The sequence below is a fragment of the Streptomyces sp. BBFR51 genome, assembly GCF_044591655.1.
GTDB lineage: Bacteria > Actinomycetota > Actinomycetes > Streptomycetales > Streptomycetaceae > Streptomyces.
Map to the genome: position 1 here is coordinate 3,519,608 of NZ_CP172448.1, position 113,401 is coordinate 3,633,008.

Sequence of the window (113,401 nt, forward strand, 5' to 3'; positions counted from 1 at the left end):
GGAAGCTGCTCTGGTTCGAGGTGCGGGGGTAGCGCGGAGCAACGGTCCCTACCGGGGCCCGGGACGGATCCCCGGGGACGGCGGCCTCTTGGCCGACCGAGACGGGTGCGCGGGTGGGCAAAGACCTGCACAAGCGCCGCAGGCCTACGCCGGGGCGCCCAGCTCCGCCCACACCCGCTTGCCCGCGACCCCCGGCGTCCGTACGACGCCCCAGTCCAGGCACAGCCGCTGCACGATGAACATGCCGTGTCCGCCGGGCCGCCCGGCCCGGTGCGGGGTGCGCGGTGCCGGCTGGCCCGTGCCGCGGTCGGAGACCTCCAGCCGGATCACCTTCTTCTCGCAGGTGATCCACAGCTCGTCCGGACCCTCGGCATGCAGACAGGCGTTGGTGACCAGCTCGGACACCACGAGCAGTACGTCCTCCGCGGCGGCCCGCTGGTCAGCGGTGGCGGAGGGCAGCCAGCCCCAGGCGTACAGCGCCTCGCGGGTGAAGTCACGGGCCAGCGGGACGACCCCGCTCGCGTCCTCGAAGCTCAGCCTGCGGGCCTGCCGCCCGAAAGACTGCGCCGCGGGCACGGACGCCCCGGACGCGGGCCCGGACGCCCCCATCACGGCAGCCTGCCCGGCGGGCACGTCCCCTTCGGACTCCCCGGTCTCGGGCACGCCCCCCTCGGACGCCCCGGAAGCGCCGCTGGGCTCCGGACCGCGGTCGCCCGGCGAGTAGGGCCGGGTGGTGCTCATCAGCGCTTCACCTCACCGATTCACCAGTTCACGTTTCAAAGTCTGTAGACAGCAAAGTCGTACACAGCCAACTCAGGGTCTCTCCTGCCCGACCGGACCGTACGAACACCCCTGTATTCGGCACGAAACACGGGACGGGGCGAAAACGCCCGCCCCGGGAAGCGCACGAAACCCGCCGCCGGCCGGACAAGGACCAGCTCAGTCGGACTCGTCGGCCAGGGCGGCCTCAAGCGTGTCATGAAGGGTGAAGACCGCTTCGGCCCCCGTGATCTCGAACACGCGCGCCACCACCGGCTGCATGGCCACCAGATGCACACCGCCCCCCGCGGCCTCCGCCTTCAGCCGCGCGCCGAGCAGGACGTTGAGTCCCGTGGAGTCGCAGAACTCCAGGCGCGAGCAGTCCACGACAAGCCGATTGAATCCCTTGGCGAGACAGTCCTCCAGCGGCTCCCGCAACAGATCGGCGGTGTGGTGGTCCAACTCACCCGCCGGGGTCACGACGGCGCTGGGGCCCTCTTCCCGTACCTCGACCAGAAGCCGGCCCGACTGGGCACTGCCGACCGTCCCGCGGTCCATGCCGTTTCTCTCTCCCGAGGTCGTGACTGCTTGCTGACGCCCTCGAACACTACGCCTTCCCACCGCACTCCGACACCCGAACAACCGCACACAAACGGACATACCCGCACAGAACACACTTGCGGTCCACTCGGTAAACCCGGTAGGGCTAGTAGGACACGTAAACCGACACGGCCGGCTTTGGAGGCGCCGCACACCGCAGTGCACGCAACTGGCTTCGGCAGCCGTATGCCGAGAACGATGGAGGACATCATGTCACCCCGGCTCGACGGATCGCGTACCCACGAAGCGACGTCGACACTCCCTCCGGAACATCTGGATCCCATCGAGCACCATGACGCGGTCGTCGACCACGACGGCGCACTCGCCGGGCTTCCGGACATCCCCGCGTACGCCGAGGTCGCTCCCGCGGACGCCCGGGCCCTGTCCAAGACCCTCTTCGAGCGGCTGGAGTCGCTGGAGGAAGGCACCCACGAGTACGCGTACGTACGCAACACGCTCGTCGAGCTGAACCTCGCGCTGGTCAAGTTCGCCGCCTCCCGCTTCCGCTCGCGCAGCGAGCCGATGGAGGACATCATCCAGGTCGGCACCATCGGCCTGATCAAGGCGATCGACCGCTTCGAGCTGTCGCGCGGTGTGGAGTTCCCCACGTTCGCGATGCCGACCATCATCGGCGAGATCAAGCGCTTCTTCCGTGACACCTCGTGGTCCGTGCGCGTCCCGCGCCGCCTCCAGGAGCTGCGGCTGGACCTGGCCAAGGCCGGCGACGAGCTGGCCCAGCGCCTCGACCGCGCCCCCACGGTCTCCGAGCTGGCCGAGCACCTCGGCCTGTCCAAGGACGAGGTCGTCGAGGGCATGGCGGCGTCCAACGCCTACACCGCCTCCTCGCTGGACGCCCAGCCCGAGGAGGACGACGCCGAGGGCGCCCTCGCGGACCGCATCGGCTACGAGGACCACGGGCTTGAGGGCATCGAGTACGTCGAGTCGCTGAAGCCGCTGATCGCCGAGCTGCCCTCCCGGGACCGGAAGATCCTCTCCCTCCGTTTCGTCGCGGGCATGACCCAGTCGGAGATCGGCGAGGAACTCGGCATCTCCCAGATGCACGTCTCACGTCTGCTGTCGCGGACACTCGTACGGCTGCGCAAGGGGCTCACGGTCGAGGAGTGATCCTCACCGCGTGACGCTTGCCCTGAAGGGGGGCGGTCCGAGGCCGGGCCGCCCCCCTTCGGGCTGCCGCCGCTCTTCACGGGGAGTTGGCGATCAGCGCCGCCGTCGGCAGCAGCGGGGCCAGCCCGCACAGGAGCCAGAAAGTGCGCGGCGCGAGGGACGTCCGGCGCCGCAACGGCGCGTTGACCAGCCACCAGATCATCGTGAAGACCGCCACCACGGGGACGACGATCACGAGCCAGAGCGCCATGCCGTCGTTCTCCGTCGGCTCCCGCACGGTCCAGCCCAGTTCCGCCAGCGGCCAGTTGGCCATCAGGTACCACACGAGCCAGAACGGCACGACGCCCGGAATCCCGAGCAGCACGTTCACCAGGAACGGCGTCCACCAGTACTTGGCCATGCCGCCTCCGCCGCCGGTCCACACGTTGCTCACACCTTACGCACCCCCCGTCGCCACACGCCCGCGACCAGCGGCACACCGGGCCGGTAGGCCAGGTGGACGTGGCTGGGGGCGTCGAGGAGGGCCAGGTCGGCGTACGCGCCCGGGGTGAGGCGGCCTACGTCGTCGCGGCGCAGGGCCGCGGCGCCGCCCGCGGTGGCCGACCAGACCGCCTCGTCCGGCGTCATCCCCATGTCCCGTACCGCGAGCGCGATGCAGAAGGGCACGGAGGACGTGAAGGACGAACCGGGGTTGCAGTCGGTGGAGAGGGCGACCGTGGCGCCGGCGTCGAGCAGGCGGCGGGCGTCCGGCCACTGGGCGCGGGTGGAGAACTCGGCGCCCGGGAGCAGCGTGGCGACCGTGCGGCTGCCCGCGAGGGCGTCCACGTCGGCGTCGGTGAGGTGGGTGCAGTGGTCGGCGCTGGCGGCGTCGAGTTCGACGGCGAGCTGGACGCCGGGGCCGTAGGAGAGCTGGTTGGCGTGGATGCGGGGGTGCAGGCCCTTGGCCTTGCCCGCGGTGAGGATCGCGCGGGCCTGGTCGCCGTCGAAGGCGCCCTTCTCGCAGAACACGTCGATCCAACGGGCGTGCGGGGCGCAGGCGTCGAGCATCTCGCCGGTGACGAGGTCGACGTAGGCGGCGGGGTCGTCGGCGAGTTCGGGGGCGACGATGTGGGCGCCGAGGAACGTGACCTCGTCGGTGTGGCGGGCGGCGACGCGCAGGGCGCGGGACTCGTCGGCGGTGGTCAGGCCGTAGCCGGACTTGGTCTCGAAGGTCGTCGTGCCCTGGCGCAGGGCCTCGGCGAGGTAACGGGTGAGGCCGGCCTCCAGTTCCGCGTCGCTCGCGGCGCGGGTGGCGGCGACGGTGGTGCGGATGCCGCCGGCGCTGTAGGGGCGCCCGGACATACGGGCGTTGAACTCGTCGGTGCGGTCGCCCGCGAAGAGGAGGTGGGAGTGGGAGTCCACGAAGCCGGGCAGGACCGCCCGGCCGTCGGCGTCGAGGCGATTGTCAGTGGCGGGTGCTTTGCTTGATTCACCGGTCCACGCGACGCGGTCGCCTTCGATGACGACGGCCGCGTCCCGGACCAGACCGAGCGGGGAGTGGTCGCCGAGGGAGGGGTCGTTGGTGACGAGTGCGGCGATGTTGGTGATGACGGTGCTGCTGCTCATGGGGTCCCTGGTGTCCTCGTGGGGGCGGGTGCGGGGGCTGGTCGTCAGGCGCGCAGGGCTTCGACGGCCCGCGCCAGGGCCTGCGGCACATCCGGTACGAGGGCGTGCGCCCCGTCGCGTACGACGTGCCGCCCGCCCACGATCGTGTGCCGGACGTCCGCTGCCGTCGCGGCGAATACGGCCGTCTCGGCGCCGAGCCTGGGCAGCGGTCCCGCGGTTCTGACCGAGTCCAGCGCGATCGTCGCGAGGTCGGCGCGGGCTCCGGCCTCGATGCGTCCCGTGTCGTCCCAGCCGAGGGCGGCGTGGCCGTCGGCGGTGGCGGCGCGCAGCAGGGCGGCGGCGGTCCAGTGGCCGCGGGTGCGGGTGCGCAGGCGCTCGTTGAGCTCCATCGCGCGCGCCTCCTCCAGCAGGTCGACGACGGCGTGGCTGTCGGAGCCGAGGGAGAGCGGCGAGCCCGCCCGCTGCAGCGCGGCCGCGGGGCCGATGCCGTCGGCGAGGTCCCGTTCCGTGGTCGGGCACATGCAGGTGCCGGTGCGGCTGCGGCCGAGCAGCGCGACGTCCTCGTCGGTGAGGTGGGTGTTGTGGACGCCGGTGGTGCGGGGTCCGAGCACGCCGTGGTCGGCGAGGAGCCCGGCCGGGGTGCGCCCGTGGGCCTGGTGGCAGGCGTCGTTCTCGGCGGTCTGTTCCGACAGGTGCACATGCAGCGGGGCCCGCCGCTCCTCGGCCCAGCGCGCCACCGTCGCCAACTGGTCGGCGGGCACGGCCCGTACGGAGTGGATCGCGGCCCCGATCCGTGCGTGATCCCGTTCCTTGAGAAGTGAAGAGCGTTGCGCCCAGGCCTCCGCCGTCCCGTCGGAGAAGCGGAGCTGGTGGGTGTTCGGGGGTTCGCCGAAGCCGGAGGACAGATAGCAGGTGTCGAGGAGGGTGATGCGGATGCCGGCTTCGGCGGCGGCCTCGATCAGGGCCTCGCCCATCGCGTTGGGGTCGGCGTAGGACGTGCCGCCGGGGGCGTGGTGGACGTAGTGGAACTCACCGACGGCGGTGATGCCGGCCAGTGCCATCTCGGCGTACACCGCGCGGGCGAGGTCGCGGTACGTCTCGGGGGTCAGCCGGTCGGCGACGGAGTACATGACCTCGCGCCAGGTCCAGAAGGTGCCGGAGCCGACCTGGACGGTGCCCCGCAGGGCGCGGTGGAAGGCGTGGCTGTGGGTGTTGGCCAGTCCCGGGAGGGTCAGTCCGCGCAGGATCTCGGCACCGGGCGGTGGGGCGGGTACGTCCTGACGGACGGCGCAGATGCGGCCGTCCGCCACCGTCACGGCGACGCCCGGCTCGACGTGGGTGCCGAGCCAGGCGTGCTCCAGCCAGTACGTCCGGGTCCGCTCGGTGGAGGTCACGTGCAGGCCAGCCCTTCCAGTACGTCGGCGAGTGCGCTCACCCCGGCCACGCAGTCGTCCTCGGCGGCGTGCTCGGCCGGGGAGTGCGAGACGCCGGTGGGGTTGCGCACGAACAGCATGGCGGTCGGGACGCGGTCGGAGAGGATCCCGGCGTCGTGTCCGGCGCCGGTGCCGAGGACGGGGACCTTCAGGTCCGTCCGCGTGTCCAGGATGCGGGCGAGTTCGTCGCGCAGAACGTGGTCGAACTCGACGACGGGCGTGAAGGACTCCCGTACGACGTCGAGGTCGACGCCGTGGGCGGTGGCGTACTCGCGGGCGGCCTTCTCGATGCCGGTCACCACGGTGTCCAGGCTCGGCTGGTCGGCGGCGCGGGAGTCGAGCCAGCCGCGCACCAGGGAGGGGATGGCGTTGACGCCGTTCGGTTCGACGGTGATCTTGCCGAAGGTGGCGACGGCGCCGGCGAGTTCGGCCTCGCGGCGGGCGGCGAGGACGGTCTCGGCGTACGACAGCATCGGGTCGTGCCGGTCGGCGAGGCGGGTGGTGCCGGCGTGGTTGGCCTCGCCCCGGAAGTCGAACCGCCAGCGTCCGTGCGGCCAGATGGCGGACGCGATGCCGATGCGGTCGCCGGACAGGTCGAGGGCGCGGCCCTGCTCGACGTGGAGTTCGACGAAGGCGCCGATGCGGGCGAGCCGTTCGGGGTCGGGGCCGAGGGTGCCCGGGTCGTACCCGGCGGACTCCATGGCCTGCGGGAGGGTGATGCCGTCGCCGTCGGTGAGGCGGTGGGCCTGTTCGACGGTGAGCGCGCCGGCGGTGAGCCGGGAGCCGACGCAGGCGAGGCCGAAGCGGGCGCCCTCCTCGTCGCCGAAGTTGACGATGCCCAGCGGCCTGGTGAACCGCGCTCCCCTCCCGCGCAGTTCGTCCAGGGCGGCGAAGGCGGAGACCACGCCGAGGGGTCCGTCGAAGGCGCCGCCGTCCGGCACGGAGTCCAGGTGGGATCCGGTGACGACGGCGTTCCCGGCGGCGGGGTCGCCGAGCCAGGCCCACTGGTTGCCGTTGCGGTCGTTCTCGTAGGCGAGGCCGCGTGCCTCGGCCTGCTCCTGGAACCAGGTCCGGCAGTCGGTGTCGGCGCCGGTCCAGGCGTAGCGGCGGTAGCCGCCGGAGGCGGAGCTGCGCCCGACCGGCAGCAGCTCCGCCCACATGCTGTGGAAGCTCACGCGTCGCCACCCGCGCGCGTGGCGCCACCCTCGCGCGCGTCGTCGCCCTCACGGCCCTCGCGCATCGGCACCCGCACGTCGCGCTCGGCCGCCACCGACTCGGCGATGTCGTACCCGGCGTCGACGTGCCGGATGACGCCCATGCCGGGGTCGTTGGTGAGGACTCGGCGGATCTTCTCCCCGGCGAGCGGGGTGCCGTCGGCGACGGTGACCTGTCCGGCGTGGATGGAGCGGCCCATGCCGACGCCGCCGCCGTGGTGGAGGGAGACCCAGGAGGCGCCGGAGGCCACGTTGACCATGGCGTTGAGCAGCGGCCAGTCGGCGATGGCGTCGGAGCCGTCGAGCATGGCCTCGGTCTCGCGGTACGGGGAGGCGACGGAGCCGCAGTCGAGGTGGTCGCGGCCGATGACGATCGGGGCGGCCAGCTCACCGCTCGCGACCATGTCGTTGAACCGCTCGCCGGCCTTGTCGCGCTCGCCGTAGCCGAGCCAGCAGATCCGGGCGGGCAGGCCCTGGAAGTGGACCCGCTCCCCCGCCAGCTTGATCCAGCGGGCCAGCGACTCGTTCTCGGGGAAGAGGTCGAGGATCGCCTTGTCGGTCCTGGCGATGTCGGCGGGGTCGCCGGACAGGGCGGCCCAGCGGAAGGGGCCCTTGCCCTCGCAGAACAGGGGGCGGATGTACGCCGGTACGAAGCCCGGGAAGGCGAACGCCCGGTCGTAGCCGGCGAGCTGGGCCTCGCCGCGGATGGAGTTGCCGTAGTCGAAGACCTCGGCGCCGGCGTCCTGGAAGCCGACCATGGCCTCGACGTGCCGGGCCATGGACTCGCGGGCGCGGGTGGTGAAGCCGGCCGGGTCCTTGGCGGCGGCGTCGGCCATGTCCTCGAAGACGATGCCGGTGGGCAGGTAGGCCAGCGGGTCGTGGGCCGAGGTCTGGTCGGTGACGATGTCGATCGGGGCGCCCATGGCGAGCAGCTGCGGGACCAGCTCGGCGGCGTTGCCGAGGACGCCGATGGACAGCGGCTTGCGCCGGTCGCGGGCCTCGGTGGCGAGCTGGAGGGCGTGGTCGAGGGAGTCGGCCTTCACGTCGAGGTAGCGGTGCTCGATGCGGCGGTCGATGGCGCGCGGGTCGCAGTCGACGCAGATCACGACGCCGTCGTTCATGGTGACCGCGAGGGGCTGGGCGCCGCCCATGCCGCCGAGACCCGCGGTGAGGGTGATGGTCCCGGCGAGGGTGCCGCCGAACTTCTTCGCGGCGACGGCGGCGAAGGTCTCGTAGGTGCCCTGGAGGATGCCCTGGGTGCCGATGTAGATCCAGGAGCCGGCCGTCATCTGCCCGTACATGGTCAGGCCGAGGGCCTCCAGGCGGCGGAACTCCTCCCAGTTGGCCCAGTCGCCGACGAGGTTGGAGTTGGCGATGAGGACGCGCGGGGCCCACTCGTGGGTCTGCATGACACCGACGGGGCGGCCGGACTGGACGAGCATCGTCTCGTCCTGCTTGAGGGTGCGCAGGGTGCGGACCATGGCGTCGAAGGAGCGCCAGTCGCGGGCGGCCTTGCCGGTGCCGCCGTAGACGACGAGTTTGTCGGGGTGCTCGGCGACCTCGGGGTCGAGGTTGTTCTGCAGCATCCGCAGGGCGGCCTCCTGCTGCCAGCCCAGGGCGCTCGGCTCGGTACCGCGTGGCGCTCGGACAGGACGAGGTCCGGACATGGTCTGCCTCCTGGTGGCTTGCTCCCGGCGGATCCCGGCGGATTGTTGCTACGGATATTCATATCCTCGCTTCGTGAATAGAACTAGTCAATACGTTCGTGTCCTGCCCCGGGCGCGTGCGAGTGTTTGGCTGGATGTACGGGGCGGACAGCGACGGTATGGAGGATGGCGTGAGCGACGGCACGGACATGAGCGGTGACCTCGGCGGCCCCGAGGCGCAGCGGGCGGCGCGGCGGGACGAGGCGGTGCGGGCGGCCGTCGAGCAGGGGCTGCTCGGCCCCGAGGCCCCGATCGTCGGGCTGCTGGACGTCGCCGGGATACGGGAGTCGGCGGCGGCCCTGCGGTCGGCGTTCGAGGCGGTGACGGCACCGGGGACACCCGTGCTGCACGCCTTCGCGGTGAAGGCGTCTCCGCTGGTTCCGGTGCTGCGGCTGCTGCACGAGGCGGGCATCGGCGCCGAGGTCGCGAGCCCGGGCGAGCTGGCGCTGGCGCGGGCGGCCGGGGTGCCGGCGGAGCGGACGGTGCTGGACTCGCCCGCCAAGACGCCGGGCGAGCTGGCGGAGGCCCTGTCCCTGGGCATCGCCGTCAACGCGGACAACCCGCAGGAGCTGGAGCGCCTGGACGCCTTGGTGAAGGCCTCCCCCGACACCGCCTCGCCCCTGGGAATCCGGGTGAACCCGCAGGTCGGCGGCGGCTCCATCGAGGCGTTGTCGACGGCGACGGCGACCTCGAAGTTCGGCGTGGCCCTGCGCGACGAGGGGGCGCGCGAGTGGGTGGTGAGCGCGTATCTGGACCGGCCGTGGCTGACCCGGCTGCACGCGCACACCGGGTCCCAGGGCATCCCGCTGGCCCTGATGGCCGAGGGCGTGCGGGAGACGTACGCGCTCGCCGAGGAGATCAACGAGCGGGCGGGCCGCCGTCAGGTCGACACGCTCGACATCGGCGGCGGGCTCCCGGTGAACTTCGCGTCGGACGAGACGACACCGACGTACGCCGAGTACGCGCGCGTGCTGCGCGAGGCGGTGCCGGGACTGTTCGACGGAAGGTACGGGCTGGTCACCGAGTTCGGGCGGTCACTGCTGGCCAAGCACGGCACGATCGTGGCGCGCGTGGAGTACGCCAAGAGCGCCGGGGGACGGCCGGTCGCGGTGACGCACGCGGGCGTGCAGGTCGCGACGCGGACGGTGTACGCGCCGGGGGCGTGGCCGCTGCGGATCGCCGCGTACGGCGGCAAGGGCCGGCCGAAGGAGGGGCCCGACGTGGTGCAGGACGTGGCCGGTCCGGCGTGCTTCGCGGGCGACCTGCTGGCCGCGGGGCGGGCGCTGCCGCTGCTGGAGCAGGGGGACTACGCGGCGGCGCTGGACACGGGGGCGTACTACTTCGCGCACCACTACGCGTACAACTCGCTCGCCCGTCCCGCGGTCCACGGCTTCGTGGCGCGGGCGGACGCGGGCGTCGCCTTCGCGACCGTGCGGGAGGCTCAGACCGTCGAGGAGATCGTGGCCGAGTCGGGCGCGGCACACGTCGATGCGCTGACGTCGATGCGCTGACGTCGATGCGCTGACGTCGATGCGCTGACGTCGATGCGCTGACGTCGGATGCACTGACGTCGGCCCGGCAAAGGGGCGGGGGCGGACGCCGGTCAGACCAGCGCCGCCGTCTTCCGCCTCGCCCCGCCCGGTGCCGCGTCGCCCGCCGCGATGCCGGTGCTGCGGTAGGCCCTGACCGCCTTGCCCGCAGGGCGGCCGGTGTTGCCGGCGAGCCAGTCCACGCGGACCCACAGCAGGGCGTCTCCGGACTGCTCGCGGCGGCCGATCCAGGAGGACTTCAGCCACAGCCCGGCGCCGCAGCCCGCCATCAGCAGTCCGGCGGCGGCGGGCACGGCGAAGGCGCTGCCCAGGGCGGCGAGGAAGGCGAGCAGCAGCCACCAGCGGTGGCCCCGGCGCCAGTTGCGTACGGTCACCGCGCGATCCTGGAGCACGTCGTGCTTGCCCGCGCGGGCGGCCGAAGCGGCGAGGGCGGTGTAGCGCCTGCGGCGCACGGACGCCACGACGGCCGTGGCGACGATGAAGAGGGCGGCACCTGCCAGCACCCCGATGCGGCGTCCGGTGAGCCCCGGCACCAGCACCCCGATGCCCGCCGCGAAAACGCCCAGCCACCACAGCGGTGCCGCCCCCGCCCGTACGACGACGGCGACCCGAGCCAGCCCCACCTGTCCTCCGCGCGCCACGTCCTGCCTCCCGTCCCGTTCCTGCCTGTGTCATGCGTCTGAAGGGTGTGTCAGGCGCCGCACTGTAGTGGGGGAAGCTGAGACGAGTCTGAGAACGCGTCCGCCGTCCGGGTCACTGAGCGAGTGTCACTCGACGAACAGCCCCCGCGCCGCCGCCTTCGCGTCGAACTCCTCCAGCCGGGCCTGCGCGTCCGGCAGGTCGTCGCACATCGCCTCCAGCAGCACCCTGCCGAGCAGCATCGGCGCGCACGCGGTGTCGAAGGCGAGACCGGTACCGACGGCGGCGGGCAGCAGCAGGTCGGACACCTTGGCGACCGGCGCGAAGGCGGAGTCGGCGACGGTCACCACCGTCAGCCCCGCCTCCTTGGCGTGCGCGAGCGCCTCGACGACCTCACGGGGGTGCCGGGGCAGGGCGAAGCAGAGCAGGGTGCTCGCCCCGGCCCGGACGGCGGCGTCGATGCGGTCGTGCAGCATCGTGCCGCCCTCGCCCAGCAGCCGGACGTCCGGGTGCACCTTGGCGGCGAAGTAGGCGAAGCCGTGCGCCTGCGCCGCGGCGGCCCGCAGCCCCAGCACCGGCAGCGGCCGGCTCCCGGCGAGCAGCAGGCCGGCCTCCCGCACCGGCCCCGGGTCGGCCAGCACCTCCGCCAGGTGCCGCAGGTTCTCGATCTCGGCCGCCACGGCCTGCTGGTACTCGTTGCGGGAGCCGGCGTCGGCGACCGGTTCCGCCGGTGCGACCTCGCGCAGATGGCGGCGCAGCGCCGGGTAGCCGTCGAAGCCGAGGGCGACCGCGAAGCGGGTCACCGACGGCTGGCTCACCCCCGCCAGCTCGGCCAGCTCCACGCTCGACAGAAACGGCACGTCGGACGCGCGGCGCACCATGCTGTGCGCGATGCGCCGCTGGGTCGGCGTCAGCCGGTGCCCCTCGAAGAGCGCCTGCAGCCGCACGGCCGCACTGTCGGCTCCGCCGGCTCCACCGGCCCCGTCGACCCCACCGGTCCCGCTCGACCCGCTCACGACATGGCCCCCTCGACCTATTCACACGCCCCGGCTTCTGCATACCGTTATACAGCGAGGCGGCGGCACCGGCCGACCCCTACGGGTCCTCCCCCGTCGAAAACGGGGGCTTTCCCCAGTGCCGAAGGGGTCGTGGCTGCCTAGCGTGGGGGACATGACGGGAATGGACGCGCGCGACGCCGAACTCAAGAAGGAACTCGACGCCACCCTGCAGACCCGCAGGGAGCTGGGTGAGGAGTACGAGTCCGCGCTGGTCGACTCGTTCCTGGAGAAGGTCGACCAGCGCATCGACGGGGCGGTCGAGCGCCGGGTGCGCCGGCAGCTCGCGGAGCAGCAGATGACGGTGGCCCGGGACAGCCGGTCGCCGCGGCCCACGGACTCCTTCGGCGAGCGCTTCGGCTTCGGCATCGTCTCGCTGGTGCTCGCGGTCCCGCTGTCCGCGATCGGCGGCGGGGTGGCGAACCTCCCGGGGATGCTGGTCGCCTGGGCAGGCATCGTCGGGGTCAACGTCGTCCAGGTCGCCCGGACCAATCCGGACCTGTTCGGACGCCGCCGCCGCGCCGACCGGGGCGACTGGGAGGACTGAGGGAAGGCCGAGGGGAGACTGCGCGGGGACCGCCGCACCCCCAGCGCTGGGGGGCGGGACGACGGCGGTCCCCGCGGGGACGCGCGCGCTGCCGGGCCTCACGGCCCGGGCGGCGCGTCCGTGGCGTCGTTGGAGGTCCGGGAGCCGCTCCGGAAGGTCCGTGACGCCGACACCGACTACTCTGCCGGTCCCGTGTTAAGCGACTGCTGCGTGCACATGACGCGCGCGTACCACTTCCGCGAAGTCCACGAAGATCACGAGGACCACAAGGACCCCGAGGTGCTACTTGCCCTTGGCGAGGAAGGACAGCAGGTCCTGCCGGCTCACCACGCCGGTCGGCTTGCCCTCGACGAGGACGATCGCCGCGTCGGCGGCGCCGAGCACCGACATCAGGTCCGCGACCGGCTCGCCGGAGCCGACCTGGGGCAGCGGGTCGGACATGTGCTTCTCCAGCGGGTCCTCCAGCGAGGCGCGCCCCGCGAACAGGGCGTTCAGCAGCTCGCGTTCGACGACCGAGCCCACGACCTCGGCGGCCATCACGTCCGGGTGGCCGGCGCCGGGCTTGACGATCGGCATCTGCGAGACGCCGTACTCGCGCAGCACGTCGATGGCCTCGCCGACGGTCTCGTCCGGGTGCATGTGGACGAGGGAGGGGATGTGGCCGCCCTCCTTGTGGTTCAGGACCTCGGCGACACGCGCGCTGGGTCCCGCGTCCTCCAGGAAGCCGTAGTCGGCCATCCACTCGTCGTTGAAGATCTTGCTGAGGTAGCCGCGCCCGCTGTCCGGGAGGAGTACGACGACCACGTCGTCCTCGCCGAGCCGCGCCGCCACCTCCAGCGCCGCGACGACCGCCATGCCGCAGGACCCGCCCACCAGCAGGCCCTCCTCCTTGGCGAGGCGGCGGGTCATCTGGAAGGAGTCCTTGTCGGAGACGGCGACGATCTCGTCCGCGACGTCGCGGTCGTACGCCGTCGGCCAGAAGTCCTCGCCGACGCCCTCGACCAGGTACGGGCGCCCGGAGCCGCCGGAGTAGACGGAGCCCTCGGGGTCGGCGCCGACCACCTTCACCGCGCCGTCGCTGATCTCCTTCAGGTACCGGCCGGTGCCGGAGATGGTGCCGCCGGTGCCGACGCCCGCGACGAAGTGGGTGATCCTCCCCTCGGTCTGCTCCCACAGCTCGGGGCCCGTGGAGTGGTAGTGGGAGAGGGGGTTGTGCGGGTTGGAGTACTGGTCCGGCTTCCAGGCGCCCGGCGTCTCGCGCACCAGCCGGTCGGAGACGTTGTAGTAGGAGTCCGGGTGCTCGGGGTCGACCGCCGTCGGGCAGACGACGACCTCGGCGCCGTACGCGCGCAGCACGTTGATCTTGTCGGTGGACACCTTGTCAGGGCAGACGAAGATGCACTTGTAGCCCTTCTGCTGGGCCACGATCGCGAGGCCCACGCCGGTGTTCCCGCTGGTCGGCTCGACGATCGTGCCGCCCGGCTGCAGCGCTCCGCTCTGCTCGGCGGCCTCGATCATGCGCAGGGCGATGCGGTCCTTGACCGAGCCGCCCGGGTTGAAGTACTCCACCTTGGCCAGGACGGTCGCCCTGAGGCCCTTGGTGACGCTGTTGAGCCGCACCAGCGGGGTGTTGCCGACGAGGCTGATCATCGAGTCGTGGAATTGCACCGTGGTCTCCGGATGCCGCAAATGAAGGGTCGATATCGGTTCGGCCAGCCTATGGCCTGCCGGCCCGCGCATGCCCCGTGACGGTCGTTCACCCTGCGTTGAGATTGGGCGACCGTCCGTACGGGGCAAGGAGAGGGTGTACGGGTTTCAGGAGGTGGCGTCGACGTATGACGAGCATGTCGAGGGCGAGGGTGGCCAGACGGATCGCGGCCGGGGCGGCGTACGGCGGCGGCGGCATCGGGCTGGCCGGGGCGGCGGCGGTCGGCCTGGTGGTGGCGGAGGTGCAGCTGGCCAGGCGCCGGGTGGGCATCGGCACGCCCGCCCGGGTGCCGAACGCGCAGGGGCTGTACGGCGGCACCCTGCCCACGGCCGCCGATCCGCCGTTGCGGCTGATGATGCTGGGCGACTCCACGGCCGCCGGGCAGGGCGTCCACCGGGCCGGGCAGACGCCGGGCGCGCTGCTGGCGTCGGGGCTCGCGGCGGTGGCGGAGCGGCCGGTGCGGCTCGGATCGGTCGCGGCGCCCGGAGCGTGTTCGGACGACCTGGACCGCCAGGTGGCGCTGGTCCTCGCCGATCCGGGCCGGGTGCCCGACGTCTGCGTGATCATGATCGGCGCCAATGACGTCACCCACCGGATGCCGGCGACCCGCTCGGTGCGGCATCTGTCCGGGGCGGTACGACGGCTGCGCACGGCCGGCGCGGAGGTGGTGGTCGGCACCTGCCCCGACCTCGGCACGATCGAGCGGGTGCGGCAGCCGCTGCGCTGGCTGGCCCGGCGGGCCTCGCGGCAGCTGGCGGCGGCGCAGACCATCGGCGTCGTCGAGCAGGGCGGGCGCACGGTGTCGCTGGGCGATCTGCTGGGCCCCGAGTTCGCGCAGAATCCGCGGGAGCTGTTCGGCCCGGACAACTACCACCCCTCCGCGGAGGGGTACGCCACGGCCGCGATGGCGATACTGCCGTCGGTGTGCGCGGCACTCGGCCTGTGGCCGGCCGAGGAGGAGCACCCCGACGCCCTGCGCCGCGAGGGCTTCCTGCCGGTGGCCCGGGCGGCGGCCGAGGCCGCGTCCGAGGCGGGCACGGAGGTCGCGGCGGCGATGCCCACGGGGCCGCGGGGGCCCTGGGCGCTGCTGAAGCGCCGGAGGCGACGCCGTGTGGCGGAGGCGGAGCCCACCAGCCCGTCCGGCGTCTGAGGAGGAGGCCGTTCAGGGGCCCCGCCCCACCGCCACAGGAAGGCAAAAGCAAGCGCTTAGACAGTTGCGGTCCATGTCACACCGTCGCCCCCGTGACCCAGGCCATACGTACGGGTAACTTCCCAAAAGCAGCCCCCGCCCGCGCCCACACCGACTCGCCACTGGAGCCGTGATGCCCGAAGCCGTGATCGTCTCAGCCGCCCGCTCCCCCATCGGCCGCGCCTTCAAGGGTTCCCTGAAGGACCTGCGTCCCGACGACCTGGCCGCCACGATCATCCAGGCGGCCCTGGCCAAGGTCCCCGGTCTCGACCCCAGGGACATCGACGACCTGATGCTCGGCTGCGGCCTGCCCGGCGGCGAGCAGGGCAACAACCTCGGCCGGATCGTCGCCGTCGAGATGGGCATGGACCACCTGCCCGGCTGCACCGTCACCCGGTACTGCTCCTCGTCCCTGCAGACCTCCCGCATGGCGCTGCACGCCATCAAGGCCGGCGAGGGCGACGTCTTCATCTCGGCCGGTGTCGAGATGGTCTCCCGGTTCGCCAAGGGCAACTCCGACAGCCTGCCGGACACCCGCAACCCGCTCTTCGCCGAGGCCGAGGCCCGTACCGCCGAGGTCGCCCAGCAGGAGGGCACCACCTGGCACGACCCGCGCGAGGACGGCCTCGTCCCCGACCCGTACATCGCGATGGGCCAGACCGCCGAGAACCTCGCCCGCGCCAAGGGCATCACCCGGCAGGACATGGACGAGTTCGGCGTCCGGTCCCAGAACCTCGCCGAGGAGGCCATCAAGAACGGCTTCTGGGAGCGCGAGATCACCCCGGTCACGCTGCCGGACGGCACGGTGGTCTCCAAGGACGACGGCCCCCGCGCCGGCGTCACCCTGGAGGGCGTCCAGGGCCTCAAGCCCGTCTTCCGCCCCGACGGCCTGGTCACCGCCGGCAACTGCTGCCCGCTCAACGACGGCGCCGCCGCCCTCGTGATCATGAGCGACACCAAGGCCCGCGAGCTGGGCCTGACCCCGCTCGCCCGCATCGTCTCCACGGGCGTCTCCGGCCTCTCCCCCGAGATCATGGGCCTGGGCCCGGTCGAGGCGAGCAAGCAGGCCCTGTCCCGCGCCGGGCTGGGCATCGGCGACATCGACCTGGTCGAGATCAACGAGGCGTTCGCCGCGCAGGTCATCCCCTCCTACCGCGACCTCGGCATCCCGCTGGAGAAGCTGAACGTCAACGGCGGCGCCATCGCCGTCGGCCACCCCTTCGGCATGACCGGCGCCCGCATCACCGGCACGCTGATCAACTCCCTCCAGTGGCACGACAAGCAGTTCGGTCTGGAGACGATGTGCGTCGGCGGCGGCCAGGGCATGGCCATGGTCATCGAGCGCCTGAGCTGACACCTCACCGGGACCCACTGAGGGACCGTCAGTAGCGCCCCGCCGACCCAGCGTGACACCGCGGCCCGGGACCCTGTTCACCCCAGGGTTCTGGGCCGTTTTGTGACCCAAACTCCCCCAGGATGTGACCTACCTCTCCTGCCCCCTTGATTTACGCAGGTCAGACCAGCATCACCCCCACCCTCCGGGCCCAAAGTCCTGTCCGTTTCGTGACGTTACGCACTGACAGACGGTTAGTCCTGCCTTCAAGCTGATGTAGGAAGTCGGGGGTCGACTTTGAACCGGGAGTACGTCAGTGAGCGCCATGCCGATCGCCCTGCTGCTCACCACGGCCGCCACCGGCGCCGTGGGCGTCGCCGTCCTGCGCAGCATTCTGGTGCTGCGCAGGCAGGTGACCGCCCTGCGCGCGGAGCTGGCCGAGAGCCGGGCCACCGCCACGCGGGGCCGCGTGCCCGCCGCCCGCACCACCGCCGACGCCGAGGAGATACGCGCCGCCGTCGCGGAGGCACTCGCCGAGGAGCGCGAGCGGGAACTCGCCGAGGCGCGGGCCTTCTGGGCCGCCCAGGAGTCCCGGGACGCCTCCGACGCGCCCCTGCTGCTCGGCCTGTCCGACAGTGAGCTGTTCCTGCCCCGCCAGGCCGATCTCGTGGGCCTGGAGCCCGTGGTCGAGCCGGTCGCGGACAGCGACGAGTCCTCGCAGGACGCGGGCCACGCCGGTCCCAGGGAATCCGCCGAGCTGGCCGCCGCCCGCCGCCGGCACCCCTCGCACCCGGACTTCGTGCCGAATCCGTCGCCCTCGGTGAACGACCACGACCGCACCGTGGCGACCCTGGAGGAGCTGGCCGAGTCCAGCGTCGCGCTGGCGGACGTCCGTCCGGGCCCGCTGGGCACCCTCGACGTGTACGTCTTCGCCGACGGCACCACCCTGTGCATGACCCCGGGCCACCGCGAGACCGCGGAGCGCCTGGCCGCCGCGCTGGGCGCGGGCCAGACGCCGTTCCTCCTCGGCGGCTCAGGCATCTCCGGTGCCTACACGCTGACCTTCGCCTGCGGCGAGGAGAACGTCTACATCCTGGCGGACCGCGTCATCGCGTCCCTCTGAGACTTGACCCGCAATTCACCAGAGGGTGAGCAGTGGACTGCACGCGGGGTGAGGGCCGAGCTTCGGCGCGCAGCACGCGGATCACGCAGTTGCGCGCGACCGCCCGCGAGCACCGCCGGGCCGACCACAGGGCCGTGAAGGCCGAGGCCGAGGACTCGTCGAAGGCCCGGCGGTAGCCAGGACTACCGGGAGCCCGCCACAGGCTGCGGCTTGTAGAAGGACTCCTCCAGGTAGGCGACCTCGTGCGGCTGGTAGGGCTCCTCCAAGTAGGCGGCCTCGTCTTCGTCGAGTTCGACGTCCACCGCGGCGACCGCGTCGGCCAGCTGGGCCGGCTTGGTGACCCCGACGATGGGCGAGGTCACCGCCGGGTTGCGCATGACCCAGGCCAGGGCGACCTGAGCCGGGGACAAACCCCGCCTGCCCGCGATCTCGTGGACGCGCTCCGCCACCGCCTGGTCCTCGTCGCGGTAGAGGATCCTGCCGCCCTCGTCGGTCTCGGCACGCGCCGTGGCGGTGTCCCGGGCCCTCGTCAGCCTGCCCCGCGCCAGCGGGCTCCACGGGATCACGCCGATGCCCTGGTCGACGCAGAGCGGGAGCATCTCCCGCTCTGCTTCTCGGTGGATGAGGTTGTAGTGGTCCTGCATCGACACGAACCGGGTCCAGCCGTTCAGGTCAGCCAGGTACAGGGCCTTGGCGAACTGCCAGGCGTACATGGAAGAGGCTCCGATGTAACGGACCTTCCCGGACTTGACCGCGTCGTGCAGCGCCTCGAGGGTTTCCTCGATCGGGGTGTCGTAGTCCCAGCGGTGGATCTGGTAAAGGTCGATGTAGTCGGTCCCCAGTCGCTTCAGGGAGGCGTCGAGCTCGGCGAAGATCGCCTTGCGGGACAGCCCGGCGCCGTTCGGGCCGGGGCGCATCCGCATCCACACCTTGGTGGAGAGAACGACCTCCTCGCGCCGGGTGAAGTCCTTGACCGCCCGGCCGACGATCTCCTCGCTGCTTCCGGCGCTGTACCCGTTGGCCGTGTCGAGGAAGTTGACGCCGCCCTCGATGGCCTGCTTGATGATGTCCCGGCTGGTGTCCACGCCCAGCGACCAGGGCTCGCCGCCCCGGTCCGGCTCGCCGAAGCCCATGCAGCCGAGGGTGATGGCGGAGACTTCCAGTCCGGTCGTTCCGAGTTTGATGTATCGCACGCTTACGAACCTAGGAGTTGGAGTGCACTCCAACGCAAGTACGTCTCGGTCCGGAATTCGAAGGCGTGGGGCAAGCGGCTCCCTCCAGCCGGCGTCCGCGCGCGGCCTCAGACCCCGGCCCGTTTGCGGGCCTCCTCCACCAGCCCCGCCGCTTCTTCCACCTGGCCCTCGTCCTCCAGTACGAGGGCCAAGTCGTGTGCGGCGACGGCGATCTGGTCGGCGGCCGCGAACATGCCGGCGTCCGGCATCTCCCGCGGCTCGGCTCCGGGTTCCTCCACGAGCTGGGCGCGCCGGGCCAACTCCCTGGCCAGGCCCAGCGCCTCGGCGGCGGCGCCGCGTTGCAGTCTGCTCTGCGGGGCGGCCCGCAGCCGGTCGGCGAAGTCGTCCACGGCACGGGTCAAAGGCGTCGTATCAACCACGGCGCGAGCGTACGCGGCCGTGCGGGACTGTTGCCAACGGGCGAACGCTCAGGCACGGTGACCTGAAGGACCGGCTTACATCCCCTTTCGCCCGGAGGCGCCGATGTCCCAAGTCTTCTCCGAGGAGACCCATCGCAATCTGCTCGCCCGTATCCCCCAGTGCACCGGCCGTGAGATCTCCGACTGGCTGCGCGCCGTCGAGGACGGCCCCGCCCTCTTCCGCTTCGAGGAGAAGGTCAGCTGGCTCCGCCACGAACACAACCTCGCGTACGGCCACGCGAAGGCGATCGTGCACGAGTACGACCTGAGAAGGGCCGCGCGCAAGCTGCTGTGAGCGTGCGCCGGGCCCCACGACGCGAAGGGCCCCGGGCACAAGCCCGGGGCCCTTCACACGTCGCACCGTCGCACTCGTGTGCGGCGCGGCGTACTAGTCGCTGCTGTTCAGGATCGCGATGAGGCGCAGGAACTCGAGGTAGATCCAGACCAGCGTCAGCGTGAGGCCGAAGGCGGCGAACCAGGCCTCCTCGCGCGGGGCGCCGTAGGCGAGCCCGTCCTCGACCTGCTTGAAGTCCAGGGCGAGGAAGCACGCGCCGAGGATGATGCCGACGATGCCGAAGACGACACCGAGCGCACCGCTGCGGAAGCCGAGGCCGTCACCGCCGCCGAAGACGGCGAACAGCAGGTTCACCATCATCAGGAAGACGAAGCCGAGCGCGGCGGCCATCACGAAGCCGTAGAAACGCCGGTTGACGCGGATCCAGCCGGCCTTGTAGGCGATCAGCACACCGGCGAAGACCGCCATCGTGCCGATCACGGCCTGCATGGCCGCGCCGTCGGCGATGCGGTTGTCGACGACGCTGGAGACGACGCCGAGGAAGACACCCTCGAACGCCGCGTACGACAGGATCAGCGCCGGCGTGGGCTTGCGCTTGAAGGACTGGACGAGCGCCAGGACCATGCCGATGAGCGCGGCACCGATGCCGATGCCGTACGAACGGCTGATGTTGGCGTCGTCCACCGGCAGCAGCGCCCACGCGAGCGCGGCCGTCACCACGAGCACGCCGAGCGTGCTCGCCGTACGGATGACGACGTCGTCCATCGTCATCCGGCCGGTGGTGGCCGGCGCCTGCGGCGGCGCGCCGTACTGAAGGTCCTGCTGGGCGTACGGGTTCTGCGCGTACGGGTTGCCGGCGGACGGCTGGGCGTACGGGTTGCCCTGCGTGCCCTGCGCGTACGGGTTGGCCTGCGTGGCGACGGCGGGTCCCCCGGCCTGCGGCGCGGCGTTGAAGCCCGCGTAGCCGTTGTCGCGGCTGAACCCCCGTCGCGAGAAGACCGGGTTTCTGCTCCTCATTTCACTCCTCCATGGCCACACGGCGCAGCCTTGGCTCAAGAGTAATAGAACGGCAAAGGAATGACCCTACTGCTTAGGAAGGATCTTTCCCTCGCCTTGCGGGACAACACGCTACGCCGATCAGTGATTCCCCTCACGGTCGGGGTCGTCGCGCGCGGCCGGGCGCCGCTCACCCGATCGGGAAGCCGGTGTAGGCCTCGGCGAGGTCGGTCTCGGCGGCCCGCGAGGAGGCGATCCGGTCCAGGCGGGCCAGCTGGAGACGGTCCTCGAAGGGGGTGGCGCCGGGCGCGCCGTGCAGCAGGGTCGTCATGTCGTACGAGAACCGCTCGGCCTGCCAGACGCGGCGCAGGCAGGTCTCGGAGTAGGTGTCGAGCAGGTCGTCGGAGCCGGTTTCGGTGCGGTGGGCCAGTGCCCGCGCGAGGGTGACGACGTCGCCGACGGCGAGGTTGAGGCCCTTGGCGCCGGTGGGCGGCACGATGTGCGCGGCGTCCCCGGCCAGGAAGAGCCGGCCGTGCCGCATGGGCTCGTGGACGTAGGAGCGCATGGGGGTGACCGACTTCTGGGTGATGGGGCCGCGGCTCAGCGTCCAGTCGTCGTCGGTCTCGAAGCGGCGTTCCAGCTCGTCCCAGATCTGCTCGTCGCTCCAGCTGTCGGCGTCCGTGTCCGCGGGGACCTGGAGGTAGAGGCGGGAGACGGAGGGTGAGCGCATGGAGAGCAGGGCGAAGCCGCGGTCGTGGCGGGCGTAGACCAGCTCGTCGTGGGAGGGGGCGACGTCGGCGAGGATGCCGAGCCAGCCGAAGGGGTACGTCCGCTCGAAGGTGCGTCCGTCCGGGACGGCCGCGCGGGCCACTCCCCAGAAGCCGTCGCAGCCGACGACGTAGTCGCACTCCAGCACGTCCTCGGCGCCCCCGGCACCCTCCGCGCCCCCGGCGCCCTCCGCCCCGCCGTGCCGGAAGCGGATGCGCGGCCGGTCCGTCTCCGCGTCCTCCACGGCGAGCGCCTCGGTCTCGAAGAGCAGCGGCCCGCCCGACTTCAGCTGGAGGGCTATGAGGTCCTTGCAGACCTCGGTCTGGGCGTAGACCATGACGGACTTGCCGCCGGTGAGCGCGGGGAAGTCGACGCGGTGGCGCCGCTTGGCGAACCGCAGTTCGATGCCGTCGTGGCGCAGCCCCTCGCGGTCCATCCGCTCCCCGGCCCCGGCCTCGCGCAGCACGTCCACCGTGCCCTGCTCCAGGATCCCGGCGCGCTGCCTGCGCTCGACGTAGGCACGATCGCGGCTCTCCAGGACGACCGATTCGATCCCGGCGTTGTGGAGCAGCCGGGCGAGCAGGAGTCCGGCGGGGCCGGCCCCGATGATGCCGACGGTGGTGCGCATCGGTCGTTCCCTTCGATCGGCGTCGTTGCCTTGCTCGGGCATGCGATTGCCCCGCATGTTCGCATGGTGAAAATTCCTTCACCTTTGATGCGCCGAGTCTCGGCCTCCCCACGCGCCGCTGTCAACGGGCGAACCGGACATCCTTGCGAAGTCCCCCTCAACCCTCCCGGCGGTCCCGCAGGAGCCGCTGGATCTCGGCCAGCGTCTCCCGGTCGAGGCCCCGGCCGCCGCCCGCGAGGGCGTCCAGGCGTTCGGCGGTGCGGAAGTCGTAGGCGCGCTCCTCGTCCTGCCCCGGTACGGCGGCGTACGTCTCCTTCTGGGCGAAGCCGACCACGGCGTCCACGACCTTGGCGAGGATCCAGGTCAGGACGAAGGAGAACGCGGCCACGGCGAGGATGGCGACGATCTGCTTCCAGAGCAGGGAACCGCCGCCCCCGTAGAAGAGGCCTTCCTTGCCGCTCACGGTGGAGGTGGCGAACAGGCCGACCATGACCAGTCCGACCAGACCGCCCGCACCGTGCACGCCGACCACGTCCAGCGTGTCGTCGACGTTCAGCCGGTACTTGAGGGTGACGGCGAACGCGCAGACGAAGCCGGCGACGAGTCCGGTCACCAGGGCGCCGGTGGGGTCGATCTCGCCGCAGGCGGGGGTGATGGCCACCATGCCGGCCACGGCCGACGAGCCCACGCCCATCATGGTGACCCGCCGGGTGCGCCAGTACTCCACCAGCGGCCAGGTGACCATCGCGCCGGCCGCGCCGAGCTGGGTGTTGATGAAGGCCGTGGCGGCGGTGCCGGTGTCTCGGACGGCCGACCCGGCGTTGAAGGCCAGCCAGCCGAACCAGAGCAGCGCCACGCCGATCATGACCAGGGGGATGTTGTTGGGGGTCGGCTCCTTGCGCCGGAAGTCCGCCGGGCCTCTGATCACCAGGGCGACGGCCAGCCCGGCGATGCCCGAGTTGAGCTCGACCGGCAGACCGCCGGCGAAGTCCAGCGCGCCCAGGTGCTTGGTGATCCAGCCGTGGTCCGTGTCGAAGACCCAGTGCGCGATCGGCACGTACACGATCAGCAGCCACAGCACCGAGAAGACCAGCCACCCCCGCATCGTGGCCCGGCCCGCGATGGATCCGCTGATCAGCGCCACGGTGACGATGGCGAAGCCCATCTGGAAGGTGGCGTACACGTAGGTCGGGATGGATCCGCTCAGGGTGTTCGGCTCGATGCCGCGCAGGAAGGCGTGGTCGAGGTTGCCGATCAGGCCGGCGCCGCCGACGTCCGGGCCGAAGGCGAGCGAGTACCCGATGACGTACCAGAGGATGGTCACGAAGCACAGCGAGGCGAAGCTCATCTTGAGCATCACCAGGATGTGCTTGGTGCGGACCATGCCGCCGTAGAAGAACGCGAGGGCGGGGGTCATCAGCAGCACCATGGCCGCCGCCGCCAGCATCCAGGCGGTGTCACCGGAGTCGTAGGCGGGCGGCATGGGGGCGGGTGCGGTGATCACGGGCATGGTCTCCTGGGCGCGGGGGCGGTGGCGGTGGGGCTACGGTTTACGCAGGTCGGGTGCGGGATGGCCGGTGAGCAGCCGGCGTACGGCGTCCCATGCGGCGCGGACGGCCCCGGTGACCCGGGGCTCCTGGTGGCCGAGGATCCGCACCCAGGCCCCGCAGTCGTCCGGGAGCACGCTCGCCCCGTGGAGCACCTCGTGGCCCGCCAGGGACGCGTGGAGGGCGTCGGCGATCTCGGCGGCGGGACACCGGCCGCTCACCACGAACAGCGAGGCGACGTGGTCGTGCCCGGCGAAGACGCCCGGTCCGTCCACCCCGCCGGACCGCTCCGGGCTGAGCCGCAGCGTGTCCACCGCCAGCAGGGTGCCGTCGGGCCGGCGGATCTCCAGGTCACTGGCGAGGACCGTGTAGGCGTGCCGCTCGCCGCGGGCGATCCGGCCGGCGGTGACCGTCTCGCCGTAGACGACGGTGGCGTCCTCGTCGACGGTGAGCACGACGTTCTGGTGGAACCGCGCTCCCCCGAAGGGGATGAGTGCGTCGGGCAGGTACTCGACGTAGGCGCCCTCGGCGGCGGACAGACGGACCAGCTGCGTCGCGTAGTCCTGCTCCATCCGGTAGACCTTCGTGGCCGCCTGCGTGGTGAACAGCGCCTGGGTGTCCGGACCGCACCGCAGGTCCTGGCGGTAGCGGTCGGCCTGGGCGATGCCGCCGCCCGTGGCCATCACGTAGGTGAACGCCATGCCGGGCAGCGCCGGGTCGACGTAGAGCGGGCGCATGATCTCCAGCGGCGACTTCTGGTACCGCTCGACCAGCTCGGTGCGCTCCCCCCGGCGGACGAAGCCCAGGTCGAGGATGCCGACCTTGGCCGGCGAGCCCGGGCCGAGCGTCTCGGGCGCGGCCGAGAACGCCGACAGCTCCGGCGGGAGCCGGACGGGCTCGTAGTGCTCCGGCGCCAGCCGGTCGCGGACGGCCGGCATGTCAGATCAGGACCTTGCGCCGGGACTCGAGGAAGGCGAGGACCTCGTCGACGCCCTTGCCGGTGAGGCAGTCGGTGAGCACCACCGGCCCGTCGCCGCGCACCTTGTGGGCGTCGGACTCCATGACGCCGATGTCGGTCCGCACATACCGGGCGATGTCGATCTTGTTGATGACCAGCAGGTCGGAGTCGGTGATGCCCGGCCCCCGCTTGCGCGGCATCTTCTCGCCCTCGGCGGTGTCCAGGACGAAGACGAACACGTCGGCCAGGGCCGGGCTGAAGGTGAGCGTCAGGTTGTCGCCGCCGCTCTCGTAGAGGAGGACGTCGACGTCGGGGCAGCGTTCCAGCATCTCCGCGCCCGCCGCCAGGTTCATCGTCGGGTCGTCGCGGACGGCGGTGTGCGGGCAGGCGCCCGTCTCGACGCCGACGACGCGGTCGCCGTCCAGCACCCCGTCGAGTGTGCGGCGGATGTGCTGGGCGTCCTCCTGCGTGTAGATGTCGTTGGTGATCACGGCGGGCCGGCGGCCCCGCTCGATCAGGATCGGGACGAGGGCCTCGATGAGAGCGGTCTTCCCCGATCCGACGGGTCCGCCGATCCCCACGCGCAGCACGTTGTCTCGCACTTCTCTTCCTCTCCGGTTGCCGGCCGTGACGGCCGGCGGGTGGTCAACTGGCGAACAGGCGTGCCTCCGCCCGCTCGTGACGGGCCGACATGACGTCCGCCGCGAAGGTGGTCGCCCCGAGGTCGTCGAGACTGCGGGCCAGTGCCTCGCGGGTGGTCTCCTCGATCACCGGGGCCGTCCGCCGCAGCAGGCCCTGGGCCAGCCGGTGGTCGGTCAGCCGCAGCCGCAGCGCCGCTCCGGCGAAGCTGGCGCAGAACGCGAACAGGTCGGCGGCGACGGCCTGCCGCACGGGCACTCCGGTCGCCGCGTAGACGACCCCGGCGGCGACGGCCTGGGTGCCCGGTGCCCGACGGGCCGTCACCGTGCGGTGGTAGCGGGCGATGCCGGGCGCGCCGAAGACCTCGGCGGCGAGGTCCAGCAGCTGGCGCCCGGTGCGGGTCGCCGCCTGCCGCATCTCGCGGCTCAGCTTCGTCGCGTGCAGCCGGCGGTCCGTCGCGGCCACCGTGTCCCAGTCGCCGGCCGCGGCGGCCCGGTGGGCCAGGGCGAGCGCGGTGGCGTCGGCCGGGCCGACGCCGTGCCTGAGGACGTCGTGGAGCAGCGCGGCCAGGGAGTCGTGGTCGACCGCCCCTTGCTGTACGTAGCCCTCCAGGCCGTGGGACAGGGTGTAGAAGCCGCTGGGGAACGCCGAGTCGGTCAGCTGGAGGCTGACCAGGAGGTGGTCCAGGTGGAGGCCCGGGTGAGGGCCCAGGTGGGGGCCGCCCGGCGCCGCACCGTCTGCGGCGGCCGTCTCGGCCGCCCCTGTCGTCTCGTCGCGGTACATGGGGTCAGGTCAGGAAGAACAGCTGGTTGAGGGGCAGTTTCTGGGCCGGCTCGATGGTGGCGACCTTGCCGTCCACCGTCACCTTGTACGTCTCCGGGTCCACCTCGATCTCGGGCAGGACGTCGTTGCGGACCATGTTGTGCTTGCCGATCGTGCGGGTCTTGAGCACCGGCAGGACCCGCCGTTGCAGCCCGAGCCTCTCCGGCACCCCGGCCGCGATGCCGGCCTGGGACATGAAGGTGACGTGCGTCGACTGCATGGCACGCCCGATCTGCCCGAAGGACGGCCGGTAGTAGACGGGCTGGGGGGTGGGCAGCGAGGCGTTCGGGTCGCCCATCTGCGCCCAGGAGACGATGCCGCCCTTGATGACCATCTTGGGCTTGGCCCCGAAGGAGTGCATGGGCCACAGCACGATGTCCGCCAGCTTGCCCGCCTCCAGCGACCCCACGTAGTCCCCTACGCCGCTGGCGACGGCCGGGTTGATGGTGGCCTTGGCCAGGTAGCGCAGGACGCGCTGGTTGTCGTTGCGCTCGGAGTCCTCGGGCAGCGGGCCGAAGGCCTCCTTGCACACGTGCGCGATCTGGAAGGCGCGGGTGACGGACTCGCCGATGCGGCCCATGGCCTGGGAGTCGGACGAGATCATGCTGATGATGCCCCGGTCGTGCAGGACCGTCTCGGCCGCGATGGTCTCCGCCCGCACCCGGCTGTCGGCGAAGGCCACGTCCTCGGGGATGTCGTGGCTGAGGTGGTGGCACACCATCACCATGTCCAGCAGCTCGTCCACGGAGTTCTTGGTGTACGGCAGCGTCGGGTTGGTGGACGACGGCAGGACGTTCGGCTCGCCGGTGACCCGCAGGATGTCGGGGGCGTGGCCGCCGCCCGCGCCCTCGCTGTGGAAGGTGTGGATCGTGCGGCCGTCGATCGCGGACCGGGTGTCCTCGAAGAAGCCGCCCTCGTTGAGGGTGTCGGTGTGGATGGCGACCTGGACGTCGTGACGGTCGGCGACCGCCAGCGCGTTGTCGATGACGGCGGGGGTGGAGCCCCAGTCCTCGTGGACCTTGAGAGCGGCGGCGCCCGCCTCGATCTGCTCGTCCAGCGCGGCGGGCAGGCTGCCGTTGCCCTTGCCCATGATGCCGATGTTGACCGGCAGGTCCTCGGCCGCCTCCAGGAGGCGGGCGATGTTGTACGGCCCGGGCGTGCAGGTCGTGCCGTTGCTGCCGTCGGTCGGTCCGGTGCCGCCGCCGAAGAGCGTGGTGATGCCGTTGCTGAGCGCCTGCTCGCACTGCTGGGGCGAGATGAAGTGCACATGCGAGTCCATCGCCCCGGCGGTCGCGATCAGGTGCTCGCCGGCGATGACCTCGGTGCCGGTGCCGACGACCAGCCGGGGGTCGACGGCGTCCTGCGTCTGCGGGTTGCCGGACTTGCCGATGCCGGCGATGAACCCGTCCTTGACGCCGATGTCGCACTTGACCACGCCGATCACCGGGTCCATGACCACGACGTTGGTGATGACGAGGTCGAGGGCGCCCTGCGCGGCGGTGGCCTGCGGGTCCGAGGCCATGCCGTCACGCATGGTCTTGCCGCCGCCGTAGACCACCTCGTCGCCGTACGAGCCCTCGCGGACGTCCTTCTCGACCTCGACGACGAGGTTGGTGTCGGCCAGCCGGAACCGGTCGCCCACCGTGGGGCCGAACAGGTCGGCGTACTGCTTGCGGGAGAGGGTCGGCATGTCAGTGGGATCCCTTCTTCTTGTTCTTCTTGGCGCCGCCCTTGTCCGGCTCCTGTTTCCTGTCCTTCTTGCCCCTCTCGCCGCTCTCGCTCCTCTCGCCTCCGCCTCTCTCTCCCTTCTCGTCCTTCTTGGGTCCGGCCGCGGCGCCCGAGCCCCGGAACCCGCGGTGCAGCGCCCGGCTGACGGCCTCCACCCGGGCGGGGTGCGACTTGACGCTGCCGTTGAGGAGCCCGCTGAAGCCGGTGAGCCGCCCGGTGCCCGCGTAGGTGCACAGCTGGACCTCCCGGGTGCCGCCGGGCTCGAAGCGCACGGAGGTGCCGGCGGCGATGTTGAGGTGCATGCCGAGCGTGGCGTCGCGGTCGAAGTCGAGGGCGGAGTTCGCCTCGAAGAAGTGGTAGTCCGAACCGACCTGGATCGCCCGGTCGCCGGTGTTGCGGACCGTGACCTCGAGGGTGCGCCGGCCCGCGTTGATCTCGATCTCGCCGTCGCCGTACTGGTATCGAGGGGGAAGTTTCATCGAAGACTCCTGCTGAAGGGGAGGGCATGGGAGACGGCGGCCGGGACGGCCTGCGACCCCTGGGCGTCGCGTCCGCCGTGTGAGTGCGCGTGGTCACCCCGACCGTGGGCGTGGTCACCGTGCTCGTGTTCGTGGCCGCCCGGACCGTGGCTGTGGGAGTGCCCGTGGGTGTGGGCCGCGGTGAGGCCCCGGGGCAGGCCGTCGTCGCCGTGCCGGTCGTGCCGGTGCCAGGCGTCGGCGACGCGCGCGTCGAGTACGCCCGCCGTCGCGGACGCCGTCAGCAAGGGCCCGCCGGACTCGCAGTGTTCGGGGTCCGGCAACCGCGGAGTCACCCAGGCGGCCGGGAGCACGGCGACGCGTTCCGCGCCCAGGGCACGGCAGCGCCGTACGCCCTCGGCCGGGTCCGGGTCGCCTCCGGTGAGGGCCACCTCGACCGTGCGGTGCCGCCCGTACTGCCGCACCAGACGCGCGAGGCGGAAGAGGTCCGCGTCGACGAAGGGGTCGCCGGACGGGGCGGTGACGAGGAGCGCCCGGTCCTCCGGCACCCGCGCGGCCGTCGCCCTGAGCCAGCCGACCAGGTGCTCGGCGGTGCCGAAGGGCTCGGCCAGTACGGTCCCGGCGCGTTCCTGCGGGTCCAGGCCCAGCAGGGTGCGGGCGGCGTCGGCGACCAGTTCCGGGTCGCGGCCCAGGGTCATCGGCACCACGCAGACGGGTTCGCCCCGGGCGCGCGACGCACGGACGCACCGCAGCAGTTCACGGCCACCGGGCACGCAGAGCACCCGAGGGTCCAGCAGTCGGCGTACGGCGCGCCCGTCGTCGCTCTCGTGACCGCCGACGGCGATCACCGTGCCCCGGCGCACGGGTCAGCCGCCGACCGGGTCGTGACAGGAGACGAGCTTGTTGCCGTCGTCGAAGGTCGCCTCCACCTGGAGCAGCGGCAGCATCTCCCGCACGCCCGGCATGGTCTGCTCCTCGGCGACCACCTGCCGGCCCAGTTCCATGCAGTCGGCGACGCTCCTGCCGTCCCTGGCGGCTTCGAGGATGGCCTCGGTGATGAGCGCCACCGCCTCGCTGTAGTTGAGCCGCAGGCCGCGCTCGCGACGTTTGCGGGCCAGGTCCGCCACGACGTACACCAGCAGCTTGTCGATCTCTCGGGGGGCCAGGTTCATGGGGACTGCCTTCCTCGGTGACGCGTGGGCGTGACACGGTCGTGGGCGGTACGGGTCTCAGGAGTCGTCGGCGCGCAGGGTGATGCGGGACAGGACGGGCACGGCCGCCAGCAGGGCCCAGGTGGTGATGTTGAACGGCCAGGTGAAGGTGTGGCTGCCGAAGACGTCGAACAGCACCGACAGCGAGGCCGTCAGGGCGGTACTGGCGGCGGCGGCCAGCACCGTGTAGGCGTGGTTCCACGGGGTGTCGCGCAGCAGGACGACGCCGAAGGCGAGGCTCGTCAGGACCGCGTTGTAGCCGTAGATCCCCTCGCCGATCAGCGCGGCCGGGGCGCCGAGGGCCCATGCGGTGAGGATGCCGACGACGCTGCCCAGCACGGCGAACAGCCCCACCTTCCACCCGGCCAGGAAGAGGCCGGCCAGCATGATCAGGCCGACGTACCAGGTCTCGACGAAGAAGATCTGGGAGATGTTCGAGAAGAAGCCCTGCCACAGGTCCGTCCAGCTGACGTAGGGGCTCTTGGAGGTGGCCCGGGTGACCGCCGACTCGGGGGTTCCGTGCCAGACGCGCTCGAACGAGGGGGCGCCCAGGATCATCACCAGGGAGACGAGGCAGAACGGCCCGGTGAACGCCTTCAGCCCGAAGGGCCTCAGCAGGTTGCCGAGGGCGGCGGTCACCAGCGTGCACGTCACGGCCGCGCTCACGGCCATGACGTAGGTGGAGGGGTGGTGGCCGAGGTACACCACCATGGCGATGGCGCCCAGTACCCCGCAGTAGGTCATCAGCCCCTGGTCCACGGAGTCGTGCGCGACGGCGAGCAGCCGCGCGGTCAGGGTGGAGACCACCGCGCCGATGGTGGCGAACAGGCCGATCTCCCAGCCCGCCACCCACAGGGCGACGAGGATGACCAGCGAAGTCCACACGCTCGCCTGGAAGTCGACCTGACCCACTCCGCGCAGCGCGCCGAGCGCCGTCCCCTGCCATGAACGCGACGGCGACTCGGCGCCCTGCCCGAGTGGCTGAGAGGCCACGTTGACTCCTTCACGGAGGACTGAGGGCCTCTGACGGGCCGTCGGCCGAATGCGGAGCTGTCGTCGTCCCGTACGGAGCCGCTTGATCGACCGCCAGCTAATGTGACGATATGCACCTTATTGGGGACATGCACCTCCACCGTCACCCTGACGACACGGGTGGCTCACAGGGTCCCGTGGTCGCCGCGGTGGCGGTCGGCGGGGCGGTGGGCGCCCTCCTGCGGTACGGGGCCTCCCGCGTGTGGCGCAACGGCAGCGACTCCGCACTGCTGTGGCATACCGGCGAGGCCGCCTTCCCCTGGACGACCCTGCTGATCAACGTCGTCGGGTGCTTCCTGATGGGCGTGCTCACCGTCGCACTCAAGGAGCGGTTCACCCGTGCTCCCCGGCTGCTGAACCCCCTGCTCGGCACCGGCGTCCTCGGCGGCTTCACCACGTTCTCCTCCTACACCGACGACACCCGGCGGCTGTTCGAGAACGACCAGCCGGGCGCCGCCGTGGCCAACCTCCTGCTGACGGTGGCGGCGGCCCTGGCCGCGGTGGTCCTCGGCGTGGCCGTCGCCCGCCTGGCCCTGACCCGCCCCGGACGCGCGCGGACCGTACGGGGCAGTGGTTCCTGATGGGTGAGTGGCTGCTGGTCCTGGCGGGCGGAGCGGTCGGCGCGCCGGCCCGCCATCTCATCGGCAAGGCGACGCGGGAGCACCTGCGGCCCTCCTTCCACTGGGGCACGTTCCTCGCCAACATGGCCGCGGCACTGCTCCTGGGCTTCCTCGTCGAGGCGGGCACCGAGGGAGCGCTCGGCGAGTCCGGACAGGCCCTGCTGTCCACGGGTTTCTGCGGAGCCCTGTCCACCTGGTCGACGTTCTCGAACGAGGTCCACTCCATGGCCGGCGCCCGACAGGCCGCCGGGGCCGCCGGCTACGTGTTCGTGACGGTCGCCCTCGGTCTCGGCCTGTCCTTCGCGGGCATGGCGGTCGCCCAGGCCCTGTGGTGATCACGGCCGCCACCCGGACGGCGCACAGGTGGCGGGCCGCACTGCCCCGGCTCGACCGGGGGCGCGTGGCGCGGTCGGCGGTGGCCTTCGGGCTCTCCTTCGGCGCGGTCACGGCGGTCGCCGGGATCCACAACGGGGTCTTCGCGGCGATGGGCTGCTACGCCGACGCCTACGGGGCCCGCGACCCCTACCCCCGGCGGGGCCCGCTGCTCGCGAGCCTCTCGGCGGCCCTCGTCGTGGCCTTCGTCGCGGGGTCGGCGGCCGCGGGCGACGTGTGGGCGATGGTGGGGGTGCTCTCCGTCGTCGCCGTCGCGGCCACCCTGTTCGTACGGACCCTGCATCTGAGCGGGCCGGGCAGCTACTTCGTCATCCTGGTCGCCGCCCTGGCGGCCTTCCTGCCGCCGGCCGGCCCCGCGGACACCGCGGTCCGGGCCGGCTGCCTCGCCCTCGGGGCGGCCCTGTCCTGGGCGGCGAGCATGTCTCAGTGGCTGTCCGGACCGTACGGGCCCGAGGAGCGGGCGGTGTCGGCCGCCTTCCGGTCGGTCGCGGCGTTCGCGGACGCGCAGGCCGGTTCCGGGACGGGGAAGCCACCGGGCGACCTCGGGGCCGCCGGGCGGCGCGCCTGTGCGGCCGTGCACGATGCGTGGGCGGCGCTCGACGACGCCCGCGGGGGCGGAGGCGGCCGGCGCGAAACGCCCGCGCCTCGGCGGATGCTGCTCTACGCCCTCATGACCGGCCTCGAGGTCCAGCTCGACACGGTGCAGAACGCGGCGGAACGGGGCGGTGGCCCGGGGCCGGCCGGTCGGGCCGCGTGGCTCCGTAGCGCGGCCGCCGAGATCGCGGCGGGCCGGATGCCGGAGCCCTGTCCCGCCGGGGCGGACACCGGAACGCCCGGCGGGGCCCTCGCCGCGAGGCCCGCGAGGCCCGCCGGGGCCCGCGCCGCGGCGGCTTCCGCCTCGCCCCGCCCCGACGGCCGCGACGACCGGGGCGCCTCCCGGGAGCTCCTGGAGGCCGCGCGGGAGCTGTGGCCCGTGCCGCTTCCGCCCCGCAAGAGCGTGGGCGCGGAGCTGCGCCGGCTGCTGTCCCCTTCCTCCCCCGCCCTCCCGGTCGCCCTCCGGGTCGGGCTCGCCGTCGCGGTGGGCACCGTACTGGGCTCCGTGCTTCCGCTCCTGCACCCGGCGTGGGTGGCGGTCGGCGCGGCCGCGGCCCTCCAGGGCGGGCCGGGTCAGCAGCCCGCGCAGCGCGCGCAGGCACGGCTCGTCGGGACCGTGAGCGGGGTGGCGGTCACGGCCCTGGTCTTCCACTCCTACCAGCCGGGCACCTGGGCGACGGTCGCCGTGGCCACCGTCGCGCACGCCGTCTCACGCGGCGTACCCCCAGGCGCCCTCTTCGTACGCACCATGCTGAACACGCCGGTCGCGCTGCTGCTGGTCGACGCGGCCTCCTCGGCCGGCCTGGGAACGCTCGCCGCCTTCCGGCTCCTCGACCTGACCCTCGGGCTCGCGCTCGGGGTGGCCGCCGCGCTGCTGGTGCGCGGTGTGCCCCGGCGCCGGGTGTGCGCGGCGGTGGCGAACGCCGTGGCGGCGACGGGGGCCGCGGTGCAGGAGCGCCTGCGGACGGGAACGGTCCGGGTCGCCTCCGAGGGGGTCTCCTGGCAGCGGATGGCGGAACTGTGGGACATGCACGCCGCCGTGCCCGCCGAGGAGATCCGCACGACCGGCACCGCGGACCGGCTCTGGCCTGCCGTACTGGCGGTGCGCCGCCTGCTGTCCTGGACCGTGCTCGGCGGCCCCGTGTCGCCCTCCCCCGACGACGCCACCGCGGTCGGAGATTACGTGGACGCCCTGGCCCGCGGCGCCCGCTCGGGCCTGCCCGGCTCACCCGGCCTCCGGGCTGCCCTCCCCGGACCGCCGCGGGCCCCGGACCCGGCCCACGATCCGGAGCTCCACCGGAGACTCGCCACACTGGGAAGCGCGCTGACACGTCCCGCTCGCGGGGAGAGTGCCCGGAGCCGGACTTGAACCGGCACGCCCTCGAAGGGGCAGCGAGGTTTAAGCTCGCCGTGTCTGCATTCCACCATCCGGGCAGGCCATGGGCTCCGCGTCGCGCGCCTTGAGCCTATCGGGACGCCCCTCCCGGACCGTGGGCGGGACGACCGATGTTGTCTTATTTTATTGGCGCCTGAGTGGGCATCAGGTACCGGGCCAGGCCATCAGCACATGCCAACAGCCTTGCGTGCGAGGGGCGGCGGCGTATGCGGAATGACGGGATTTCACCGTCCCGACGAGGGCGCCCGCCCCGTTCTCGCTCCCCCTCCATGCGCCGGTGCGCCCGCGGGTCCGTCGGGGTCCCCCGTCATCCGCAGGTATGACACCGGCCCAGGGCCGTCCGACCGAAGTCGCCCCCCTAAACCGGAACAGCGGCTGACTACACGGCACCGCACGGCCGGGACGATGGATGACGTCCCCGAGCACACGCCGTACCGACAGGAGCGCCCTTCCCGTGACCACCGCACCCATCGCCGACCGGTCCACCCTCGTGGCCGCGCGCGCCACGGAGCTTTCCAAGATCTACGGCCAGGGCGAGACCCAGGTGGTCGCCCTGGACCGCGTCTCCATCGACTTCCGGCAGGCCGAACTCACCGCGATCATGGGCCCCTCCGGCTCAGGCAAGTCCACCCTGATGCACTGCGTCGCCGGACTGGACAGCTTCTCGTCCGGCTCGGTACGCATCGGCGAGACCGAGCTTGGCTCGCTCAAGGACAAGCAGCTCACCAAGTTGCGCCGCGACAAGATCGGCTTCATCTTCCAGGCGTTCAACCTGCTGCCGACGCTCACCGCGCTGGAGAACATCACCCTCCCGATGGACATCGCGGGCCGCAAGCCCGACCAGCAGTGGCTGGACTCGGTGATCCGGATGGTCGGCCTGTCCGACCGGCTGCGGCACCGTCCCTCCCAGCTCTCCGGCGGGCAGCAGCAGCGCGTGGCCGTCGCCCGGGCGCTGGCCTCCCGACCGGAGATCATCTTCGGCGACGAGCCGACCGGAAACCTCGACTCCCGTTCCGGTGCCGAGGTGCTGGGCTTCCTGCGCAACTCGGTGCGGGAGCTGGGACAGACCGTGGTGATGGTGACCCACGACCCGGTGGCCGCCGCCTACGCGGACCGGGTGGTCTTCCTCGCGGACGGACGCATCGTCGACGAGGTGTACGGGCCGACGGCCGACTCGGTGCTCGACCGCATGAAGCGGTTCGACGCCAAGGGCCGCACCAGCTGACGTTCCGCCCGCCTGCCCGCCTCCTTCCCCCCTCGTACCGACTCGTACGTACGTCTGGACAGAGAAGACCCATGCTCCGTACTGCCTTGCGCAACGTTTTCGCGCACAAGGCCAGGCTGTTGATGACCGTGCTCGCCGTGATGCTCGGCGTGGCGTTCGTGTCGGGCACCCTGGTCTTCACCAACACCATCTCCGACGCCCTGCAGAACAGCTCGGCCAAGGGCTTCGACCAGGTCGACGTCGCCGTCACGACCGAGTACCAGGACGCCGAGGGCGACAAGGTCGGCGAGGTGCCCGAGCTGACGCAGGCCCATCTCGACAAGAGCGCGAAGGTACCCGGCGCGGCCTCCGCCGTCGGCGTCGTGTCCGGCTTCACCGCCGTCGCCGACAAGGACGGCGACCTGATCGGCGACGGCTGGAGCACCAAGGGCGGCAACTACTGGGGCGCGAAGGACTCCCGGTACCCGCTGGTCGACGGGCACGCCCCCAAGGGCGAGGGCGAGATCCTCATCGACTCCAGTACCGCCGAGCGCACCGGCTTCGGCGTCGGCGACACCGTCCGGATGTCCGTCGACGGTCCCGTCATCACCCCGAAGGTCGCCGGCGTCTTCACCACCGACGACGGCAATGTCGCGGCGGGCGGCAGCCTCACCCTGTTCGACACCGCGACCGCGCAGAAGTTGTTCGGCAAGGCCGGCACGTACGACGAGATCGACGTCCGGGCGAAGGCCGGTGTCACGCAGGCCGCGCTGAAGGCGCAGCTGGACGAGGCCCTGCCGAAGGACCTCGTCGAGACCACCACCGGACAGAAACTCGCCGACGAGCAGGCGGAGTTGATCGCCTCGTCGATGAGCGGCATGAAGCAGGGGCTGCTGGTCTTCGCCGGCATCGCGCTGTTCGTCGGCACGTTCATCATCGCCAACACCTTCACGATGCTGGTCGCCCAGCGCACCAAGGAGCTGGCCCTGATGCGGGCGGTCGGCGCCTCCCGCCGACAGGTCACGCGGTCGGTGCTGATCGAGGCGTTCGTGGTGGGCGTCGTCGCCGCGGTGACCGGCCTGCTCGCGGGCATCGGCATCGGCGCCGGGATGCGCTCCCTGATGGGCTCGATGGGCGCGGTCGTGCCGGACGGGCCGCTGGTCGTCTCGCCGAACACGATCGTCGCGGCCCTCGCGGTCGGCGTCCTGGTCACCATGCTGGCGGCGTGGCTGCCGGGCCGCCGGGCGGCGAAGATCCCGCCGGTCGCGGCGATGAGCAGCGTGCACGCCAAGGCGACGACCAAGTCGCTGGTGCTGCGCAACACGCTGGGCGCGCTGTTCTCGGGCGCCGGCATCGTGGTCGTCCTCGCGGCCACGACGATGAGCGGCTCGGACGGCCAGGCCCCCATGGGCATGGGCGCGGTCCTGCTGATCATCGGCGTGTTCATCCTGACACCGCTGCTCTCCCGCCCGCTGATCGCCGCCGCGGCCCCGGTGCTGCGCCTGTTCGGCGTCTCCGGCAAGCTCGCCCGGCAGAACTCGGTGCGCAACCCGCGCCGCACCGCCGCCACCGCCTCGGCGCTGATGATCGGCCTCACCCTGATCACCGGCATGACGGTGATGGCGGGCAGCCTGCAGAAGTCGATCGACAAGATGGCGTCGGCGTCGATCGAGGCCGACTACGTGGTCTCCATGGCCAACGGCAACTACCTCGACCCGGACGTCTCCGAGAAGCTGGCCGAGGCCGACGGGATCACCGCCATCAGCCCGCTGCGCAACGCGGAGTCCCGCATCGGCGGGGAGACCGAGTACCTCACCGGCGTCAACGGTTCCACGATCGGCGAGCTGACCGACCTGAAGGTCGAGCAGGGCGCCTTCCAGGTCGGCGGCACCGACGTCGTCGTGGACTCGGACACCGCGAAGGACCACGGCTGGAAGGCCGGCTCCACCTTCACCGCCTCCTACGAGGACGACAAGAAGCAGCAGCTGAAGGTCGCGGGGGTCTACGAGGGCAACGAGATGATCCGCGGCATCATGGTCGACCTTCCGACCCTCACCCCGCACCTGTCGGACCCGGTCGACATGCAGGTGATGGTGAAGATGTCCGACGGGGCCTCGTCGGCCTCGAAGGACAGCCTGACGCAGGCGCTGGACACCAACCCGGCGATCAAGATCCAGGACAAGCAGGACATCTCCAACGAGATCGCGAAGATGTTCACGCTGATGCTGAACATGCTCTACGGCCTGCTGGCCATGGCGGTGATCGTGGCCGTCCTCGGTGTCATCAACACCCTGGCCATGTCGGTCTTCGAACGCTCCCAGGAGATCGGCATGCTGCGGGCGATCGGCCTGGACCGCAAGGGCATCAAGCGGATGGTCCGCCTGGAGTCCCTGGTGATCGCCCTGTTCGGCGGCGTGCTCGGCATCGGCCTCGGCGTGTTCTTCGGCTGGGCTGCCGGTGAGCTGATGGGCACCACGATGGCGACCTACGAACTGGTCCTGCCCTGGGGCCGGATGGGCGTCTTCCTGCTGCTGGCCGCCGTGGTGGGCGTCCTCGCGGCGCTGTGGCCGGCCCGCCGCGCGGCCCGCCTGAACATGCTCCAGGCCATCAAGGCGGAGTAGCCGGCACGTACGCGAGAGGGCCCCGATTCCGGGTGGGATCGGGGCCCTCTCGCGTACGCGGACGTGCGCTCAGTTCCAGGTGCGGGCGCGCAGCGGCAGACCCGAGCCGCCCGAGTCGGGGGTCTTCACCGCGAGGACCTGGTTGACGCCGATGCGGTTGCGCTCGAAGGCGAGCGCGGAGGCGGCCATGTACAGCTGCCAGACACGGGCGCGGCCGGGGCTGACGAGCCGGGTGGCCGTCGTCCAGCCGGCCTCCAGGTTGGTGACCCAGCGGCGCAGCGTGAGCGCGTAGTGCTCGCGGATCGACTCCACGTCGCGCACCTCGAACCCGGCGCGTTCCAGCTGGGTGACGGTGGTGCCGACGGGGGCCAGTTCGCCGTCGGGGAAGACGTAGGCGTCGATGAACTCGTCGACGTTGTAGGCGGCTTCGTCCCGCTGGGGGCGGCGGGCGATCTGGTGGTTCAGCAGCCGTCCGCCGGGCTTGAGGAGCCGCTGCAGGTCGGTGGCGTACTCCAGGTAGCGCTCGGCGCCGACGTGCTCGGCCATGCCGATGGAGGAGATGGCGTCGTACGGCCCGTCGGCGACGTCCCGGTAGTCCTGGACGCGGATCTCCACCCGGTCGGTGAGCCCCTCGTCGGCGACGCGCTTGCGGGCGAAGGCGGCCTGCTCCTGGGAGAGGGTCACGCCGACGACGCTCACGCCGTGCTCGCGGGCGGCGTGGATCGCCATGGAGCCCCAGCCGCAGCCCACGTCGAGCAGCCGCTGACCGGGGCTCAGGCCCAGCTTGCGGCTGACGAGTTCGAGCTTGTCGCGCTGGGCGTCCTCCAGCGTGCCGCCGTCGGCGGGCAGGGCCGGCCAGTAGGCGCAGGAGTACACCATGGACGGGCCGAGGACGAGTTCGTAGAAGTCGTTGCCGACGTCGTAGTGGTGGCTGATGGCTCGTCTGTCGCTGCGCTTGGTGTGCAGGTGGCCCCGGGCCCGGCGGATCTCCTCCGGCGGCGGGGCGGGCGGCAGCGGCGGCCCCGCGAGCTTCGCCAGCCCGCGTACGGCGGCCCTGACCTCGGGGTCGCGCAGCGCCTCGACGAGACCGCGGGCGTCGTCACCGCGCTCCCAGATGAGGCCGGCCATCAGGCCGAGGGCGGTGTAGAGGTCACCGTCTATGTCGATGTCGCCGGCCACCCAGGCTCGGGCCAGGCCCAGTTCACCCGGTTTGAACAGCAGGCGGCGCAGGGCCCTGCGGTTGCGGACGACGAGGGTCGGCGCGCCCGGCGGGCCCGCCTGCGAACCGTCCCAGGCGCGGATGCGCACCGGGAGGGGTGTTCCCAGCAACTGTTCGAAGAGGTTCTGCAGCCGCAGTGCGGCGTCAGCCATGGCGTCCTCCGTGACGAGCGATCCCGGAATGTCCAACACCACGTAAACACCTGGGAGCCCGCCGTACAGTCCCCGGCGCGCGTTACGACTCGGCAAAATAGCTGTACACACCAACGGATTCGAACGCAGCACGAAGGGGCCGCCCGCACCACGGATGGCGGGCGGCCCCTTCGGGGTACTGCGGGTCCTGCGGGGACTACGGTCCCGGTCGGCCGGAGGTCAGGAGGCCTTCGCCTCGGTCTTCTCCGACTTCGCGGCCTTCGCGGCCTTCTCGCCCTGGTCGGCGGCCTTGGGCGCGGCGGCCTTCGGCGCCGGCTTGGCGGCCTCGTAGAACTCCTCGCGCGGGGTCTCCATCGCGCCGAGGGAGACGACCTCGCGCTTGAGGAACATGCCGAGCGTCCAGTCCGCGAAGACGCGGATCTTCCGGTTCCAGGTCGGCATCGCGAGACCGTGGTAGCCACGGTGCATGTACCAGGCGAGCCGGCCCTTGACCTTGATCTTCATCTTGCCCATGACGATCATGGCGACGCCCTTGTGCAGGCCGAGGCCCGCCACCGCGCCCTTGTTGGCGTGGCTGTACTCCTTCTGCGGGAAGCCTCGCATGCCGGAGATCACGTTGTCGCCGAGGACCTTGGCCTGGCGCAGCGCGTGCTGGGCGTTCGGCGGGCACCAGGCGTTCTCGTTGCCCGCCTTGCGGCCGACGAGGTCCGGCACCTGGGCGTTGTCGCCCGCGGCCCAGATGTAGTCGGTGCCCTGGACCTGGAGGGTCGCCTGGGTGTCGACGTGACCGCGGGGGCCCAGCGGCAGACCGAAGCGGGAGAGCACCGGGTTGGGCTTGACGCCGGCCGTCCACACGATCGTGTTGGAGTCGACCTCCAGCCCGTTCTTCAGCACCACGTGGCCGTCGACGCAGGAGTCCATGGAGGTGGACAGGTAGACCTCGACGCCGCGGCTCTCGAGGTGCTCCTTGCCGTACTGGCCGAGCTTGGGACCGACCTCGGGGAGGATCTTGTCGGCGGCGTCCACCAGGACGAAGCGCATGTCCTCGCGGGAGACGTTGTTGTAGTACTTGGCCGCGTCGCGGGCCATGTCCTCGACCTCACCGATGGTCTCCGCCCCGGCGAAGCCGCCGCCGACGAAGACGAAGGTGAGCGCCTTGCGGCGGATCTCCTCGTCGGTGGTGGAGGCGGCCTTGTCGAGCTGCTCCAGGACGTGGTTGCGCAGCCCGATGGACTCCTCGATGCCCTTCATGCCGATGCCCTGCTCGGCGAGGCCGGGGATCGGGAAGGTGCGGGAGACCGCGCCCATCGCGATGACCAGGTAGTCGAACGGCAGCTCGTACGCCTCGCCCACCAGGGGGGCGATCGTGGCGACCTTGCGGTCCTGGTCGATGGTGGTGACCCGGCCGGTGAGGACCTCCGCCTTCGGAAGCACGCGCCGCAGGGGGACGACGACGTGCCGCGGGGAGATGCTGCCGGCGGCGGCTTCGGGGAGGAAGGGCTGGTAGGTCATGTACGACCGCGGGTCGACGACGGTGACGGTCGCCTCGCCGTAACGCATCTTCTTCTGGATGCGTCGAGCTGCGTACAGGCCTACGTACCCACCGCCTACTACGAGGATCCTGGGACGCTCCGTGGTGCTCATGCCATCGAGTATCCACCCGGTTGAGGGGGGTGGTTCGTGCGCCCCTTCACAAGCTTTGGTGGTGCCTGTGCTACCATCCGCGACCCACGTGACGGAGATCATGGCGGGTGGAGGAACCAGCGTGTAGGGGACCCCGTTGTCAATGCCTCGTGAGCTGCACCTCCGCGCTTCCGGGACGCTGGACCACCCTCCCGCGAGGCCGCTGCGGGACCCCTTCGGAACACCGTCCTGAACACGTTCAAAGGGCAGTTGAAACCCCAAAAGGGTCAACGAGCGCGCTTCCGCCGTCCGACAGGGCCCAATTCCTTGTGAAGAACTTCACGAACTTTCCCGACGCGACGTCACCGAGGGGCCCGAGAGGCCCCCCGATGCCCGCTCAATCGATGTCCGTCCTGCTCAGACCGCTGTCGCGGGAGGCCCTACGCGAGCGACCACGCGATGCCGTCGAGGATGTCGTGCTCACTCACGACGACCTCCTCGGCGCCCGTCCGCTCCATGATCGAGAGCAGCACCAGCGCCCCGGCCGCGATCACGTCGACCCGGCCCGGATGCATGGAGGGGACCGCCGCGCGCTCGGCGTGGGTGGAGCGCAGCAGCCAGTCGGTGATCTCCCGGACCCGGTCGCGGGAGACCCGGGAGTGGTGGATGGCCGCCGAGTCGTACTCCGGCAGCTCCTGCGCGATCGCGGACACCGTCGTCACGGACCCGGCAAGACCCACCAGCGTGCGCGCCTCGCGCAGCGGCACCGTCTCCCCGGCGAGGTCCAGGGCGGCCTCGATGTCGCCCCGCATCGCCGCGACCTGCGCCTCGGTGGGCGGGTCGGTCACCGCGCCGTCGCGCACCAGGTGCCGCTCGGTCATCCGCACGCAGCCGACGTCCACGGAGCGGGCGGCGCGCACGTGGTCGTCGCCGACGACGAACTCGGTGGAGCCGCCGCCGATGTCGACGACCAGGTAGGGCTTGTCGAGGTGGTCCCGCCCGCCCAGTTCCTTCGTGGCGCCGGTGAAGGAGAACTCCGCCTCCTGGTCGCCCGAGATGACCTCCGGCTCCACACCCAGGATGTCCAGCACCCCGCGCACGAAGTCGTCCCGGTTCTCCGCGTCCCGGGAGGCAGAGGTCGCCACGAAGCGCAGCCGCTCGGCGCCGTGCTCCTTGACGGCCTCGGCGTACTCGCGGCAGGCGGCGAAGGTCCGCTCCAGCGCCTCCGGCGCCAGCCGCCCTGTGCGGTCGACCCCCTGGCCGAGCCGCACGATGGTCATGCGGCGGTCCAGGTCGGTCAGCTCACCGGTGGCCGGGTCCGCGTCGGCGACCAGCAGCCGGATGGAGTTCGTACCGCAGTCGATCGCGGCGACACGGGTCACTGGGCGTCCTCCTGACCGGTCTGGCCGGTCTGGCCGGCCCGGTCGGTGGGCGTCACGCACGGCCCCTTGCGCCACCACTCGGGAAGCATCGCGATCGCCTCGTCGCCCAGCGGGTTGACGCCGGGACCGGCCGCCAGCGAGTGGGCGACCAGCACGTGCAGGCACTTCACGCGGTCCGGCATGCCGCCCGCGCTCGGGAAGCCGGTCAGCTCCTCGATCTCGTCACGGCGCCGGACGTAGTCCTCGTGGGCGGCGCGGTAGGAGGCGGCCAGCTCCGGGTCGGTGCCCAGCCGCTCGGTCATCTCCTTCATCACGCCGTTCGCCTCCAGCGTGCCGATCGCGGAGGCCGCCTTCGGACACGTCAGGTAGTACAGCGTCGGGAAGGGCGTGCCGTCGGGCAGGCGCGGTGCCGTCTCCACGACGTCCGGCTGTCCGCACGGGCAGCGGTGCGCGATGGCGCGCAGGCCGCGCGGGGGCCGGCCGAGCTGCTGCTTGAAGGCCGCCACGTCCGCGTCGGTCGGCTCGGTGCGCGGGGTGGTCGGCGGGGGAGTCTGCATGACTGTCTTCTGCTGGTCTTCCTGTTGAGTCACGGCCGGCACGGTCGGTTCACTGCCGGCGGGAGACGGCGTCGGCCTTGTCGACCCCGTCCCACACGTTGCGGTACCAGGGGCGGTCGGCGGCACCGCCCTCGGCGCGAGCCTGCTCGGCCGCGTCCGGGTCGACGACGACGAACCCCGTCTCCCCCGGCATCACGTAGTGCAGCCGCAGCCGGACCTGCTGCTCGGCGTAGGCGTCGTCCTGCCAGCGTGCCTTGAGGTCGCGCAGGTCCTCGACCCGCTCGCGGGTCTCCTGCTGCTCCCGCCGGAGGTCGGCGATCTCGGCGCGCTGGGCGACGTACTGCCGTATCGGATACGCGAGCGCCACGACGAGCGAGCAGAGCACCATCGCGAGCAGCGCGGCCCGGCCGGTCAGCCGGGAGCGACGGGCCTGGCGCTTGCTCTGCGAGCGGTAGACCCGGGCCGCGGTCTGTTCCCCGATGATCCGGATCCTGGTCGCGGTGGAGAAACGGTCCCGGTCCTTCACCGCCATGTCTGTCCCCGCCTCCGCCTTCACGTCGTCATACGCGCGTACGTCCCCGCACACGGTACGGGACCGAGTACGGGGACGTACGTACGACGCTGCCTCTTACGGGCGGTCAGCCCTCGAAGGCGGGGTCAGCCCTCGAAGGCGAGGTCAGCCCTTGAAGCGCGGGAAGGCGCTGCGGCCCGCGTACACCGCGGCGTCGTCGAGGATCTCCTCGATGCGCAGCAGCTGGTTGTACTTCGCGACGCGCTCGGAGCGGGCCGGGGCGCCGGTCTTGATCTGGCCGCAGTTGGTGGCGACGGCCAGGTCGGCGATGGTGACGTCCTCGGTCTCGCCGGAGCGGTGGGACATCATGCACTTGAAGCCGTTGCGCTGGGCCAGCTCCACGGCGTCCAGGGTCTCGGTCAGCGAACCGATCTGGTTGACCTTGACCAGCAGCGCGTTGGCGGCGCCGTCCTCGATGCCGCGGGCCAGGCGCTCCGGGTTGGTGACGAACAGGTCGTCGCCGACGATCTGGACCTTGTCGCCGAGCTGGTCGGTGAGGACCTTCCAGCCGTCCCAGTCGTCCTCGAACAGCGGGTCCTCGATGGAGACCAGCGGGTACGCCTCGACCAGCTCGGCGTAGTACTCGGTCATCTCGGCGGCGGTGCGGGTCTTGCCCTCGAAGGTGTAGGAGCCGTCCTTGTAGAACTCGGACGCGGCGACGTCGAGCGCGAGGGCGATCTGCTCGCCGGGGGTGTAGCCGGCCTCCTTGATCGCCTCGAGGATGAGGTCGAGGGCGTCGCGGTTGGAGCCGAGGTTCGGCGCGAAGCCGCCCTCGTCGCCGAGGCCGGTGGCCAGGCCCTTGTTCTTCAGGACCTTCTTCAGCGTGTGGTAGACCTCGGCGCCCCAGCGCAGGGCCTCGGAGAAGGACTCCGCGCCGATCGGGGCGATCATGAACTCCTGGATGTCCACGTTGGAGTCGGCGTGCGAGCCGCCGTTCAGGATGTTCATCATCGGCACCGGCAGCAGGTGCGCGTTGGGGCCGCCCAGGTAGCGGAAGAGCGGCAGGTCGCTGGCCTCGGAGGCGGCGTGGGCGACGGCGAGGGAGACGCCGAGGATGGCGTTGGCGCCGAGCGAGCCCTTGTTGTCGGTCGCGTCCAGGTCGGACATGGCCTGGTCGATCAGGCGCTGCTCGGTGGCGTCGTACCCGACCAGCTCCGGGCCGATCTGCTCGATGACGGCGAGGACGGCCTTCTCGACACCCTTGCCGAGGTAACGGCTCGGGTCGCCGTCACGGAGTTCGACGGCCTCGAAGGCACCGGTGGAGGCGCCGGACGGAACGGCGGCACGACCGGTGCTGCCGTCGTCGAGGCCGACCTCGACCTCGACCGTGGGGTTGCCTCGGGAGTCCAGGATTTCCCGGGCTACGACGACGTCGATGGACGGCACGAGCATCTCCTTCTTCAATGTGACGCTTCGGTGTGACGCGCGGGTCCACAGGACCGCAGCGGCTCTGCGGGACCGAGCCTAACCGGCTCCGGGCGATCGGCCAGCCGATCGCCCACCCGCTGGACAGAACCGAGAGTAAATTGTTTCCGAACGGAACAAACGCGGAACGCGAAAAGTCCCGCCCCGGTGCGTACGGGGGAACACGCACCGGGGCGGGAGTCGCGGGAGCCGCTGCCGCTTACTTGAGGTGCAGCTGCTGGCCCGGGTAGATCAGGTCGGCGTCGTCGACGATGTCGCCGTTCAGCTTGAACAGCTTCGCCCAGCCGCCCTCGACGTCGTGCTTCTCGGCTATGGAGCTGAGGGTGTCGCCCTTGACGACCTTGTACTCGCCGTCGCCCTTCTCGACCTTCTTGCCGGTCGGGGTGGTGACGGTCTTCTTGGCGGGCTTCTCGGCCTTCGGCTCGGCGGCCGGGCGCTCGGAGGAGCGGGAGGCCTTCTGCTCGGTGGAGCGCTCGGCGGTGGAGCCGCTGCTCTGGCTCTGCGAGCCCTCGGAGCTGCTGGAGCCGCTGTCCTGCGAACCGCCACCGCTGTACGCGGCGCCCGACAGGCCGGTGCCGCAGACCGGCCAGGCACCCTTGCCCTGGCCCGCGAGCACCTTCTCGGCGATCTCGATCTGCTGCGTCTTGCTCGCCTGGTCGGCGGACGAGGCGTACTGCGTACCGCCGTAGGCGGCCCAGGTGGAGCTGGAGAACTGCAGACCGCCGTAGTAACCGTTGCCGGTGTTGATGGACCAGTTGCCGCCGGACTCGCACTGGGCGACGGCGTCCCACTCGGACGCGGTGGCGGCGGAGGCGTTGCCGGCCGCCATCAGCGGGGCGGCGACGGCGGCACCGGTGACGCCGGCGACGGCGATGACACGGGTGGCCTTGGACGGGCGACGGTGCTTGCCCTTGCCGGAAAACAGCATGGTTGATCCCCTCACCGACGCCTGCGAGGTGAGCTGTCGGGTTCGGGCCGGTTGAGTTGCCCGGCCGGGTTCCTCACGGAACTCGGCTTCACCCCTAGCCGCTCCGGCTCAACTGCCCGGTGCGGCACTTACCTTGGGTCCCCCGCTCCTGCCTTCGGCGCTTGACGCGACGACTGTTCCCGTACGGCCGCTGGCAGGATTCGGCGTTGCGGCTGTCGGGGCCCGCGATGGCGAGCGGTCATGACCGTAGACACGCGCTCCGCGGATTTTCAAAGACGATCACGGCTTCTGAGACCTATCTCTCACGAGATCCAAAACGGACATACAGCCTCTAACCGTGACGCGAACTCCCTCTACTTATGGCCCGATTCGCCCGCTACCGTGAGCGTCTGACCGGGCAGGATGCGGTCGGGGTCCTGGCCGACGACCCGCTCGTTGTCGGCGTACAGCGCACGCCATCCGCCGTCGACGCCAAGGGAGTCGGCGATGGCCCACAGGTTGTCGCCGGAGCGGACGATGTACGAGCCTCCGTCCGCCTCCCGCGACTCGCCGTCAGTCAAGGCGTGCCGTCCTGCCGTGCCGTCCGTGAGGCCCCTCTGCGCCGTGCCCTCGTCCGCACTGCCGCCGCGATGCCGGCCCGCGCCGGACGAGCCGTCGGTGCCCTGCGGTTCGGCACTCGCCGAGGAGTCGGTTTCGGGCGATGTGCCCGGCTTGGCGGTTTGGTCCGCGTCGTCGGACGGGGCGTCAGAAGCGGACGAGGAGGGTGAGGAAGAGGGCGAAGGGGATGAAGAGGGTGCTTTGGAAGTCGACTCCGGCGCCTCGGTCGAGCCGGACGGAGCGGGCGACCCGGACCCCCGGGACGACTCGGGCTTCTCCGTGGTGGCGGGCGATTCGGACGACTTGGACGTGTCCGTCTGCCCCGAGGCGTCCGAACCCCGCGACGCGCCGTCGCCGGCCGTGTCCGAGCCGCTGTCCGTGAGCCCCGAGTCGTTGCCCATGCCCGCGAGCAGGCCGCAGGTCGGCCAGGCCGCGATGCCCTGGTCCGCGTGCAGCTTCTCGGCGATCCTTATCTGCTGGGAGCGACTGGCCTGGTCGGCACTGGCGGCGTACTCCAGGCCGCCGTACTGCTCCCAGGCCTCCTGGGACAGCTGCAGGCCGCCGTAGTACCCGTTGCCACTGTTCTGGCTCCAGGCGCCGCCGGTCTCGCACTGGGCGACCTGGTCCCAGTTCGCCGCGTCGGCCGCGTGGGCGCCGGTGGCGCCGAGCAGCGGGATCGCGATGGCGGAGCCGGTCACTCCGGCGGCGACGACCAGGGCGGGAGCCTGGCGGGGGCGGCGGTGACGACCGTTCCCGGAGAGCATGCGACGACCTTTCACAAGACGACGGGGACCGCGCGGCGCGTGATGCTCATCGCCACACTGATCCGTGAACGTATAGGCAGATGATCGCTTGTCACAAGTTCATGCCGCACAGATCACGTGAAGATCACAGAGTTGAGCGCGTGTCATGTTTGAACGTCCCAGGTGCGATTGCCCCTGTGACCTCGAGCGGCGGCGCTTGCGGCTCACACCGAACCGGTGTGGTCTCCCCCCGCCGATTCAGCTCGTCCATCAGAACGGCCCAGAATCCCTTCTTGAACCAGGTGTTCTGCCGCTCCTTGGCGAGCTGCCAGGTGCCGTAGCACTCAGGAAGCTCGTCCCAGAGACAGCCTGTACGCAACCGGTGCAGAGCCCCGTTCAGCTGGGTCCGGACGTCCACGGCTCCACGGACGAACTGGCGGCGCGCGAAGTAGGCAGTCATGAGCTCCTCGACAACCGGCCATTCCGACTCCGCCACCGCGGCTGGGATCGGCGTTCCGGTCCGCTCATGCCACGCCGTCACCTTGCACTTGACCCCAGAACGCTTCCGCACCTCTCCGAGCGGCTTCACAGTGATGTCCAAAAGACCGATCACCGCTCCCATGTCGGCCAGCTCGACGTGAGGTGCTCCCCTGACAGCCTGGGCCAAGGAAAGGGCGGTTCGGACGGCGACTGCTGCGGCCTCCTGGCCCGCGAGCACCTGACGCCCCGTGGCAAGCATCGCCCTGGCGCTTTGTACGTCTTCCGCGAGCTGCCGTAGGGCCGCGTCCCTCACGGCCTGGTCAAGGCCGGATGCGGCCAAAGTCGTAGTGGCGCGAGCCAGGCCCGCCTCCTTCTCCTGGAGCGCGTCCGTGAAGCGAGCCACGCGCTCACGCTGCTTTTCGATGTCACCGGGGTAGAGGTTCAGCTTGTCCCGGGTCGCGGAATCGGTTCTTCTCTCCGTCGTCACGGGCACGGGGATCGCGCGATCCCGTTACGGTCGTAACGTGAACGACCCGAACACCGCCCCCGAACTCTTCACCTGGGAGTTCGCCACCGACCCGTATCCGGCCTATGCCTGGCTGCGTCGGCACTCCCCCGTCCACTGGACCAGACTGCCCAGCGGGGTCGAGGCATGGCTGGTGACCCGCTACAGCGACGCGCGCGAGGCTCTCGCCGACGGTCGGCTTTCGAAGAATCCGGAACATCACGCCGAAGACGCCGGAGGGAAGAACAAGACCGGCATTCCAGGTGAGCGCAGCGCCAATCTCATGACGCACCTGCTCAATATCGACCCGCCGGACCACACGCGCCTGCGCCGCCTCGTCTCCAAAGCGTTCACTCCACGGCGCATCGCGGAATTCGGCCCCCGCGTGCAGGAGTTGACGGACGACCTCATCGACCGTTTCGCCTCACAGGGCGAGGCAGATCTCATCCACGACTTCGCGTTCCCTCTCCCCATCTACGCGATCTGTGAGCTGCTGGGCGTTCCTCGCGAGGACCAGGACGACCTGCGCGACTGGGCAGGCATGATGATCCGCCATGGTGGGGGACAGCGTGGCGGCGTGGCACGCTCTGTCAAGAAGATTCGCGCCTACCTCGGCGAGCTCATCCACCGTAAGCGCGACGACCTCGGCGACGATCTGATCTCGGGCCTGATCCGGGCCTCCGACCATGGCGAGCACCTCACCGAGAACGAGGCCGCCGCGATGTGCTTCGTGCTTCTGTTCGCAGGTTTCGAGACCACCATCAACCTCATCGGTAATGGCGTGCACACCCTAATGCGGCACCCTCGGGAACGAGCTCGGCTGCAGGAATCGATCCAGCGGGGTGAAACGGCGTTGCTGGACAGCGGCGTCGAGGAACTGCTCCGCTACGACGGGCCTGTGGAACTGGCCACCTGGCGCTTCGCCACTGAACCACTCGTCATCGGGCAACAGCGCATCGCCCCGGGCGACCCCGTACTCGTAGTCCTCGCAGCCGCGAACCGTGACCCGGCGCGCTTCGGCGAACCGGACACCCTCGACCTGAGCCGTCGTGACAGCCAGCACCTCGGATACGGACACGGCATCCACTACTGTCTCGGCGCGCCTCTCGCCCGCCTGGAAGGCCGTACGGCTCTGGAGACCCTGCTACGACGCCTTCCCGACCTCCAGCCGGCGGCCGATCCTGATGACCTGCGCTGGCGAGGCGGGCTCATCATGCGAGGGTTGCGTGACCTCCCGGTTCGGTTCACCGCTGTCTGACCGGCTCATCCCCCGGCGGCCTCGACCTGCCTGATCGCGTCCCGGTACGTCCGGGCGGCCGCTCTCAGGGCCGCTTCCGGGTCGGTGCCCTCGGCCTCGGCGCGGGCCGCGAGGGCCAGGAGGTCGTAGCCGACGCCCTCGCCGGTGGGCAGCGGCACCCGGAGACCGGCCGTGCGGACGCGGGAGGCGAGCTTGGCGGCGAGGGCGAGGCCGGGCTGGCCGAGGGGGACGCCTTCGGTGACCGAGGTGCGCTGCTTCTCGGCGGCCTTGGTGCGCAGCCAGTGCTCGCGGACCTCCTCCGGGGTGGAGGCCGTCTCGTCGCCGAAGACGTGGGGGTGGCGGTGGATCAGTTTGGCGACGATGGTGCCGGCCACGTCGTCGACGGAGAACGGGGCGTCGGGGTCCTCCTCCGCGATGCGGGCGTGGAAGACGACCTGGAGGAGTACGTCGCCCAACTCCTCGCGCAGTTCCTCGCGGTCGCCGTCCTCGATGGCCTCGACGAGTTCGTACGCCTCCTCGATGGCGTACTTGGCCAGCCCCTTGTGGGTGCGCTGGGACGACCACGGGCATTCGAGGCGGATGCGGTCCATGACCTGGACGAGGTCGAGGAGGCGGGCGCCCGGCAGGTCGTAGGAGGCGGGGAGCAGTTCGAGGTCGGGCATGTGGACGCGGCCGGAGCCGGCGAGGCGGGCCAGGCCGTCGGTGAGCGCGGGGTCGCCCTCGCCGGTCGCGACGACCACCGCGGTGCGGCCGCCGGCGCAGGCGTCCACCAGCTCCTCGGCGGCCGGGGCGGCCTCGTCGACCCGGATGCCCGCCTCGCGCAGATACGGCAGCTGCGGGTGGGCTCCGTCGGCGCACAGCACGCGGTCGGCGGTGCGCAGGGCCTGCCAGGCGGGCCAGGACAGCAGGCCCGGGGCGACGCGGTGGCTGGTGGTGAGCAGGACGATGCGGCCCGGGTCCGCGGTGGTCGCGTCGGCGGTGGTTGCGTTCACTCCCCGAACCTAACGCACGCTGCCGACGGCCCCCCGAGTTGTCCACAGGGGGCCGCACGCGGGACCGGCAGGAGCGTTACGCCGGCTGCTGGGTCTCTGGCGACGTGACCTCGCGCAGCCACGGCACCTTGGTGTCGACGCGGCTGCTGTTCTGGACGTCCCAGGCGCCGTAGCGCGGGTTGAGGTCGACGTCGAGCTTCTCGGAGGCCTTGGACAGGGCCTGCCAGAACTCGGGCCTGCTGGTGTCGGTGCCGAGGCTCTGGGCGAGCTTCTGGGCCTCGAGCTGGAGACGGAGGTTCTCGTCGAGGCGCTCGGGGGCGACGCCGTACTGCTGGAGCCAGACCGTCTCCAGCTGCTTCGGGCCGCCCGCCTGCTCCTCCAGGCCGCCGCGCATCTGCTGCACTTCCTTGCGGCTGACGCTCACCCCGGCGTCCTGGGCGGCGCGGTGCAGGACCTGGTCGAGGACCATGCCGTGCAGGGTGTCGCGGGTGAGGGTGCCGGTCTTGGCGACGACCTGCTGGTACTGGGCGTCGTCCGGGACGGCGGCGCGCTGGGCCTCGCGCACCTCGTCCACGCGGTTCTCCAGCTGGGAGACGGTGATGCGCTGGTCGCCGACGACGGCTGCCGCGCCCGGATGCGCGTCGTTGCCGCAGGCGGCGAGCAGGGGTGCCGCGGCGACGATCGCGGCGGTGAGGAGGAGCGCGGAACGACGGCGGCGGGGCAAGGAAACCTCCCGAGGAGATTGTGCGTCGGTGCACAAGGTCTTGCGGTGATCGATGTTAGGCAGTGGCCCGGCTCTGGCCAACCCATTGGACCAACGATTCACCAGGACTTCGGGCACCGCCTCACCGTCCCGCGCGAGTGACGGCCCTCAGCCGCGTACCTGGCCGAGCCACTGGAGGGTGCGCCGGATCTCGGCCGCGAGGGGATGACCGGGTCCGTGGACGCGCTCCACGTCGTGCAGCAGCCGGGCCAGCGTCTCGTGCGCGGCGGCGCGGTCGCCGAGGGCGAGGAGCAGGTGCCCGATGCGGCGGCGGACGTCGTGGGCGAGGTCGGGGTCGCCGGCCACGTACTGGTTCTCGTAGTACGGCAGCAGCGCGCGGTACTCGGCGAGGGCGGCGGCCGGTTCGCCGAGCTGTTCCAGGCACTGGGCGGCGTCGTAGCGGTGGCGCAGGGACTGCGGGTCGGCCTGGCCGGCCTCGGCGGCGCGTTCGTCGGCGAGGCGGCGCAGCTCGGGCAGGGCGCGGCGGTACTGGCCGTCGTCCATGAGGGTGGCCGCGTACTGCTTGCGAAGGGTGCGCACGACCGGGGAGCGCTCGCCGTGCTGTTCGGCGGCGGCGGGCAGGATCGCGCCGAGGATGTCGACGGCCTGGGTGATGCGGCCCTCGCCGAGGAGGCGCTTGACGTCGTCGACGGCGCGGGCGACGTCCGGCTTCTCGGCCTCCGGGGCGGGCTGGAGGGGTGCCGGCCGGGGCGCGGGGGTGCGGGCGCGGTCGGGCCAGGGGGCGTGCGGGCGTACGAAGGGGCGGGTGGGGTCGAGCGGGCCGCCGGTGGGCATGCCGCGTGCGGGCAGCAGCAGCGCCAGGTGCTCGTAGACCTCCTGGGCGGAGTCGGGGCGGTGCTGCGGGTCCTTGGCGAGCAGGCGCAGCACGAGGGCTTCGAGGGCCTCGGGGACCTCGGGGCGGATGCGGCGCACGGGCAGCGGGGGCTCGTACAGGTGCCGGTGCAGCACGCCGAGCGCCGTCGAGCCGGCGAACGGGACGTCGCCGCTGAGCAGTTCGTGCAGGAGGACGCCGAGGGCGTACAGGTCGGTGTACGGGCCGACGGCGCCGCCCATGGCCTGCTCGGGTGCCATGTAGGCGGGCGAGCCGATGGGGGTGCCGGTGTGGGTGAGGCGGGTGGTGTCGGCGTCCATGACGGAGGCGACGCCGAGGTCGAGGACGGTGACGGTGCCGTCCTGTTTCACCATCACGTTGCGCGGTTTGAGGTCGCGGTGGACGATCGGCACGGCGTGCACGGCGCTCAGTACGGCGCACAGCTGGGCGGCGACCGCGACGGCCCACTGCCACGGGTACGGCTCGTGCTCGGCGAGGTGGTCGGAGAGGTCGGCGCCGTCGACGTACTGCATGACGAGGAACAGCTCCTCGCCCTCGCTGCCCGCGTCGTGCACCGTGACCAGGCCGGGGTGGTCGACCTGTGCGGTGATCCGGCACTCGCGCACGAACCGGCGGCGCAGTTCGTCGGCCTCCTGGCCGGCGACCTTGTCGGGGCGCAGCAGCTTCACCGCCACGCGCCGGTCGAGCCGCCGGTCGTACGCCGTCCAGACCTGTCCCATGCCGCCCTGGCCGATGAGCGTGGACAGCTCGTACCGGCCGGCGACGACGCGTCCCGTCGCCACGGTCACCTTCCGCCCTGGTGGTTGCCGCCGTCGTGCTTGCGCAGGTAGTCGCTGAGCTCGTCGAGTTCGGCGCGGACCTGGTCGATGCGGGCGGGGGCCGGCTGGTGCTGCGGCGGCGGGGCGACGGGGTGCTGGGCCGGAGCGACGGGGTGCGGGACCGGGGCGACGGGGTGCTGGGCCGGGGCGGGGGGCGTGTACGGCCCCACCACCGGGTGCACCGGGCCGTAGTGCGGGCCGGCGACGGGGGCGTGGGCGGGGGGCGGCGCGTAGCCGGTGAAGGGGCGCGGGGCGGCGTGCAGGCGTATGTCGACGACCAGGAAGTACGCGGCGGCGGCCGCTCCGATCAGCAGGAGCCCGGCCATGGCGGCGTCCGTGCGGTGGTCGGTCTCGGGCAGCGAACCGACCACGGCGAGACAGGCGATGGACAGCGGCAGGCTCACCCAGGCCGTCGTCCAGTCGTACCAGCGGCCGCGCAGGACGGCGATCCTGAACAGCGGGACGCAGGCGAGCAGGCCGCACGTCAGGAAGCCGGCGGCGGCGAACAGCACGCGCAGGGTGATGACAGTGGCCGCGCCGCGGGAGGGCGGCGGCCCGGCGCTGTTGCCGTACATGACTGCTCCTGGACCGGTGATGCCGACGTGTCGAACGGGCCGGGCCGTTCGATGTGGGAGTCCGAGCGTATAGGCCCGCACGGACAACGGGTCACGGTTGTACCGAACCGTTGTCGGGCCGCTGACCGGCCGGTCACCGGCCGGTCACGGGCCGGGGTCCACCGTGCCGTCCGTGAGCCCGTCGTACATGCCCCGCACGAGCTGTTCGCCGAGGCGGCCGGCGAGCTTGAGGGCCCGTTCGAACTCGTCGAGGGCGCGGAAGCGGTCGCCGTAGCCGCGCTGGGCGTCGAGGGGCAGCCGGGGCAGTTGGAGGCGCCGCACGTCGAGGCGGCTGGCGGTGGAGGCGTAGCTGCTGGCCTGGCGGTGGTTGGCGGTGCCGCGCAGGAACCCGGCGAGGAACCAGGGGTCGAGGGCGGCGGGGTCGGGGCGCAGGAGCACGAGGTTGCGTCCGAGGGCGGCGCCGGCCGTGGCGTCGTCGATCACGCGCGCGACGGAGCCGCCGCCGAGGACGGGCACGACGACGTCGCCGGGTTCGGTCAGCACGGGTTCCTCGTCGCTCTCCGGGAGGGTGCCCGAGGGGCCGGTGCCGGCGAGGACGTCGTGGTCGGTGAGCAGGGGCACGCGCGCGTGGCCGCCGTTGGTGCCGGTGCGCAGCACGAGGGCGCCGCCGCGGGCGAGTTCGCCGACGGTGGTGAGCGGCCGGTGGGGTGCGGGGCGTCCGGTGCCGGGTGGCGCGGGGGTGAGGTCCGCGGTCAGCCGCAGGGTCTCGTCGAGGCGCTCGCGTACGTCCGTGAGCCGTCCGGCGCCGTCGGTGGCGGTGGGGGGCGGCAGGTGGCGGGCGGGGGCCAGGTCGACGTCGTCGTCGAGGAGTTCGATGACGGGCAGGGAGCGGGCCAGGCCGGGCCGTTCGTCGAGCCGGCCGGTGCGGTCGAAGTCGCGCCAGGCGTCGAGTGCGGCGTCCCGCACGGACCGCCAGTCCGGTCCGCCGCGCCCTTCCCCGGCGAACTGCCCCGCGTCGGCGAGCAGCACCTCGGGCTGGGCGGGCGCCTTCTCCGGCCGGCGCAGCACCCACAGGTGCAGCGGGATGTTGTACGGGGGTGCCGAGCCGACCGGCAGGGCGATGACGGCGCGCAGCGCGCCCCGGCGCAGCAGGTCGGCGCGGACCCGGCGGCCGGAGCGGCGGGAGGCCGCGGCGGGCGGCATGAGGACGACGACGGTGCCGCCGTCCCTGACGCGGGCCAGGGCGTGCTGCACCCAGGCCAGTTCGGACTCGGTGCGGGCCGGGAAGCCGTACTCCCAGCGTGGGTCGTAGGCGAGTTCGTCGTGGCCCCAGTTGCGCTCGTTGAACGGCGGGTGGCACAGCGCGGCGTCGGCGCGCAGGCCGGTGCGGGCGTCCGCGCGCAGGCTGTCACCGGCGGCGACGCGCACGGCGGCGTCCGTGCTCAGGGCGAGCCGCAGTCCGGTGAGTGCGGCCAGTGCGGGGTCGCTGTCCTGGCCGTACAGCTCCTGGCCTGGGCGGGTGGCGGCGCCTGCGGCTGTCGCTCCGGCTGTCGCTGCGCGCAGCAGGGTTCCGGTGCCGCAGGCGGGGTCGAGCACGGTGCGGGCGGGGCCGGCGAGTTCGGCCATCAGGTCGGCGAGGGGCTCCGGGGTGAGCGTGTAGTGCCGCGGGTTGGCGTCGAGGTGCCGGCCGAGCAGGAACTCGTACGTCTTGCGGGCGCCCGGCCCCGCGGCGAGTTCGGCGGTGCCGCGCAGCAGCGGTGCGGAGGGGAGCAGCCGGGGGCTGATCGGGGTGGGGACGGTGCGGTCGGGGCCGGCGCCGAAGCGGGTGTCGAGTACTTCGTCGAGGGCGGCGGGCAGCATCGCGGCGAGGCGTGCGTCGGAGCCGGCGCTCAGTTCCAGCCAGCGGGTCGGGCGGTCGTGGATGAGCAGGAGGGCGCAGCCGGCGTGGAGGAGGGCGGTGACCGGTCCTTCGGGGTGGCCGGCCAGTTGCTGCCAGACGCGTTCGCGCGGGGGAACCTCGGCGAGTTTGCCCTGGGCGCGCAGCCATCCCTCGACCTCGGCGAGGGCGAAGGACGGGCTGGTCTCGGTGCCGCCGACCGGTTTGGGGAAGTCGCCGTGGCGGCGGCGCCAGTTGCTCACGGCGGCCCGGCCGACGCCGGCGAGCCGCGCGATTCCGGCGGCGGTCACCTCTGTCCCGTTGTCCTGCACCGTGCGACCCCCTCGTCCTGGTGTGTGATCTCGATCCTACCGACGGATACACGCCCCCTTCGATTCACATCGTGTACCAGTCGCGCCTCGTGAACCGTGTTGACTCGGTTCACAGCTTCTGTTCTGATTGACACATCGAACGGGCCGGTCCGAGCGGGTCTCGGTTCACGGTCGACTGAGCTGTCTCTGGGGAGAGGACTGACGTCATGGGGATGAAGACCAAGATCGTGCTGGGTGCTGTGGTGGGGCTCGTCGTCATCGGCGCGGTGTCGGCGAACTCGGACGAGGGAGGCGGCGACGGCAGGAGCGACGGCCGGACCTCCGCGAGCTCGGGCGAGAAGTCCGGCGGCGACAAGTCCGGTGGCGCGCAGGACGGCGAGCAGCCGGGCGGCGCGTCCGACGCGAAGCCCGCCGAGGACAAGCCCGCCGAGGACAAGGCCGCCGAGAAGGCGTCCCAGGCCGAGCAGTTCAAGGCGTTCGTGCAGAAGAACGGGACAGCACAGGAGAAGGACGCCGTCGCCCACGTCACCAAGGTGCAGGGCGCCGACGAGCAGAACGACATCCTCGACGCCGCCGACGTCTACACCGACTTCACCGGCGGCATCATGGGCGAGGGCACGGGCCCCGCCAAGCTCCTGGCCTCCGCGTTCGCCGACTGGAAGGACAGCGAGAACGGCCTGGTCACCATCTACGACGCCGACGGCGAGCTGCTCGGCAACGGCCAGTTCTGACAGGGGCCACCACGTCTGACGGGACCACCGCGCCGGCGAGCGCCCACCGTCGACGTCGGCGGTCATTCACCCTCTGGCCCTGACGACTCCCAAACCGTCCATGTAGTCGCGGGCCCGCGCGATCAGTCCACCGCGGACGTGGAGCACCAGGAGACCCGGGACCGTGAAAGCGGTGCGCCCCGCGGGCAGCGTCCCCACCACGACGTGCTCGGCGACGATCACTTCCGGGTCGGCGGTCTCATGGGCCGCGACCTTCCTGATCTCCTCCACCCGGACGGGACTGGCGCCCCAGGCGGCCCGGTATCCCGCACGCACGGCCTCACGCCCTTCGAAGTGCGGCGGAAAGCCGGGGGCGGTGAAAGGAAACTCGTGCACCGCGTCCACGGCGTAGAGGTCGGCGAGATCGTCCGCGGACTTGTCGAGCATGGCCCGGTAGTAGCGGTCCAGTACCTCGCGAGGGGTGCGGGCAGCGGGGGCGTCCGTGTGCGGCACGATGACCACTCCATTCGCTCAACAGTTGTTGACCCAACCACCGTAGAACCGCTCGAGGTTTTGGTCAACGGATGTTGAGCGAAGGAGGTAGGGTTGCCCGGTGCCCACTTCCCGTGCCGACCGCCGCCGAGCGACCGAGGCGCGCATCCTCGACAGCGCGCGGGAGCTGTTCGCCGAGAAGGGTTTCGACCGCACCACCATTCGCGCCGTGGCAGCCGCGGCGGGCGTCGACCCGGCGCTGGTCATGCAGTACTTCGGCTCGAAGCGCGAACTGTTCACCGCAGCCGTGCAGGCGGTCCCCGTGCCGCCGGCGGGCGCCGACACCGACGCGCTCGTCGACCAGTTGCTGGCCACGCTCGGCCTCAAGCTCGGCGGCCTGCCGGAGGGCACGCTCGCGATGATGCGCTCCATGCTCACCGACCCGGCAGCGGCGGATCACGCGCGCGGCACCCTCGGCCGGCAGATCGACAGCGTCGGCGCCGCCCTGCCGCCGTCGGCCACGGATCCCGAACTGCGCGCCGCACTCGTCGTCAGCACGCTGCTGGGCGTCGCCATCGGCCACCAGCTTCTCAGCCTGCCCCCTCTTCGCGACGCCCCGGCCGAGCACGTCGCCGCCCTGCTGCGGCCGGCCATCGAGGCCCTCACGGCACCGCCGCGGTGAAGGCGCCCGGGGCGCAGACGGCGGGCGTGCTCCTCGACGGGGCGTGGGGTTCCAGGTCCGCCCGTCAGCCGCCGCACTGACGCAGCATCGCCTGCCGGTCCGGGGCGGTCACCGCCAGCTCGTACTTGACGGCGACCTGGGCGAAGCGGACGGCGTACGCGCACCGGATCGACTTGTCGGGCGGCAGCCAGGAGGCCGGTCCGGAGTCCCGCTTGGCGGAGTTGGCACGACCCTGGACGGGGAGCAGATTGAGCGGGTCGTTGGCCAGCTGCTCGCGCTTGCCCTCCGGCCAGCGCGAGGAGCCCATCTGCCAGCTGTACGACAGCGGCACGACGTGGTCGATCTGGACCTCGCTCGCCTCCTGCTTGCGCCACTCGATGCTCTTGCCGGTGTACGGATCGGCCAGCGTCATGGCGACGACCACGCAGTTCGAGCCGGAGCGGAAACGCAGGTCCTGGCCGTCGCGTTTCAGCAGGTCGTTCCGCGTGTCACAACCGTTGCGGGCGAGCGGCACGCCGTCGGCCGAGTCCATCCAGGCGTAACCGAACTCGTCACGGTCGTAGCCCGTCTTGGGACCGCGGCCCTTGGTCTTCAGGCCGTCGATGAGCTTGCGGGCGGTCGCCTCGCGGGTGTCGCCGGTGAGCGGGGCGAGGCCGGGTTCGGTTCCGTCCGGGTTGTCCAGCGGGCTGACGGCGTGGCCCTCGGGGGCCTGTGCCTCGGCGCCGCTGCCCGAGGACGAGACCCCGTCGCCGTCGAGGCCCTCGCACCCGCTGACCAGGGCCAGGGCGAGGACCGCGCCCGCGGCCCATCCGGTACGAATCCTGCCGTGCCGCGTCATGCGCGCCCCTCCCCTTGCCGTTCGCCGACATCACCGTACCGAGCGAGAGGTCCAGACCATAGAGGGCTTTAGTGGGCATGCTGGACATATCTGCCGTACCGTCGACAGTGAGTCACGTCTCGGAAGGAGCTCTGCATGGGCATCCTCGACAAGATGAAGAGCATGGCCGGCAAGGACAAGGACAAGTCAAGGAAGATGTCCGACGCCGCCGAACGCCAGGTCAACCAGAGGACTGGCGGCAAGTACGAGAAGCAGGTCGACTCCGCGCAGCAGCAGGCCGAGGGCAAGCTCGGCTTCGGTCGCGAGCGGGGCGGCGACGGGCCGGAGCGGTAATACCCGCTCCCGTACCTCGACCTACGGCGAAGCCGTCCACGGGCAGGTCCCGTGGACGGCTTCCCCATCGGTGGCTACGACCCGAGGGTGGAGGCGCTACGACCCGGGGGTGGAGGCGCTACGACCCGAGGATCGAGGTCAGGAACTCCCCCACCCAGCCGAGCAGCTCCCGCCCGACCAGCGGCTTGCCGCCCACCTTCGCGGTCTTCGGGCGCGGCACGAGGACCTGGTGCGTGCCCGCCTTGATGACGCTTCCGGGGTAGAGCCGCTTGAGCCGCAGCTCCTGGGACTCACGCAACTCCACCGGCGCGAAGCGGATGTTGTTGCCTTGGAGCACGACCTCGCCGACGGCGCACGCCCGCGCGAGCATGCGAAGGCCCGCGACCAGCAGCAGGTTCTCCACCGGCTCCGGCAACTTGCCGTAGCGGTCGACGAGTTCCTCGCGTACGGCCTTGACGTCCTCCTCGCTGTTCGCGGAGGCGATGGACCGGTAGGCCTGGAGCCGCAGCCGCTCGCCGGGGGCGTAGTCGTGCGGGACGTGCGCGTCGACGGGCAGCTCGATCTTGACCTCGAGCGGCGGCTCCTCCTCCACGCCGCCCTCCAGGGAGGCCCGGTAGTCGGCGACGGCCTCGCCGACCATCCGTACGTACAGGTCGAAGCCGACGCCGGCGATGTGGCCGGACTGCTCGCCGCCGAGCAGGTTGCCCGCGCCGCGGATCTCCAGGTCCTTCATCGCCACGTACATGCCCGCGCCCATCTCGGTGTGCTGGGCGATGGTCGCCAGGCGCTCGTGGGCCGTCTCCGTCAGGGGCTTCTCCGGCGGGTACAGGAAGTACGCGTAGCCGCGCTCGCGGCCTCGGCCGACGCGACCGCGCAGCTGGTGGAGCTGGCTGAGGCCGAAGTTGTCGCCGCGCTCGACGATGAGGGTGTTGGCGTTGGAGATGTCGATGCCGGACTCGACGATGGTCGTGGAGACCAGCACGTCGAACTTCTTCTCCCAGAAGTCGACCACGACCTGCTCCAGCGCCTGCTCGGACATCTGGCCGTGGGCGGTGGCGATGCGCGCCTCGGGGACGATCTCGCGCAGCTTGGCCGCCGCGCGGTCGATGGACTCGACGCGGTTGTGGATGTAGAAGACCTGGCCCTCGCGCAGCAGCTCGCGGCGGATCGCGGCGCCGATCTGCCGGTGCTCGTAGGGGCCGACGAAGGTCAGCACCGGGTGGCGCTCCTCCGGCGGGGTGGTGATCGTGGACATCTCGCGGATGCCGGTGACCGCCATCTCCAGGGTGCGCGGGATGGGGGTGGCGGACATGGTCAGGACGTCGACGTTGGCGCGGAGCTTCTTCAGCTGCTCCTTGTGCTCGACGCCGAAGCGCTGCTCCTCGTCGACGATGACCAGGCCCAGGTCCTTGAACTTCGTCTCGGAGGAGAACAGGCGGTGGGTGCCGATGACGATGTCCACCGAGCCCTCGCGCAGGCCCTCCAGGGTCGCCTTCGACTCGGTGTCGGTCTGGAAGCGGGACAGCGCCCGCACGTTCACCGGGAACTGCGCGTACCGCTCGCCGAACGTCCCGAAGTGCTGCTGCACCAGCAGGGTCGTGGGGACGAGTACGGCCACCTGCTTGCCGTCCTGGACGGCCTTGAAAGCGGCGCGCACCGCGATCTCCGTCTTGCCGTAGCCCACGTCGCCGCAGATCAGGCGGTCCATCGGGACCGTCTTCTCCATGTCGTCCTTGACCTCGGCGATGGTGGTGAGCTGGTCCGGCGTCTCCACGTAGGGGAACGCGTCCTCCAGCTCGCGCTGCCAGGGGGTGTCCGCGCCGAACGCGTGGCCCGGCGCCGCCATCCGCGCGCTGTACAGCTTGATCAGGTCGGCGGCGATCTCCTTGACCGCCTTCTTGGCGCGGGCCTTGGTCTTGGTCCAGTCGGCGCCGCCGAGGCGGTGCAGGGTGGGGGCCTCGCCGCCGACGTACTTGGTGATCTGCTCCAGCTGGTCGGTGGGGATGTAGAGCCGGTCGCCGGGCTGGCCGCGCTTGGCGGGGGCGTACTCCACGACCAGGTACTCGCGGGTGGCGCCCTGGACGGTGCGCTGCACCATCTCGATGTAGCGGCCGACGCCGTGCTGCTCGTGGACGATGTAGTCGCCCGCCTCGAGGGTGAGCGGGTCGATGGTCTTGCGGCGCCGGGCGGGCATCCGCGCGCCCTCGCGGCCGGCCGCCCGCTGACCGGTCAGGTCGGTCTCGGTGAGCACGGCGAGCTTGAGCGCCTGGTCGACGAAGCCGTGCTCGATCGAGCCGCAGGAGACGTGGACGACGGAGGGGCTGAGGGTGCCGAGGTCGTTGTCGAGGCGGGCGGCGATGCCCTCGCCGCCGAGGACCTCGACGGTGCGGGACGCGGGGCCGTGGCCCTCGGTGACGTAGACGGCACGCCAGCCGTCGGCGAGCCAGCCCTTGGTGTCGGCCAGTGCCTTGGCGGTGTCGCCGCGGTAGGTCTCGGGGGCGTGCATGCCGAGCTTGAGGGTGTCGGCGTCGTCCAGCGCGTCGTCGGCGGCGAACGGCGACACCGACCACCACATCATGTCCAGTTCGCGGGCCCGGTCCCGGACGTCCGCGATGGACCACAGGGAAGCCGCGTCGACGTCGATCGGCGCCTCGCCCCCGCCCGCGGTGGCGGCCCAGGACGCCTGGAGGAACTCCTGCGACGTCGCGACCAGGTCGGCGGCCCGCGTACGCACCCGCTCCGGGTCGCAGACCAGGGCCATCGCACCCTTGGGCAGCACGTCGAGGAGCAGTTCCATGTCGTCCACGAGGACGGGCGCCAGGGACTCCATGCCCTCGACGGCGATGCCCTCGGCGATCTTGCCGAGCAGTTCGCCCAGCTCGGGGTGGTCCTCGGCGAGGACCCGCGCCCGCTCTCGCACGTCGTCGGTGAGCAGCAGCTCGCGGCAGGGCGGGGCCCACAGGCCGTGCTCGGCGACCTCCAGGGAGCGCTGGTCGGCGACCTTGAAGTAGCGGATCTCCTCGACGTCGTCGCCCCAGAACTCGACGCGCAGCGGGTGCTCCTCGGTCGGCGGGAACACGTCCAGGATGCCGCCGCGCACGGCGAACTCGCCGCGCTTCTCCACCAGCTCGACGCGCGCGTACGCGGCCGCCGCCAGGGCCTGGACGATCTCCTCCAGGTCGGCGCTCCGCCCGGTGCGCAGCGCCACCGGCTCCAGGTCGCCGAGGCCCTTGACCTGCGGCTGGAGCACGGAGCGTACGGGTGCGACCACCACGGAGACCGGGCCGGTCTCGGGGTCGTCGGGGCGGGGGTGGGCCAGGCGCCGCAGGACGGCCAGGCGGCGGCCGACGGTGTCGCTGCGGGGGCTGAGCCGCTCGTGCGGGAGGGTCTCCCAGGACGGGTACTCCACGACGCCCTCGGGCGGCAGCAGCGAGCGCAGGGCCGCGGCCAGGTCCTCCGCCTCGCGCCCCGTCGCGGTCACCGCAAGCACCGGGCGGCCCGTGTCGCGGGCCAGGGCGGCGATCGCGAAGGGGCGGGCCGCGGGCGGGCCGACCAGGTCGACGTGCATGCGGTTGCCGTCTGCGGCAGCCGAGATCGCTTCCGCGAGGGCGGTGTCCTTGACGACGGCGTCGAGCAGACCGTGCAGGCTCATGGAGGGGGCGCTTCCGTCCTGGGGTGGGACAACACGAATAGCCCGACTCGGTGGGGGTCGGGGGTCTCCAGGTTACGTCGGTCTGCTCGCCGGCGTCGGGGCTGTGGATGACGCCGGGTACGCGGTGGCCGGCGCCGCAGTGGCCGCATCAGGGGGCTCCGCCCCCTGGCCCCCCGGCCTGTGCCCACCGGCCACCCGACTCAGTGGGTTCAGAAGTGTGACCCAAAAGAGGCCCGGCGCCTCCGTCCCCCTGGGACGTCGGCGCCGGGCCCTCCCCCGCAACCCCCGTGTGCGGTGGCTCTGGGGTGCTACTCCGTCGCGATGGCGTTCAGGACGTTCATGCGGCCCGCCCGGAAGGCCGGGACCAGGGCGGCGAACAGGCCCACGAAGGCCGAGCCAATGAAGACGCCGATGATCGTCGGCCAGGGGATGTCGAGGACGTTCAGTCCCTCCAGGGCGAGCAGCTTCTGCGCGGTGGCGCCCCAGCCCATGCCGAGCCCGAGGCCCAGCAGGGCACCGAAGAGGGCGATGACGACGGACTCCATGCGGATCATGCGGCGCAGCTGGCGGCGGGAGAGGCCGATCGCCCGCATCAGGCCGATCTCGCGGGTCCGCTCGACCACCGACAGCGCCAGGGTGTTCACCACACCGAGGACGGCGACGATGATCGCCAGGGCGAGCAGGCCGTAGACCATGTTCAGCAGCTGGCCGACCTGGTCCTTCAGCTCCTGCTTGTAGTCGGTCTGGTCGGCCACCTGGTACTGCGGGTAGGCGTCCATGGACTTCTTCAGCGCCGCGTACGCCTGGTCGGCCTGGCCGTCCTTCGCCTTGGCGAACATGATCGTGTTCGGCGGGACGCTGTCGGCCGGCAGGTACTTCCGCATCGTCTCGAGGCTGATGTACCGGGCGCCCTGGTCGATGGCCACGTCGTCGCTGGTGATCGCGGCGACCTCGAGCTTCGCCCTCTCACCGCCCTTGAAGGCGACGGAGAGGGTGTCGCCGACGTGCACGCCGTGCTTCTCGGCGTAGTCCGAGCCGACCGACATGGCGTCGGTGCCGTAGGCGGCGGTGAGCTTGCCCTCCGTCGTCGCACGGCGCACGTCCTGGGCGTAGGTCGGGTCCGCGGCCGTGACGCCGTCGTCGTCCGTCTTGCCGTCGGGCGAGGTCAGCGTGGCGTCGAGCACCTTGTAGCGGGTGACGTGCTCCAGGCCGGGGGTGTCCTGCATGGCCTTCTCGGCCTGCGGCACGATCCGCTGGTTGCCCTGGACGATGAAGTCCGCGCCGACCGTCTTGTCCAGCTCGCTGGTGGCCGAGGCGACCATGGAGGAGCCGACGACCGAGAGGCAGGCCACCAGTGCGAGGCCGATCATCAGGGCGGCACCGGTGGCGCCGGTGCGGCGCGGGTTGCGCAGGGCGTTGCGCTCGGCCAGCCGGCCCACGGGACCGAAGGCCCGCAGCAGCACCGCGCTGATCACCCGCACCACGAAGCCGGCCAGCAGCGGGCCGATGACGACGAAGCCGATGAGGGACAGCACGATGCCCGCGCCGAGCATCATCGAACCGTCGCTCGCCTTGTCGGCGGAGGCTGCCGTGAGCAGGGCGGCGACCCCGGTGCCGGTGAGCACCAGGCCGATCAGTCCGCGTATCCAGCCGGCCTTGCCGTCGGCCGGCGTGCCGGCGTCGCGCAGGGCGGCCATCGGGGAGATCTTGCCGGCGCGGCGGGCCGGGAGGTAGGCGGCCAGGACGGTGACCACGATGCCGAGGACCAGGCCGAGCACGGGGGTCGCCGTCTTGACGGTCAGGTCGTCGGTGGACAGGTTCATGCCCGCCGCCGACATCAGCTTCATCAGGCCGACGGCGATTCCGACACCGGCCGCGACACCGAGGATCGAACCGACGACGCCGAGGAAGAGGGCCTCGACCAGCACCGATCGGTTGACCTGCCGGCGGGAGGACCCGATGGCCCGCATCAGGCCGATCTCGCGGGTGCGCTGGGCGACCAGCATGGAGAAGGTGTTGATGATCAGGAAGATGCCGACCAGGAACGCGATGCCGGCGAAGCCGAGCATGGCGTACTTGATGACGTCCATGAACTCGCCGATGCCCTCGCGGTTCTCGTCGGCGTTCTCCTTGCCCGTCTGGACCTTGTAGGTGCCGCTGCCCAGGGCCTCGGTGACGTGCTGCTTGAGCTGCGCGTCGGAGACGCCGGCGGCGGCGGTGACGTTGAGCTGGGTGAACTTGCCGGCGCCGCCGAGCAGTTCACGCTGGGCGGTGGCGGTGTCGAAGTAGAGGACCGCGGCACCGGGGTTGGTCACGGTGAAGGAGGCGACGCCGACGATCTTCGTCTTGAAGTCGCCGGTCTGCGCGATGGTGCGCAGTTCGTCGCCGATCTTCAGGTCGTGCTTGTCGGCGGTGTCGGCGTCGACCATCACCTCGGTCGGCCCGCGCGGGGCGTGCCCGGAGGTGATCTCCATCGACCGCAGGTCGTTCTTCGTCCAGTTCCCCGCGATGGTCGGGGCGCCGCTGGTGGCGCCCACGTTGTCGTTGTCCTTGTCGACGACGGTCACGTTCATCGAACTGACCGCGCCCTCGGCCGACTTGACGCCCTCGACGCCCCGGACCTGCTCGAGCGCGGAGGCGGGCAGGGCCTCGGGCACTCCGCTCTGCGGGCTGTCGTCGCTCTTGGCGTCCTTCGGCATGACCGTCACGTCGGACGAGGTGACCGCGAAGAGCTTGTCGAAGGTGGTGTTCATCGTGTCGGTGAACACCAGGGTGCCGCAGACGAACGCCACCGACAGCAGCACCGCTACCGCCGAGAGCGCCATGCGGCCCTTGTGCGCGAAGAAGTTGCGCATCGAGGTCTTCACGACGGTCATGACGTGCGCCCCCGGGCGTCGAAGTCCTTCATGCGGTCGAGCACGGCGTCCGCGGTCGGCTGGAGCATCTCGTCCACGATCCGGCCGTCGGCGAGGTACAGCACCCGGTCCGCGTAGCTGGCGGCCACCGGGTCGTGGGTGACCATCACGATGGTCTGGCCCAGCTCGGTGACCGAGCGGCGCAGGAAGCCCAACACCTCGGCGCCGGCCCGCGAGTCGAGGTTTCCGGTCGGTTCGTCACCGAAGATGATCTCGGGCCGGGCGGCCAGGGCCCGCGCCACCGCGACCCGCTGCTGCTGGCCGCCGGAGAGCTGGGTGGGCCGGTGCTTGAGCCGGCCGGCGAGCCCCACGGTCTCCACGACCCGGTCCAGCCACGCGCGGTCGTACTTGCGGCCGGCGATGTCCATGGGCAGCGTGATGTTCTCGATCGCGTTGAGCGTCGGGAGCAGGTTGAACGCCTGGAAGATGAAGCCGATCCGGTCCCGGCGCAGTTGCGTGAGCCTCTTGTCCTTCAGGCCGGTGATCTCGGTCTCGTCGAGGTAGATCTGCCCGCCGGTGACGGTGTCCAGGCCGGCCAGGCAGTGCATCAGCGTGGACTTGCCGGATCCCGACGGGCCCATGATGGCGGTGAACTGGCCGCGGGCGATGTCCACGTCCACGTGGTCGAGGGCGACCACCCGGGTCTCACCCGATCCGTAGGCCTTCACGACCTGCCGCGCTCGCGCGGCAACGGCCGTACGCCCTCCAGTGCTCCCGTGCGTGGGAATACTTACGGCCGATGTCATGTCAAGTCTCCTATGTCGGTCATCGGGTGAGCCGCCGGTGCCGGCGGCGTACGCTGCCGCGACCGTCGTGGTGTCGTCACGTCGTGGTGTCGTGACGTCGTGGTGTCCGTGCTGCTTGTCTCGAAGAGTCTGTCCGCAACAGGGGGTCGACCGCGCTGGTGTTCAGCGCACTCTTTTGCTGGGGAAAACCCCACCCCCGCGGGTCCGGTTCGCCACCCCCCAGCGGCGTAAAGCCAGATTAAGGACGCCACCGGGTCCGTCTCGTCCTCCGCCGGTACGAACCCTCCCCGAGCCGTAGTACGGAGGTACCCCTAGGGGCAGTCCACCCTCCGGTGGAGCGGGCCTCGGGGTCGCTCTCCACCCTGAGACGCACCGAGCGTCCACCCTTCCGCCGCGTCAGGTTCAAGCGGGCACTTCCGGGGGCCACATACCGACCGATCAGTTTGGCCAAAACGCAGCGCGTTACACAACCCGCGAGTAACGTGCGGGGCTCCCGCCCCCCACCTCCTGCGGTCCGCCGCTCGGACCCAAGCCGCGCAAGGAGAACCGGGATGTCCTACGACCCGTCCCCGTCGTACCCGCACCGACCACCACCGCCGTACTCCACCCCGCCGCATCCCGCACCGCAGAACCCCGCACCGCGGTACGCCCCACCGTCGTACGCCCCACCGTCGTACCCCCCACCTCCGTACGCCCCACCGCCGGCCACCCACAGGGCTCCCCGGCGTGATCCGCTCGGGCGCCACAGCGACCTGCGGATCCTGCGCAGCGCCTACCGCTGGCAGCGGCGCACCGCCACGCTCACCGCGCTCGGCTACTTCACGCTGTTCCTGATCCTGTCCGCGTACGCGCCCGGGTTCATGACCGGCACCGCCGCCGGCGGGCTGCCCACCGGGCTGCTGCTCGCCCTGGTCCAACTCCCCGTCACCTGGCTGGCGATCGCGCTGTACGAGCACACCGCCCGACGCCGCGTCGACCCGCTCGCGGACCGGATCCGCAAGGAGGCCGAACTGGACGCCCGGCGGGAGGCGGGACGATGACGGAGTTCAGCGGCAACGCCCAGACGATGTCCCTGGTCGGCTTCACCGCCGTCGCCACCGTCACGCTGCTGCTGTGCGTGATGACCGGCCCCGACCGGGACGACCTCGACGAGTTCTACACCGGGTACAGCTCCCTGTCCCCCATGCGCAACGGTCTCGCGATCGCCGGCGACTACATCTCGGCGGCGTCCGTGCTCGGCACGGGCGGCGTCATCGCCCTCTTCGGCTACGACGGGGTCGTGCTGGCGCTCAGCACCGCGCTGTCGCTGATGCTGCTGATGTTCCTGCTGGCCGAACCCCTGCGCAACGCGGGCCGGTTCACGATGGGCGACGCGCTGGCCCGCCGGATGCCGGGACGGGGCGTACGCATCGCGGCCTGCGCCGTGACCATCGCGGCGCTCCTGCCGCTGATGCTGGTGCAGCTCGCGGGCACCGGCCAACTGCTCGCCTTCGTCCTCGGTTTCTCCGGCGAGTCGCTGCAGACCGGCTGCATCATCGGCCTGGGCGTGCTGATGATCAGTTACGCGGCGATCGGCGGGATGAAGGGCACCGCCCTCATCCAGATCCTCAAGATCGTGATGCTGCTCGGCTCGGGCGCCGTGGTCGCCGTGCTGATCCTGAACCGCTTCGACTGGGACCCGGCGGCGCTGTTCGACACGGCGGCGGACCGCAGCGGCGTGGGTTCGGCGTTCCTGAACTCGGGACTCCAGTTCGCCGGCGGCCCCCACCCCGACGCGGACATGATCTCCTCGCAGCTGACCGTCGTCCTCGGCGGCGCCTGCCTCCCCCACGTCACCATGCGCATGTACACCGCGTCCTCCGCCCGCCAGGTGCGCCGCTCGATGTCCTGGGCGGTGTCGAGCGTGGCGCTGTTCGTGCTGGTCGTCACGGTCGTCGGCTTCGGCGCGACGGCGCTGGTGGGGCGGGCGGTCGTCGCGGGGATCGACCCGCAGGGCAACACCGCCTACCTGCTGGGCTCCCAGGCGGCCTTCGGCGCGCAGGTGTCCACCGCGGAAACGTTCCTCTTCACCATGGTCACCACCGCCGTCTTCCTCACCCTGCTCGCCTCCGTCGGCGGCATGATCCTCGCCTGTGCCAACTCCCTGGCCCACGACGTCTTCGCCACCCGCGTACAGGAGATGTCACCGCGCCGCGAGATGGCCCTGGCCCGTGTCTCGGCGCTGGCCGTCGGCATCCCCGCGATCGTCCTGGCCACCCTCGTCCAGCACCGCAGCCTCCAGCCGCTGGTGACCCTGTCCTTCTGCCTGGGCGCCTCGGCCATCGCCCCCGCCCTGGTCTACGGCCTCTTCTGGCGCCGCTACACGCGTGCCGGCCTGCTCTGGACCCTCATCGGGGGCTCGCTGGCCGTCCTGCTCCTGATGCCGGGCACCAACCTGGTCTCCGGCTCACCGGTCTCCGCCTTCCCCGAGGCCGACTTCAACTGGTTCCCGTTCACCACGACGGGCCTGGTCACCATCCCGCTGGGCTTCGCCTGCGGCTGGCTGGGCACGATGCTCTCCGGCCGGCGCAAGGCGCAGGAGCAGCGCCGGCACTACGAGGCGGTGGAGAGCTGGATCCTGGCGGGGGCGGTCCGCAGGGGCGACTGACGGCGTGGGTGCCGGCATCGGCGTCGGCGCCAGCACCGGCGTCAGGGACGGGGACGGGGAAGTGGCCCCTCGGCCTCACTCCACCGCCCGGCCCGTCAGCGAACTGAGATTGCTGCGCACGGAGGCCATGTGGGCCTGGAGTTCGTCCCACCGCTCCCCGTGCTCACGCAGCACCCGTTCCGTCTCGCGGGCGATCCGCTCCTGACACACCCGGGCCTCGGCGACCACCTCGGCCGCCCGGGCCCGGGCCTCCTCCTGCCGCCGTCCGGCCGCCTCCCGCGCGTCGGCCAGGTCCTGCTCCGCCTCGCGCACCCCCTGTTCGGCGCGCGCCACCAACTCCTCGTGGTGGGCGTCCAGGGCCTGTGCGCGCTCGTGCTCGGTCCGCTCCGCCGCGGCCCACCGCTCGGCGAGCCCCCGGCGCTGCTCGGCCAGCATCCCGGTGGTGCGCCTGCGCATCTCGCGCAGCGCGGAGAGCGCCTCCCCGCGCGCGGCCTTCACCTCGCGCCGCGCCTCGATCCGCGCCTCGTCGGCCTCCGCGCGCGCCGCGAGCAGCCGCTGCCGGGCCCGTTCGTCGGCCTCGTCGCGTACGGCGTCGGCGTGCGCCCCCTCCGCCTCCCGCACCCCGGCCGCGTACTCCCGCGCCTCCTCCATCAGCCCCTCGGCCGCACCGCGCGCCCCCTCACGTACGGCCTCGGCCTCCTCCCGGCCGAGCTGGAACAGGTGCCGCGCGCGCTCCCCGAGCGTCTCGTAGTCCTGCGAGGTGAGCTGTGCGACCACGTCCCGCAGGTCCTCGAGCTCCTCCTCCATCTCCCGGGCCAGCACGGTGAGGCGGGCGGCCCGTTCCCAGGCCGCGTCACGGTCCTCGGAGAGACCCGCGGCGCACTCCTCCACCTGCTCGGGACGGTAGCCGCGCTCGCGCCCGCGTACGGTCACGAAGCCGTGGGGAGACGCCGCCGCGCCGCTCATGCTCATCACACCCCTGTGGTGAACCTGCCGTACTAAATGGACTTAACCGACTTTATGGATCGGATGTAAGCCCTCATAGTCCGACACACCGCGCACAAAGGGCGGGGCCCGGTCACCCTCACAGGTCGACCGGGCCCCGCCCGTCGGACACGTCAGCGGCGCGAACGCCTCACAGCAGCCCGTCCCACATCTGCTCCAGCAGCACCGACCACCAGCTCTCCGGCGAGCCGAGCGCCGCCGGGTCCAGCGCGGCCAACTGCGCCTGGAAATCCACCGTCCAGCGACCCGCCTGCTCCTGGTTCAGACCGAACCTGAGCCGCCACATCCGGCCCAGCAGCGCCAGGCAGCGCGCGAACTCCGGCAGCCCCGTGTTCACGAACTGCGGCGGCACCGGCGCACCGCCCGGACCCGCCTCCACCGGCACCGCCACGATGGCCGCCGTGCCGTACTGCACACAGATCGCCCGGCCGAAGTCACTGCCCACGACGAGGTACGACCCCGCGTCCGAGGCTGGCTGCACGCCCCGCTCGGCCGCCAGCTCCGCCAGCGTCGGCACCGGACGCCCCGGCTGGGCCTGCGCCCAGAAGAACGGGCCCATGTCCGACGGCAGCCCCGCGGCCACCAGCGTGTGCGCCACGACCGGCGGCACACCCTGCCGGGACACCGCGGCCTGCTCGAACCGGAAGACCCCGGGACCGAACGCACCGGCCAGCTCCTGCCCGACGGCCTCCGGCGGAACGGGCGGTACCGGCTGCACCTGCGGCAGCGGAGCACGCACCGGCGCCGGGCGTGCCGGACCGTCGGCCACCTGGTGCAACTCGCCCTGGTGCGCCAGCAGCTGCTGCATGCCCTGCTGCCGGCTCGCGTGGTCCAGACCGTACGGCGCGATGGAGGTGATCCGCGCCTGCGGCCACTGCTCCCGGATCATCCGCGCGCAGTACGCACCCGGCAGCTCGCACGACTCCAGCTCCGTGTGCAGCTCCAGCACCTGGTCCGGCGGCACGTTCATGGCCCGCAGCTCGTGGAACATCTGCCACTCCGGGTGCGGCGTACCCGGCGCGGAACGCCGGATCAGCTGCTGCTCGGAGCCGTCCTGCGCGCGGTAGCGCAGCACGGCCTGGTAGCCGGGACCGACGGTCGGCTGACCGGTGGGCTGCGGCGGATAGCCGTACGCCGGCGGCTGACCGGGCCCGGGCTGCCCGGGCGGCGGCACCGCACCGGGCGGCATGGGCTGCCCGCCACCGGGGGCACCCGGCGCGCCCGGAGGCGGCGGCGGAGCGCCGATGCCACCGGGACCGCCCACCGAGGGCGAGGCCAGCATGGTCTGCGCGTGGTGCACGGCACCGCCCGCGCCACCCGAAGAACCCTGCGGCCCCGGCGCACCGGACGCGCCACCCGGAACCCCGGGAGCGGCCGGCGGAGGCGGCGGCGCACCCGGCCCGGAAGGCGCACCCGGCACACCGGGAGCGCCAGGAGCGCCGGGGGCACCAGGAGGCCCTGGAGGCGCGGGAGGCTGAGGGGCACCGCCGCCCGTCCGGCCCGGGTCGGCCAGCATCGTGGCGGCATGGTGCATCCCGCCCGGCGGCGTCCCGCCCGGAGCGCTCGGCGCAGGCGGGGTACCCGGCGCACCCGGAGCGCTCGGCGGAGGCGGCGTACCCGGTGCCCCCGGCCCGGCCGGAGGCTGCGGCGCGTTGGGCGGAGGCGGCGTACCCGGACCGCCCGGCCCCTCGGGGCCGAGCGACGACACCAACTGCGTCGGCACGTAGCCACCCGCCGGCGGCGCACCCGGCGCGGGAGTCCCCGACGGCGCGGGCGTACTCCCCGGACGCGCGCCCGGCACACCCGGGGCGCTCGGCGGAGGCGGCGTGCCCGCTCCACCGCCACGGCGCGGCGGAGGCGCCGCCTTGCTGGTCGCGGCGTCCGCGATGTCCCCGGCGTTCGGCGCGAGCGACCGGGGCGGCGTGGCGGGCGCACCCGCGGCGGCGGACGGCTGGACCACGGGCGGCGTCGGCGGCGCGGGCGGCGGCGTACCCGCCCCGGCGGGCGCGGCCGGCGCGTTCGGGTCGCCGAGCGCCGGGGAGAGCGCCGTCGGCGGAAGCCGGCTGCCGCCCGACATCAGCGCCGTCTTGGCGTCCGGCGTCACGGAGGGCGGCGGCGTGTCGTCGTCGGAACCGCTCAGCGGCGGCGCGAACACCGTCTGGGGCAGCGGCACGGAACGGTCCTCACCGGCGTCCGCGTTGGTGTCCGTCCCCGCCCACGGAGTCGCCCCGGCAGGCGCACCCGGCGCACCGGACGCCCCCGCACCCGCGCCGGAGCCACCGGCGCCCGCCCCGGCGGCCGGCCACCCCGCACCGCTCCCCTGACCACTCCCCTGCGCATCCGCCGACGCCGCGGGAGCCGACGGCACACCGGCCTGCGTCTCCGGAAGCGCGGCACCGGCCCCCGACCCGACACCGGCGCCGGCCCCGACACCACCGGCACCACCGGCGCCCCCTGTGTCACCGCCGCCCTCGTCGCCCCGCCGGCGATCCGGAATGCCGATCCTGTCCGCCGCCTCCTGCAACCACTCCGGCGGACTCAGCAAGAAGGACGTCTGATTCAGATCCACCCGCGCCGCAGGCGCCGGCGCGGACGCCGCGGCCTCGTCGGCACCGCCGTACTCCTCCTCGTACCGGCGGATCACCTCACCCACCGGAAGCGAGGGCCACAGCGTCGCCTCACCGCTGTCCCGGGCGATCACCAGCCGCTGCGCACCCCCGTCCGAACGCGGACCGTCCGTCCGGTCCTCCGCCCACACCACGAACCCGAGGTCGAACTCCCGCACCCGCACCTCACGGTGCTGATACGCCGGCAGCTCGCCGTTGACCCACTCCTCCGCGCGCTCCTGCGCCTGCGCGTACGTCACCATCGTCAGCTCACTCCCCTACAGACGCCGACGTCACGGGCACCGCACGCGCGAAACCGCCGTCCACCATCAGGTTCGCCACCGTCTCCAGCTCCGGCGGGGACCCCGCCAGCCGCGACAGGAACGCGTCGAAGTCCTCACCGCAGGGCGCCAGCAGCCGCTCCACGCGCTCCGCCGGCGGCCACGAGGGATCCACGTCCCGCACGTCGTCGTAGGCACAGAACCACACCGAACCGATCCGCTCGCCCTTCACCTTCACGGCGAGCAGACCACCCTGGACGAACGCGACGCCCAGATAGTCCTTCGTCAGATGGTCCCGCAGACACTTGTTCACATAGACCAGGTCATTGACCGCCGCCTCCTCACGCACCGTGAAGAACGGCTGGTCGACCAGCAGCCCCAGCTCCGCGTCGAGCGCCGTGCCCGCCGGCGCGCAGCCACCCGCCGCCTTCAGGAACGACCGGTACGCACCCGGCAGCCGGTACCCGAGATCCTCCTCGACACCCTGCACCTGCTGCTCCGTGACGGCCACACCCGACTTCGGCAGACCGAAATGCGCCGGACGCGTCTCCTGCAACGGCCGCGTACCACGCTTGCCCTGGTCCACCGCCGCCGTCGAGATCCCGCCGTGGTGGCGCAGCAGCGCCTTCACCTCCACCGGGACCAGCTCCATCCGCCGCGAACCGGCCACGTGGTGCCACGTCCAGCCGTGCGGCGTCGCCACCGCCGGCACCGTGTCCCACAGCTCGTGCCCCGACGCCGACAGAGCCGCGTTGGCCGACACGTAGTCCGTCAGCCGCAACTCGTCGACCCCGAACCCCTCCGGCGGATCCGCGATCTCCGCGACCGCACGGGCGTACGGCGCGAAGACGGGGTAACCACCCTCGTCCACCCGTACCCCTCTCGGGTGACGGGCCGCACGCACCGGATCCGGGAAATGCACGACCTGCCCGGCATAGGCCGCGTTCGGCGGCGCGGCTTGCTGCCCGAGCCGACCTGTCGTCATGGCGGTTGCCCCCTGCGGCGTCTGTCTGATCTGTCTGCACTGTCTGGTCACCGCATACGATCGCGGTCCCGACAGCCTATGCGGTACGGCGAGAGGGGTCACCGGCACCGGACCCCGCGCCGGACACCCACGCCTCCGCTTCCGTGACCAGCCGTCACCCTCCCGTGACACACCGCCCATACCCGGGCGTGTCGCCACGCCCCAGCTTCCACAGCAGCCACGGGATTTGGCACTCTGTGACCTTCGGGGGGATGCTCAGGAGGGGAAGACGATCATGAGTGCGACACAGACGGGACCCGACACCGGGCGGTCCGACGACCCCCGCGGCGGCGACCCCCGCATCGGCTGGAGCAGCGCCGACGCCCAGCACGCCCCCACCCTCCGGCACCGCCGCGACGGCATACTCCCCACCGTCGCCGCCGCCCTCTCCGTACGCGGCACCACCCTCACCGGCACCGCGACACGCGCCGACGCGCCGCCCGCTCTGCACCATCTCGTCCAGGACTTCCTCGACACCCTCACCAGCGGTCAACGAGACCGTTACACCGGCCGCTGCGCCGAGACCATCCTCATCTCACGCCACCTCGCCACCGCCGACGCCGCCCGCAGCAAACGCGCCGCACGAAAACCCATGACCAACGGCGAAGCCCGCAAAGCACTCAAACACGCCAAACTCACCACCCGCCGCATCCGCGAGGACGGCGACCCCCTCCACGGCGCCTTCGCCGCACCCTGCCGCGCCTGCACCGCCCTCAGCGCCCACTTCGGCGTCCGCGTCGTCGACCCCACGACCAGCGAGGACTGACACCCGGCCACCCGCCACCCCCACACGACCGAGCCGCGCCACACGACACGAACGACACGACCGAGCCGCAAGAGCCGACCGAGACGAACCAAGGGCCGATGCAAGCCGACCGCACCTCCACCACCCGCTTCCCCGTCCCCGTCGACGCCGCACTGCGCGACGCCGGCTGGCAACCCGGACGCTGGGACATCAAACAGGCCGAGATCTGGGCCGACACCCTGCGCGAACACACCTCACCCGCAGGACACCGCCACACCGTCTTCCCCGCCGCGGTCGAGGCCTGGGCCGAATTCGGCGGCCTCCACCTCGCACCCACAGGGCCCGGCCGCCAGATCGCCCCCGCCACCCTGCACCTGGACCCCCTGCACGGCCTCCACATGGCCCGCACCCTCGGGGACCTCGGCCGCGCCCTCGACACCCAGACCTGCCCCCTCGGCACCGAGACCGACAGCCAGGCGCTCATCGCCATCGACGCCGAAGGCCGCGTCTACGTCCTCGACCACACCGGCGACTGGTACCTCGGCCCCGACATCGACACCGCCCTCGCCACCCTCGTCTCCGGCACCCAGCCGGCCCGCCTCACCACAGGCTGACCCGACCACGCGACGACCACACGACGGCCGGGCTACGACGCCGGAATCACCGCCGACACCCGGAAACCCCCCGCATCGGTCGGCCCCGACACGAACACACCACCCAGCGCGGCCACCCGCTCCTTCATCCCCACCAGCCCATTGCCACCCGACGGCAACCGTGCCGACGACGCCGCCGAGACCTCCGGCGGCGGCTCGTTCTCCACCTGCATCGCGATCTCCGAGACCCGATGCGCAAGCCGCACATGCGTCTTCGCACCCGCCGCATGCTTGTGCACGTTCGTCAACGCCTCCTGCACCACCCGGAACGCCGTCGACTCCACCTCCGCCGCATACGCGCGCTCCTCCCCCTCCACGGACAGATTCACGACCATCCCGGCCGCCTCGGACTGCCCGACCAACTCGTCCAACTCCGACAGACACGGCCCGTCCGACGACTCCCCGTCCTCCGCAGCCCGCGAAGCCGCCGCCGCAGCAGCCACCCCCACCGCCGCCAACGGCACCGACGCCCGCTCCGCCCGCGCACCCTCCCCACCACTGCGCAACACCCCGAGCATCTCCCGCAACTCCGTCAGCGCCTGCCGCCCCATGTCCCCCACCAGGGCCGCGTTCTTCACCGCCTTCTCCGGATCCTTGCGAGCCACCGCCTGCAGCGCCGCCGCATGCACCACCATCAGACTCACCCGGTGCGCGACCACGTCGTGCATCTCCCGCGCGATCCGCGTCCGCTCCTCACCACGCGCCCACTCGGCACGCTCCTCCGCCCGCTCCGCGAGCAACTGCAACTCCCGCTCCAGGCTGTCCGCCCGCTCCCGCAGGCTCTCCATCAACCGCCGCCGCTGCCCCACGTACAGACCCAGCAACAGCGGCGGCGCGGTCAAGCCGAGCGACGACCCGATCGACGCGAACGGGAAGAACCAGTCCCCCAGGTCCACGCCGTCCCGGCCCATGCCCTGCCGCAACCGGACGAACGTCACGATCAACGTCCCCAGGAACGACATCCCGGCCAGGGCCCCGATGATCCGCCGCGGCAACTCCGACGCCGCCAGCGTGTAGAGCCCCACGATGCCCAGCAGGAAGCCCATCTCCGCCGGCGTGATCGCGATCGCCACCAGCACCACCGCGATCGGCCACTTACGCCGCACCACCAGTACCGAACCGGCCAGCAGCCCGAACAGCACACCCATCGCCAGCGGAATCCCGGCGTCCCGCGCGAACGGAACCCCCTCCGCCGCGCACTCCAACGCCGACACGACACCGAGGCTCACATCGAGCACCGCGCCGCGCCGCCTGTCCCACCACCAAGGCCCACCCCGGGCCGGCACGTGGTCTTCCCCCGTCGTGGTCATGCCTCCAGCCTACGGGCGCGCACCGCCCCTTTTCCGGTGACTTTCGACAAACGATAGGACGCGATATCCCTCGAACTGGCGAACCCCGGGCCGTTCACCACCTGCTCGAACCCGTCGGTCCGCAAAAGCGCCGATCTGTACCGTCGCATCGAAGGCTCTTGGTACGGCATAGTGTTGGGTGCCGACTCGACGACCTGACCAAATGTCCGGTTCAGTCGAATTTCATCCCCCATGGTGTAATCAGGCAGCACTGAGGGTTTTGGTCCCTTAAGTTCAGGTTCAAATCCTGATGGGGGAGCTGTCGCTTCCGGGCCCTGACATCACTGTCGGGGCCCGCACTCATGTCCGCCACAAACCGCCCCGGTATCCTGCGGATGTCCACCCCCACCCCCTCAAAGCCGAAGGGCATCCCGTGAGCGCCATTCGCCCGGCAGCCGTCGTCGTTCTCGCAGCGGGTGAGGGCACCCGTATGAAGTCGGCCACACCCAAGGTCCTGCACGAGCTGTGCGGCCGGTCCCTCGTGGGGCACGTGCTCGCCGCCTCCGACGAGCTGGACCCCGAGAACCTGGTCGTCGTCGTCGGGCACGCCCGCGAGAAGGTCACCGCGCACCTCGCCGAGGTCGCCCCCGCCGTACGCACCGCCGTCCAGGAGCAGCAGAACGGCACCGGGCACGCCGTGCGGATGGGCCTGGAGGCGTTGGGCGGTGCCGTGGACGGGGTCGTCGTGGTCGTCTGCGGTGACACCCCGCTGCTGACCGGCGAGACGCTCAAGGCCCTCGCCGCCACGCACTCCTCCGACGGAAACGCGGTCACCGTGCTGACGGCGGAGGTGCCGGACGCGACGGGGTACGGCCGGATCGTGCGGGACGGTGCCTCGGGTGCCGTCACCGCGATCGTGGAGCACAAGGACGCCTCCGAGTCGCAGCGGGCGATCCGGGAGATCAACTCCGGGGTGTTCGCCTTCGACGGGCAGCTGCTCGCCGATGCGCTGGGCAAGGTGCGGACGGACAACAGTCAGGGTGAGGAGTACCTGACGGACGTTCTCGGGATCCTGCGTGAGGCGGGGCACCGGGTCGGTGCGTCGGTGGCCGGTGACCATCGGGAGATCGCGGGGATCAACAACCGTGTGCAGTTGTCCGAGGCCCGTCGGATTCTCAACGACCGGTTGCTGACGCGGGCGATGCTGGCCGGTGTGACGGTGGTGGATCCGGCGACCACGTGGGTCGACGTGACGGTGACGTTCGAGCAGGATGCCGTCGTTCACCCGGGTACGCAGTTGCACGGCTCGACGCATCTCGCCGAGGGCTGCGAGGTCGGGCCGAACTCCCGTCTCACGGACACCAGGGTCGGTGCGGGCGCGCGGGTGGACAACACCGTCGCCTTCAGCTCGCACGTCGGTCCGGAGGCGAGCGTGGGCCCGTACGCCTATCTCCGTCCGGGCACCCGTCTCGGCCGCAAGGCCAAGATCGGCACGTACGTCGAGACGAAGAACGCGTCGATCGGTGAGGGGACGAAGATCCCGCACCTGTCCTACGTGGGTGACGCCACGATCGGGGAGTTCACGAACATCGGTGCCGCGAGTGTGTTCGTGAACTACGACGGGGAGAACAAACACCACACGACCGTCGGCTCGCACTGCAAGACGGGTTCGGACAACATGTTTGTGGCTCCTGTCACGGTCGGGGACGGTGCGTACACCGCCGCCGGCTCGGTGATCACGAAGGATGTGCCGCCCGGTTCGCTGGCCGTGGCCCGTGGCCAGCAGCGGAATATCGAGGGTTGGGTGGCTCGGAAGCGTCCGGGGAGCGCGGCGGCGAAGGCGGCCGAGGCGGTGTCCCGTGAGGCGGGCGGCGAGGACTGACCGGAAACCGGCGCGTCGAACACGGCGTACCGTGATAAGTGCACATCCGCACCCCACCAGCTGAGACGCCTCCCGCACCCAGCCGGGAGAGCGTTCAGGACGCTCAGCTGCGAAACCTCTGAGGAGAAAGTGCTGTGACCGGGATCAAGACGACCGGCGAGAAGAAGTTGATGTTCTTTTCCGGCCGCGCCCACCCCGAGCTTGCCGAGGAGGTCGCCCAGCAGTTGGGTGTCGGGGTTGTCCCGACGAAGGCCTTCGATTTCGCGAACGGTGAGATCTATGTGCGTTATCAGGAGTCGGCGCGAGGTGCGGACTGTTTTCTGATCCAGAGCCACACGGCTCCGATCAACAAGTGGATCATGGAGCAGCTGATCATGATCGATGCGCTGAAGCGCGCGTCGGCCCGCTCCATCACGGTCATCGTGCCGTTCTACGGTTACGCGCGACAGGACAAGAAGCACCGGGGGCGTGAACCGATCTCGGCGCGTCTGATCGCCGATCTGATGAAGACGGCGGGTGCGGACCGGATTCTGACCGTGGATCTGCACACGGATCAGATCCAGGGTTTCTTCGACGGCCCGGTGGACCATCTGTTCGCGCTGCCGCTGCTCGCGGACTACGTGGGCGCGAAGGTGGACCGTTCGAAGCTGACGGTGGTGTCTCCGGACGCGGGCCGGGTGCGGGTGGCGGACCGGTGGTGCGACCGGCTGGGCGCGCCGCTGGCGATCGTGCACAAGCGGCGTGACAAGGATGTGGCGAATCAGGTCACGGTGCACGAGGTGGTCGGTGATGTGAAGGGCCGGATCTGTGTCCTGGTCGACGACATGATCGACACGGGTGGCACGATCTGTGCGGCGGCGGACGCGTTGTTCGCGCACGGTGCGGAGGACGTCATCGTGACGGCGACGCATGGTGTGCTGTCGGGTCCTGCGGCGGACCGGTTGAAGAACTCGAAGGTGAGTGAGTTCGTGTTCACGGACACGCTGCCGACGCCGAACGAGCTGGAGCTGGACAAGATCACGGTGCTGTCGATCGCGCCGACGATCGCGCGTGCGGTGCGTGAGGTGTTCGAGGACGGCTCGGTGACGAGCCTGTTCGACGAGCAGTGAGCGTCGTGCAGTAACCGTTCTGCAGGGTTCGCTCCTTGCGTGACCTCTGATCGTTTTGGGTACGGCCTTCCTCTGCGAGTAGACTGCTGAAGTTGCTCGGCGAGGGAGGCCGTACGCGTCTTTTCGAAGGCGTGTGTACGGCGGTCCGTTATCGACGCGCTCTTCGTAGCAGGCCGTTCGTGGCCGGGTGACCACGTCCGTTCCTGATTTTTCTACGAGGAGTGATCATGTCCGAGGTAAAGCTCACCGCCGTGACGCGTACCGAGTTCGGCAAGGGTGCCGCGCGTCGTATCCGTCGTGACAACAAGGTCCCCGGTGTGCTGTACGGCCACGGTTCGGACCCCCTGCACCTGACCCTTCCGGGTCACGAGCTGCTGATGGCGCTGCGTACGTCGAACGTGCTGATCGCGCTGGACATCGACGGCAAGACCAACGAGCTGGCGATCCCGAAGTCGATCCAGCGTGACCCGATCAAGGGCTTCCTGGAGCACGTCGACCTGCAGCTGGTGAAGCGCGGCGAGACCGTGTCGGTCGAGATCCCCGTGCAGGCCGAGGGCGAGCTGGCCCCGGGTGGGTTCCTGCTGGAGTACGTCCTGGACGCGCTGCCGGTCGAGGCCGAGGCCACCCACATTCCGCAGCAGGTCACCGTGTCGGTGGCGGGTCTGGAGGCCGGCGACTCGATCCAGGCCAAGGACATCGCGCTGCCGTCCGGTGTGAAGCTGGACGTGGAGGGCGACACCGTGGTGCTGCAGGTCCTGTCGGCGCAGGCCGAGGAGGCCCCTGCCGAGGGCGAGGACGAGACGGCCGCCGAGGCCTGATCCCTCTCCCCTACGGTCATCGTTTGGTCGGCCGCTGTTCCCGTGCGGGGCAGCGGCCGACGCGTATGTGTGGACAGGTCCTAGGTGAGGAGACATGGACGTGACGACGGACGCGGGCGCTCCCTGGCTGGTGGCCGGGCTCGGCAATCCGGGCCCCGAGTACGCCGCGAACCGGCACAACGTCGGTTTCATGGTGGCGGATCTGCTGGCGGAGCGGATCGGGGCACGGTTCAAGCGGCACGGCAAGGCGCAGGCGCAGGTGGTCGAGGGGCGGATCGGTCCGCCGGGGCCGGTCGGCCGGCGGGTGATCCTGGCGAAGCCGATGTCGTTCATGAACGTGTCGGGCGGGCCGGTGACGGCGTTGCGGGACTTCTACAAGGTGCCGGTCGGCAACATCGTCGCGATCCATGACGAGTTGGACATCGACTACGGCGTGCTGCGGCTGAAGCTGGGCGGTGGGGACAACGGGCACAACGGGCTGAAGTCGATCACGAAGTCGCTGGGTCCGGAGTATCACCGGGTGCGGTTCGGGATCGGCCGGCCGCCGGGGCGGATGCAGGTGGCGGATTTCGTGCTGCGGGACTTCGCGTCGGCGGAGCGCAAGGAGCTGGACTACTTCGTGGACCGGGCGGCGGACGCGGTGGAGGCTCTGGTGATCGAGGGTCTTGAGCGGGCGCAGAGCGCGTACAACTCCTGACTTGTCCGCTGATGGTTCGCGGGTGAGTTGACCGAGCGCGCAGGTATGGCCAATGATCCCGGCCATGCCTGCCTCTGCCGCCGCCCGTCCTCGTCAGGCCTCGTCAGCTCTGCTGCGGTTCGGCCGGATCGCGGGGATGGGGACGGTCACGGCACTGATCCTGATCGCGGGTGTGTGGGCGTCGTGGGGTACGGCGCAGTACGTGCTGCTGACCAAGGGGCGGGAGCAGGGCACGGTCGAGGTGACGCGGTGCGGCGGCGGTTCGTGCAGTGGGCCGTACTCGCCGGTGTCGGCGGGGTCGCAGGCGCGGGAGCGGGTGGTCGTCGAGGACTCGGTCGCCGTGGCGAAGGGCCGGACGTACTCGGTGGTGGTGAAGCCCGGCAGCGACGAGGTGGTGCGCTCGGGTCCGGCCGGGGTGCTGTACGCGTGGGTGCCGTTGGGCGGGGCGCTGCTGCTGGCGTCGGTGGTGGTGGCCGGTGGGTTGCGGCGCACGCGGGTGGCGTGGGGGATGGCGGGGGCGGGAGTGGCACTGCTCACGGCGGCGTTCTTCGCGGTGTGACGCCTCCGGCTGCTCTCCATCTGCTCCGGCTGCTTCTGCTGCTTCTGCTGCTTCTGCTGCTCCGGCGTACGACGTGAACGTGACGGTGCCCCCGTGCTCCTGGTGAGCGCGGGGGCACCGTCGTCGGTACGCCGGTTGCGGTCAGCCGGTGTTGCGCAGGCCCGCGGCGACGCCGTTGACCGTGAGGAGCAGGGCCCGGGCGAGCAGCGGGTCGGCTTCCTCGTTCGCGGCGGCGGCCTCGCGCTGGCGGCCGAGGAGGGCGACCTGGAGGTACGAGATCGGGTCGAGGTAGGCGTCGCGGATGGTGAAGGTCTGCTTGAGGACCGGGTCGGCGTCCAGCAGTTCGTTCTCGCCGGTGACGCGCAGGACTTCGGCGACGGTGAGTTCGTGCTCGGCCTTGATGGTGTCGAAGACGTGCTTGAGCTCGTCCGGCACGAGAGTGTCGACGTAGTGCTGGGCGATGCGCAGGTCGGTCTTGGCGAGGGTCATCTCGACGTTGGAGATGAAGTTGCGGAAGAAGTGCCACTGCTGGTGCATCTCATCGAGGACCGTGTCCCCTTCTTGCCGCAGGCCCGCCTCGCGCAGCGCCTTCAGCCCGGAGCCGACGCCGTACCAGCCGGGGACGATCTGCCGGGACTGGGTCCAGCCGAAGACCCACGGGATGGCGCGCAGTCCGTCGAGTGAGACGCCGGAGCCGGGGCGGCGGGAGGGCCGCGAGCCCAGGTGCAGGTCGGCGAGCTGGTCGACCGGCGTGGAGGCCAGGAAGTACGTCGGCAGGTCGGGGTCCTCGACCAGCTTGCGGTAGGCGGTGTGGGCCGCGTCGGAGACGACGTCCATCGCGGCGTCCCAGCGGGCGAGGGCCTCGTCGGACTGGCGGGGCGCGGTGTGCAGGGCGGAGGCCTGGAGGGTGGCCGCGACGGTCAGCTCCAGGTTCTCCCGGGCGAGGGCCGGGATGAGGTACTTGTCGGAAATGACCTCGCCCTGCTCGGTGACCTTGATCTCGCCCTCGAGGGTGCCCCAGGGCTGGGCGAGGATCGCGTCGTGGGTGGGGCCGCCGCCGCGGCCGACGGTGCCGCCGCGGCCGTGGAAGAGGCGCAGCCGCACGCCGTAGCGGTGGGCGACGTCGCGCAGACGCCTCTGCGCCCGGTGGATCTCCCACTGGCTGGTGGTGATGCCGCCGAACTTGGAGGAGTCGGAGTAGCCGAGCATGACCTCCTGGACGTCGCCGCGCAGGGCGACCAGACGCCGGTAGGAGGGGTCGGCGAGCAGGTCCTCCAGGATGGTGTCGGCGGCCTTCAGCTCGTCGGTGGTCTCCAGGAGCGGCACGATGCCGATCTTGGCCCAGCCGGCGTGCAGGTCGACGAGTCCGGCCTCGCGGGCCAGTACGGCTGCCGCGAAGACGTCGTCGGCACCCTGGCACATGGAGATGATGTAGGACTCGACGACCTCGGGTCCGAAGACCTCCAGGGCGCGCCTGATGGTCTGGAAGACGCCGAGGGTCTTCTCGCCGGGCGCGTCGACGGGGGCCGGGGTGGGGGCCAGGGGCCTGCGGGAGCGCAGTTCCTTCGCGAGGAGCTTGGCGCGGTACTCGCGGGGCATGTCGGCGTAGCGCCAGGATTCCTCGCCGAGCCGGTCGAAGAGCTGGCCGAGGGCGTGGTGGTGGGCGTCGGCGTGTTCGCGGACGTCCATGGTGGCGAGCTGGAGGCCGAAGGCGGCCAGGGTGCGGATGGTGCGGGCGAGGCGGCCGTCGGCGAAGAGGCTGCCGCGGTGTTCGCGCAGGGAGGTCTGGACGATGCGCAGGTCGCCGATGAGTTCGGCGGTGCCGAGGTAGTCGCGGCCGTCCTCGTGGGCGGTGCCCTTGGCGAGGCGCAGCTTGGTGTTCTCGAGCTTCTGCCGGATGCAGGTGGCCTTGAGCCGGTAGGGCTCCTCGGCGTTGAGCCGCTTGTAGCGGGGGCTGATCTCGGGGAGCCGGTCGAGGTCGGCCTGGAGGGAGGCCAGGAGCTCCTCCGTCGCCCCCGCGTAGCGGATGGAGTTGGAGAGGAAGCCCCGCAGCTCGTCGATCATCTCCAGGGCGTCGTTGATGCCGTGCTCGTGCTGGAGGATCAGGACGTCCCAGGTGACCTGGGGGGTGACGTTGGGGTTGCCGTCGCGGTCGCCGCCGATCCAGGTGCCGAAGGTGAGGGGGCGGGTGTCGTCGGGGAGCTTGACGCCGGCGCGCTCCAGTTCGGCGGTGAGGTCTTCGAGGACGTCGCCGACGGCGCCCGCGTGGAGTTCGTCGAGGTAGTAGATGGCGTTGCGGGCCTCGTCGGCGGGCTCGGGGCGTACGACGCGCAGTTCGTCGGTCTGCCAGACGAGGTCGATGTTCTCGGCGAGGCGGGTGTCGAGGCGGCGGCGGTCGGACTCGTTGACCGGGGTGTCCAGGAGGGCGGCGATGCGGCGCAGCTTGTTGAGGACGGAGCGGCGGGCGGCCTCGGTGGGGTGCGCGGTGAAGACGGGGCGCACGTTGAGGTTGCGAACGGTCTCGCGCAGGTGCTCGGGGTCGGCGTCCTTGAGGCGGTCGGCGGTGCGGGCGAGCAGTCCGCCTTCGGCGGCGCGCTTGGCGCCCAGTTCGCGGCCTCGGTGGACCTGTTCGGTGACGTTGGCGAGGTGGAAGTAGGTGGAGAAGGCGCGGACCAGCTTGGCCGCCGTCTCCAGTTCCGTGCCGCTTAGCAGTTCGGCGGCGGCCTCGCCGTCCTCGCGGGTGAGTCGGCGTACCTTCTCGACGAGTTCCAGCAGCTCGGGGCCTTCCTGCCGGACGAGGGTCTCTCCGAGGAGGTCACCCAGTCGGCGGATGTCGGCGCGCAGCTCGCTGCTGGTCGTCGTGGTGGTCTGGTCGTCGGCACTGCTCACAGGTGCGGCTCCTTGCAGTGTTGAAGCTCGTCTGGAGGGAACCCGGACGGCCGTCTCACGCGGCGGGCGCCGCTTACCGGGCCGGACGTCCGGGAAGTAATCAGAGCGGACCGCGCTGTCCGACCGGTTTCCAGGATAGGTGTCGGCCGGGACGCGCAGGCTCTGGGGCTCTTGCCGCGCGGCCACGCACTGCCATACTTACGTCGCCGTAGGTTACGGAACCGTAGGAAACCGTGCATTGGTTCCAGAAGCCCGGCAGCCGGACAAACGGACACCCCGACCCCACCCTCGACCCCACAGGGGACACGCATGACCACGAGTTCCGATGTGATCCCAGACGCTCCGCAGCCGCGCCCCGACGGCGGCCCGGCGCCCTCCGCCACGCTGGGTGGTGAGCAGAAGCGGTCGCTGGAGCAGATCACGCTGCTGCTGTTCATCACCGTTCCGTTCCTCGCGCTGGTGGCGGCGGTGCCGCTGGCGTGGGGGTGGGGCGTGAGCTGGGTGGATCTGGGGCTGCTGGTCTTCTTCTACTTCCTGGGCTGCCACGGCATCACCATCGGCTTCCACCGTCACTTCACCCATGGTTCCTTCAAGGCGAAGCGGCCGTTGAAGATCGCGCTGGCGATCGCGGGCTCGATGGCGGTGGAGGGGCCGCTGGTGCGCTGGGTGGCCGACCACCGCAAGCACCACAAGTTCTCCGACGACGAGGGCGACCCGCACTCGCCGTGGCGGTACGGCGAGACGGTGCCGGCCCTGATGAAGGGCCTGTGGTGGGCGCACATCGCCTGGATGTTCGACGAGGAGCAGACGCCGCAGGACAAGTACGCGCCGGATCTGATCAAGGACCCGGCGCTGCGCGCGATCTCCCGGCAGTTCATCCTGTGGACCCTGGTGTCGCTGGCCCTGCCGGCGCTGATCGGCGGGCTGGCCACGATGTCCTGGTGGGGGGCGTTCACCGGGTTCTTCTGGGGTTCACTCGTGCGGGTGGCCCTGCTGCACCACGTGACCTGGTCGATCAACTCGATCTGCCACGCCGTGGGCAAGCGCCCCTTCAAGTCGCGGGACCGCTCGGGCAACGTGTGGTGGCTGGCGGTGCTGTCCTGCGGTGAGTCCTGGCACAACCTGCACCACGCGGATCCGACGTCGGCGCGGCACGGGGTGATGCGCGGGCAGGTGGACTCCTCCGCCCGGCTGATCCGCTGGTTCGAGCGGCTGGGGTGGGCGTACGACGTGCGGTGGCCGTCACGCTCGCGTATCGATTCGCGCCGCAACACGGATCAGGACGGTGCCCGCCGCCGGAAGGAGACGGCGAAGGCTGCATGATTGACGCCGTGGCGACCGACTCCAGCAGCACCCCAAGCAACGATAAGCCGCGGCGCGCACGTCGCACCCGGATGACCGGTGCCGAGCGCCGCCAGCAGTTGCTGGAGATCGGCCGCACCCTCTTCGCGGCGAAGGGTTTCGAGGGCACGTCGGTGGAGGAGATCGCGGCGAAGGCCGGGGTGTCCAAGCCGGTGGTGTACGAGCACTTCGGCGGCAAGGAGGGGCTGTACGCGGTGGTCGTGGACCGTGAGATGCGGCGGCTGCTCGACATGGTGACCGGCTCGCTGACGGCGGGGCATCCGCGGGAGCTGTGCGAGCAGGCGGCCTTCGCGCTCCTGGACTACATCGAGGAGTACACGGACGGGTTCCGCATCCTGGTCCGCGACTCCCCCATCCCCCAGTCGACGGGTACCTTCGCCTCCCTCATCTCGGACATCGCCACCCAGGTGGAGGACATCCTGGGCCGCGAGTTCAAGAGCCGCGGCTTCGACGCCAAGCTGGCGCCGCTGTACGCGCAGGCGCTGGTCGGCATGGTGGCGCTGACCGGCCAGTGGTGGCTGGACGTGCGCAAGCCGAAGAAGGCGGAGGTGGCGGCGCACCTGGTGAACCTGGCGTGGCACGGCCTGGACGGCCTGGAGCCGAAGCCGCGGCTGATAGGGCATCGCAAGAGCTAGCGCGTCGACAGCGCGGAACGGAACACATGCAGCCGCTACGCGGAGTCACCGTCGTCTCGCTGGAGCAGGCGATCGCCGCTCCCTACGCCAGCCGTCAGCTCGCCGATCTCGGCGCCCGGGTCATCAAGGTGGAGCGTCCCGGGGCGGGGGACTTCGCCCGGGCGTACGACACCCGGGTGCGGGGTCTGAGTTCGCACTTCGTGTGGGTCAACCGCAACAAGGAGTCCCTCACGCTGGACTTCAAGGATCCGCGGGGTCTGGAGCTGCTGCGCCGGCTGATCGCGGACGCCGACGTCTTCCTGCAGAACCTGGCGCCGGGCGCCGCGGCCCGGGCCGGACTGGGTGCCGAGGAGCTGCGGGCCGGGCATCCGGAGCTGATCGTGTGCGACATCTCCGGCTACGGCGCGCCGGGACCGTACGAGGGCCGCAAGGCGTACGACCTGCTGGTGCAGTCCGAGGCGGGGCTGCTGTCGGTCACGGGCGCGGCGGCCGACATGGCCAAGGTGGGCATCCCGGTGTCGGACATCGCCGCCGGGATGTACGCGTACAGCTCGATCCTCGGCGCGCTGCTGGAACGCGGCCGGACGGGGCGGGGCGCGCAGCTGGACGTGTCGATGCTGGAGGCCACGGTGGAGTGGATGGGCTTCCCCCTCTACTACTCGTTCGAGGGGGCCGAGCCGCCGCCGCGGGCGGGCGCGGCGCACGCGACGATCTATCCGTACGGGCCGTTCACGGCGGGTGACGGCAAGGTCGTGATGATGGCGGTGCAGAACGAGCGCGAGTGGCGCGGCTTCTGCACTGGCTTCCTGGACCGGCCGGAGCTGGCCGGGCACCCCGACTACGCCACCAACGCGGACCGCAACGCGCACCGGGAGGCGCTGGGCGGCCTGATCGCGGCCCGGTTCGCGGAGCTGACGAGTTCCGCGGCGATCGAGCTGCTGGGGGCGGTGCCGGTGGCCAACGCGCGGGTGAACTCGCTGGCCGAGGTGTGGGACCACCCGCAGCTGGCCGCGCGCGGGCGCCTGCACGAGGTGCCGACGCCGGTGGGTCCCGTGCCGGCGCTGGCCCCGCCCGGCCCGACGGGGGACGCGCCCCGCATGGAGGCGGTACCGGCGCTGGGCGAGCACACCCGGGCGGTACTCGGCGGTCTTGGCCTGTCCGGCGAGGCCATCGACGCGCTGGTCGCGCAGGGCGTGGCGTGAGCGTGGCCGGCTGCCGCCGGGGTCAGGGGCTCGGGTCCGGTTCCAGGAGCTCCAGGCGGTTGCCGACGGGGTCCGCGCAGTAGAAGCGGCGGTGGCCGGGCAGGGCGTCGTCCCAGGTGACGGGCGTGCCGTGGGCCTCCAGCCGGGCGGCGTACGCCTCGATTCCGGTGACGCGCAGTCCGGGGTGGGCCTTGCGTGCGGGCCGGAAGCCGTTCGTCTCGATGCCCAGGTGGAGCTGGACCGGGCCGGCGCCGAACCAGCAGCCGCCGCGGGCGGCGAGCACGGGCGGCTTGGGGATCTCGGTCATGCCGAGGACGCCGGTGTAGAAGGCGCGCAGTCGCTCCTCGGAGCCGGGCGGTGCGGCGAGCTGCACGTGGTCGATGCCGGCGATCACCGCTGCGTCGTCCTCTCCGGCTTGCGGGCGACGGCGAAGACGCGGCGGAAGGGGAAGGGGGTGCCGTGCGCCTTGGCCGGATAGGCGGCGCGCAGCACGTTCCGGTACTCCTCGACGAACGCGTCGCGGGCCTCGGGGTCGTCGTCGAGCGCGTCGAGTACGGGCCGCAGTCCCGTGCCCTTCACCCAGTCGAGGACGGCGTCCTCGCCGGGCAGCAGGTGGACGTACGTCGTCTCCCACACGTCGGCGGTGCAGCCGGTGTCCGTGAGGTGGGCGAGGTAGGCCTCGGGGGTGAGGACGGCGTCGTCGTGGCGCAGGACGCCGGTGAGGCGACCCCGCCAGCGCCGGGAGCCGGCGAGTTCGCGCATCAGGCGGTGGCTGGGGGCGTCGAAGTTGCCGGGCACCTGGAGGGCGAGGGTGCCGCCGGGCGCGAGCCGGTCGATCCAGTCGGGGAAGCGGTCGGCATGGCCGGGGATCCATTGGAGGGTGGCGTTGCTGACGAGGAGGTCGCACGGTTCGGCGGGGGTCCAGGTGCGGGCGTCGGCGGGGGCGAAGTCGAGGTGGCCGCCGCCGGGGGTGGGGCCGGCGTGCTGCCGGGCGCGTTCGAGCATCTGGGGCGAGTTGTCGTAGCCGGTGATGCGGGCGGCGGGCCAGCGGTCGGCGAGCAGGACGGTGACGTTGCCGGGGCCGCAGCCGAGGTCGACGATGCGGGGCGGGTCCGCGGGGAGGTCCTGGACCCGGGCGAGGAGGTCGGTGAAGGGGCGGGCGCGGTGGCCGGCGTGGCGCAGGTACTGGGCGGGGTCCCAGGTGGGGGCGGTGGCGGGCATGGAGCCTCCAGGAGGTGGCCGTACGGGACGGGTACCCAGCGTCACCCCGAAACTCTCTCGACGTCAAGACAGTTGACCTCAAGAGACTTCACGTCGACACAACCACTACACTGATCGCCATGGAGGACGAGGTCGATCGGCTGGTCGCAGCGTGGCGCCGGGAGCGCCCGGACCTCGACGTGGAACCACTCGAGGTGCTGAGCCGCGTCAGCAGGCTGGCCCGGCACCTGGACCGCGCACGCCGGCTGGCCTTCTCCGAACACCAGCTGGAGCCCTGGGAGTTCGACGTGCTGACGGCGCTGCGCCGCGCGGGCACCCCGTACCAGCTCTCTCCGGGACAGCTCCTCACCCAGACCCTGGTCACCTCGGGCACGATGACCAACCGTATCGACCGGCTCGCGAAGAAGGGCCTGGTGGAGCGCCTGCCCGACCCCAGCGACCGGCGCGGCGTCCTGGTCCGGCTCACGGACGAGGGCCGGGACCGCGCCGACCAGTCACTGGCGGGCCTGCTCGCCCAGGAGCGCGCGATCCTGGGCGAACTCTCCCGCGCCCAGCGCAGCGAACTGGCGGCCCTGCTACGCCAGCTGACCGCCCCGTTCGACAACATCCCCGGCTGAGGGCCGATCCAGATCGGCCGGCCCCACCCCGGCCCTGCGGGCCAGCGCGACGGCGGCCAGGGTGGAGTGGACACCCAGCTTGCCCAGCACGTTCTGCATGTGGGTGCGCACCGTGTGCGGGGACAGATACAACCGCTCCGCGACCGCCTTGCGCCCCAGCCCGGCGACCATGCAGCGCAGCACCTCGCGCTCGCGCGGGGTCAGCGACTCCACCAGCATCTCGCTCTCGGTGCGGTGCTTGCGGGCGGCGGTCAGCTCGCGCAGGACGCCGGTGAGCAGCGCGGGCGGCAGATGCGTCTCGTCGCGCAGCACACCCCGGATCACACTGAGCAGCCGCGACAGCGAGCAGTCCTTGGCCACCCACCCCGAGGCCCCGGCCCCGAGCGCGAGGGCCGCCCGCCGGGGGTCGTCCTTCTCGGCGAGGACGACGATCCGCACGCTCGGCTGCCCCGACCGCACCCCGGCGACCAGGGAGATACCGTCAACCAGCCCGTCCTCGTTGCCGTCCCGCACGGGCACGGCGGGCCGGGTGCCGGGCACGTGGCCGCCCAGATCGGCGTCGACGAGCAGGACGTCGAAGCGCCGTCCCTCGGACGCGGCCCGCTCCAGGCAGCGCAGGGCGGCCGGACCGCTGCCGGCCGCGGAGACGTCGACGTCGGGCTCGGCGGCCAGTGCGGCGGCGAGCGACTCGGCGAAGATGCGATGGTCGTCGACGACCAGGACTCGGATACGAACCACGGCAGTTCCACACCCCCTCCCCCGAGCTCCGCGCGGAGCAGGGGATACCCATCGTCTGTCCGTCCTCGGATGACGGCACCGGCACGGGTACGACGCCCAGGGCCCCGCATCCAGCTGTGCTGTTGTGCTCGGTACTCCGGGACGGGTAGCCGCAGCCGCACGGCCGCCGCCGTGCGGTGACCGCTCCCCCCCGCCCCGGGCGTCGTACCCGGCTGTCTCGCCCCCTGAACGGCACCGGCCCCCACCGGTGCTGTTCATCAGAGTACGGGCGGGCGCCGGGAGCGGAAGGTTATTTGCAGAACTGACTGCCCGGCGCGTTTATGGTGAGCCGCATGTTTCGTCTTGTGACAGAAGTCGACAAACAACGGCGCGATCTGCTGCGCACCCGGCTGCGGGAGACGAACACGGCGGCGTCCTCGATCCTGCGTTCCCTGCGCGGAACCCCTCACGAACGCGAATTCCCGCTGCACGTCTGGGTGCTGGACGAGACCGGAGCCCTGGCGGGCGGCCTGGTCGGCCACACCTGGGCGACCTGGCTCCACGTGACCTACCTCTGGGTCGCCGACGGCTGCCGGGGCTCGGGCCTGGGCTCCGCCCTCCTCGACGAGGCGGAACGCACGGCCCGCACCGAACGGGCCTGCGCGGCCGCCCGCGTGGAGACCTGGGACTTCCAGGCCCCGGGCTTCTACACGAAGCGCGGCTACGACGTGGTGTGCGTGATCCCCGACTACCCGCCGGGGATCACGGAGTACACGCTGGTGAAGCGGTTGGCCTGAGAAGGCCCCGGACCGTGGCGGGGGAAGCCACGGCCCGGGGCCGGTCTGTGGGGCGGGGTGGGTGTCAGAGCTGCCCGGTGACCTTCTGGACGGCCTTGAGGGCGAGGTCGGGGCGGTCGGTGTGGATGTAGTGGCCGCTGCCCTTGGCGGTCGTCAGCTCGCTGTGGGTGGAGATCTTGAGCCACTCGTTCTGGCCCTTGGCCCACATCTCCTCCAGGGCGGGGCCGTACTCGGGGACCTCGGCGTACTGGGACTCGTGCTTGAGGATCTCCACGGGGAGGTCTCCGGCGGAGTGGACGGGGCCGTCGGCGATGACGAACTGCTCCGGGTTCTGCCCCTCGTTGGCGGCGATGGCGCCGTCGCGGACCTGGGTTGCCGGGCCGGTGGCGTCGGCGGGGATGGTGCGGTTCATGTCGCGGGTGAGGTGGGGGACGGTGGCGTCGAGGAGGACCAGGCCCTTGACGCGGTCGGCGTGGTCGGGGGTGTAGCGGGCGGCGATGTAGCCGCCCAGGGAGTGGCCGGCCAGGACGACGGGGCGGTCGCCGGCCAGGTGGTCGAGGACCTTGGTGAGCAGGACACCGGTGTCGTTGACGGTCTGCAGGCTGCCCGCCTCGGGCTTGTCGCTCTTGCCCTCGCCGAGGCGGTCGTAGGAGCAGACGCGGGAGGTCTTGCTGAGGGACTTCTGGAGCGCGGCCATGTTGTCCAGGCCCTCGCCGCCGCCGGCCATCAGCATCACCAGGGGCTCGTCGGCATCCGTGCGGCCGGAGCAGGAGACGTTGACCGAGTGGCCGTCGATCCGGATCTTCTTCGTGCCGGTGAAGGAGGCTCCCGCCGAGGCCTTGTCCTTGCCGTCGGAGTCGTCCTTGCCGAACTCCTCGTTGAGGACGAGTCCCGCGCCGGCCACGGTGCAGACGACGGCGATGGCGGCGATCGCCTTGGCGAAGGTGCGGAACATGGGGGGCCTCCAGCAGGCAAGGGTGGGGTACGGATCGGCTACTCGGGGGTTTCTCGGGGCTTGTTCCCGGGGTCTGTCTCAGCCGGCCTGGCGTTCCCGGCGACTGATGAAAACTCTATGGATCCGGCCGCCCCGGATCGTCACCCCGCGGTGGACACCTGCGCGTAGCTCCCCCGGGGGACAGCGGTCGGCGCGTCCGCTGACCCCGCCCGTCAGACCTCGACCTCGACCGTGACGGCGAGGGCCGCGCGCCCGGTGACCCGCAGGGGAATGTGCGCCGAGGGGTTCAACGACCCGTTGACGGCCGCCATCGCGGCCTGGAGGTCGGTCGGTGCCGGACCGGCGAGCAGGTCGAAGCCCGCGTCCACCGCCGCGCGGATTCCCGCTGCCGAGCAGGTGAAGGCCAGCACGCGGTCGTGCGTCGCGTGGTCGACGTGCAGCTCGACGGTCTCGTTGGCGTGGGCGGCCCGCAGGAACTCCTGGACGTCCCCTTCACCGAGCAGCATGCCGACGTCCAGGTCGAAGTCCGTCAGCGGAAGCAGCAGCGAGGCGCGGAGGAAGCCCGCGTGCGCGTCGAGGTACAAGGACGCACCCGAGTCGGCGATCGCCTCGCCCAGGTCGTACAGGTCCGCGCGCAGGTCGGGTGTCAGGCGGACCACGATCGCGGCCCGGTCGCCGACCCCGACGTAGGCCACCGTCCTGTCCTTGGTGAACAGGCTGTGCGGCAGGTGGGAGTCCACCGGTCCGGTGCCGGCGGGCCAGCTCGCGCGGGTCTGCTCAGTGACCCGGTCGGTGAAGCTCCGCGCGGTGATCGGCGGCAGTTGCCGCTCGCCCAGCAGCAGCCCCGCCCGCCGGAACGGCCCGGCGGGCGACGAGGCGTCGAACACGGAGAACGCGATCGGGCCCGGTTTCTGCGCATCCGACTTCTGCGCATCCGGCTCCCGCGCATCCGGCTTCTTCGAACGTCGCCACCACGCCATGCCACCCCACTACCCACGCCGCCCGGACGTCACCCCACCCGGCGCGCCCCCGCCGAAGGCACCGCCTCGAACACGCGCGGGGTCTTGAAGCCGGCCGCCGCGAAGGCGTCCTCGACCGCCTTGGTGACGGTGTCCACGTCGGCGGCCTCGGCCAGGACGATCGCCGAGCCGCCGAAGCCGCCGCCGGTCATGCGGGCGCCGAGGGCGCCGGAGGCGAGGGCGGTGTCGACGACCAGGTCCAACTCGGGGCAAGAGATGCGGAAGTCGTCGCGCAGGGAGGCGTGGCCCTCGACGAGGACGGGGCCGATGGCGCGGGTGTCACCGGACTTCAGGAGCCCCACCACCCGCTCGACGCGCTCGTCCTCCGTGACGACGTGCCGGACCAGACGGCGTACCTCCTCCTCGTCACCGAGGCGTTCCAGCGCCGCGTCCAGGTCGGCGTAGGGCACGTCGCGCAGCGCGTCGACGCCGAGCAGCGCGGCGCCCTTTTCGCAGCCGGCGCGGCGCTTGCCGTACTCGCCCTCGCTGTGGGAGTGCTTGACGCGGGTGTCGACGACGAGCAGGCGCATGCCCTCGGCGGCGAGGTCGAAGGGGATCTGCTGCTGGGAGAGGTCGCGGGTGTCGAGGAAGAGGGCGTGGCCCGCCTCGCAGCAGGCGGACGCGGTCTGGTCCATGATGCCGACGGGGGCGCCGACGTAGACGTTCTCCGCGCGCTGGCACAGGCGGGCCAGCTGCCAGCCGCGCAGCCCGAGGGCGTACAGGTCGTTCAACGCCAGCGCCACGACGACCTCCAGGGCCGCCGAGGACGAGAGTCCCGCGCCCGACGGGACCGTCGAGGCCAGGTGGACGTCGGCGCCGGTCAGCTCGTGGCCCGCCTCGCGCAGCGCCCAGACGACGCCCGAGGGGTACGCGGTCCAGGTCTTGTCCGAGCCGGGGGTCAGGTCGGCCACGCGCAGCTCGACCGGGTCGGCCGCGATGTCGGCCGAGTGCAGCCGCAGGATGCCGTCGTCACGCCGGGAGACGGCCGCGACGGCCGTGTGCGGCAGGGCGAACGGCATGACGAAGCCGTCGTTGTAGTCGGTGTGCTCGCCGATGAGGTTGACCCGGCCCGGCGCCGCCCACACCCCTTCGGGGTCCGCCCCGTACAGCTCCCGGAACCGCTCGCCGACGGTTTTGGCTACAGCCTCGCCCATGCCCTGACCCCTCACCCTTCGTCAAGTCCTAGCCCGCGCGCCGCTGCGCGAACTCCCACGCGTCCGCCACGATCCCCGCGAGGTCCGCGCGGGACGGGTTCCAGCCCAGTTTCTCGCGGGCGGTGTCCGCGGACGCCACCAGGACCGCCGGGTCGCCGCCCCGGCGGGGGGCCACGACCTCGGGGATCGGGTGTCCCGTCACCCTGCGGACGGTTTCGACGACCTCGCGGACCGAGAAGCCGTTGCCGTTGCCCAGGTTGCAGATGAGGTGCTCGCCGGGCCGGGCCGCGGCCAGGGCGAGCAGGTGGGCCTCGGCCAGGTCGGCGACGTGGATGTAGTCGCGCACGCAGGTGCCGTCCGGCGTCGGGTAGTCGTCGCCGAAGACGGAGATCGCGTCGCGCCCGCCCTGCGCCACCTGGAGGACCAGCGGGATCAGATGCGACTCGGGGTCGTGGCGCTCGCCGTACTGCCCGTATGCGCCCGCGACGTTGAAGTACCGCAGGGAGACCGCGCCCAGCCCGTGGGCCGCCGCCTCACCGGTGATCATGTGGTCGACGGCCAGCTTCGAGGCGCCGTACGGGTTCGTCGGCCGTGTCGGCGCGGTCTCGACGATCGGCACCTCCTCGGGCTCGCCGTAGGTGGCGGCCGTGGAGGAGAAGACGAGCCGGCGCACGCCCGCCGTGCGCATGGCCTCCAGCAGGGCCATGGTGCCGCCGACGTTGTTGTCCCAGTACTTCTCGGGCTTGACGACCGACTCGCCGACCTGGGAGAAGGCCGCGAAGTGCAGGACGCCGTCGAAGGAGGCGTCCAGCCATTTGGCGGCGTCGCGGATGTCGCCCTCGATGAACGAGGCACCGGCGGGCACGCCCTCGCGGAAACCCGTCGAGAGGTTGTCGAGGACGACGACCTCGTGGCCGGCCTCCACCAGATGCTGGGCGACGACGCTGCCGACGTAACCGGCCCCGCCCGTCACCAGGTACTTCCCGCTCATGAACTCGCTACCTCTCGCAGTCGCTCGGCCGCGCGCTCCGGGGGCACGTCGTTGATGAACACGTTCATGCCGGACTCGGAGCCCGCGAGGAACTTCAGCTTGCCGGACGTACGGCGGATGGTGAAAAGCTCCAGGTGCAGCGCGAAGTCGTCCCGCGTCACGCCGTCGAACTCCTCCAGCTGCCCGAACGGGGCCTGGTGCCAGGCCGCGATGTAGGGCGTCGGAGGCTCACCCTCGCCGAAGATCCGGTCGAAGCGCCTCAACAGTTCCAGATAGATCTGGGGAAACTCTGTGCGCGCCGCCTCGTCAAGACCGAGCAGGTCGGGGACGCGCCGCTTGGGGTAGAGGTGCACCTCGTACGGCCAGTGCGCGGCGTACGGCACGAAGGCGACCCAGTGTTCACCCTCGAGGACGACCCGCTCACCGGCCAGTTCCTCCGTCAGGACGGCGTCGAACAGGTTCTCCCCGCCGGTCGCGTCCTTGTGGGCGGCGAGTGAACGGAGCATCAGGGCGGTGCGGGGGGTGGTGAACGGGTAGGCGTAGATCTGCCCGTGCGGGTGACCCAGCGTCACTCCGATCTCGGCGCCCCGGTTCTCGAAGCAGAACACCTGTTCAACGGAGGGCAGATGGGACAGCTCGGAGGTGCGGTCCGTCCAGGCGTCGAGCACGAGCCGGGCCTGCTCCTCGCTCAGATCGGCGAACGAGGCGTCGTGGTCGGAGGTGAAGCAGACGACCTCGCAGCGGCCGGAGTCGCCGGCCAGCGAGGGGAAACGATTCTCGAAGACCACCACGTCGTACGACGAGTCCGGGATCTCGCTCAGCCGCTCACCCTGCGAGGGGCACAGCGGGCACTGGTCGGCCGGCGGGTGGTAGGTGCGGCCCTGCCGGTGCGAGGCGATGGCGACGGAGTCGCCGAGCAGCGGGTCGCGGCGGACCTCGGAGGTGGTGACGGTCCGCTCCAGCGGACGGCGGTCCACGGCGTCCCGCACGGTGTCGTCGCGCAGGTCGTAGTAGACGAGCTCACGACCGTCGGCCAGCCGGGTCGAGGTCTTCTTCACTGCCGCACTCCTCTACACCACCAAGGACAACCACCAACCACCCAACACAATCAAACATAACACATCACAACCGACCACCCACGCCGCTCATCACAATCAAACAAAGAACATCACCAGAAGTGTTCAATTACTGAACGCGGAGGCGTAGGTTCCGCTCCGGATCAGTTCGCGAACGAAGCGAGTGCTTAATGCAAACCCCCACAAGCCCCACATACCTAGCCGCAGAGCTTCGACTCCCCACCAACTGGCTCGACTACACGATCCTCGGGATCTACTTCCTGGTCGTCCTGGGCATCGGCTTCGCCGCCCGCCGTTCGGTCAAGACCAGCCTGGACTTCTTCCTGTCCGGCCGCTCACTGCCCGCCTGGGTCACCGGCCTCGCCTTCGTCGCGGCCAACCTGGGCGCCACCGAGATCCTCGGCATGGCCGCCAACAGCGCCCAGTACGGCGTCTACACGACCCACTGGTACTGGATCGGCGCCATCCCGGCGATGGTCTTCCTGGGCCTGGTGATGATGCCGTTCTACTACGGCTCGAAGGTCCGCTCGGTCCCGGAGTTCCTGCTCCTCCGCTTCGACAAGGCCTCCCACCTGCTCAGCTCGGCCCTGTTCGCCGTAGCCGCCATCCTGATCGCGGGCGTGAACCTCTACGCCCTCGCGATCGTCGTCGAGGCGCTCCTCGGCTGGCCGGAGTGGGTGGCCATCGTGGTGGCCGGCTTCTTCGTCCTGGCGTACATCACCCTCGGAGGCCTCTCCTCGGCCATCTACAACGAGGTCCTCCAGTTCTTCGTGATCCTGGCCGGTCTCATCCCGGTCACCATCCTGGGCCTGAAGAAGGTCGGCGGCTGGGACGGCCTGTCCGACTCCCTCTCCCAGTCTCACGGCTCCGACTTCATGACGGCGTGGGGCGGTACGGGCATCGGCAGCGAGAACCCGCTGGGCGCCAACTGGCTGACCATCGTCCTGGGCCTGGGCTTCGTCCTGTCCTTCGGCTACTGGACGACGAACTTCGCCGAGGTGCAGCGCGCCCTGTCCGCGAAGAACCTCTCGGCGGCCCAGCGCACCCCTCTCATCGCCGCCTTCCCGAAGATCTTCATCGTCTTCGTGGTGATGATCCCCGGCCTGGTCGCCGCGGTCCTGGTCCCGAAGATCGGCACGCCCGGCTCGGACCTCCAGTACAACGACGCCATCCCGTACCTGATGCAGCAGCTGCTGCCCAACGGTGTCCTCGGCATCGCGGTGACGGGCCTGCTGGCCGCGTTCATGGCCGGCATGGCGGCGAACATCTCCTCCTTCAACACCGTCTTCACCACCGACATCTGGCAGAAGTACGTGGTGAAGGACCGCGAGGACGGCTACTACGTCCGCTTCGGCCGCCTGATCACGGTGATCGGCGTCCTCGCCTCCATCGGCACGGCGTTCCTGGCCTCGTCGTTCTCCAACATCATGAGCTACCTCCAGACGCTCTTCTCCTTCTTCAACGTCCCGATGTTCGTGGTCTTCATCATCGGCATGTTCTGGAAGCGCGCGTCGATGAAGTCCGGCTTCTGGGGCCTGGTCGCGGGCACGACCGCCGCGATGGTGAACTACTTCGTCATCTACAAGCAGGGCATCATCGACATCCCCTCCGACCAGGGCGCCAACTTCGTCTCCGCGATCGCGGGCTTCGTCGCCGGCGCGGTGGTCATGGTCGCCGTGTCCCTGTTCACCGCCCCGAAGCCCACCACCGAGCTCCAGGGCCTGGTCTACGGCACCACCTCCCCCGGCATGACGGAGGCACCCGCCAAGGGCGACGACGCGTGGTACCGCAAGCCGGCGCTGCTGGGCTGGGGCGCGGTCGTACTGGCCGCCGCCTGCTACATCCCGTTCTCGTTCTGATCGCGGGAGGATTGAGAGAACATGTCTGATTCCTACTCCGACAAGAACCTCCAGGACGAGGTCTCCGAGCTGGAGACCAAGTCCGTCACCGCCGCGCGTCTCTTCGACATCCGGCGGATCATCGGCGGGCTGTTCGTGGTCTACGGCGTCATCGTGACGATCGCGGGCTTCGTGGCGTCCGACGACGACATCGACAAGGCGCAGGGGGTGAACATCAACCTGTGGACCGGTCTGGCGATGCTGGTCCTCGGCGTCTTCTTCCTGGCCTGGCTGAAGCTACGGCCGACTGCTCCGCCGCCGCCACCGCTGGAAGAGGCCCCGAAGGAGTGACGGTCCGCGCCTGACGCCGACGGCTGGTCCGGCGCGGGGGTGGGTGCGGGGCGGGCGGTGACGCAGCCCGGCGTAGCGGGGTGCCGCTGCGCCCACCCGTGCCGCCCTGGGGGTACCTCCCAGGCCGTTCAGGCACTGGGGGAGGCACGACTGCCCGCAGCTGGGGGGCGTGGGCGGAAGCGAGGCGGCGGGTTGGCCGCGTACGGCGGGAAGGGGTCGTGTCGGGGGGTGTCCGCCCGCAGCGGTTGGCGCGTCAACGCGTCCCGCATCTGTGGCCGACCGATTCCGCGCCGTTCCGAGGACGGACACCCCCCGGCGCGGCACCGACCCACCACCGAACCGAACGCGCTACGCGCACCCCCACCCACCCCGCACAGGCCGCCGCAGGCACCCCGCACCCCCACCGAACCCGCACAGGCCGCCGCAGGCACCCCCGCCCAACCGCCGAACCCGCACAGGCCGCCGCAGGCACCCCCGCTCAACCGCCGGAGGCACCCGCCCGATCCAGCAACCCCGTCCGCGCAGCCAGCGCGGCCGCCTCCAACCGCGACCCCACGCCCAGCTTCATCAGCACGCGCTGGACATGCGTACGCGCCGTCGACGGAGCGATCCCCATCCCGGCCGCGATCAGCCGCGTGTCCTCACCGTCCGCGACCCGCACCAGCACCTCCACCTCCCGCGGCGTGAGCATCTGCAACAGCCGCTGCCCCTCGTCGTCCGGTTGGGCAGCCGGGTTCAGCAGCTCACCGAACGCCCCCTGCAACAACGCGGGCGCCACCGCCGCCTCCCCAGCCCGCGCCTTCATGATCGCCCGCTCGACGCCCTCTATGCGCTCGTCGTGCCGGACGTACCCCGACGCCCCCGCCGCGAACGCCGCCGCGATCCCGCGAGGGCTCGGCACCGGCCCCAGCACCAGCACCGCCACCTGCGGACGCTCCCGCTTGACCCGCACCACCGGATCGAAGATCCCCGGCTCGGCCGGCGCCGCCGTCCCCAGCAGGCACACCTCCGGCGCCCGGCTGATCACCAGCTCCGCCGCCCCCGCGGCCGGCGCCGCCGCGGCCAGCACCCGGTGCCCCCTCAGCTTCAGCGCCGAGGCCAGCGCCTCGGCGTGCAATCGGTGATCGTCGACCACCATGAGCCGTACTCCCATGGAGCAACCCCCCAGTCACCCGGTCCCGGCATGCATGCCCCCGGCATGAACCCGGAAGCTACACGCTTGCCGGACCTCGCGCTGCCCCTACCGGCGAGAACCGCCCCGGATCGCCGAAATCCCCCGCAATACACCCCCGCCGCACCCACCGAAACGGCCCCGCCCCTCAACGAGGGACGGGGCCGCGACGGACACCCAGGACACGACGGCGAGACGCGAGACGGACGGGATCAGCCGCTGGTGCCGAACCCGATCGCCAGGTACTCCTTCTCGTCCGCGCTGGTCGGCTCGCTGGCGTACACCTGCGACATGTACAGGTGCCCCTGCGAGTAGAGAAGCTCGGAGTAGTCCGGCGACATGCTGGACTCCACGTCCCGCACCGCCTCCGTCGCCGGGTTCTCCAGCAGCGTGGTCTGCTTGAACGTGGCGCCGTCGATGCTCACGACCTGCCCGCCCTTGTCGTACGGCGGCCGCTTGTAGGCGATCACGTTGCCGCCGTCCATGCGCAGCGGGGTGATCGTGTAGTCCTCGCCGGAGTCCGCGCGCTGCCCGGTCTGCTTGCCGGTGGTCAGGTCGAAGGCGACCACCTCGTTGGCCTGGCTGTAGGACTCGCCGCTGCCCTCGTGCTCCTCGGTCGCGATGTAGAGCTTGCCGTTGCCGGCCGCGAGCCCCTTGCAGCTCTCGGTCTTGCTGATGCTGTCGCAGCGGGCCGCGAACTGGTCGCCGGGCGCGGAGATGCGGGTGAGCAGCTTGCCGGTCTTGTTGTCGATGGAGAAGAAGTCCGAGATGCCGCTGCCGTCACCGGCGGAGTCGCCGACGTCGGCGGCCACGACCAGCGGGTCCGTCGACACGACGCCCGCGTACTCGATGCCCTTGGCCATCTTGTACTCGGAGATCACCTTCCCGCTCTTCGGGTCGATGGTCTGGATGTTCAGCTGACGGGCGTCGTACGAGCCGCACTTGCGCACCGCGACCAGCTTCTCGCCGCCGCCGTAGCCTGCGTCGTAGCAGGTGTCGGTCGTCTTCGGGGACCAGAGGACGTCGCCCTTGGCGATGTCGAAGGCGACGCCGCCGTCGGTGCTGCCCGCGGCGACGGTGTCACCGCTGATCGTGACGTTGTCGAAGGACATCGGCCCGTCACCGGCGGTCTTCGTCCACACCTTCTTGCCGGTGTCCAGGTCGAGGACCGCGACCTGGGTGCAGCCGTGCGAGGGCTCCGCCTTGGTCGGCATGGCGGGCTGGTGGACGATCACCGTCTTGTTGTCGTCGGTGACGTGCGGGGTGGTCGCGCAGACGGGACCTTCCAGCTTGATCGTCCACTTCTTGCTGCCCTTGTCGGCGTCGTACCCGACGACCTCGGCGACGCCGCTCTTGGCGTACACCGTGTCGGTGAGCCACGAGCCGGAGACGACGACGCTGCTGTCGTCCTTGCTCACCGCGGGCATGGGTACCTGGAAGAGCACCTTGGCGGCGGGGTCGGCGGGCGCCTTCTCCTTGCCGCCGGAGGACTTGCCGTCGTCGCCGCCCTTCTCCTCCGTGCCGCCCTCGCCGCCCTTGCCGCCGCTGGAGTTGGCCGTGTCGTCCTTGCCCCCGTCGTCGGAGGAACCGGCGTACCAGACACCGCCGCCGATGATCAGCGCGATCGCGACGACGGCCGCCACGATGATCGCCATCTGCGCGTTGATCTTCCGGCCGCCGCCCGGCCCGCCGGCCTGGGGCTGCATGGGCGCGGTCGGCTGCTGATAGCCGTAGCCGGGCTGACCGGGCTGACCCGGCTGCCCGTAGGCCGGCGTCGGCTGCCCGTACGCCCCCGGCTGCCCGGGCTGCCCCGGCTGCTGACCGGGGTAGCCGTACCCGGGCTGGGGCTGCGGCGGAGTCTGCGGATACCCGTACCCCGGCTGCTGCGGCGGCGGACCCGCCGGCGGCGTCTGCGGAGCCGCGGGCGCCTGCGGCGGCGTCTGGGGCGGCGTCTGCGGGGCGCCCCCGGGCTGCTGCGGGTATCCGTAGCCCGGCTCGGGAGCCTTGCCGAAGTCGGGCCCGGAGGGCGGCGTGGGCGGCTGCGGCGGACCGAAGCCGCCCCCCTGCGGGGGCTGGTTGGGCGGCGGGGGCGGCGGCTGGGTCATGACGTGAGTACCTCGGAGAGCGGAGACGACGGGGGACGGGGCGAGCGGAGGAAGAAGGTCACTTGCCGTAGGCGAGCATCAACTTCTCCTTCGACTCGTCGTTTCCGGTCAGGCGGGTGCTGGAGATGTAGAACCGCCCGTCGACCCAGTCGATGTCCTTGGAGTAGAAGCTGTTCTCGATGTCCGCGACGCCCTGCGGGTTCTGCAGGAGCTTGGCCGGCTTGTGGCTGCTGCCGCCGGTCGCGATGGACACGACCTGGCCGCCCGCGTCGTAGGACGGCTGGACGTACGCGACGAGCTGGTCGCCCTCGACCTTCAGCGGCGTCATCGACTCGTCCGCGGGGGACTTCGTACGCCACTTCTCCTTGCCGGTGGAGAGGTTGATCGCGACGATCTCGTTGGCGCCGCTGGTCGCCTCGGTCGGCAGGTAGAGCGTGCCCGCGGCGACCGCGACGCCCGAGCAGCCCTGGAGGTCGCGTTCGAGGATGGCCCAGCCGCACTCGGGGGCGAAGTCCTCCTCGACGCCGACCTGTTCGAGGACCTTGCCGGCGGAGGTGAAGGTGGAGATGTTCCAGACCTTCTTGTCCTCGTCGGTGGCGTACACGACGAGCGGGTCGACGGAGTACGTCCGGGACACCCGCCAGCCCTTGTCGTACTTGTAGGTCCACAGGACCTTGCCGGTCTTCGGGTCGAGCCCCTGGAGCTCGTCGTGCGCGTTGTTGCCGCCGGCGCCGCAGGAGGCGACCTGGACGAGCTTGGTCGCGCTGCCCGCGAATCCGGCGGGGAAGCAGGCGTCGCCGTACTTCTTCTTGTCGTACAGCTTCTTGCCGCTGGTGACGTCGTAGGCGGTGCCGGACTGGGAGCGGCCGACCATCATGGTGGTGCCGCTGAGGGAGAGTTCGACGGAGAGCGTGGAGTCGAACAGCTCGCCGTCGCCGATCTCCTCGGTCCAGCCCTTCGCACCGGTGGCGAGGTCGATCTCCTGCATCTTGTTGCACTTGGCGCGGTCGCTGGAGCCGCTCATGTAGACGACGACGATCTTGTCGTCGGCCGTCTTCTCCGGGGTGACCGCGCAGATCTTCTCCGGGAAGGCGATCGGGTCCCAGGCGGGCTTGCCGTCGCCGACGTTGTAGGCGAAGACCTGCTTGTACGCCGCCTTGACGGCCGCCTTGTCGGTGATCCACATGCCGTTGGCGTCGGCGCCGGAACCGGGGGCGTCGGGCGCCTCCTTGTACCAGAGCACCTTGGACTCGCCGGCCTGGCGGCCCTCGTTGAGGTCCTCGGGGTCCTCGCCGCCGTCGCCGCCGCCGTCACCGGGGTTGACCGGGGCACCGCCCTTGGAGCCGGAGGGCTTGGGGTCGTCGCTCTTGCCCGCGACGGGCTTCTTGTCCTTGGTGTCGTCGCCGCCGCTCGCGGTGATGCCCCACACGCCGCCGCCGATCACGAGCAGGGCCAGGACCGCGGCGCCGATGGCGAGGCCCGGCTTGCCCTTGAAGGGGTTGCGGGACCCGGAGCCGCCGGGCGGCGGGGTGCCGGGCGGGCCCGGGTACTGCTGCTGCGGGTAGCCGTAGCCGGGCTGCTGGCCGTAGGGCCCCGGCTGCTGGGGCTGGGCGTACGGGCCGGAGTTGTACGGTCCGGGCTGCTGACCGTACGGCCCCGGCTGCCCGGGCTGCTGCGGATACCCGTACCCCGGCTGCGGCGGCGGACCGGACGGCGGGCCCTGCGGGGGCGGTGGGGTCGGGGCCCCGAAGCCTCCCGGCGGTGGATCCTGCGGTGCTCCGAAGCCACCAGGCTGCGGCGGCTGATTCGGCGGCTGGCTCATCAGCGCGTTCCCCCTTATTACTACTGATTTCTAGCCACGCCCCGAGGTACGCGCTGGCCCCGGAGTCGTCTGCAGGCGATCGTTCGGACCGTCCCGGGCAAGCACGGGACAGTCCTCGGACGGCCTTTCTATCACCCGGCGCCGAGCGACCACCGGGCCGCGTCCACCCCTGTTCCCAAGGGAGGACCGGCCCGTGATGCCACTGTTACGCGCCTTCACGCGCTCCTTACATCATCCGCGCCCGCTGTACGCAGAGACTCAGGCGTCCTCGGCCAGTTCCAGCCAGCGCAGCTCCAGCTCATCCCGCTGTCCCACGAGTTCGCGCAGCTCGGCGTCCAGTTCGGCCACTTTCGCGAAGTCCGTGGCGTTGTCGGCGATCCGGGCGTGCAGCTTGGTCTCCTTCTCGGAGACCTTGTCGAGCTGCCGCTCGATCTTCTGCAGCTCCTTCTTGGCGGCGCGCACGTCGGCGGCGCTCTTCTCGGGCACGGCGGCGGCCGGCCCGGTCGGCGCGGCCGGGACATTGGCCGCGGCCGCCTCCTCCATCCGCTGCCGCCGCTCCAGATACTCGTCGATGCCGCGCGGCAGCATCCGCAGGGCGCCGTCGCCGAGCAGGGCGAAGACCCGGTCGGTGGTGCGCTCGACGAAGAAACGGTCGTGGGAGATGACGATCATCGAGCCGGGCCAGCCGTCAAGGACATCCTCCAGCTGGGTCAGGGTCTCGATGTCGAGGTCGTTGGTGGGCTCGTCGAGGAAGAGGACGTTGGGCTCGTCCATGAGGAGCCTCAACAGCTGGAGCCGCCTGCGCTCACCGCCGGACAGGTCCCCGACCGGAGTCCACTGCTTCTCCTTGCCGAACCCGAACGTCTCGCACAGCTGCCCGGCGGTCATCTCGCGGCCCTTGCCGAGGTCGACGCGCTCACGGACGCGCTGCACGGCCTCCAGCACCCGCCAGGTGGGGTCGAGTTCGGCGACCTCCTGGGAGAGGTAGCCGAGCTTGACGGTCCTGCCGACCTTGACGTGCCCGCTCGCGGGCTGCTGGTCCCCGTCGCTGGTCGCGGCGTCGGCGAGGGCGCGCAGCAGGGAGGTCTTGCCGGCGCCGTTGACGCCGACGAGGCCGATGCGGTCGCCGGGGCCGAGCTGCCAGGTGACGTGCTTGAGCAGCACCTTGGGGCCGGCCTGGACGGTGATGTCCTCCAGGTCGAACACGGTCTTGCCGAGCCTGGACGACGCGAACTTCATCAGCTCGCTGCTGTCCCGGGGCGGCGGCACGTCGGCGATCAGCTCGTTGGCGGCCTCGACGCGGAAGCGGGGCTTGGAGGTGCGGGCGGGGGCGCCGCGCCTGAGCCAGGCCAGCTCCTTGCGGACCAGGTTCCGCCGCTTGGTCTCCTCGGTGGCGGCGATGCGCTCGCGCTCGGCACGGGCGAAGACGTAGTCGGAGTAGCCGCCCTCGTACTCGTACACGTCGCCGCGCTGCACGTCCCACATGCGGGTGCAGACCTGGTCGAGGAACCACCGGTCGTGGGTGACGCAGACGAGCGCGGAGCGGCGCTCGCGCAGGTGCCGGGCGAGCCAGGCGATGCCCTCGACGTCGAGGTGGTTGGTGGGCTCGTCCAGGACGAGGAGGTCCTGTTCCTCGATGAGCAGCTTGGCGAGCGCGATCCGGCGCCGCTCGCCACCGGAGAGCGGCCCGATGACGGTGTCGAGGCCCTGCGGGAACCCCGGCATGTCGAGTCCGCCGAACAGCCCGGTCAGTACGTCCCTGATCTTGGCGTTGCCCGCCCACTCGTGGTCCGCCATGTCGCCGATGACCTCGTGGCGGACGGTGGCCTCGGGGTCGAGCGAGTCGTGCTGGGTGAGCACGCCGAGCCGCAGCCCACCGGAGTGGGTGACCCGCCCGGTGTCGGGCTCCTCCAGCTTGGCCAGCATCCGGATCATGGTCGTCTTGCCGTCGCCGTTACGGCCGACGACACCGACGCGGTCCCCCTCGGAGACGCCGAGGGACACGCCGTCGAGAAGCGCACGGGTGCCGTACACCTTGGTGACGTTCTCGACATTGACCAGATTGACGGCCATTTCTCTCCTGACTGGGGGATCTACCAGCCTTCAAGCGTAGGCCCTCCGGGGGGTGGGGTGAGGCGGGCGGGGGTCGTCACTCGTTGTAGTGACGTGATGCGAAAGGCCCGGCTACCGTGGTGAGTGGGCAGCAGGATCCCGTCCATGGGAGGAACCATGACCGCCGAGTCCGTCAAGCGCCGCGTCGAGTGGCCGATGCCGCCACAGGACGGTTACACCGTGGACGACCTGTTCACGCTGCCTGATCTCCCGCCGCACACCGAGCTGATCGACGGGAGCCTGGTTTTCGTGAGTCCGCAGCGAGATTTTCACACCATCGTGATGGACATGTTGGTCTACGGTCTGCGCGCGACACTGCCACCCGAGCTGCGGGTGCGACGGGAAATGACCATCGTCCTCGACCGGCGGAACGGCCCTGAGCCCGATGTGAGCGTTCTTCGCGCGGAGGCGGTCGGACGGAAGAAGACTCGCTACGCGGCGGCCGACGTCCTCCTCGCCATCGAGGTCGTCTCCCCCGACTCCGAGTCCCGCGACCGCGACACGAAGCCGCACAAGTACGCCGCCGCCGGAATCCCCCACTTCTGGCTGGTCGAGATGGAGGGCGCGGAAGACCGCCCGGTCGTCCACGTCTACGAGCGCGGCAAGGTCACCGGCGCATATGCCCTCACCGGCATCCACCACGATCATCTGAAGATCAGCGTCCCCTACGACATCGACATCGACCTGGCCGCCATCGACAACCTCTGACCCTCACACCACCGTCGCCCCCGCCACCGCCCCCACCGCCGTACGCACGTCCCGGCAGGTCCCCGACGCTCGCAGCACCCCGGCGACGTCGGACGCGGCCCTGGCGTCCGGGGCGAGGAAGGCCGTGGTCGGGCCCGAGCCCGAGACCAGCGCCGCCAGCGCGCCCGCCGCCCGCCCGGCCGCGAGGGTGTCGGACAGCTCCGGGAAGAGCGAGAGGGCCGCGGGCTGCAGGTCGTTGGTGAGGGCCACGGCGAGCGCGGTGGGGTCGCCCTTGGCGAGGGCGTCGATCACGGTCTGGTCGGCGACCGGTTCCGGGATGTCCAGGCCCTCTCCCAGGCGGTCGAACTCGCGGAAGACGGCCGGGGTCGACAGTCCCCGCGCGGCCAGCGCGAAGACCCAGTGGAATTCGCCGCCCACCTCCAGCTCGGTCAGCCTCTCGCCGCGCCCCGTGCCCAGTGCCGCCCCGCCGACCAGGCTGAACGGCACGTCGCTGCCCAGTTCGGCGCAGATCTCCAGCAGCTCGGCCCGCGAGGCTCCCGTGCCCCACAGCGCGTCGCAGGCGACCAGCGCGCCGGCGCAGTCCGCGCTGCCGCCCGCCATGCCCCCGGCGACGGGGATGTCCTTGGCGATGTGGAGGTGGACGTCGGGTTCGCGGCCGTACCGCGCGGCCAGCGCCCGGGCCGCGCGGGCCGCCAGGTTGGTGTGGTCGAGGGGGACCTGGTCGGCGTCCGGCCCCTCGCAGGTGACGCGGAGCCCGTCGGCGTCCGGGGTCGCGGTGATCTCGTCGAAGAGGGAGACGGCGAGGAAGACGTTGGCCAGGTCGTGGAAGCCGTCGGGGCGGGCGGCGCCGACCGCGAGCTGGACGTTGACCTTGGCGGGGACGCGGACCGTCACGCTCACTTGCTCGTCACTCCCTACTGCTTGTGCTCGGCGATACGCGCGAACTCTTCCACGGTCAGCGCCTCTCCGCGCGCCTGCGGCGACACCCCCGCGCCGACGAGCGCGGCCTCGGCGGCGGCGGCCGACCCGGCCCACCCGGCGAGGGCGGCCCGCAGGGTCTTGCGGCGCTGGGCGAACGCGGCGTCGACGACGGCGAAGACCTCGCGCCGGGAGGCGGTGGTCTTCAGCGGCTCACTGCGCCGGACGAGGGACACGAGCCCGCTGTCGACGTTGGGCGCGGGCCAGAAGACGTTGCGGCCGATGGAGCCGGCCCGGCGGACCTCGGCGTACCAGTTCGCCTTCACGGAGGGCACGCCGTAGACCTTCGAGCCGGGTCCGGCGGCGAGCCGGTCGGCGACCTCGGCCTGGACCATGACGAGGGTCCGCTCGATGCCCGGGAAGGTCTCCAGCATGTGGAGGAGGACGGGGACCGCCACGTTGTACGGCAGGTTCGCGACCAGCGCGGTCGGGGCGGGACCCGGCAGCTCGGTCACCTGCATCGCGTCGGAGTGGACCAGCGCGAACCGGTCGGCGCGCTCGGGCATGCGGGCGGCGACGGTGGCGGGCAGGGCGCCGGCGAGGACGTCGTCGATCTCGACGGCGGTGACCCGGTCGGCGGCCTCCAGCAGGGCCAGGGTGAGCGAGCCGAGGCCCGGTCCCACCTCGACCACCACGTCGTCGGGGCGTACCTCGGCGGTGCGGACGATACGGCGGACGGTGTTGGCGTCGATGACGAAGTTCTGGCCGCGCTGCTTGGTGGGCCGTACGCCGAGGGCTGCCGCGAGTTCACGGACGTCGGCGGGACCCAGGAGGGCGTCGGGGGTGGGGCTGCTCACCCGGCAAGGGTAGCCGGGGGCGGGCGGGCCTCATCCCCGCAGCCGGGCGCCGCAGTGGGGCCAGGCGTCGGGGCCGCTGCGTACGTACAGCTTCTTCGCCCGGTACGTCTGCTCCGTGGCCGACGCGTCCTGGGGGCGGCCCTCGCCGCCGAGGTCGTGCCAGGTGCGGGTGTCGAACTGGTAGAGGCCCCCGTACGTCCCCGAGGGGTCGACGGCGTCCGGGCGGCCGCCCGACTCGCAGGCGGCCAGGCCCTGCCAGTTCAGGTGGTCGGCGCCCTCGACGGACGTCGGCCGGGGCCGGGTGCCGACCCGCACGAGCTGCGGGCTGGGCTCGCGCACCACCTCGGTGCGCAGCCGGCGCGGTTTCTCCCGGACGCCGTTGACGCTGCGCAGGGCGTACGTGGTGCGCCGCAGTCCGGGCTGTCCCGCCTGCCGGACGACCTCGGTGCCGCGGTAGAGCGAGGCGTCCTCGGTCCGTCGTACGTCGAAGGGGATCGGGTCCTCGCGGACCTCCTGGGACCCGGTGATCCGCAGCACCGTGACGGTCTGCCCGTCGCGCGGGAAGCCGGTGGCGGGGACGGAGGTGGTGTCCTCGCCGTGCAAGGTGATCCCGGCCTCCTCGACGGCCTCCCGCACGGTCGCGGCGTTGGTGCGGACGGTGCGGGCCCGGCCGTCCGCCATGACGGTCACCACCCGCTCGGTGCGCACCACCAGGGCGAGGCCCTCGCGGCCGATGCGCCGGGAGCCCTCGGTGGACAGGTGGGCGCCCTGCGTCCGTACGCCGAGCTGCCGCAGGGCGCCGTCCACCGTCTCCGCGGTCGTCCACACCTGGCGCCGGTGGCCGTCGAGGGTGAGCAGGACGGGCCTGCCGTACCGGACGGCGACGTCCTCGCCGCTGGTCAGCGGGGTGCCGGGGGCGGGCACGATCACATCGTGGGCGCCGACCTCGACGCCCTCCTCGACGAGCAGTTCGCTCACGTCGTCGGCGAAGGTGTGCAGCGTGCGCGGGGCGCCGTCGACGGTCAGCTCGACGGCCTTGTCCTTGGCGACGAAGGCGGTGGTGCCGCCCGCGAGGAACGCCACGACCAGCGCGCGTGGCAGCAGCCGGCGCAGGGAGGCGTCCGCGCGCCCGGCGTACTGCGCCCGGCGCCGGCGCCCGGCCCGCCCGTCCCCCGGCGCGCGCACCGTCGGCGGCTGCGGTGCGCCCTGCCGGGGGAGCGCGGGCCGGTACGTCTCCCCGTACGGCAGGGTCGGCGCGCTGTGCACGTCGTACGGCGCGAGGTACTCGTACGCCTCGTACGCCTGGTGTGGCGCGTACGCCTCGTGTGGCGCGTATGCCTCTGAGTGCTCGAACTGCGTTCTGCTCACGCCGACAACGCTCCAGGGGTCCGGATCGGGCCCCCAGAACCTAGCGGAGCGCTCGTCACTCTCCAAAGCGACGCGACTACGCAGCGTGGCGCACACCTGCTCGCGGCGGGATCGCCGCTCAGTAGCCGAAGGCGCCGGCGGTGTTCGCGGCGAGGGCGGCCGCCAGCGTGTCCTCGTCGACGCCCCGGACCTCGGCCATGGCCCGCACCGTGACCGGCACCAGGTAGGGGGCGTTCGGCCGCCCCCGGTAGGGCACCGGCGTCAGGAACGGCGCGTCGGTCTCGACCAGGACCAGCTCCGGCGGGGCCACGGCGAGGGCGTCGCGCAGGTTCTGGGCGTTCTTGAAGGTGACGTTGCCCGCGAAGGACATGTAGTACCCGGCGCGCGCGCAGATCTCGGCCATGTCCGCGTCGCCTGAGTAGCAGTGGAAGACGGTGCGCTCGGGGGCGCCCTCCTCCTTCAGCACGCGCAGGACGTCGGCGTGGGCGTCGCGGTCGTGGATGACGAGGGTCTTGCCGTGCCGCTTGGCGATCTCGATGTGGGCGCGGAAGGAGCGCTCCTGGGCCTCCTTGCCCTCCGGGCCGGTGCGGAAGTGGTCGAGGCCGGTCTCGCCGACGCCCTTGACCTGCGGGAGCGCCGCGAGCCGGTCGATCTCCGCGAGCGCGTCGTCGAGCGCCGTGTCCCCGCCGGGCTGCCGCGCACCCTGCCTCGACCAGCCTCCCCCAGCCCTGGGGGGCTGGGAGGTGCCCCCAGGATCCCCGTGGACGATCCGCGGCGCCTCGTTGGGATGCAGGGCGACGGTGGCGTGGACGGCGTCGTACGCCGCCGCGGTCTCGGCCGCCCAGCGCGAACCCGCGAGGTCGCAGCCGACCTGGACGACGGTCGTCACGCCGACCGACGCGGCCTTGGCGAGTGCCTCCTCGACGGTGCCGGACTGCATGTCGAGGTGGGTGTGCGAGTCGGCGACCGGCACCCGGAGGGGCTCGGGGAGCGGGGGCGCGGCGTCCTTGTCGGACCGGCCCGAGGCGTTCGAAGGCATGCCTTCGATCCTACGAAAGCCCCGACCGGACCCGACCGGCTCCCCGACGGGTCAGCTCGCCCTGCGGTGGAGGTGCAGGGCGTGCAGCAGGTCGGCGAGGTGCCAGTGCCGGCCCCCGTCGTCGAGTCCCGGCGCCCCCGGCCCCGGTGCCTCGGGCACCCGCGGCACCTCCAGGGGACCGGCCGGCGGCACCCGGTGGACGCCGTGGCTGGTGCCGCGCACCGAGGCGACCCGGCCCGGGCGCATGATCCGTACGACGTGGTTGTCGCAGTTGGCGCAGGTCGGCCGGGTCAGCGGAGAGGGCACGACGCGGCCGTCCGCGACGTAGAGCACGAACTCGTGGCCGTCGGTGTCCGTGTGGTGCTCGATCTCGAACGACTGTTCCCAGCCGTGTCCGCAGCGCATGCAGGCGAAGGAGTACGACTCGTGGACGACGGCACTGGCACCGGCACGCACTCCGGTTCGCGCGGCGCTCTCACTCATGCTCATCCCGGCTCCTTCGGTTCGTCCTGTTCCTTCCTCCAGTGGACTCCTCCACCAGCGGGAAAGCACCAGGTGCTGCCGAGTATTTGAGCCGATTTGGGGTGCCCTTGGCCGAAGGGCCCGCAAGGTCAGGGGCGGGTCAAGGGCGGACCGTCAAACCCCCGCGTTCTTCGCCGCCACCACCGCGTCGAACACCTCCCGCTTGGGCACGCCCACCTGGGCGGCCACCGCCGCGATCGCCTCCTTGCGCCGCTCCCCCGCCTCCTCGCGCACCCGCACCCGGCGCACCAGCTCCTCGGCGCCGAGCTCCTCGGGCCCCTTGTCCGGCGCCCCCTCGACGACGACGGTGATCTCGCCCCGCACCCCCTCGGCGGCCCACGCGGCCAGCTCACCGAGCCCGCCCCGCCTGACCTCCTCGTACGTCTTGGTCAGCTCCCGGCAGACGGCGGCCCGCCGGTCGGTGCCGAAGACCTCGGCCATGGCGGCGAGGGTGTCGTCGAGGCGGTGCGGGGCCTCGAAGTAGACGAGGGTCCGGCGCTCCTGGGCGACCTCGCGCAGCCGGGTCAGCCGCTCGCCGGCCTTGCGGGGCAGGAAGCCTTCGAAGCAGAACCGGTCGACCGGCAGCCCGGACAGGGCGAGCGCGGTGAGCACGGCGGACGGGCCGGGCACGGCGGTGACGCGGACGCCGCGCTCGACGGCGGCGGCGACCAGGCGGTAGCCCGGGTCGGACACCGACGGCATCCCGGCGTCGGTGACCAGCAGCACCCGCGCTCCGCCGGCCAGCTCCTCGACCAGTTCGGGCGTACGGGCGGACTCGTTGCCCTCGAAGTACGACACGACACGCCCCGCCGGGGCGACGCCGAGCGCCTGGGTGAGCCGGCGCAGCCGCCGGGTGTCCTCGGCGGCGACGACGTCCGCACCGGCCAGTTCCGCGGCGAGCCGGGGCGGGGCGTCCTGGACGTCGCCGATGGGGGTGCCCGCGAGTACAAGGGTTCCAGTCACTCCCCCATCCTCCCAGCACTGGCCGGGCACCCCTCGAACCGCACCGGTGGGGGCCATGCGCGGGACGTGCACAGCGCGGTTCCCTACGATGGCGCGGTGACCAGTACCGCGTCCTCCACGGACACCCGGCAGGGCCAGGCCCCGCACGACGAGCGGCCCACCTGGCAGCAGCGGCTGCGCCGCTTCGGCTACACGGCGGGGCCCGCGGCCGGCGACGTCCGCGACCGGCTGGTGCCGCCGTACACGAGCCCGAGTCCGCGCCTGTGGGCCTTCCTGGGCCTGTCGAAGCCGCTCACCGACCGGATCGTGCGCTGGTCGTCGTGGGGCGGACCGCTGCTGGTGGCGCTGCTGGCGGGCGTACTGCGGTTCTGGAACCTGGGCAGCCCGAAGGCGGTGATATTCGACGAGACGTACTACGCCAAGGACGCGTGGGCGCTGATCCACCGCGGTTTCGAGGTCAACTGGGACAAGAACGCCAACGACCTGATCCTGAACTCGGGCGGCGACGTCCCGATCCCGACGGACGCGGCGTACGTCGTCCATCCGCCGGTCGGCAAGTACATCATCGGCCTGGGCGAGCAGCTGTTCGGCTTCGACCCGTTCGGCTGGCGGTTCATGACGGCGCTGCTCGGCACGCTGTCGGTGCTGCTGCTGTGCCGGATCGGCAGGCGGATGTTCCGCTCGACCTTCCTCGGGTGCCTGGCGGGCGCACTGATGGCGGTGGACGGGCTGCACTTCGTGATGAGCCGCACCGCGCTGCTGGACAGCGTGCTGATGTTCTTCGTGCTGGCCGCCTTCGGCTGCCTGGTCGTCGACCGCGACCGGGCCCGCCGGAAACTCGCCGCCGCGCTGCCGGTGGACGACGACGGCAGGGTCCGCCCGGACGCGCACGTCGCCGAGACGCTCCGGCTCGGGTGGCGCCCCTGGCGGCTGGCGGCGGGCCTGATGCTGGGCCTGGCGGCGGCCACCAAGTGGAACGGCCTCTACATCATGGCGGCCTTCTGCGTGATGGCCGTGCTGTGGGACGTCGGCTCCCGCCGGGTCGCGGGCGCCCACCGCCCCCACCTCGCGGTACTGCGGCACGACCTGGGCTGGGCCTTCCTCTCCACGGTCCCGGTGGCGCTGGCGACGTACGTCCTCTCCTGGCTCGGCTGGATCCTCTCCCCCTCGGACGGCACCGGCGGCTACTACCGCGACTGGGCGACGAAGGACGGCGCGAACAGCTCCTGGTCGTGGCTGTTCCCCGACTGGTGGCGCAGCCTGTGGCACTACGAGACCCAGGTCCTCGAATTCCACACCCACCTCACCTCGCCGCACACGTACCAGTCGAACCCCTGGAGCTGGCTCGTCCTGGGCCGCCCGGTCTCCTACTTCTACGAGTCGCCGTCGGCGGGCTCGGACGGCTGCCCGGTCGACGCGGGCGAGAAGTGCGCCCGCGAGGTCCTCGCCCTGGGCACGCCCCTGCTGTGGTGGGTGGGCTGCTTCGCCCTGCTCTACGTCCTGTGGCGCTGGCTCTTCCGCCGCGACTGGCGCGCGGGGGCCATCGCCTGCGGCATCGCGGCGGGCTACCTCCCCTGGTTCCTGTACCAGGAGCGCACGATCTTCCTCTTCTACGCCGTGGTCTTCCTGCCCTTCCTCTGCCTCGCGGTGGCCATGCTGCTGGGCGCGATCATCGGCCGCCCGGGCTGCGGCGACGCCAGACGCGTCGCGGGCGCGACGGGCGCGGGCGTCCTGGTGCTGCTCATCGCCTGGAACTTCATCTACTTCTGGCCGCTCTACACGGGGACGGCGATCCCGATGGACGACTGGCGGGCGCGGATGTGGCTGGATACGTGGGTCTAGCCGGCCGGGCACGTCATGAGGACACGGCGGCATGCCGCGGAAGGCGTGCTTCCATGACGCGCATGGTGGAGGACGGCACATCCCTCGGACCGTTGGAACTGGCCGGCGGGCGTTGGGGAGTCGGAGACGCCTCACGACCGGGCACCCACTGGGTGGAGTTCCGCCCGGACGGGCTCCACCAGCACGAGCCGGACTCCGAGGGACGGCCGATCCCGTGGTCGAGGATCATGACCGGCGTTTGGCTCACCTGGGGCAAGCACGCCTGGAACACGAACAACCGGGGCGTGTACACGCCGAAGGGGACGGTCGCCGAGCGCGCCGGCGGCTGGATGCACCTGACGCTGCGCCACCCGTACGAGGACCAACAGCTGCGCTTCGACCAGCATGAGCGCCCCTACCGGGCGGTGGACGCCATCCGGCTGGAGAGTCTGATGCGGCAGCTCATCGACGAGGGAAAGCTCCATCTGCTCGGCGACCCGGAATGGGTGGGCCGCGCCGTGGCGTATCTGACCGGCGGGAAGAACAGCTGGATTACGAACCGTGCGCTGCGGCGGGTGGCGAAGGAGGCCATAGCAGCGGCCGGCCCCGGCAGCCTCTGACGGCCCGCCGTCGCCAACGGCGCTTTTGGCACGCGTCCTCGCTCACCCGGAACC

General features: G+C 71.6%; 101 protein-coding genes, 1 tRNA gene and 1 riboswitch (1 of these 103 only partly in view). Of the genes, 36 read left to right on the forward strand and 66 right to left on the reverse strand.

Annotation, left to right across the window (positions count from 1 at the left end):
* Positions 1 to 32 carry the 3' portion of an ATP-binding protein gene (locus ACGH7X_RS15900; protein WP_399885871.1) on the forward strand. It extends 418 nt beyond the left edge of the window, so the window shows 32 of its 450 coding nt (coding positions 419-450); the start codon falls outside the window, past its left edge; it ends in the stop codon at positions 30 to 32.
* A gap of 112 nt (positions 33 to 144) precedes the next feature.
* Here ACGH7X_RS15900 and ACGH7X_RS15905 read toward each other — a convergent pair whose 3' ends face one another.
* Both ACGH7X_RS15905 and ACGH7X_RS15910 read right to left on the reverse strand, forming a co-directional pair.
* The gene (locus tag ACGH7X_RS15905; RefSeq protein ID WP_399885873.1) at positions 145 to 741 is read right to left on the reverse strand and encodes an ATP-binding protein; all 597 of its coding nucleotides are present in this window, start codon (positions 739 to 741) and stop codon (positions 145 to 147) included.
* A gap of 198 nt (positions 742 to 939) precedes the next feature.
* A complete protein-coding gene (locus tag ACGH7X_RS15910; protein WP_055417279.1) occupies positions 940 to 1,317 on the reverse strand; it encodes an STAS domain-containing protein in 378 nt (125 codons plus the stop codon).
* Positions 1,318 to 1,569: 252 nt separating this feature from the next.
* Between ACGH7X_RS15910 and ACGH7X_RS15915 the strand changes: the two genes are divergently transcribed.
* Complete coding sequence (locus tag ACGH7X_RS15915; RefSeq protein WP_399885875.1) at positions 1,570 to 2,484, forward strand: RNA polymerase sigma factor SigF; 915 nt, start codon at positions 1,570 to 1,572, stop codon at positions 2,482 to 2,484.
* Between the two features lie 76 nt (positions 2,485 to 2,560).
* Here ACGH7X_RS15915 and ACGH7X_RS15920 read toward each other — a convergent pair whose 3' ends face one another.
* From ACGH7X_RS15920 to hutU, 5 genes are read right to left on the reverse strand one after another with little or no spacing between them, the layout of a single operon-like run.
* Positions 2,561 to 2,884, reverse strand: coding sequence for a hypothetical protein (locus ACGH7X_RS15920; RefSeq protein WP_399897045.1), 324 nt, complete (start codon positions 2,882 to 2,884; stop codon positions 2,561 to 2,563).
* A 29-nt stretch (positions 2,885 to 2,913) separates the two neighbouring features.
* Entirely contained in the window at positions 2,914 to 4,089 is a 1,176-nt protein-coding gene (hutI, locus tag ACGH7X_RS15925; protein WP_399885877.1) for an imidazolonepropionase, read from the reverse strand.
* A 44-nt stretch (positions 4,090 to 4,133) separates the two neighbouring features.
* Positions 4,134 to 5,483 (reverse strand): formimidoylglutamate deiminase, encoded by a 1,350-nt coding sequence (locus ACGH7X_RS15930; protein WP_399885879.1) that lies wholly within the window; start codon positions 5,481 to 5,483, stop codon positions 4,134 to 4,136.
* Complete coding sequence (locus ACGH7X_RS15935) at positions 5,480 to 6,697, reverse strand: allantoate amidohydrolase (protein WP_399885881.1); 1,218 nt, start codon at positions 6,695 to 6,697, stop codon at positions 5,480 to 5,482. Before ACGH7X_RS15935 ends, ACGH7X_RS15930 begins: the two co-directional genes overlap by 4 nt.
* Positions 6,694 to 8,403, reverse strand: a complete 1,710-nt coding sequence (hutU, locus tag ACGH7X_RS15940) for a urocanate hydratase (protein ID WP_399885883.1) — start codon at positions 8,401 to 8,403, stop codon at positions 6,694 to 6,696. The genes ACGH7X_RS15935 and hutU overlap by 4 nt, the downstream gene beginning before the upstream one ends.
* Positions 8,404 to 8,591: 188 nt before the next feature.
* Here hutU and ACGH7X_RS15945 point away from each other — a divergent pair, with 188 nt between their 5' ends.
* Positions 8,592 to 9,953, forward strand: coding sequence for a diaminopimelate decarboxylase (locus ACGH7X_RS15945; protein WP_399897048.1), 1,362 nt, complete (start codon positions 8,592 to 8,594; stop codon positions 9,951 to 9,953).
* Between the two features lie 92 nt (positions 9,954 to 10,045).
* Here ACGH7X_RS15945 and ACGH7X_RS15950 read toward each other — a convergent pair whose 3' ends face one another.
* Positions 10,046 to 10,633: a hypothetical protein gene (locus tag ACGH7X_RS15950; RefSeq protein WP_399885885.1), complete on the reverse strand. Its 588-nt coding sequence runs from the start codon at positions 10,631 to 10,633 to the stop codon at positions 10,046 to 10,048.
* A 126-nt stretch (positions 10,634 to 10,759) separates the two neighbouring features.
* On the reverse strand, positions 10,760 to 11,647 hold the full coding sequence (locus ACGH7X_RS15955; protein WP_399885887.1) for a MurR/RpiR family transcriptional regulator: 888 nt from the start codon (positions 11,645 to 11,647) through the stop codon (positions 10,760 to 10,762).
* 163 nt (positions 11,648 to 11,810) lie between these two features.
* On the opposite strand from ACGH7X_RS15955, the gene ACGH7X_RS15960 reads away from it, so the two are divergent.
* Entirely contained in the window at positions 11,811 to 12,233 is a 423-nt protein-coding gene (locus tag ACGH7X_RS15960) for a hypothetical protein (protein ID WP_399897051.1), read from the forward strand.
* A gap of 282 nt (positions 12,234 to 12,515) precedes the next feature.
* On the opposite strand, the gene ACGH7X_RS15965 is transcribed toward ACGH7X_RS15960, so the two are convergent.
* On the reverse strand, positions 12,516 to 13,901 hold the full coding sequence (locus ACGH7X_RS15965) for a cystathionine beta-synthase (protein WP_399885889.1): 1,386 nt from the start codon (positions 13,899 to 13,901) through the stop codon (positions 12,516 to 12,518).
* A 167-nt stretch (positions 13,902 to 14,068) separates the two neighbouring features.
* Between ACGH7X_RS15965 and ACGH7X_RS15970 the strand changes: the two genes are divergently transcribed.
* The 3 genes from ACGH7X_RS15970 (at position 14,069) to ACGH7X_RS15980 (ending at position 17,586) form a co-directional block, all read left to right on the forward strand.
* On the forward strand, positions 14,069 to 15,091 hold the full coding sequence (locus ACGH7X_RS15970; RefSeq protein WP_399885891.1) for an SGNH/GDSL hydrolase family protein: 1,023 nt from the start codon (positions 14,069 to 14,071) through the stop codon (positions 15,089 to 15,091).
* A 172-nt stretch (positions 15,092 to 15,263) separates the two neighbouring features.
* A complete protein-coding gene (locus tag ACGH7X_RS15975; RefSeq protein ID WP_399885894.1) occupies positions 15,264 to 16,484 on the forward strand; it encodes an acetyl-CoA C-acetyltransferase in 1,221 nt (406 codons plus the stop codon).
* Between the two features lie 295 nt (positions 16,485 to 16,779).
* Complete coding sequence (locus tag ACGH7X_RS15980) at positions 16,780 to 17,586, forward strand: hypothetical protein (RefSeq protein ID WP_399885896.1); 807 nt, start codon at positions 16,780 to 16,782, stop codon at positions 17,584 to 17,586.
* A 182-nt stretch (positions 17,587 to 17,768) separates the two neighbouring features.
* Here ACGH7X_RS15980 and ACGH7X_RS15985 read toward each other — a convergent pair whose 3' ends face one another.
* On the reverse strand, positions 17,769 to 18,779 hold the full coding sequence (locus tag ACGH7X_RS15985; protein ID WP_399885898.1) for an aldo/keto reductase: 1,011 nt from the start codon (positions 18,777 to 18,779) through the stop codon (positions 17,769 to 17,771).
* Positions 18,780 to 18,886: 107 nt separating this feature from the next.
* Entirely contained in the window at positions 18,887 to 19,198 is a 312-nt protein-coding gene (locus ACGH7X_RS15990; protein WP_217164613.1) for a hypothetical protein, read from the reverse strand.
* Between the two features lie 103 nt (positions 19,199 to 19,301).
* Between ACGH7X_RS15990 and ACGH7X_RS15995 the strand changes: the two genes are divergently transcribed.
* Entirely contained in the window at positions 19,302 to 19,532 is a 231-nt protein-coding gene (locus ACGH7X_RS15995; protein WP_030189937.1) for a DUF4287 domain-containing protein, read from the forward strand.
* A gap of 93 nt (positions 19,533 to 19,625) precedes the next feature.
* Here ACGH7X_RS15995 and ACGH7X_RS16000 read toward each other — a convergent pair whose 3' ends face one another.
* The 11 genes from ACGH7X_RS16000 to ACGH7X_RS16050 form a co-directional block, all read right to left on the reverse strand.
* Positions 19,626 to 20,549 (reverse strand): Bax inhibitor-1/YccA family protein, encoded by a 924-nt coding sequence (locus ACGH7X_RS16000; protein ID WP_399885901.1) that lies wholly within the window; start codon positions 20,547 to 20,549, stop codon positions 19,626 to 19,628.
* A gap of 169 nt (positions 20,550 to 20,718) precedes the next feature.
* On the reverse strand, positions 20,719 to 21,924 hold the full coding sequence (locus tag ACGH7X_RS16005; RefSeq protein WP_399885903.1) for a 4-hydroxybenzoate 3-monooxygenase: 1,206 nt from the start codon (positions 21,922 to 21,924) through the stop codon (positions 20,719 to 20,721).
* 157 nt (positions 21,925 to 22,081) lie between these two features.
* Complete coding sequence (locus ACGH7X_RS16010) at positions 22,082 to 23,434, reverse strand: ammonium transporter (protein WP_399885905.1); 1,353 nt, start codon at positions 23,432 to 23,434, stop codon at positions 22,082 to 22,084.
* 33 nt (positions 23,435 to 23,467) lie between these two features.
* Positions 23,468 to 24,409, reverse strand: coding sequence for an urease accessory protein UreD (locus tag ACGH7X_RS16015; protein ID WP_399885907.1), 942 nt, complete (start codon positions 24,407 to 24,409; stop codon positions 23,468 to 23,470).
* A 1-nt stretch (position 24,410) separates the two neighbouring features.
* The gene (gene ureG, locus ACGH7X_RS16020) at positions 24,411 to 25,031 is read right to left on the reverse strand and encodes an urease accessory protein UreG (RefSeq protein ID WP_399885909.1); all 621 of its coding nucleotides are present in this window, start codon (positions 25,029 to 25,031) and stop codon (positions 24,411 to 24,413) included.
* 43 nt (positions 25,032 to 25,074) lie between these two features.
* Complete coding sequence (locus tag ACGH7X_RS16025) at positions 25,075 to 25,851, reverse strand: urease accessory protein UreF (protein WP_399885911.1); 777 nt, start codon at positions 25,849 to 25,851, stop codon at positions 25,075 to 25,077.
* Between the two features lie 4 nt (positions 25,852 to 25,855).
* Positions 25,856 to 27,580, reverse strand: coding sequence for an urease subunit alpha (ureC, locus tag ACGH7X_RS16030; protein WP_399885913.1), 1,725 nt, complete (start codon positions 27,578 to 27,580; stop codon positions 25,856 to 25,858).
* 1 nt (position 27,581) lies between these two features.
* On the reverse strand, positions 27,582 to 28,097 hold the full coding sequence (locus ACGH7X_RS16035; protein ID WP_399885915.1) for an urease subunit beta: 516 nt from the start codon (positions 28,095 to 28,097) through the stop codon (positions 27,582 to 27,584).
* Entirely contained in the window at positions 28,094 to 28,957 is an 864-nt protein-coding gene (locus tag ACGH7X_RS16040) for a sirohydrochlorin chelatase (RefSeq protein ID WP_399885917.1), read from the reverse strand. Before ACGH7X_RS16040 ends, ACGH7X_RS16035 begins: the two co-directional genes overlap by 4 nt.
* Before the next feature lie 3 nt (positions 28,958 to 28,960).
* Positions 28,961 to 29,266: an urease subunit gamma gene (locus ACGH7X_RS16045; RefSeq protein ID WP_399885920.1), complete on the reverse strand. Its 306-nt coding sequence runs from the start codon at positions 29,264 to 29,266 to the stop codon at positions 28,961 to 28,963.
* Between the two features lie 57 nt (positions 29,267 to 29,323).
* Complete coding sequence (locus tag ACGH7X_RS16050; protein WP_399885922.1) at positions 29,324 to 30,298, reverse strand: urea transporter; 975 nt, start codon at positions 30,296 to 30,298, stop codon at positions 29,324 to 29,326.
* A gap of 128 nt (positions 30,299 to 30,426) precedes the next feature.
* Between ACGH7X_RS16050 and crcB the strand changes: the two genes are divergently transcribed.
* From crcB to ACGH7X_RS16065, 3 genes are read left to right on the forward strand one after another with little or no spacing between them, the layout of a single operon-like run.
* Complete coding sequence (gene crcB, locus ACGH7X_RS16055) at positions 30,427 to 30,918, forward strand: fluoride efflux transporter CrcB (protein WP_399885924.1); 492 nt, start codon at positions 30,427 to 30,429, stop codon at positions 30,916 to 30,918.
* A complete protein-coding gene (locus ACGH7X_RS16060) occupies positions 30,918 to 31,292 on the forward strand; it encodes a fluoride efflux transporter FluC (protein WP_399885926.1) in 375 nt (124 codons plus the stop codon). The genes crcB and ACGH7X_RS16060 overlap by 1 nt, the downstream gene beginning before the upstream one ends.
* Complete coding sequence (locus ACGH7X_RS16065; RefSeq protein ID WP_399885928.1) at positions 31,289 to 33,313, forward strand: FUSC family protein; 2,025 nt, start codon at positions 31,289 to 31,291, stop codon at positions 33,311 to 33,313. Before ACGH7X_RS16060 ends, ACGH7X_RS16065 begins: the two co-directional genes overlap by 4 nt.
* On the opposite strand, the gene ACGH7X_RS16070 is transcribed toward ACGH7X_RS16065, so the two are convergent.
* Positions 33,295 to 33,378: transfer RNA gene (locus ACGH7X_RS16070), tRNA-Leu, on the reverse strand. The two genes, ACGH7X_RS16065 and ACGH7X_RS16070, sit on opposite strands and share 19 nt — an antisense overlap.
* Positions 33,379 to 33,794: 416 nt before the next feature.
* On the opposite strand from ACGH7X_RS16070, the gene ACGH7X_RS16075 reads away from it, so the two are divergent.
* On the forward strand, positions 33,795 to 34,565 hold the full coding sequence (locus ACGH7X_RS16075) for an ABC transporter ATP-binding protein (protein WP_399885930.1): 771 nt from the start codon (positions 33,795 to 33,797) through the stop codon (positions 34,563 to 34,565).
* A gap of 71 nt (positions 34,566 to 34,636) precedes the next feature.
* On the forward strand, positions 34,637 to 37,165 hold the full coding sequence (locus ACGH7X_RS16080; RefSeq protein WP_399885933.1) for an ABC transporter permease: 2,529 nt from the start codon (positions 34,637 to 34,639) through the stop codon (positions 37,163 to 37,165).
* A 69-nt stretch (positions 37,166 to 37,234) separates the two neighbouring features.
* Here ACGH7X_RS16080 and ACGH7X_RS16085 read toward each other — a convergent pair whose 3' ends face one another.
* The 9 genes from ACGH7X_RS16085 to ACGH7X_RS16125 all read right to left on the reverse strand — a co-directional run bounded on the left by ACGH7X_RS16085 (position 37,235) and on the right by ACGH7X_RS16125 (position 47,329).
* Positions 37,235 to 38,536 (reverse strand): class I SAM-dependent methyltransferase, encoded by a 1,302-nt coding sequence (locus ACGH7X_RS16085; RefSeq protein WP_399885935.1) that lies wholly within the window; start codon positions 38,534 to 38,536, stop codon positions 37,235 to 37,237.
* A 219-nt stretch (positions 38,537 to 38,755) separates the two neighbouring features.
* Positions 38,756 to 40,180, reverse strand: coding sequence for an NAD(P)/FAD-dependent oxidoreductase (locus tag ACGH7X_RS16090; RefSeq protein WP_399885937.1), 1,425 nt, complete (start codon positions 40,178 to 40,180; stop codon positions 38,756 to 38,758).
* 419 nt (positions 40,181 to 40,599) lie between these two features.
* Entirely contained in the window at positions 40,600 to 41,541 is a 942-nt protein-coding gene (locus ACGH7X_RS16095) for an exopolyphosphatase (protein WP_399885940.1), read from the reverse strand.
* On the reverse strand, positions 41,538 to 42,098 hold the full coding sequence (locus ACGH7X_RS16100; protein ID WP_399897054.1) for a DUF501 domain-containing protein: 561 nt from the start codon (positions 42,096 to 42,098) through the stop codon (positions 41,538 to 41,540). The genes ACGH7X_RS16095 and ACGH7X_RS16100 overlap by 4 nt, the downstream gene beginning before the upstream one ends.
* Before the next feature lie 49 nt (positions 42,099 to 42,147).
* On the reverse strand, positions 42,148 to 42,630 hold the full coding sequence (locus tag ACGH7X_RS16105; protein WP_399885943.1) for a septum formation initiator family protein: 483 nt from the start codon (positions 42,628 to 42,630) through the stop codon (positions 42,148 to 42,150).
* Positions 42,631 to 42,774: 144 nt separating this feature from the next.
* On the reverse strand, positions 42,775 to 44,055 hold the full coding sequence (eno, locus tag ACGH7X_RS16110) for a phosphopyruvate hydratase (protein WP_399885945.1): 1,281 nt from the start codon (positions 44,053 to 44,055) through the stop codon (positions 42,775 to 42,777).
* Between the two features lie 238 nt (positions 44,056 to 44,293).
* Positions 44,294 to 45,022 (reverse strand): resuscitation-promoting factor protein RpfA, encoded by a 729-nt coding sequence (gene rpfA / locus ACGH7X_RS16115; protein ID WP_399885947.1) that lies wholly within the window; start codon positions 45,020 to 45,022, stop codon positions 44,294 to 44,296.
* 3 nt (positions 45,023 to 45,025) lie between these two features.
* A riboswitch (cyclic di-AMP (ydaO/yuaA leader) is annotated at positions 45,026 to 45,192 on the reverse strand.
* A 183-nt stretch (positions 45,193 to 45,375) separates the two neighbouring features.
* The gene (locus tag ACGH7X_RS16120) at positions 45,376 to 46,383 is read right to left on the reverse strand and encodes a transglycosylase family protein (RefSeq protein ID WP_399885949.1); all 1,008 of its coding nucleotides are present in this window, start codon (positions 46,381 to 46,383) and stop codon (positions 45,376 to 45,378) included.
* A gap of 124 nt (positions 46,384 to 46,507) precedes the next feature.
* On the reverse strand, positions 46,508 to 47,329 hold the full coding sequence (locus ACGH7X_RS16125) for a transposase (protein ID WP_399885951.1): 822 nt from the start codon (positions 47,327 to 47,329) through the stop codon (positions 46,508 to 46,510).
* A 37-nt stretch (positions 47,330 to 47,366) separates the two neighbouring features.
* On the opposite strand from ACGH7X_RS16125, the gene ACGH7X_RS16130 reads away from it, so the two are divergent.
* Positions 47,367 to 48,605, forward strand: a complete 1,239-nt coding sequence (locus tag ACGH7X_RS16130) for a cytochrome P450 (protein ID WP_399885953.1) — start codon at positions 47,367 to 47,369, stop codon at positions 48,603 to 48,605.
* Between the two features lie 5 nt (positions 48,606 to 48,610).
* Here ACGH7X_RS16130 and ACGH7X_RS16135 read toward each other — a convergent pair whose 3' ends face one another.
* The 5 genes from ACGH7X_RS16135 to ACGH7X_RS16155 form a co-directional block, all read right to left on the reverse strand.
* Entirely contained in the window at positions 48,611 to 49,597 is a 987-nt protein-coding gene (locus ACGH7X_RS16135; protein WP_399885955.1) for a nucleoside triphosphate pyrophosphohydrolase, read from the reverse strand.
* 76 nt (positions 49,598 to 49,673) lie between these two features.
* Positions 49,674 to 50,321: a SurA N-terminal domain-containing protein gene (locus ACGH7X_RS16140; RefSeq protein ID WP_399885956.1), complete on the reverse strand. Its 648-nt coding sequence runs from the start codon at positions 50,319 to 50,321 to the stop codon at positions 49,674 to 49,676.
* Positions 50,322 to 50,468: 147 nt separating this feature from the next.
* Positions 50,469 to 51,959, reverse strand: a complete 1,491-nt coding sequence (pkaE, locus tag ACGH7X_RS16145; RefSeq protein WP_399897057.1) for a serine/threonine protein kinase PkaE — start codon at positions 51,957 to 51,959, stop codon at positions 50,469 to 50,471.
* Positions 51,960 to 51,997: 38 nt separating this feature from the next.
* The gene (locus tag ACGH7X_RS16150; RefSeq protein WP_399885959.1) at positions 51,998 to 52,606 is read right to left on the reverse strand and encodes a hypothetical protein; all 609 of its coding nucleotides are present in this window, start codon (positions 52,604 to 52,606) and stop codon (positions 51,998 to 52,000) included.
* A gap of 144 nt (positions 52,607 to 52,750) precedes the next feature.
* Positions 52,751 to 54,814 carry an N-6 DNA methylase gene (locus tag ACGH7X_RS16155; protein ID WP_399885962.1) on the reverse strand — a complete coding sequence of 688 codons (2,064 nt, stop codon included), beginning with the start codon at positions 54,812 to 54,814 and terminating at the stop codon, positions 52,751 to 52,753.
* 206 nt (positions 54,815 to 55,020) lie between these two features.
* Between ACGH7X_RS16155 and ACGH7X_RS16160 the strand changes: the two genes are divergently transcribed.
* Entirely contained in the window at positions 55,021 to 55,545 is a 525-nt protein-coding gene (locus ACGH7X_RS16160; RefSeq protein ID WP_399885965.1) for a hypothetical protein, read from the forward strand.
* 66 nt (positions 55,546 to 55,611) lie between these two features.
* Here the strand turns inward: ACGH7X_RS16160 and ACGH7X_RS16165 are convergent, their stop codons facing one another.
* Positions 55,612 to 56,037 (reverse strand): nuclear transport factor 2 family protein, encoded by a 426-nt coding sequence (locus ACGH7X_RS16165; protein WP_399885967.1) that lies wholly within the window; start codon positions 56,035 to 56,037, stop codon positions 55,612 to 55,614.
* Positions 56,038 to 56,137: 100 nt separating this feature from the next.
* Between ACGH7X_RS16165 and ACGH7X_RS16170 the strand changes: the two genes are divergently transcribed.
* A complete protein-coding gene (locus ACGH7X_RS16170) occupies positions 56,138 to 56,698 on the forward strand; it encodes a TetR/AcrR family transcriptional regulator (protein WP_399885970.1) in 561 nt (186 codons plus the stop codon).
* A 64-nt stretch (positions 56,699 to 56,762) separates the two neighbouring features.
* Here ACGH7X_RS16170 and ACGH7X_RS16175 read toward each other — a convergent pair whose 3' ends face one another.
* Positions 56,763 to 57,536: an HNH endonuclease family protein gene (locus ACGH7X_RS16175; protein ID WP_399885973.1), complete on the reverse strand. Its 774-nt coding sequence runs from the start codon at positions 57,534 to 57,536 to the stop codon at positions 56,763 to 56,765.
* A gap of 135 nt (positions 57,537 to 57,671) precedes the next feature.
* On the opposite strand from ACGH7X_RS16175, the gene ACGH7X_RS16180 reads away from it, so the two are divergent.
* On the forward strand, positions 57,672 to 57,869 hold the full coding sequence (locus tag ACGH7X_RS16180; protein ID WP_399885976.1) for an antitoxin: 198 nt from the start codon (positions 57,672 to 57,674) through the stop codon (positions 57,867 to 57,869).
* 118 nt (positions 57,870 to 57,987) lie between these two features.
* Here ACGH7X_RS16180 and mfd read toward each other — a convergent pair whose 3' ends face one another.
* The 3 genes from mfd to ACGH7X_RS16195 form a co-directional block, all read right to left on the reverse strand.
* Positions 57,988 to 61,521, reverse strand: a complete 3,534-nt coding sequence (mfd, locus tag ACGH7X_RS16185; RefSeq protein ID WP_399885979.1) for a transcription-repair coupling factor — start codon at positions 61,519 to 61,521, stop codon at positions 57,988 to 57,990.
* 308 nt (positions 61,522 to 61,829) lie between these two features.
* Entirely contained in the window at positions 61,830 to 64,397 is a 2,568-nt protein-coding gene (locus ACGH7X_RS16190; protein WP_399885982.1) for an ABC transporter permease, read from the reverse strand.
* On the reverse strand, positions 64,394 to 65,182 hold the full coding sequence (locus tag ACGH7X_RS16195; RefSeq protein WP_399885985.1) for an ABC transporter ATP-binding protein: 789 nt from the start codon (positions 65,180 to 65,182) through the stop codon (positions 64,394 to 64,396). Before ACGH7X_RS16195 ends, ACGH7X_RS16190 begins: the two co-directional genes overlap by 4 nt.
* 551 nt (positions 65,183 to 65,733) lie before the next feature.
* Between ACGH7X_RS16195 and ACGH7X_RS16200 the strand changes: the two genes are divergently transcribed.
* On the forward strand, positions 65,734 to 66,222 hold the full coding sequence (locus ACGH7X_RS16200; protein WP_399885987.1) for a DUF485 domain-containing protein: 489 nt from the start codon (positions 65,734 to 65,736) through the stop codon (positions 66,220 to 66,222).
* Positions 66,219 to 67,829, forward strand: coding sequence for a cation acetate symporter (locus tag ACGH7X_RS16205; RefSeq protein WP_399885990.1), 1,611 nt, complete (start codon positions 66,219 to 66,221; stop codon positions 67,827 to 67,829). Before ACGH7X_RS16200 ends, ACGH7X_RS16205 begins: the two co-directional genes overlap by 4 nt.
* Positions 67,830 to 67,904: 75 nt before the next feature.
* Here ACGH7X_RS16205 and ACGH7X_RS16210 read toward each other — a convergent pair whose 3' ends face one another.
* From ACGH7X_RS16210 to ACGH7X_RS16220, 3 genes are all read right to left on the reverse strand, one after another.
* Positions 67,905 to 68,795 carry a cellulose-binding protein gene (locus ACGH7X_RS16210; RefSeq protein ID WP_399897060.1) on the reverse strand — a complete coding sequence of 297 codons (891 nt, stop codon included), beginning with the start codon at positions 68,793 to 68,795 and terminating at the stop codon, positions 67,905 to 67,907.
* Between the two features lie 169 nt (positions 68,796 to 68,964).
* Positions 68,965 to 71,703: an SUKH-4 family immunity protein gene (locus ACGH7X_RS16215; protein WP_399885992.1), complete on the reverse strand. Its 2,739-nt coding sequence runs from the start codon at positions 71,701 to 71,703 to the stop codon at positions 68,965 to 68,967.
* A gap of 7 nt (positions 71,704 to 71,710) precedes the next feature.
* Complete coding sequence (locus ACGH7X_RS16220; protein ID WP_399885994.1) at positions 71,711 to 72,706, reverse strand: SMI1/KNR4 family protein; 996 nt, start codon at positions 72,704 to 72,706, stop codon at positions 71,711 to 71,713.
* A gap of 274 nt (positions 72,707 to 72,980) precedes the next feature.
* Here ACGH7X_RS16220 and ACGH7X_RS16225 point away from each other — a divergent pair, with 274 nt between their 5' ends.
* Together ACGH7X_RS16225 and ACGH7X_RS16230 are read left to right on the forward strand one after the other, a co-directional pair.
* Positions 72,981 to 73,511: a YwqJ-related putative deaminase gene (locus ACGH7X_RS16225; RefSeq protein WP_399885996.1), complete on the forward strand. Its 531-nt coding sequence runs from the start codon at positions 72,981 to 72,983 to the stop codon at positions 73,509 to 73,511.
* A 98-nt stretch (positions 73,512 to 73,609) separates the two neighbouring features.
* Positions 73,610 to 74,104 carry an SUKH-3 domain-containing protein gene (locus ACGH7X_RS16230; protein ID WP_399885998.1) on the forward strand — a complete coding sequence of 165 codons (495 nt, stop codon included), beginning with the start codon at positions 73,610 to 73,612 and terminating at the stop codon, positions 74,102 to 74,104.
* Positions 74,105 to 74,136: 32 nt separating this feature from the next.
* On the opposite strand, the gene ACGH7X_RS16235 is transcribed toward ACGH7X_RS16230, so the two are convergent.
* A complete protein-coding gene (locus ACGH7X_RS16235) occupies positions 74,137 to 75,453 on the reverse strand; it encodes a sensor histidine kinase (protein WP_399885999.1) in 1,317 nt (438 codons plus the stop codon).
* A gap of 412 nt (positions 75,454 to 75,865) precedes the next feature.
* Between ACGH7X_RS16235 and glmU the strand changes: the two genes are divergently transcribed.
* The 5 genes from glmU (at position 75,866) to ACGH7X_RS16260 (ending at position 80,497) form a co-directional block, all read left to right on the forward strand.
* Positions 75,866 to 77,314: a bifunctional UDP-N-acetylglucosamine diphosphorylase/glucosamine-1-phosphate N-acetyltransferase GlmU gene (gene glmU, locus ACGH7X_RS16240; RefSeq protein ID WP_399886001.1), complete on the forward strand. Its 1,449-nt coding sequence runs from the start codon at positions 75,866 to 75,868 to the stop codon at positions 77,312 to 77,314.
* A gap of 134 nt (positions 77,315 to 77,448) precedes the next feature.
* Complete coding sequence (locus tag ACGH7X_RS16245; RefSeq protein ID WP_399886003.1) at positions 77,449 to 78,423, forward strand: ribose-phosphate diphosphokinase; 975 nt, start codon at positions 77,449 to 77,451, stop codon at positions 78,421 to 78,423.
* Between the two features lie 227 nt (positions 78,424 to 78,650).
* Complete coding sequence (locus tag ACGH7X_RS16250) at positions 78,651 to 79,241, forward strand: 50S ribosomal protein L25/general stress protein Ctc (protein WP_399886005.1); 591 nt, start codon at positions 78,651 to 78,653, stop codon at positions 79,239 to 79,241.
* A gap of 94 nt (positions 79,242 to 79,335) precedes the next feature.
* Positions 79,336 to 79,938, forward strand: a complete 603-nt coding sequence (pth, locus tag ACGH7X_RS16255) for an aminoacyl-tRNA hydrolase (RefSeq protein ID WP_399886007.1) — start codon at positions 79,336 to 79,338, stop codon at positions 79,936 to 79,938.
* Between the two features lie 52 nt (positions 79,939 to 79,990).
* On the forward strand, positions 79,991 to 80,497 hold the full coding sequence (locus ACGH7X_RS16260; RefSeq protein ID WP_399886009.1) for a hypothetical protein: 507 nt from the start codon (positions 79,991 to 79,993) through the stop codon (positions 80,495 to 80,497).
* Between the two features lie 141 nt (positions 80,498 to 80,638).
* Here ACGH7X_RS16260 and ppc read toward each other — a convergent pair whose 3' ends face one another.
* A complete protein-coding gene (ppc, locus tag ACGH7X_RS16265; RefSeq protein WP_399886011.1) occupies positions 80,639 to 83,386 on the reverse strand; it encodes a phosphoenolpyruvate carboxylase in 2,748 nt (915 codons plus the stop codon).
* Between the two features lie 309 nt (positions 83,387 to 83,695).
* On the opposite strand from ppc, the gene ACGH7X_RS16270 reads away from it, so the two are divergent.
* From ACGH7X_RS16270 to ACGH7X_RS16280, 3 genes are read left to right on the forward strand one after another with little or no spacing between them, the layout of a single operon-like run.
* A complete protein-coding gene (locus ACGH7X_RS16270) occupies positions 83,696 to 84,709 on the forward strand; it encodes an acyl-CoA desaturase (RefSeq protein ID WP_399886013.1) in 1,014 nt (337 codons plus the stop codon).
* Complete coding sequence (locus ACGH7X_RS16275) at positions 84,706 to 85,383, forward strand: TetR family transcriptional regulator (RefSeq protein ID WP_399886015.1); 678 nt, start codon at positions 84,706 to 84,708, stop codon at positions 85,381 to 85,383. The genes ACGH7X_RS16270 and ACGH7X_RS16275 overlap by 4 nt, the downstream gene beginning before the upstream one ends.
* Before the next feature lie 26 nt (positions 85,384 to 85,409).
* Positions 85,410 to 86,585, forward strand: a complete 1,176-nt coding sequence (locus ACGH7X_RS16280; protein ID WP_399886016.1) for a CaiB/BaiF CoA transferase family protein — start codon at positions 85,410 to 85,412, stop codon at positions 86,583 to 86,585.
* 22 nt (positions 86,586 to 86,607) lie between these two features.
* Here the strand turns inward: ACGH7X_RS16280 and ACGH7X_RS16285 are convergent, their stop codons facing one another.
* Both ACGH7X_RS16285 and ACGH7X_RS16290 read right to left on the reverse strand, forming a co-directional pair.
* A complete protein-coding gene (locus ACGH7X_RS16285; RefSeq protein ID WP_399886018.1) occupies positions 86,608 to 86,979 on the reverse strand; it encodes a VOC family protein in 372 nt (123 codons plus the stop codon).
* On the reverse strand, positions 86,976 to 87,806 hold the full coding sequence (locus ACGH7X_RS16290; protein WP_399886020.1) for a trans-aconitate 2-methyltransferase: 831 nt from the start codon (positions 87,804 to 87,806) through the stop codon (positions 86,976 to 86,978). The genes ACGH7X_RS16285 and ACGH7X_RS16290 overlap by 4 nt, the downstream gene beginning before the upstream one ends.
* A 119-nt stretch (positions 87,807 to 87,925) precedes the next feature.
* Between ACGH7X_RS16290 and tamR the strand changes: the two genes are divergently transcribed.
* Positions 87,926 to 88,423, forward strand: coding sequence for a MarR family transcriptional regulator TamR (tamR, locus tag ACGH7X_RS16295; protein ID WP_007450665.1), 498 nt, complete (start codon positions 87,926 to 87,928; stop codon positions 88,421 to 88,423).
* On the opposite strand, the gene ACGH7X_RS16300 is transcribed toward tamR, so the two are convergent.
* Positions 88,382 to 89,161, reverse strand: a complete 780-nt coding sequence (locus ACGH7X_RS16300) for a LuxR C-terminal-related transcriptional regulator (protein ID WP_399886022.1) — start codon at positions 89,159 to 89,161, stop codon at positions 88,382 to 88,384. The genes tamR and ACGH7X_RS16300 overlap by 42 nt on opposite strands.
* A 320-nt stretch (positions 89,162 to 89,481) precedes the next feature.
* Between ACGH7X_RS16300 and ACGH7X_RS16305 the strand changes: the two genes are divergently transcribed.
* The gene (locus ACGH7X_RS16305; RefSeq protein ID WP_399886024.1) at positions 89,482 to 89,937 is read left to right on the forward strand and encodes a GNAT family N-acetyltransferase; all 456 of its coding nucleotides are present in this window, start codon (positions 89,482 to 89,484) and stop codon (positions 89,935 to 89,937) included.
* Positions 89,938 to 90,001: 64 nt separating this feature from the next.
* Here the strand turns inward: ACGH7X_RS16305 and ACGH7X_RS16310 are convergent, their stop codons facing one another.
* From ACGH7X_RS16310 to galT, 5 genes are all read right to left on the reverse strand, one after another.
* Entirely contained in the window at positions 90,002 to 90,892 is an 891-nt protein-coding gene (locus ACGH7X_RS16310) for an alpha/beta fold hydrolase (protein WP_399886026.1), read from the reverse strand.
* 212 nt (positions 90,893 to 91,104) lie between these two features.
* Entirely contained in the window at positions 91,105 to 91,872 is a 768-nt protein-coding gene (locus tag ACGH7X_RS16315; protein ID WP_399886028.1) for a hypothetical protein, read from the reverse strand.
* A 29-nt stretch (positions 91,873 to 91,901) separates the two neighbouring features.
* Positions 91,902 to 93,065, reverse strand: coding sequence for a galactokinase (gene galK, locus ACGH7X_RS16320; protein WP_399886030.1), 1,164 nt, complete (start codon positions 93,063 to 93,065; stop codon positions 91,902 to 91,904).
* Positions 93,066 to 93,093: 28 nt separating this feature from the next.
* Positions 93,094 to 94,056 (reverse strand): UDP-glucose 4-epimerase GalE, encoded by a 963-nt coding sequence (gene galE, locus ACGH7X_RS16325; RefSeq protein ID WP_399886032.1) that lies wholly within the window; start codon positions 94,054 to 94,056, stop codon positions 93,094 to 93,096.
* Positions 94,053 to 95,114, reverse strand: coding sequence for a galactose-1-phosphate uridylyltransferase (galT, locus tag ACGH7X_RS16330; RefSeq protein ID WP_399886034.1), 1,062 nt, complete (start codon positions 95,112 to 95,114; stop codon positions 94,053 to 94,055). The genes galE and galT overlap by 4 nt, the downstream gene beginning before the upstream one ends.
* 188 nt (positions 95,115 to 95,302) lie before the next feature.
* Here galT and ACGH7X_RS16335 point away from each other — a divergent pair, with 188 nt between their 5' ends.
* Complete coding sequence (locus tag ACGH7X_RS16335; protein ID WP_399886036.1) at positions 95,303 to 96,991, forward strand: sodium:solute symporter family protein; 1,689 nt, start codon at positions 95,303 to 95,305, stop codon at positions 96,989 to 96,991.
* Between the two features lie 21 nt (positions 96,992 to 97,012).
* Positions 97,013 to 97,321 (forward strand): hypothetical protein, encoded by a 309-nt coding sequence (locus ACGH7X_RS16340; protein WP_399886038.1) that lies wholly within the window; start codon positions 97,013 to 97,015, stop codon positions 97,319 to 97,321.
* A 478-nt stretch (positions 97,322 to 97,799) separates the two neighbouring features.
* Here ACGH7X_RS16340 and ACGH7X_RS16345 read toward each other — a convergent pair whose 3' ends face one another.
* From ACGH7X_RS16345 to ACGH7X_RS16360, 4 genes are all read right to left on the reverse strand, one after another.
* Entirely contained in the window at positions 97,800 to 98,474 is a 675-nt protein-coding gene (locus ACGH7X_RS16345) for a response regulator transcription factor (RefSeq protein ID WP_030399197.1), read from the reverse strand.
* Positions 98,475 to 98,704: 230 nt separating this feature from the next.
* Positions 98,705 to 100,597, reverse strand: coding sequence for a PQQ-binding-like beta-propeller repeat protein (locus tag ACGH7X_RS16350; protein ID WP_399886040.1), 1,893 nt, complete (start codon positions 100,595 to 100,597; stop codon positions 98,705 to 98,707).
* A 58-nt stretch (positions 100,598 to 100,655) separates the two neighbouring features.
* Positions 100,656 to 102,419: a PQQ-binding-like beta-propeller repeat protein gene (locus ACGH7X_RS16355; RefSeq protein ID WP_399886041.1), complete on the reverse strand. Its 1,764-nt coding sequence runs from the start codon at positions 102,417 to 102,419 to the stop codon at positions 100,656 to 100,658.
* 258 nt (positions 102,420 to 102,677) lie between these two features.
* Complete coding sequence (locus ACGH7X_RS16360; RefSeq protein WP_399886042.1) at positions 102,678 to 104,492, reverse strand: ABC-F family ATP-binding cassette domain-containing protein; 1,815 nt, start codon at positions 104,490 to 104,492, stop codon at positions 102,678 to 102,680.
* A gap of 144 nt (positions 104,493 to 104,636) precedes the next feature.
* Here ACGH7X_RS16360 and ACGH7X_RS16365 point away from each other — a divergent pair, with 144 nt between their 5' ends.
* Positions 104,637 to 105,239, forward strand: coding sequence for a Uma2 family endonuclease (locus ACGH7X_RS16365; RefSeq protein WP_399886043.1), 603 nt, complete (start codon positions 104,637 to 104,639; stop codon positions 105,237 to 105,239).
* A gap of 3 nt (positions 105,240 to 105,242) precedes the next feature.
* Here the strand turns inward: ACGH7X_RS16365 and ACGH7X_RS16370 are convergent, their stop codons facing one another.
* From ACGH7X_RS16370 to rsmI, 6 genes are all read right to left on the reverse strand, one after another.
* Positions 105,243 to 106,139 (reverse strand): 4-(cytidine 5'-diphospho)-2-C-methyl-D-erythritol kinase, encoded by an 897-nt coding sequence (locus tag ACGH7X_RS16370; RefSeq protein ID WP_399886044.1) that lies wholly within the window; start codon positions 106,137 to 106,139, stop codon positions 105,243 to 105,245.
* A 14-nt stretch (positions 106,140 to 106,153) separates the two neighbouring features.
* Positions 106,154 to 107,014 carry a 16S rRNA (adenine(1518)-N(6)/adenine(1519)-N(6))-dimethyltransferase RsmA gene (gene rsmA / locus ACGH7X_RS16375; RefSeq protein WP_399886045.1) on the reverse strand — a complete coding sequence of 287 codons (861 nt, stop codon included), beginning with the start codon at positions 107,012 to 107,014 and terminating at the stop codon, positions 106,154 to 106,156.
* A 30-nt stretch (positions 107,015 to 107,044) separates the two neighbouring features.
* Positions 107,045 to 108,382, reverse strand: a complete 1,338-nt coding sequence (locus tag ACGH7X_RS16380; RefSeq protein ID WP_399886046.1) for a ubiquitin-like domain-containing protein — start codon at positions 108,380 to 108,382, stop codon at positions 107,045 to 107,047.
* A 118-nt stretch (positions 108,383 to 108,500) separates the two neighbouring features.
* Positions 108,501 to 109,421, reverse strand: a complete 921-nt coding sequence (locus ACGH7X_RS16385; RefSeq protein WP_399886047.1) for a TatD family hydrolase — start codon at positions 109,419 to 109,421, stop codon at positions 108,501 to 108,503.
* A 51-nt stretch (positions 109,422 to 109,472) separates the two neighbouring features.
* The gene (locus tag ACGH7X_RS16390; RefSeq protein WP_399886048.1) at positions 109,473 to 109,904 is read right to left on the reverse strand and encodes a hypothetical protein; all 432 of its coding nucleotides are present in this window, start codon (positions 109,902 to 109,904) and stop codon (positions 109,473 to 109,475) included.
* A 153-nt stretch (positions 109,905 to 110,057) separates the two neighbouring features.
* The gene (rsmI, locus tag ACGH7X_RS16395; protein ID WP_399886049.1) at positions 110,058 to 110,906 is read right to left on the reverse strand and encodes a 16S rRNA (cytidine(1402)-2'-O)-methyltransferase; all 849 of its coding nucleotides are present in this window, start codon (positions 110,904 to 110,906) and stop codon (positions 110,058 to 110,060) included.
* Positions 110,907 to 111,002: 96 nt separating this feature from the next.
* Here rsmI and ACGH7X_RS16400 point away from each other — a divergent pair, with 96 nt between their 5' ends.
* Positions 111,003 to 112,748, forward strand: a complete 1,746-nt coding sequence (locus tag ACGH7X_RS16400) for a dolichyl-phosphate-mannose--protein mannosyltransferase (RefSeq protein WP_399886050.1) — start codon at positions 111,003 to 111,005, stop codon at positions 112,746 to 112,748.
* Between the two features lie 62 nt (positions 112,749 to 112,810).
* Positions 112,811 to 113,347, forward strand: coding sequence for a hypothetical protein (locus tag ACGH7X_RS16405; RefSeq protein ID WP_399897062.1), 537 nt, complete (start codon positions 112,811 to 112,813; stop codon positions 113,345 to 113,347).
* The last annotated feature ends 54 nt before the right edge of the window (positions 113,348 to 113,401 follow it).

Coding starts and splice junctions, on each gene's coding strand:
- galK (WP_399886030.1), bottom strand. CDS start 93,065: ATGGGCGAGGCTGTAGCCAAAACCGTCGGCGAGCGGTTCCGGGAGCTG.
- ACGH7X_RS16195 (WP_399885985.1), bottom strand. CDS start 65,182: ATGACATCGGCCGTAAGTATTCCCACGCACGGGAGCACTGGAGGGCGT.
- ACGH7X_RS16015 (WP_399885907.1), bottom strand. CDS start 24,409: ATGCCGGCCGTCCGCGACCGGCTGGCGCCGGAGCACTACGAGCCCGTC.
- ACGH7X_RS16250 (WP_399886005.1), top strand. CDS start 78,651: ATGTCCGAGGTAAAGCTCACCGCCGTGACGCGTACCGAGTTCGGCAAG.
- hutU (WP_399885883.1), bottom strand. CDS start 8,403: ATGTCCGGACCTCGTCCTGTCCGAGCGCCACGCGGTACCGAGCCGAGC.
- ACGH7X_RS16390 (WP_399886048.1), bottom strand. CDS start 109,904: ATGAGTGAGAGCGCCGCGCGAACCGGAGTGCGTGCCGGTGCCAGTGCC.
- ACGH7X_RS16205 (WP_399885990.1), top strand. CDS start 66,219: ATGACGGAGTTCAGCGGCAACGCCCAGACGATGTCCCTGGTCGGCTTC.
- ACGH7X_RS16315 (WP_399886028.1), bottom strand. CDS start 91,872: ATGGCGTGGTGGCGACGTTCGAAGAAGCCGGATGCGCGGGAGCCGGAT.
- ACGH7X_RS16290 (WP_399886020.1), bottom strand. CDS start 87,806: ATGCCCGCCACCGCCCCCACCTGGGACCCCGCCCAGTACCTGCGCCAC.
- ACGH7X_RS16275 (WP_399886015.1), top strand. CDS start 84,706: ATGATTGACGCCGTGGCGACCGACTCCAGCAGCACCCCAAGCAACGAT.
- crcB (WP_399885924.1), top strand. CDS start 30,427: ATGCACCTCCACCGTCACCCTGACGACACGGGTGGCTCACAGGGTCCC.
- ACGH7X_RS16210 (WP_399897060.1), bottom strand. CDS start 68,795: ATGAGCGGCGCGGCGGCGTCTCCCCACGGCTTCGTGACCGTACGCGGG.
- ACGH7X_RS16405 (WP_399897062.1), top strand. CDS start 112,811: ATGGTGGAGGACGGCACATCCCTCGGACCGTTGGAACTGGCCGGCGGG.
- ACGH7X_RS16160 (WP_399885965.1), top strand. CDS start 55,021: ATGGGGATGAAGACCAAGATCGTGCTGGGTGCTGTGGTGGGGCTCGTC.
- ACGH7X_RS15970 (WP_399885891.1), top strand. CDS start 14,069: ATGACGAGCATGTCGAGGGCGAGGGTGGCCAGACGGATCGCGGCCGGG.
- ACGH7X_RS16100 (WP_399897054.1), bottom strand. CDS start 42,098: ATGCAGACTCCCCCGCCGACCACCCCGCGCACCGAGCCGACCGACGCG.
- ACGH7X_RS16345 (WP_030399197.1), bottom strand. CDS start 98,474: ATGGGAGTACGGCTCATGGTGGTCGACGATCACCGATTGCACGCCGAG.
- galE (WP_399886032.1), bottom strand. CDS start 94,056: ATGAGCGGGAAGTACCTGGTGACGGGCGGGGCCGGTTACGTCGGCAGC.
- ACGH7X_RS15910 (WP_055417279.1), bottom strand. CDS start 1,317: ATGGACCGCGGGACGGTCGGCAGTGCCCAGTCGGGCCGGCTTCTGGTC.
- rpfA (WP_399885947.1), bottom strand. CDS start 45,022: ATGCTGTTTTCCGGCAAGGGCAAGCACCGTCGCCCGTCCAAGGCCACC.
- ACGH7X_RS16260 (WP_399886009.1), top strand. CDS start 79,991: ATGATCCCGGCCATGCCTGCCTCTGCCGCCGCCCGTCCTCGTCAGGCC.
- ACGH7X_RS16000 (WP_399885901.1), bottom strand. CDS start 20,549: ATGAGGAGCAGAAACCCGGTCTTCTCGCGACGGGGGTTCAGCCGCGAC.
- ACGH7X_RS16120 (WP_399885949.1), bottom strand. CDS start 46,383: ATGCTCTCCGGGAACGGTCGTCACCGCCGCCCCCGCCAGGCTCCCGCC.
- ACGH7X_RS16365 (WP_399886043.1), top strand. CDS start 104,637: ATGGGAGGAACCATGACCGCCGAGTCCGTCAAGCGCCGCGTCGAGTGG.
- ACGH7X_RS16025 (WP_399885911.1), bottom strand. CDS start 25,851: ATGTACCGCGACGAGACGACAGGGGCGGCCGAGACGGCCGCCGCAGAC.
- ACGH7X_RS16230 (WP_399885998.1), top strand. CDS start 73,610: ATGCAAGCCGACCGCACCTCCACCACCCGCTTCCCCGTCCCCGTCGAC.
- ACGH7X_RS16080 (WP_399885933.1), top strand. CDS start 34,637: ATGCTCCGTACTGCCTTGCGCAACGTTTTCGCGCACAAGGCCAGGCTG.
- ACGH7X_RS16350 (WP_399886040.1), bottom strand. CDS start 100,597: ATGACCCAGCCGCCGCCCCCGCCGCCCAACCAGCCCCCGCAGGGGGGC.
- ACGH7X_RS16175 (WP_399885973.1), bottom strand. CDS start 57,536: ATGACGCGGCACGGCAGGATTCGTACCGGATGGGCCGCGGGCGCGGTC.
- ACGH7X_RS16305 (WP_399886024.1), top strand. CDS start 89,482: ATGGTGAGCCGCATGTTTCGTCTTGTGACAGAAGTCGACAAACAACGG.
- ACGH7X_RS16225 (WP_399885996.1), top strand. CDS start 72,981: ATGAGTGCGACACAGACGGGACCCGACACCGGGCGGTCCGACGACCCC.
- ACGH7X_RS16200 (WP_399885987.1), top strand. CDS start 65,734: ATGTCCTACGACCCGTCCCCGTCGTACCCGCACCGACCACCACCGCCG.
- ACGH7X_RS16105 (WP_399885943.1), bottom strand. CDS start 42,630: ATGGCGGTGAAGGACCGGGACCGTTTCTCCACCGCGACCAGGATCCGG.
- ACGH7X_RS16010 (WP_399885905.1), bottom strand. CDS start 23,434: ATGCCCGTGATCACCGCACCCGCCCCCATGCCGCCCGCCTACGACTCC.
- ureC (WP_399885913.1), bottom strand. CDS start 27,580: ATGCCGACCCTCTCCCGCAAGCAGTACGCCGACCTGTTCGGCCCCACG.
- ACGH7X_RS16385 (WP_399886047.1), bottom strand. CDS start 109,421: ATGCCTTCGAACGCCTCGGGCCGGTCCGACAAGGACGCCGCGCCCCCG.
- ACGH7X_RS16340 (WP_399886038.1), top strand. CDS start 97,013: ATGTCTGATTCCTACTCCGACAAGAACCTCCAGGACGAGGTCTCCGAG.
- ACGH7X_RS15945 (WP_399897048.1), top strand. CDS start 8,592: ATGAGCGGTGACCTCGGCGGCCCCGAGGCGCAGCGGGCGGCGCGGCGG.
- ACGH7X_RS16035 (WP_399885915.1), bottom strand. CDS start 28,097: ATGAAACTTCCCCCTCGATACCAGTACGGCGACGGCGAGATCGAGATC.
- ACGH7X_RS15915 (WP_399885875.1), top strand. CDS start 1,570: ATGTCACCCCGGCTCGACGGATCGCGTACCCACGAAGCGACGTCGACA.
- ACGH7X_RS15995 (WP_030189937.1), top strand. CDS start 19,302: ATGTCCCAAGTCTTCTCCGAGGAGACCCATCGCAATCTGCTCGCCCGT.
- ACGH7X_RS16355 (WP_399886041.1), bottom strand. CDS start 102,419: ATGAGCCAGCCGCCGAATCAGCCGCCGCAGCCTGGTGGCTTCGGAGCA.
- ACGH7X_RS16215 (WP_399885992.1), bottom strand. CDS start 71,703: ATGGTGACGTACGCGCAGGCGCAGGAGCGCGCGGAGGAGTGGGTCAAC.
- ACGH7X_RS16270 (WP_399886013.1), top strand. CDS start 83,696: ATGACCACGAGTTCCGATGTGATCCCAGACGCTCCGCAGCCGCGCCCC.
- ACGH7X_RS16335 (WP_399886036.1), top strand. CDS start 95,303: ATGCAAACCCCCACAAGCCCCACATACCTAGCCGCAGAGCTTCGACTC.
- ACGH7X_RS15905 (WP_399885873.1), bottom strand. CDS start 741: ATGAGCACCACCCGGCCCTACTCGCCGGGCGACCGCGGTCCGGAGCCC.
- hutI (WP_399885877.1), bottom strand. CDS start 4,089: ATGAGCAGCAGCACCGTCATCACCAACATCGCCGCACTCGTCACCAAC.
- ACGH7X_RS16360 (WP_399886042.1), bottom strand. CDS start 104,492: ATGGCCGTCAATCTGGTCAATGTCGAGAACGTCACCAAGGTGTACGGC.
- ACGH7X_RS16310 (WP_399886026.1), bottom strand. CDS start 90,892: ATGTTCCGCACCTTCGCCAAGGCGATCGCCGCCATCGCCGTCGTCTGC.
- tamR (WP_007450665.1), top strand. CDS start 87,926: ATGGAGGACGAGGTCGATCGGCTGGTCGCAGCGTGGCGCCGGGAGCGC.
- ACGH7X_RS15960 (WP_399897051.1), top strand. CDS start 11,811: ATGGACGCGCGCGACGCCGAACTCAAGAAGGAACTCGACGCCACCCTG.
- ACGH7X_RS16180 (WP_399885976.1), top strand. CDS start 57,672: ATGGGCATCCTCGACAAGATGAAGAGCATGGCCGGCAAGGACAAGGAC.
- ACGH7X_RS16280 (WP_399886016.1), top strand. CDS start 85,410: ATGCAGCCGCTACGCGGAGTCACCGTCGTCTCGCTGGAGCAGGCGATC.
- ACGH7X_RS16220 (WP_399885994.1), bottom strand. CDS start 72,706: ATGACGACAGGTCGGCTCGGGCAGCAAGCCGCGCCGCCGAACGCGGCC.
- ACGH7X_RS16085 (WP_399885935.1), bottom strand. CDS start 38,536: ATGGCTGACGCCGCACTGCGGCTGCAGAACCTCTTCGAACAGTTGCTG.
- ACGH7X_RS16090 (WP_399885937.1), bottom strand. CDS start 40,180: ATGAGCACCACGGAGCGTCCCAGGATCCTCGTAGTAGGCGGTGGGTAC.
- ACGH7X_RS15920 (WP_399897045.1), bottom strand. CDS start 2,884: ATGGCCAAGTACTGGTGGACGCCGTTCCTGGTGAACGTGCTGCTCGGG.
- ACGH7X_RS15975 (WP_399885894.1), top strand. CDS start 15,264: ATGCCCGAAGCCGTGATCGTCTCAGCCGCCCGCTCCCCCATCGGCCGC.
- ACGH7X_RS16190 (WP_399885982.1), bottom strand. CDS start 64,397: ATGACCGTCGTGAAGACCTCGATGCGCAACTTCTTCGCGCACAAGGGC.
- ACGH7X_RS16235 (WP_399885999.1), bottom strand. CDS start 75,453: ATGACCACGACGGGGGAAGACCACGTGCCGGCCCGGGGTGGGCCTTGG.
- ACGH7X_RS16150 (WP_399885959.1), bottom strand. CDS start 52,606: ATGTACGGCAACAGCGCCGGGCCGCCGCCCTCCCGCGGCGCGGCCACT.
- pth (WP_399886007.1), top strand. CDS start 79,336: ATGGACGTGACGACGGACGCGGGCGCTCCCTGGCTGGTGGCCGGGCTC.
- mfd (WP_399885979.1), bottom strand. CDS start 61,521: ATGAGCCTGCACGGTCTGCTCGACGCCGTCGTCAAGGACACCGCCCTC.
- ACGH7X_RS16060 (WP_399885926.1), top strand. CDS start 30,918: ATGGGTGAGTGGCTGCTGGTCCTGGCGGGCGGAGCGGTCGGCGCGCCG.
- ACGH7X_RS16005 (WP_399885903.1), bottom strand. CDS start 21,924: ATGCGCACCACCGTCGGCATCATCGGGGCCGGCCCCGCCGGACTCCTG.
- ACGH7X_RS16045 (WP_399885920.1), bottom strand. CDS start 29,266: ATGAACCTGGCCCCCCGAGAGATCGACAAGCTGCTGGTGTACGTCGTG.